Annotated in this window: 97 protein-coding genes and 4 tRNA genes (1 of these 101 running past the window's edge); 32 read left to right on the top strand and 69 right to left on the bottom strand. The window is 70.3% G+C overall.

Annotated features, from left to right (window positions below; translation table 11 throughout):
• Positions 1-64 precede the first annotated feature (64 nt).
• The 4 genes from ettA to JOB34_RS12840 all read right to left on the bottom strand — a co-directional run bounded on the left by ettA (position 65) and on the right by JOB34_RS12840 (position 5,752).
• Positions 65-1,747, bottom strand: coding sequence for an energy-dependent translational throttle protein EttA (ettA, locus tag JOB34_RS12855; RefSeq protein WP_179481837.1), 1,683 nt, complete (start codon positions 1,745-1,747; stop codon positions 65-67).
• Between the two features lie 48 nt (positions 1,748-1,795).
• Positions 1,796-2,263, bottom strand: a complete 468-nt coding sequence (locus JOB34_RS12850) for a single-stranded DNA-binding protein (RefSeq protein ID WP_208053074.1) — start codon at positions 2,261-2,263, stop codon at positions 1,796-1,798.
• Positions 2,264-2,399: 136 nt separating this feature from the next.
• Positions 2,400-4,043 (bottom strand): GTPase, encoded by a 1,644-nt coding sequence (locus JOB34_RS12845; protein ID WP_347813858.1) that lies wholly within the window; start codon positions 4,041-4,043, stop codon positions 2,400-2,402.
• Positions 4,040-5,752, bottom strand: a complete 1,713-nt coding sequence (locus JOB34_RS12840) for a dynamin family protein (RefSeq protein WP_208053073.1) — start codon at positions 5,750-5,752, stop codon at positions 4,040-4,042. Before JOB34_RS12840 ends, JOB34_RS12845 begins: the two co-directional genes overlap by 4 nt.
• A 79-nt stretch (positions 5,753-5,831) precedes the next feature.
• On the opposite strand from JOB34_RS12840, the gene JOB34_RS12835 reads away from it, so the two are divergent.
• A tRNA-Arg gene (locus JOB34_RS12835) sits at positions 5,832-5,908 on the top strand.
• A 446-nt stretch (positions 5,909-6,354) separates the two neighbouring features.
• On the opposite strand, the gene JOB34_RS12830 is transcribed toward JOB34_RS12835, so the two are convergent.
• Positions 6,355-7,533 (bottom strand): PrsW family intramembrane metalloprotease, encoded by a 1,179-nt coding sequence (locus tag JOB34_RS12830; RefSeq protein WP_208053072.1) that lies wholly within the window; start codon positions 7,531-7,533, stop codon positions 6,355-6,357.
• Between the two features lie 64 nt (positions 7,534-7,597).
• Between JOB34_RS12830 and orn the strand changes: the two genes are divergently transcribed.
• Positions 7,598-8,212, top strand: coding sequence for an oligoribonuclease (gene orn / locus JOB34_RS12825; RefSeq protein WP_208053071.1), 615 nt, complete (start codon positions 7,598-7,600; stop codon positions 8,210-8,212).
• A gap of 97 nt (positions 8,213-8,309) precedes the next feature.
• Positions 8,310-8,385: transfer RNA gene (locus JOB34_RS12820), tRNA-His, on the top strand.
• 64 nt (positions 8,386-8,449) lie between these two features.
• Here the strand turns inward: JOB34_RS12820 and JOB34_RS12815 are convergent.
• On the bottom strand, positions 8,450-8,605 hold the full coding sequence (locus tag JOB34_RS12815) for a hypothetical protein (protein WP_208053095.1): 156 nt from the start codon (positions 8,603-8,605) through the stop codon (positions 8,450-8,452).
• 118 nt (positions 8,606-8,723) lie between these two features.
• Complete coding sequence (locus JOB34_RS12810; RefSeq protein WP_208053070.1) at positions 8,724-10,496, bottom strand: YihY/virulence factor BrkB family protein; 1,773 nt, start codon at positions 10,494-10,496, stop codon at positions 8,724-8,726.
• A 134-nt stretch (positions 10,497-10,630) separates the two neighbouring features.
• Between JOB34_RS12810 and JOB34_RS12805 the strand changes: the two genes are divergently transcribed.
• Positions 10,631-10,706 (top strand) — tRNA-Lys (locus JOB34_RS12805).
• 64 nt (positions 10,707-10,770) lie between these two features.
• On the opposite strand, the gene JOB34_RS12800 is transcribed toward JOB34_RS12805, so the two are convergent.
• From JOB34_RS12800 to JOB34_RS12790, 3 genes are all read right to left on the bottom strand, one after another.
• Positions 10,771-12,144, bottom strand: coding sequence for an esterase-like activity of phytase family protein (locus JOB34_RS12800; RefSeq protein ID WP_208053069.1), 1,374 nt, complete (start codon positions 12,142-12,144; stop codon positions 10,771-10,773).
• A 125-nt stretch (positions 12,145-12,269) separates the two neighbouring features.
• Positions 12,270-12,566: a co-chaperone GroES gene (locus JOB34_RS12795; RefSeq protein ID WP_179483734.1), complete on the bottom strand. Its 297-nt coding sequence runs from the start codon at positions 12,564-12,566 to the stop codon at positions 12,270-12,272.
• 53 nt (positions 12,567-12,619) lie between these two features.
• Entirely contained in the window at positions 12,620-12,898 is a 279-nt protein-coding gene (locus JOB34_RS12790; RefSeq protein WP_179481853.1) for a DUF3618 domain-containing protein, read from the bottom strand.
• A gap of 109 nt (positions 12,899-13,007) precedes the next feature.
• Here JOB34_RS12790 and bcp point away from each other — a divergent pair, with 109 nt between their 5' ends.
• Positions 13,008-13,475: a thioredoxin-dependent thiol peroxidase gene (gene bcp / locus JOB34_RS12785; RefSeq protein WP_208053068.1), complete on the top strand. Its 468-nt coding sequence runs from the start codon at positions 13,008-13,010 to the stop codon at positions 13,473-13,475.
• A gap of 28 nt (positions 13,476-13,503) precedes the next feature.
• A tRNA-Leu gene (locus JOB34_RS12780) sits at positions 13,504-13,585 on the top strand.
• Between the two features lie 158 nt (positions 13,586-13,743).
• Here the strand turns inward: JOB34_RS12780 and JOB34_RS12775 are convergent.
• Complete coding sequence (locus JOB34_RS12775) at positions 13,744-14,616, bottom strand: alpha/beta hydrolase (RefSeq protein ID WP_208053067.1); 873 nt, start codon at positions 14,614-14,616, stop codon at positions 13,744-13,746.
• Positions 14,617-14,620: 4 nt separating this feature from the next.
• Complete coding sequence (locus tag JOB34_RS12770; RefSeq protein ID WP_208053066.1) at positions 14,621-15,025, bottom strand: VOC family protein; 405 nt, start codon at positions 15,023-15,025, stop codon at positions 14,621-14,623.
• Between the two features lie 77 nt (positions 15,026-15,102).
• Here JOB34_RS12770 and JOB34_RS18170 point away from each other — a divergent pair, with 77 nt between their 5' ends.
• Positions 15,103-15,981, top strand: a complete 879-nt coding sequence (locus tag JOB34_RS18170; RefSeq protein WP_347813857.1) for a GNAT family N-acetyltransferase — start codon at positions 15,103-15,105, stop codon at positions 15,979-15,981.
• A gap of 24 nt (positions 15,982-16,005) precedes the next feature.
• Here the strand turns inward: JOB34_RS18170 and JOB34_RS12755 are convergent, their stop codons facing one another.
• The 9 genes from JOB34_RS12755 to JOB34_RS12715 form a co-directional block, all read right to left on the bottom strand.
• Positions 16,006-17,592: a molybdopterin-dependent oxidoreductase gene (locus JOB34_RS12755; protein WP_347813856.1), complete on the bottom strand. Its 1,587-nt coding sequence runs from the start codon at positions 17,590-17,592 to the stop codon at positions 16,006-16,008.
• Positions 17,589-18,191, bottom strand: a complete 603-nt coding sequence (gene rdgB, locus JOB34_RS12750) for an RdgB/HAM1 family non-canonical purine NTP pyrophosphatase (RefSeq protein ID WP_208053065.1) — start codon at positions 18,189-18,191, stop codon at positions 17,589-17,591. The genes JOB34_RS12755 and rdgB overlap by 4 nt, the downstream gene beginning before the upstream one ends.
• Positions 18,188-18,991, bottom strand: coding sequence for a ribonuclease PH (rph, locus tag JOB34_RS12745; protein ID WP_208053064.1), 804 nt, complete (start codon positions 18,989-18,991; stop codon positions 18,188-18,190). The genes rdgB and rph overlap by 4 nt, the downstream gene beginning before the upstream one ends.
• Positions 18,992-19,042: 51 nt before the next feature.
• On the bottom strand, positions 19,043-19,831 hold the full coding sequence (locus JOB34_RS12740) for an MBL fold metallo-hydrolase (protein WP_179481867.1): 789 nt from the start codon (positions 19,829-19,831) through the stop codon (positions 19,043-19,045).
• Complete coding sequence (gene murI, locus JOB34_RS12735) at positions 19,828-20,742, bottom strand: glutamate racemase (protein WP_179481869.1); 915 nt, start codon at positions 20,740-20,742, stop codon at positions 19,828-19,830. The genes JOB34_RS12740 and murI overlap by 4 nt, the downstream gene beginning before the upstream one ends.
• Positions 20,743-20,798: 56 nt before the next feature.
• A complete protein-coding gene (locus tag JOB34_RS12730) occupies positions 20,799-21,581 on the bottom strand; it encodes a fumarylacetoacetate hydrolase family protein (RefSeq protein ID WP_179481871.1) in 783 nt (260 codons plus the stop codon).
• Between the two features lie 75 nt (positions 21,582-21,656).
• A complete protein-coding gene (cimA, locus tag JOB34_RS12725) occupies positions 21,657-23,264 on the bottom strand; it encodes a citramalate synthase (RefSeq protein WP_208053063.1) in 1,608 nt (535 codons plus the stop codon).
• A 351-nt stretch (positions 23,265-23,615) separates the two neighbouring features.
• Complete coding sequence (locus JOB34_RS12720; RefSeq protein ID WP_208053062.1) at positions 23,616-24,710, bottom strand: branched-chain amino acid aminotransferase; 1,095 nt, start codon at positions 24,708-24,710, stop codon at positions 23,616-23,618.
• Positions 24,711-24,791: 81 nt separating this feature from the next.
• Positions 24,792-25,856, bottom strand: coding sequence for a 3-isopropylmalate dehydrogenase (locus tag JOB34_RS12715; RefSeq protein ID WP_208053061.1), 1,065 nt, complete (start codon positions 25,854-25,856; stop codon positions 24,792-24,794).
• 470 nt (positions 25,857-26,326) lie between these two features.
• Between JOB34_RS12715 and JOB34_RS12710 the strand changes: the two genes are divergently transcribed.
• Positions 26,327-28,339: an acyltransferase family protein gene (locus JOB34_RS12710; RefSeq protein WP_208053060.1), complete on the top strand. Its 2,013-nt coding sequence runs from the start codon at positions 26,327-26,329 to the stop codon at positions 28,337-28,339.
• A 110-nt stretch (positions 28,340-28,449) separates the two neighbouring features.
• On the opposite strand, the gene ilvC is transcribed toward JOB34_RS12710, so the two are convergent.
• The 9 genes from ilvC to JOB34_RS12665 all read right to left on the bottom strand — a co-directional run bounded on the left by ilvC (position 28,450) and on the right by JOB34_RS12665 (position 39,375).
• Positions 28,450-29,469, bottom strand: coding sequence for a ketol-acid reductoisomerase (gene ilvC / locus JOB34_RS12705; protein WP_208053091.1), 1,020 nt, complete (start codon positions 29,467-29,469; stop codon positions 28,450-28,452).
• A gap of 60 nt (positions 29,470-29,529) precedes the next feature.
• Complete coding sequence (gene ilvN, locus JOB34_RS12700; RefSeq protein WP_208053059.1) at positions 29,530-30,042, bottom strand: acetolactate synthase small subunit; 513 nt, start codon at positions 30,040-30,042, stop codon at positions 29,530-29,532.
• The gene (locus tag JOB34_RS12695) at positions 30,042-31,880 is read right to left on the bottom strand and encodes an acetolactate synthase large subunit (RefSeq protein WP_208053058.1); all 1,839 of its coding nucleotides are present in this window, start codon (positions 31,878-31,880) and stop codon (positions 30,042-30,044) included. Before JOB34_RS12695 ends, ilvN begins: the two co-directional genes overlap by 1 nt.
• 268 nt (positions 31,881-32,148) lie before the next feature.
• Positions 32,149-32,802, bottom strand: coding sequence for an SDR family oxidoreductase (locus tag JOB34_RS12690; RefSeq protein ID WP_208053057.1), 654 nt, complete (start codon positions 32,800-32,802; stop codon positions 32,149-32,151).
• Positions 32,803-32,844: 42 nt separating this feature from the next.
• Positions 32,845-34,404: a hypothetical protein gene (locus tag JOB34_RS12685; protein WP_208053056.1), complete on the bottom strand. Its 1,560-nt coding sequence runs from the start codon at positions 34,402-34,404 to the stop codon at positions 32,845-32,847.
• Positions 34,389-35,147, bottom strand: coding sequence for an ABC transporter ATP-binding protein (locus tag JOB34_RS12680; protein ID WP_208053055.1), 759 nt, complete (start codon positions 35,145-35,147; stop codon positions 34,389-34,391). Before JOB34_RS12680 ends, JOB34_RS12685 begins: the two co-directional genes overlap by 16 nt.
• Positions 35,148-35,219: 72 nt before the next feature.
• Complete coding sequence (gene ilvD / locus JOB34_RS12675) at positions 35,220-36,920, bottom strand: dihydroxy-acid dehydratase (protein WP_208053054.1); 1,701 nt, start codon at positions 36,918-36,920, stop codon at positions 35,220-35,222.
• Positions 36,921-36,930: 10 nt separating this feature from the next.
• A complete protein-coding gene (locus tag JOB34_RS12670) occupies positions 36,931-37,650 on the bottom strand; it encodes a TMEM175 family protein (protein WP_208053053.1) in 720 nt (239 codons plus the stop codon).
• 123 nt (positions 37,651-37,773) lie between these two features.
• Complete coding sequence (locus tag JOB34_RS12665; protein ID WP_208053052.1) at positions 37,774-39,375, bottom strand: MFS transporter; 1,602 nt, start codon at positions 39,373-39,375, stop codon at positions 37,774-37,776.
• 82 nt (positions 39,376-39,457) lie between these two features.
• On the opposite strand from JOB34_RS12665, the gene JOB34_RS12660 reads away from it, so the two are divergent.
• A complete protein-coding gene (locus JOB34_RS12660; protein ID WP_208053051.1) occupies positions 39,458-40,063 on the top strand; it encodes a TetR/AcrR family transcriptional regulator in 606 nt (201 codons plus the stop codon).
• A gap of 297 nt (positions 40,064-40,360) precedes the next feature.
• Here JOB34_RS12660 and JOB34_RS12655 read toward each other — a convergent pair whose 3' ends face one another.
• From JOB34_RS12655 to JOB34_RS12595, 14 genes are all read right to left on the bottom strand, one after another.
• Entirely contained in the window at positions 40,361-40,885 is a 525-nt protein-coding gene (locus tag JOB34_RS12655) for a histidine phosphatase family protein (protein ID WP_208053050.1), read from the bottom strand.
• Between the two features lie 13 nt (positions 40,886-40,898).
• Positions 40,899-41,948 carry a hypothetical protein gene (locus JOB34_RS12650; protein ID WP_208053049.1) on the bottom strand — a complete coding sequence of 350 codons (1,050 nt, stop codon included), beginning with the start codon at positions 41,946-41,948 and terminating at the stop codon, positions 40,899-40,901.
• 4 nt (positions 41,949-41,952) lie between these two features.
• Positions 41,953-42,882 carry a 2-hydroxyacid dehydrogenase gene (locus tag JOB34_RS12645; RefSeq protein ID WP_208053048.1) on the bottom strand — a complete coding sequence of 310 codons (930 nt, stop codon included), beginning with the start codon at positions 42,880-42,882 and terminating at the stop codon, positions 41,953-41,955.
• Positions 42,882-44,156, bottom strand: coding sequence for a cytochrome P450 (locus JOB34_RS12640; RefSeq protein ID WP_208053047.1), 1,275 nt, complete (start codon positions 44,154-44,156; stop codon positions 42,882-42,884). The genes JOB34_RS12645 and JOB34_RS12640 overlap by 1 nt, the downstream gene beginning before the upstream one ends.
• A 55-nt stretch (positions 44,157-44,211) precedes the next feature.
• Positions 44,212-45,729, bottom strand: a complete 1,518-nt coding sequence (gatB, locus tag JOB34_RS12635; RefSeq protein WP_208053046.1) for an Asp-tRNA(Asn)/Glu-tRNA(Gln) amidotransferase subunit GatB — start codon at positions 45,727-45,729, stop codon at positions 44,212-44,214.
• A complete protein-coding gene (gatA, locus tag JOB34_RS12630) occupies positions 45,726-47,267 on the bottom strand; it encodes an Asp-tRNA(Asn)/Glu-tRNA(Gln) amidotransferase subunit GatA (protein WP_208053045.1) in 1,542 nt (513 codons plus the stop codon). The genes gatB and gatA overlap by 4 nt, the downstream gene beginning before the upstream one ends.
• Positions 47,268-47,278: 11 nt before the next feature.
• On the bottom strand, positions 47,279-47,575 hold the full coding sequence (gene gatC / locus JOB34_RS12625) for an Asp-tRNA(Asn)/Glu-tRNA(Gln) amidotransferase subunit GatC (RefSeq protein WP_179481909.1): 297 nt from the start codon (positions 47,573-47,575) through the stop codon (positions 47,279-47,281).
• A gap of 85 nt (positions 47,576-47,660) precedes the next feature.
• Entirely contained in the window at positions 47,661-47,897 is a 237-nt protein-coding gene (locus tag JOB34_RS12620; RefSeq protein WP_208053044.1) for a glutaredoxin domain-containing protein, read from the bottom strand.
• 125 nt (positions 47,898-48,022) lie between these two features.
• On the bottom strand, positions 48,023-48,901 hold the full coding sequence (locus JOB34_RS12615; RefSeq protein WP_208053043.1) for a crotonase/enoyl-CoA hydratase family protein: 879 nt from the start codon (positions 48,899-48,901) through the stop codon (positions 48,023-48,025).
• Entirely contained in the window at positions 48,898-49,761 is an 864-nt protein-coding gene (locus JOB34_RS12610; RefSeq protein ID WP_208053042.1) for an SDR family NAD(P)-dependent oxidoreductase, read from the bottom strand. Before JOB34_RS12610 ends, JOB34_RS12615 begins: the two co-directional genes overlap by 4 nt.
• 41 nt (positions 49,762-49,802) lie before the next feature.
• Positions 49,803-50,294: a DUF664 domain-containing protein gene (locus tag JOB34_RS12605; protein WP_208053041.1), complete on the bottom strand. Its 492-nt coding sequence runs from the start codon at positions 50,292-50,294 to the stop codon at positions 49,803-49,805.
• A complete protein-coding gene (gene ligA / locus JOB34_RS12600; protein WP_347813854.1) occupies positions 50,287-52,437 on the bottom strand; it encodes an NAD-dependent DNA ligase LigA in 2,151 nt (716 codons plus the stop codon). The genes JOB34_RS12605 and ligA overlap by 8 nt, the downstream gene beginning before the upstream one ends.
• Before the next feature lie 46 nt (positions 52,438-52,483).
• On the bottom strand, positions 52,484-53,377 hold the full coding sequence (locus JOB34_RS17635; RefSeq protein WP_233760971.1) for a methionine synthase: 894 nt from the start codon (positions 53,375-53,377) through the stop codon (positions 52,484-52,486).
• A 133-nt stretch (positions 53,378-53,510) separates the two neighbouring features.
• A complete protein-coding gene (locus JOB34_RS12595; RefSeq protein ID WP_208053039.1) occupies positions 53,511-54,203 on the bottom strand; it encodes a septum formation family protein in 693 nt (230 codons plus the stop codon).
• A gap of 10 nt (positions 54,204-54,213) precedes the next feature.
• On the opposite strand from JOB34_RS12595, the gene JOB34_RS12590 reads away from it, so the two are divergent.
• The gene (locus JOB34_RS12590; protein ID WP_208053038.1) at positions 54,214-54,393 is read left to right on the top strand and encodes a hypothetical protein; all 180 of its coding nucleotides are present in this window, start codon (positions 54,214-54,216) and stop codon (positions 54,391-54,393) included.
• 138 nt (positions 54,394-54,531) lie between these two features.
• On the opposite strand, the gene mnmA is transcribed toward JOB34_RS12590, so the two are convergent.
• Both mnmA and JOB34_RS12580 read right to left on the bottom strand, forming a co-directional pair.
• A complete protein-coding gene (gene mnmA / locus JOB34_RS12585) occupies positions 54,532-55,620 on the bottom strand; it encodes a tRNA 2-thiouridine(34) synthase MnmA (RefSeq protein ID WP_208053037.1) in 1,089 nt (362 codons plus the stop codon).
• Positions 55,620-56,831: a cysteine desulfurase family protein gene (locus JOB34_RS12580; RefSeq protein ID WP_208053036.1), complete on the bottom strand. Its 1,212-nt coding sequence runs from the start codon at positions 56,829-56,831 to the stop codon at positions 55,620-55,622. Before JOB34_RS12580 ends, mnmA begins: the two co-directional genes overlap by 1 nt.
• 94 nt (positions 56,832-56,925) lie before the next feature.
• Here JOB34_RS12580 and JOB34_RS12575 point away from each other — a divergent pair, with 94 nt between their 5' ends.
• Positions 56,926-57,957: a hypothetical protein gene (locus tag JOB34_RS12575; protein WP_208053035.1), complete on the top strand. Its 1,032-nt coding sequence runs from the start codon at positions 56,926-56,928 to the stop codon at positions 57,955-57,957.
• Between the two features lie 61 nt (positions 57,958-58,018).
• Here the strand turns inward: JOB34_RS12575 and JOB34_RS12570 are convergent, their stop codons facing one another.
• From JOB34_RS12570 to JOB34_RS12545, 6 genes are all read right to left on the bottom strand, one after another.
• On the bottom strand, positions 58,019-58,483 hold the full coding sequence (locus JOB34_RS12570) for a PPOX class F420-dependent oxidoreductase (protein ID WP_179481930.1): 465 nt from the start codon (positions 58,481-58,483) through the stop codon (positions 58,019-58,021).
• Positions 58,484-58,665: 182 nt separating this feature from the next.
• The gene (locus JOB34_RS12565; RefSeq protein WP_208053034.1) at positions 58,666-59,205 is read right to left on the bottom strand and encodes an MOSC domain-containing protein; all 540 of its coding nucleotides are present in this window, start codon (positions 59,203-59,205) and stop codon (positions 58,666-58,668) included.
• A gap of 90 nt (positions 59,206-59,295) precedes the next feature.
• The gene (locus JOB34_RS12560; protein WP_208053033.1) at positions 59,296-60,255 is read right to left on the bottom strand and encodes an electron transfer flavoprotein subunit alpha/FixB family protein; all 960 of its coding nucleotides are present in this window, start codon (positions 60,253-60,255) and stop codon (positions 59,296-59,298) included.
• Positions 60,256-60,288: 33 nt separating this feature from the next.
• Complete coding sequence (locus JOB34_RS12555) at positions 60,289-61,068, bottom strand: electron transfer flavoprotein subunit beta/FixA family protein (protein ID WP_208053032.1); 780 nt, start codon at positions 61,066-61,068, stop codon at positions 60,289-60,291.
• 157 nt (positions 61,069-61,225) lie between these two features.
• Positions 61,226-62,026, bottom strand: a complete 801-nt coding sequence (locus JOB34_RS12550) for an enoyl-CoA hydratase-related protein (RefSeq protein WP_347813853.1) — start codon at positions 62,024-62,026, stop codon at positions 61,226-61,228.
• Between the two features lie 2 nt (positions 62,027-62,028).
• A complete protein-coding gene (locus tag JOB34_RS12545) occupies positions 62,029-62,544 on the bottom strand; it encodes an LptE family protein (RefSeq protein ID WP_179481940.1) in 516 nt (171 codons plus the stop codon).
• 36 nt (positions 62,545-62,580) lie between these two features.
• Between JOB34_RS12545 and glgX the strand changes: the two genes are divergently transcribed.
• Both glgX and JOB34_RS12535 read left to right on the top strand, forming a co-directional pair.
• Positions 62,581-64,719 (top strand): glycogen debranching protein GlgX, encoded by a 2,139-nt coding sequence (gene glgX, locus JOB34_RS12540; RefSeq protein WP_208053031.1) that lies wholly within the window; start codon positions 62,581-62,583, stop codon positions 64,717-64,719.
• A 1-nt stretch (position 64,720) separates the two neighbouring features.
• Positions 64,721-65,476: an alpha/beta fold hydrolase gene (locus JOB34_RS12535; protein WP_208053030.1), complete on the top strand. Its 756-nt coding sequence runs from the start codon at positions 64,721-64,723 to the stop codon at positions 65,474-65,476.
• 93 nt (positions 65,477-65,569) lie between these two features.
• On the opposite strand, the gene JOB34_RS12530 is transcribed toward JOB34_RS12535, so the two are convergent.
• From JOB34_RS12530 to JOB34_RS12515, 4 genes are all read right to left on the bottom strand, one after another.
• A complete protein-coding gene (locus JOB34_RS12530; RefSeq protein ID WP_347813852.1) occupies positions 65,570-66,007 on the bottom strand; it encodes a hypothetical protein in 438 nt (145 codons plus the stop codon).
• 1 nt (position 66,008) lies between these two features.
• A complete protein-coding gene (locus JOB34_RS12525) occupies positions 66,009-66,824 on the bottom strand; it encodes a hypothetical protein (RefSeq protein WP_208053029.1) in 816 nt (271 codons plus the stop codon).
• A gap of 41 nt (positions 66,825-66,865) precedes the next feature.
• Positions 66,866-67,231 carry a hypothetical protein gene (locus JOB34_RS12520; protein ID WP_208053028.1) on the bottom strand — a complete coding sequence of 122 codons (366 nt, stop codon included), beginning with the start codon at positions 67,229-67,231 and terminating at the stop codon, positions 66,866-66,868.
• Between the two features lie 65 nt (positions 67,232-67,296).
• Positions 67,297-68,043 carry a YoaK family protein gene (locus JOB34_RS12515; protein WP_208053027.1) on the bottom strand — a complete coding sequence of 249 codons (747 nt, stop codon included), beginning with the start codon at positions 68,041-68,043 and terminating at the stop codon, positions 67,297-67,299.
• Between the two features lie 161 nt (positions 68,044-68,204).
• Between JOB34_RS12515 and JOB34_RS12510 the strand changes: the two genes are divergently transcribed.
• Together JOB34_RS12510 and JOB34_RS18165 are read left to right on the top strand one after the other, a co-directional pair.
• Positions 68,205-69,734 (top strand): FMN-binding glutamate synthase family protein, encoded by a 1,530-nt coding sequence (locus JOB34_RS12510; protein ID WP_179481953.1) that lies wholly within the window; start codon positions 68,205-68,207, stop codon positions 69,732-69,734.
• 10 nt (positions 69,735-69,744) lie between these two features.
• The gene (locus JOB34_RS18165; RefSeq protein WP_208053026.1) at positions 69,745-71,463 is read left to right on the top strand and encodes a thiamine pyrophosphate-dependent enzyme; all 1,719 of its coding nucleotides are present in this window, start codon (positions 69,745-69,747) and stop codon (positions 71,461-71,463) included.
• 174 nt (positions 71,464-71,637) lie between these two features.
• Here the strand turns inward: JOB34_RS18165 and glgP are convergent, their stop codons facing one another.
• Positions 71,638-74,214 (bottom strand): alpha-glucan family phosphorylase, encoded by a 2,577-nt coding sequence (gene glgP, locus JOB34_RS12500; protein ID WP_208053025.1) that lies wholly within the window; start codon positions 74,212-74,214, stop codon positions 71,638-71,640.
• Between the two features lie 178 nt (positions 74,215-74,392).
• Here glgP and JOB34_RS12495 point away from each other — a divergent pair, with 178 nt between their 5' ends.
• From JOB34_RS12495 to pgm, 4 genes are all read left to right on the top strand, one after another.
• Entirely contained in the window at positions 74,393-76,345 is a 1,953-nt protein-coding gene (locus JOB34_RS12495) for an alpha-1,4-glucan--maltose-1-phosphate maltosyltransferase (RefSeq protein WP_347813859.1), read from the top strand.
• Positions 76,346-76,348: 3 nt separating this feature from the next.
• Positions 76,349-78,067, top strand: a complete 1,719-nt coding sequence (gene treS, locus JOB34_RS12490; RefSeq protein WP_208053023.1) for a maltose alpha-D-glucosyltransferase — start codon at positions 76,349-76,351, stop codon at positions 78,065-78,067.
• Positions 78,068-78,448: 381 nt separating this feature from the next.
• Entirely contained in the window at positions 78,449-82,138 is a 3,690-nt protein-coding gene (glgB, locus tag JOB34_RS12485) for a 1,4-alpha-glucan branching protein GlgB (RefSeq protein ID WP_208053022.1), read from the top strand.
• Position 82,139: 1 nt separating this feature from the next.
• Positions 82,140-83,780: a phosphoglucomutase (alpha-D-glucose-1,6-bisphosphate-dependent) gene (gene pgm, locus JOB34_RS12480; RefSeq protein ID WP_208053021.1), complete on the top strand. Its 1,641-nt coding sequence runs from the start codon at positions 82,140-82,142 to the stop codon at positions 83,778-83,780.
• 73 nt (positions 83,781-83,853) lie between these two features.
• On the opposite strand, the gene JOB34_RS12475 is transcribed toward pgm, so the two are convergent.
• Positions 83,854-84,702, bottom strand: a complete 849-nt coding sequence (locus tag JOB34_RS12475) for a DNA-3-methyladenine glycosylase 2 family protein (protein WP_208053020.1) — start codon at positions 84,700-84,702, stop codon at positions 83,854-83,856.
• Between the two features lie 81 nt (positions 84,703-84,783).
• On the opposite strand from JOB34_RS12475, the gene JOB34_RS12470 reads away from it, so the two are divergent.
• Positions 84,784-85,371 (top strand): AAA family ATPase, encoded by a 588-nt coding sequence (locus tag JOB34_RS12470; protein WP_208053019.1) that lies wholly within the window; start codon positions 84,784-84,786, stop codon positions 85,369-85,371.
• A 3-nt stretch (positions 85,372-85,374) separates the two neighbouring features.
• Here JOB34_RS12470 and JOB34_RS12465 read toward each other — a convergent pair whose 3' ends face one another.
• The 5 genes from JOB34_RS12465 to JOB34_RS12445 form a co-directional block, all read right to left on the bottom strand.
• Positions 85,375-85,728: a VOC family protein gene (locus tag JOB34_RS12465; RefSeq protein ID WP_208053018.1), complete on the bottom strand. Its 354-nt coding sequence runs from the start codon at positions 85,726-85,728 to the stop codon at positions 85,375-85,377.
• Positions 85,729-85,793: 65 nt separating this feature from the next.
• Complete coding sequence (locus JOB34_RS12460) at positions 85,794-87,029, bottom strand: hypothetical protein (protein ID WP_208053017.1); 1,236 nt, start codon at positions 87,027-87,029, stop codon at positions 85,794-85,796.
• A gap of 68 nt (positions 87,030-87,097) precedes the next feature.
• Complete coding sequence (locus tag JOB34_RS12455) at positions 87,098-87,838, bottom strand: alpha/beta hydrolase-fold protein (RefSeq protein ID WP_208053016.1); 741 nt, start codon at positions 87,836-87,838, stop codon at positions 87,098-87,100.
• A 10-nt stretch (positions 87,839-87,848) separates the two neighbouring features.
• Positions 87,849-88,811 (bottom strand): tetratricopeptide repeat protein, encoded by a 963-nt coding sequence (locus JOB34_RS12450; protein ID WP_208053015.1) that lies wholly within the window; start codon positions 88,809-88,811, stop codon positions 87,849-87,851.
• A gap of 70 nt (positions 88,812-88,881) precedes the next feature.
• Entirely contained in the window at positions 88,882-90,603 is a 1,722-nt protein-coding gene (locus JOB34_RS12445; protein WP_208053014.1) for a methylmalonyl-CoA mutase family protein, read from the bottom strand.
• 136 nt (positions 90,604-90,739) lie between these two features.
• Between JOB34_RS12445 and JOB34_RS12440 the strand changes: the two genes are divergently transcribed.
• The 7 genes from JOB34_RS12440 to JOB34_RS12410 all read left to right on the top strand — a co-directional run bounded on the left by JOB34_RS12440 (position 90,740) and on the right by JOB34_RS12410 (position 97,371).
• Entirely contained in the window at positions 90,740-91,534 is a 795-nt protein-coding gene (locus JOB34_RS12440; RefSeq protein WP_179481981.1) for a DeoR/GlpR family DNA-binding transcription regulator, read from the top strand.
• Positions 91,531-92,478, top strand: coding sequence for a 1-phosphofructokinase (gene pfkB / locus JOB34_RS12435; RefSeq protein ID WP_208053013.1), 948 nt, complete (start codon positions 91,531-91,533; stop codon positions 92,476-92,478). The genes JOB34_RS12440 and pfkB overlap by 4 nt, the downstream gene beginning before the upstream one ends.
• Before the next feature lie 67 nt (positions 92,479-92,545).
• Positions 92,546-92,992, top strand: a complete 447-nt coding sequence (locus tag JOB34_RS12430) for a fructose PTS transporter subunit IIA (RefSeq protein WP_179481985.1) — start codon at positions 92,546-92,548, stop codon at positions 92,990-92,992.
• Complete coding sequence (locus tag JOB34_RS12425; protein ID WP_208053012.1) at positions 92,989-94,548, top strand: PTS fructose transporter subunit IIBC; 1,560 nt, start codon at positions 92,989-92,991, stop codon at positions 94,546-94,548. Before JOB34_RS12430 ends, JOB34_RS12425 begins: the two co-directional genes overlap by 4 nt.
• A 44-nt stretch (positions 94,549-94,592) precedes the next feature.
• A complete protein-coding gene (locus JOB34_RS12420) occupies positions 94,593-94,871 on the top strand; it encodes an HPr family phosphocarrier protein (protein ID WP_208053011.1) in 279 nt (92 codons plus the stop codon).
• 1 nt (position 94,872) lies between these two features.
• Positions 94,873-96,555, top strand: coding sequence for a phosphoenolpyruvate--protein phosphotransferase (gene ptsP / locus JOB34_RS12415; protein WP_208053010.1), 1,683 nt, complete (start codon positions 94,873-94,875; stop codon positions 96,553-96,555).
• 24 nt (positions 96,556-96,579) lie between these two features.
• The gene (locus JOB34_RS12410) at positions 96,580-97,371 is read left to right on the top strand and encodes a DUF2127 domain-containing protein (protein ID WP_208053009.1); all 792 of its coding nucleotides are present in this window, start codon (positions 96,580-96,582) and stop codon (positions 97,369-97,371) included.
• Positions 97,372-97,450: 79 nt separating this feature from the next.
• On the opposite strand, the gene JOB34_RS18160 is transcribed toward JOB34_RS12410, so the two are convergent.
• Positions 97,451-97,834 (bottom strand): DUF4232 domain-containing protein, encoded by a 384-nt coding sequence (locus tag JOB34_RS18160; RefSeq protein WP_208053008.1) that lies wholly within the window; start codon positions 97,832-97,834, stop codon positions 97,451-97,453.
• A gap of 13 nt (positions 97,835-97,847) precedes the next feature.
• Between JOB34_RS18160 and JOB34_RS18155 the strand changes: the two genes are divergently transcribed.
• A complete protein-coding gene (locus tag JOB34_RS18155; RefSeq protein WP_208053007.1) occupies positions 97,848-98,168 on the top strand; it encodes a hypothetical protein in 321 nt (106 codons plus the stop codon).
• Between the two features lie 15 nt (positions 98,169-98,183).
• On the opposite strand, the gene JOB34_RS12395 is transcribed toward JOB34_RS18155, so the two are convergent.
• The 3 genes from JOB34_RS12395 to JOB34_RS12385 are packed head-to-tail and all read right to left on the bottom strand — an operon-like array spanning position 98,184 to position 102,131.
• Positions 98,184-99,887 carry an FAD-dependent oxidoreductase gene (locus tag JOB34_RS12395; protein WP_208053006.1) on the bottom strand — a complete coding sequence of 568 codons (1,704 nt, stop codon included), beginning with the start codon at positions 99,885-99,887 and terminating at the stop codon, positions 98,184-98,186.
• Between the two features lie 46 nt (positions 99,888-99,933).
• On the bottom strand, positions 99,934-100,893 hold the full coding sequence (gene meaB, locus JOB34_RS12390) for a methylmalonyl Co-A mutase-associated GTPase MeaB (protein ID WP_208053005.1): 960 nt from the start codon (positions 100,891-100,893) through the stop codon (positions 99,934-99,936).
• 29 nt (positions 100,894-100,922) lie between these two features.
• The gene (locus tag JOB34_RS12385; RefSeq protein WP_208053004.1) at positions 100,923-102,131 is read right to left on the bottom strand and encodes an acetyl-CoA C-acetyltransferase; all 1,209 of its coding nucleotides are present in this window, start codon (positions 102,129-102,131) and stop codon (positions 100,923-100,925) included.
• A gap of 85 nt (positions 102,132-102,216) precedes the next feature.
• Between JOB34_RS12385 and mce the strand changes: the two genes are divergently transcribed.
• Positions 102,217-102,651, top strand: coding sequence for a methylmalonyl-CoA epimerase (gene mce / locus JOB34_RS12380; RefSeq protein ID WP_208053003.1), 435 nt, complete (start codon positions 102,217-102,219; stop codon positions 102,649-102,651).
• A gap of 45 nt (positions 102,652-102,696) precedes the next feature.
• A complete protein-coding gene (locus tag JOB34_RS12375; protein WP_179482007.1) occupies positions 102,697-103,431 on the top strand; it encodes a TerC family protein in 735 nt (244 codons plus the stop codon).
• Between the two features lie 63 nt (positions 103,432-103,494).
• Here JOB34_RS12375 and JOB34_RS12370 read toward each other — a convergent pair whose 3' ends face one another.
• Positions 103,495-103,800, bottom strand: coding sequence for a hypothetical protein (locus tag JOB34_RS12370; RefSeq protein WP_208053002.1), 306 nt, complete (start codon positions 103,798-103,800; stop codon positions 103,495-103,497).
• A 4-nt stretch (positions 103,801-103,804) separates the two neighbouring features.
• The gene (locus tag JOB34_RS12365) at positions 103,805-105,394 is read right to left on the bottom strand and encodes a 3-hydroxybutyryl-CoA dehydrogenase (RefSeq protein WP_208053001.1); all 1,590 of its coding nucleotides are present in this window, start codon (positions 105,392-105,394) and stop codon (positions 103,805-103,807) included.
• A 44-nt stretch (positions 105,395-105,438) separates the two neighbouring features.
• Here JOB34_RS12365 and nucS point away from each other — a divergent pair, with 44 nt between their 5' ends.
• Both nucS and JOB34_RS18150 read left to right on the top strand, forming a co-directional pair.
• Positions 105,439-106,134, top strand: a complete 696-nt coding sequence (gene nucS / locus JOB34_RS12360) for an endonuclease NucS (RefSeq protein WP_179482013.1) — start codon at positions 105,439-105,441, stop codon at positions 106,132-106,134.
• Between the two features lie 4 nt (positions 106,135-106,138).
• Positions 106,139-106,325: the 5' end (the start) of a gamma-glutamyltransferase gene (locus tag JOB34_RS18150; protein ID WP_347813851.1), read on the top strand. The gene runs 308 nt beyond the window's last position; only the first 187 of its 495 coding nucleotides appear in the window; the start codon lies at positions 106,139-106,141; its stop codon lies beyond the right edge, outside the window.

Genomic DNA, 106,325 nt, shown 5'->3' with positions numbered 1-106,325 from the left:
CTGCAGCCCCACCCCTCGACCACGTTCCTACCCCTCGATGGGGAGGTCCGCGTCCGGTGCCCGCTCAGTCGCGGGTGAGGCGACGGTGGGTGACCCGGTGCGGGCGGGCCGCCTCGACACCGAGCCGCTCGACCTTGTTCTCCTCGTACGCGTCGAAGTTGCCCTCGAACCAGTACCAGTTGGCCGGGTTCTCCTCGGTGCCCTCGTAGGCCAGGATGTGCGTCGCCACCCGGTCCAGGAACCACCGGTCGTGGCTGATGACCACGGCGCAGCCGGGGAATTCCAGCAGTGCGTTCTCCAGCGACCCGAGCGTCTCCACGTCCAGGTCGTTGGTGGGCTCGTCGAGCAGCAGCAGGTTGCCGCCCTCCTTGAGGGTCAGCGCCAGGTTGAGGCGGTTGCGCTCCCCACCGGAGAGGACGCCGGCCTTCTTCTGCTGGTCCGGGCCCTTGAATCCGAACTGCGACACATAGGCGCGTGAGGGGATCTCGACCTTGCCGACCTTCATGTAGTCCAGTCCGTCGGACACGACCTCCCAGAGGGACTTCTCCGCGTCGAGGCCGCCACGGCTCTGGTCGACGTAGGAGATGTCGACGGTCTCGCCGATCTTCACCGACCCGCTGTCCGGCTCCTCCAGACCGACGATGGTCTTGAAGAGGGTGGTCTTGCCGACGCCGTTCGGGCCGATGACGCCCACGATGCCGTTGCGCGGCAGCGTGAAGGAGAGGCCGTCGATGAGCACCCGCTCGCCGAAGCCCTTCTTCAGGTCCTTGACCTCGATGACCTGCGCACCGAGGCGCGGGCCCGGCGGGATCTGGATCTCCTCGAAGTCCAGCTTGCGGGTGCGGTCGGCCTCCGCGGCCATCTCCTCGTAGCGGGCGAGGCGGGCCTTGTTCTTGACCTGGCGGGCCTTGGCGTTCGAGCGCACCCACTCCAGCTCGGACTTCAGGCGACGGGCGAGCTTGGCGTCCTTCTTGCCCTGGACCTGCAGGCGCTCCTGCTTCTTCTCCAGGTACGTCGAGTAGTTGCCCTCGTAGGGGTAGAGCCGGCCGCGGTCGACCTCGGCGATCCACTGGGCCACGTTGTCCAGGAAGTACCGGTCGTGGGTCACGGCCAGGACGGTGCCGGGGTAGGCCGCCAGGTGCTGCTCCAGCCAGTTCACCGACTCGGCGTCGAGGTGGTTGGTGGGCTCGTCGAGCAGCAACAGGTCGGGCTTGCTGAGCAGCAGCTTGCAGAGCGCGACGCGGCGTCGTTCACCACCGGACAGGACGGTGACGTCGGCGTCACCGGGAGGGCACTGCAGCGCGTCCATCGCCTGCTCGAGCTGGGAGTCCAGGTCCCAGGCGTTGGCGGCGTCGATCTTCTCCTGCAGCGTGCCCATCTCGGCCATCAGGGCGTCGAAGTCGGCGTCCGGGGCGGACATCAGCTCGGAGATCTCGTTGAACCGGTCCAGATCGTCCTTGATCTGACCCATACCCTCCTCGACGTTGCCTCGCACGTCCTTCTCCTCGTTCAACGGCGGCTCCTGCAGCAGGATGCCGACGCTGAAGCCGGGCGAGAGGCGGGCCTCACCGTTGGAGGGCTGGTCGAGCCCGGCCATGATCTTCAGGATGGTGGACTTGCCGGCGCCGTTGGGGCCGACGACGCCGATCTTGGCGCCGGGGTAGAACGACATCGAGACGTCGTCGAGGATGACCTTGTCGCCGACCGCCTTGCGCGCCTTGGTCATTGTGTAGATGAACTCAGCCATGCCCGGAAGGCTAGTCGCGGCGCGCACTGCGACCGAATCGGCCGGTGCTCAGGCGGCCGACTGCGCACCGTCCGCGTCGGTGCCGTCGGTCCGGGCCACCGGTCCAACCGCCTCCGTGGACCCACCCGGTGCGACCTGCCCGGGCGGCGCCGAGCGGCTCACCCGCCGGAAGCTGCCCTCGCCGAACGCCAGATCGTGGCCCACGTGGTACGCCGTGACCTCCGGCGTCGAGCGCGCCTGGCCGTTGGTCGCGGTCCACTCGTTGATCCGCAGCACCCCACGCACGATCACCGGGTCGCCCTTGCACAGGCACCCGTCCAGGTGCCTGGCCAGCTGCTTCCACGCGACGACCCGATAGAAGCTCGCCGCGCCGTCGACGTACCCGCCGGACCCCTGGTCGTATCGGCGTTCGTTGACCGCCACCCGGAAGGACAGGAAATGTTCGCCGGTCCTCGTCTGATGACGCTGCGGGTCCAATGAGACGTTCCCGGTCAGCGTGATCTCCACCTCGTTCATGCCCACTCCCCTCGCAGGACACCGGGAGGTGCCCGTTTGCGACGAGAGTGCGCCCACGGAGGGCGGCGGAGAAGGCGGGCAGACGGGCCGTGTGGACGACGAGACACCCTCTGACGGGGATGTGGACGACGCGGGCTCAGCCCTCGGCCGCCTCCAGGTGCACGCGCGTCTGACGGTGATCGTTCAGGACGACCGCGACGGGGTCGGTGATCTGCCGTGCCGCGACAGCACTGATCTCCTGCCGCATCCGCGCTCCGACCACCCTGCTGCGATGGGCCGCACCCCGCCGTGCGATCCATCGGGACAGCGACGCCAGCACCAACCCGGCGAGCAGACCGAGCACGAGCATGAGCAGCGGGATCGGGATGATCCCGACCGTCGGGGGGTCCAGATGGATCTGGCCGAAAGCCAGCACCGAGAGCGACACGAGCCACAACAGCCCGAGCACAGCCACGATCGCGAAGAGCCACTGCAGCACGGCGACGACCGACCACCAGCCCGGATCGCGGCCCCGCAGCGGCACGCCCATCACGGCGCGGTCCAGCTCGTCGTACAGCTTCTCGTCGGGCGCCGCTGCGTCCTGCACGGCGTCCGCCCAGGGTTGCGGCAGTCCCACGGACGCCAGCTGCGCCAACTCGCGACTGGCCACGTCCACCGCCGCCCGCGACGCCGGTGTGGGCGGGGGCAGCGACGAGCGGCCGAGCACGGTGCTGCTCTCGTGCCGGCTGAGGCCGCCCTTCACGACCTCGTCGAGGCCGAGGCGGGACAACGGGGCGGGGCGCAGCTTGGTGATCCACCGGGTGAACGGCCAGCCGCCGCGCTGGGTGGACCGCATGAAGTAGTCGCGCTCGACGGCGTCGAGAACGACGGGTACGCCGGCCGCCTGCGCCAGGGCTCGGTCCAACTCGGGCCCGGCGTCCTGCACCGGCGGCTCGGTGTCGGAGACATGCGGGCGCAGCCCGGTGGCGTGGACCGTGAGATCTCCGAGGAGCCGCTGCTCGGCGGCGTTGCGCTGCTGCACGACCTGGGCGATCGCGGACACGACGTCGTCGACGCCGTGGCCGCGCGCGGCGGAGATGGGGATGATCCGCACGCCCGCCAACCCGTCGGCCACCAGCAGCCGCTTCAGGTCCGCGACGCACTCCCCGACCTCGGCGCGCTGCAGCAGGTCGACCTGGTTGAGGACGGCCAGGGTCACCGCGTCGTGCCCGGCGAGCCGGGAGATGTACTGGTCGTGCATGACGGCGTCGGCGTACTTCTGCGGGTCGGTGACCCACACGAAGACGTCGGCCAGCTCCAGCACGCGGTCGGCCTCGGCGCGGTGCTGCGCGACGTTGGAGTCGAGGTCGGGCAGGTCGAGCAGGATCATGCCGTCGAGATCCGCGGCGTGCGGTGATCCGGCGGCGACCTGGTGCCGGGTCGAGACGCCCAGCCACTGCAGCAGGTCGGCGCTCGGCTCCTCGCCCCAGATGGCCGCAGCCGGTGAGGACGTCGTCGGGCGGCGGGCACCGATCCTCGAGATCGGTTCTCCTACCAGCGCATTGAAGAGCGTCGACTTCCCGGAGCCAGTGGCCCCGGCGAGAGCGACGACCGTACGCGAGCCGGTGAGCGCCGTACGCGCCCGCGCCTTCTCCAGCAACGCCCGGGCCTGCGCCACGTCGGGAGCCGGAAGTCGGGAGCCGCCGTGGTCCAGCGCCGCGGCGAGGTCCTCACTGCGCTGGGCCAGCTGCTCGGCGGGGACGGGTGCGGCGGGCCTGTGGCGCCCCAGGATCGGCGTCACCGGCGTGCCGCCTTGAGCTCACCCATCGCCGTACGCAGTCCGTCGTCCTGCGGTGAGATGCTCGCCCCATCCTCCAACACGCGCACGTACCTCGCCTTCTCCTGGTCGTAGAGCTCACTGCTCAGGTCCAGCAGCCGCTTGCGGGCCCGGGCCGACAGCGTGCGGACGGCCTGGTCGCCGAAGAGCGCCTCGAGCAGCCGCTGGGCCACGACCGCCGAACCGCCGGCGATCCCCACCTCGGCACCGCTCAGGCCGTAGGTCGCGGAGAACGCGATCAGCATCAGCATCACGGCCAGGCCGTTGACACCGAACGCGAGGAACCGTGCCGTCGTGCGCTTGCCCGCGGCCTCGTCGCGCACCATCTGCAGCACCTCGCCCTGCCAGCGCCGCACCAACTCCTCGGCACGCTGGGTGAAATCGGGTGACAGCTGGGCGATCTCGGGGTGCGCTCCCATCAACGGCGCCCCTCCCGGGGTCAGCCGCCAGCCGCGGGCGATGCCGTCGACCGCGGACTGTCCGTGCGAACGCACCAGCACCACGACGCCGGACTGCAGGGCCTCCCCCAGCTCCTCGGCCGGCTGCGCCTTGCCCCGGCCGCGCAGGTACGCGGTCACCCGGTCCCGGGCGCGCCCCACGTGTCGTTCCAGCTGACGCAGCACCTCCCCGGTGCCGACGAACTCATGCCACCGAGCGAGTACCTCGCCGCGCAACAGCGAGCCGTCCTTCATGCCCTCGTCGACCCCGGCCGCCGCGGCGGCGAACCCGTCGTCGACCTCCTTGCGCAATCGCGCGGCCCCCTCCGTCTGCGCCGCGATGCCGTCCTGCAGCGCACGAACCCGCTGCTGCAGGGAGTCCAGCGCACCGTCGAGGGTGCGTCGGATGACGATGTTGCGGGCCTGCGCGTCGGAGGCCAGGGAGTGCAGCCAGCTGCGCAGCCGGGCGACCTCCTCGTCGGGCAGGCGCCCGTCCTCCAGCCCGGTCTCGATGATCGCGAAGACCGGCGACTGGCCGAGGCCCTGCTCGGCCAGCATGCCCGCGAAGTGCGAGCGCACGTCCTCCATCGCGTCGGTCGGCACACGGTTGAGGACGATGGCCACGGACGTCCCGCGGTCCGTCGCCTGGTGCAGCAGCTCCCACGGGACGGCGTCGGCGTACCGGGCCGCCGTGGTGACGAAGATCCACAGGTCGGCCGCCGACATCAGCTGCCGGGCCAGGTCGCGGTTGGCCGAGACCACCGAGTCGATGTCGGGCGCGTCGAGCAGCGCGACGCCCTGCGGCAGGCCTGCGGACGACACCAGGTGCAACGTGCCCGGGTCGGTGAGCTCGGTGTGCTCGCCGGTCAGACGTGCCAGTCCGGGCAGCACCCGGTCTCCGGCGAACCAGCGTTCGTCGGCTGGGTTGTGCACCAGCGTGGAGGCCAGCGTCGTCGGACGCAGCACGCCGGACTTGGAGACATGTTCTCCGACAACGGAGTTCACGAGTGTCGACTTGCCGGCACCCGTCGAGCCGCCGACGACCGCCAGCAGCGGGGCGTCCAGGGACTTCGCGCGCGGGATCAGGTAGTCGTCCAGCTGTGCGAGCAGCTCCGAGCGCGTACGCCGCGTCGCGGAGACCCCCTCGACGTCCAGGGGCAGCGCCGTGCGCTCCACCTGAGTCCGCAGCGACTGCAGCGCGGGGAGCAGCACTATCCCCTCGAGCGCTCGTGTCACCGGGCCAGCATCGCCTGTCGGGTCGGCATACTCAACTTGCCGGGCCGCGCCGATGTCCGCCCTACACTTGTCGGCGCTCGCCCCCGTAGCTCAGCTGGATAGAGCAAGGGCCTTCTAATCCCTAGGTCGCAGGTTCGAGTCCTGCCGGGGGCACCAGTTCGTTCACCGCTCGCATCAGAAGGGCAGCGTCGTGCAGCGACAGGCCACCCCCTCCCGATGGTGGCCTGCCACGTTGCGCGCGAGATTCCTCCTCGTGGGGCTCCTCCTGGTCTGCGTGGTGCTGCTCGTTTCCCTCGCCCGAACAGGCGACTGGCTCGCAGTCGCGGGCATCCCCATCGCTTCATTCGCTGGGGCCTGGATCGGGAGACGGAATCGCAGGGCACACGGCTGAAGGACGCGACTTCTTCGGCTTGGGCGCGTACAGGGGACGCCGGTGAGTGACCGCGGCGCCGACACCCCACCCGGGGCGTGTACGCCGCGCGCAGGAAAGTGACCGAAGCACCGACAACCCACCGGGCAGTGCGAGCCGACCGCAGCGCTCCTCGTCCAGGCCGCCTGAAACCCCGCCCGAAGCACAGACGGCACGGACGCCGACGAACGGTTTACCCGCGCCGGTAGAGCGCCGTGTCGAGGTAGGGCTCGCGGCACCCCGCGATCACGTTCAGCAGGTCGCGCTCATCCGCCCGCAGTCGGGCTCCGCGCTGTCCGTGCGCGATCCGGGCCCGCAGCAGCGCGAGCTCGCTGCCGGCGTCCTGCAACTGCCGCATCTGATGCTCGCCGAGCCGACCGTAGTGCGCGCCCGCCCAGGCCCGGGCGTACCGGCGTTCCGGGATCGAGGCGAGCATCATCACCTCGGGCAGGGTGAGGTCACCGGTCTCGATGTAGTGGCGCAGGTGCCGGTCGATCAGCGCCGCCTCCCGCCGCCGGGCGGTCACCACGATCGCGACGAACGCCGCGAAGAGCGGCAGCTGCAGCAGGAGGTAGGTCCACACCGACCCGTGGATCGCGAGGACGGCGCCGGCGTTCCAGCCCGCGTGCAGCAACACCGCGCAACACCAGCCGATGATCGGCGCCGCGATGCGCACCAGCCATCGGCCCGACGTCGCGGACAGACCGATGCCGATGCCCACACACAGCGAGAAGAGGGGGTGGGCGAACGGGCTCATGACCACGCGCACCAGGAAGGTCGCGAACAGCCCGTGCCGACCGGCGGTGGAGTAACCCTGGGCCAGGTAGAAGACGTCCTCGACCGCGGCGAAGCCGGCTGCCGTCATCCCGGCATAGACCATCCCGTCGACGACCCCGTCGATCTCCCGGCGCCAGAGCAGCAGGATCAGCAGAGGCGCCAGACCCTTCAGACTCTCCTCGACGACCGGCGCGACCGTGACGGCGAGCAGGCTGTCACCGGGCCTGACCCCGACGAGCGTGCCCCCAAACTGATTGAGGGTGAGCGCCCCGAGGGTCGCCACGCAGGCGCCCCAGGCGAAGACCATGACGAGCAGCTGGGGCGGCTCCCGCTCGAACCGGTCCAACCAGAGCAGCACCGGCACGATGATGCCCAGCACGACCAGCGACAGCATGATCCCCAGGACCGTGGCCGTCACGCCGGACTGCGCGCGGACGATCTTCAGGACCGAGTAGCCGCACGCGCCGAAGAACACGGCGAGCAGGGCGACCGCGAGCCAGTACCGCAGGATCGGCCGGTGCAGCAGCAGGGCAGGCCGGTACGACGGACGCTTCCGACCCGGGACCGGCGCACCCCCGGGCGCCTCGGTGCTCACACCACAAAGATAAGACGAGCACGGCGTGGATCGACTGACGGACCCGGCCCCTAGGGTGGCGGTTGTGAGCGATGACAAAGCACGCACGGATCGCATCGTGTGGATCGACTGCGAGATGACCGGACTGTCCCTGGAGCACGACGCCCTTATCGAGGTCGCCGCCCTGGTCACCGATTTCGATCTCAACCAGCTCGGCGACGGTGTCGACGTCGTCGTCAAGCCGCCGGCGGCCGCCCTGGAGCAGATGAACGACTTCGTGCGCGACATGCACACCAGCAGCGGTCTGCTGGAGGAGCTGTCCGGCGGGATGTCCATGCAGGACGCGCAGGAACAGGTGATGGCCTACATCACTGAACACGCCCCGGAGGAGCGCCGCTGGCCGCTCGGCGGAAACACGGTGAGCACCGACCGGGGGTTCCTGGCCCGCGACATGCCCACACTCGAGGCGCACCTGCACTACCGGATCATCGACGTGTCCTCGATCAAGGAGCTGTCACGCCGCTGGTTCCCCAAGGCCTACTACGCGGCCCCGGCCAAGCACGGCGGGCACCGTGCGCTGGCCGACATCCGCGAGTCCATCGATGAGCTGCGCTACTGGCGTCAGGCCGTGTTCGTGCCACCACCCGGCCCCGACACCAAGGCCGCCCGCGCTATCGCGGAGCCGCTGGAAGCTCACTGAGCACACTGCCGGGGCGGTCGGAAGCACGGTCGTCCGGCAGGTATGATCGTCCGCGCTGCCTCCGCCCGGATCCGTCCAGGCACCCGGCGGCGCCATGGTGGGTGTAGCTCAGCTGGTAGAGCACCGCGTTGTGGTCGCGGTGGTCGCGGGTTCAAGTCCCGTCACTCACCCCACGAAGCGCCCTGGCATCACGAACCACGTGATGCCAGGGCGTCTTTCATGTGCCGACGGCGTGGGTCAGGTCCGGGACTTACCGCGCAACCAGCCCCAGACGCCGGTGGCCACGAAAAGGACGACGCCGATGAGGGCCAGCCACAGAAGTCCCTTGATCACGAACCCAAGGACCACGAAAACCAGCCAAATCACCAACAGGACAGCAACGATTCCGATCATGGGTCCATCCTGCTGCACGTCCGTGCGAGCCTGGGTGCGACGCGCGTGAGCGCCTCTCAATCAGGCGGTCGCGGGTGCGGTGGGCCACTTCCTGCGCACCCTCGTGTCACGTACGCCGTCAGCGCTGGTGGGTGGCGTACCACTCCTCGCGCCGGTGGGTGCGTTCGGCGTCGACGATCGCCCGCGACGCGCTCTCGCGCGCGTCGACGTCCTCCGGGCGCTGCGGAAGTTCGTGGTCCTCCGCGACGTGCGACCCGTCGGCCGGCAGCGGGGCGGGCGCCTCGCGAGCTGCAGCGGCCCTGGCGTCTTTCGCGTCCTGCACGCTCGCCTCGAACTCGGCACGTCGGGCACTGCGCTCGGCCTCGACCTCGTCGCGCGCCCGCGAGCTACGCGGGGCGAACTGGGCGCGTACGGCCTCGACCGCCTCCCAGCGCTTGCTCCGCGGCAACGCCTCCTCGGACGCCTTCAGCTGCTCCTGGCGCTTCTTCTCCTGCGCTGCACGCTTCTTCGCGGCCTTGGCCTCGACGGCCGCCAGACGGTCACGGACGACGCGTTCGCGCTGAGCCTTCGCGACGGCGACGGCCGAGCGCTCGCTGCGCGCTCTCTCGATCTGCTCCCGCTGCTGTGCGGGATCACCGGACGTCGGGGTCATCACTGCCTGCCTTCCTGCGCTGGGGGAACTGTCCTGCCGGTCGAGCCGGACATCGCCTACCTGCCGGGGGGTGTCGGTCACACTCTCATCCTTCGTGACCCGCATCGTGCGCACATCGGGCCCGTACGGGTTCTTGCCCTCCCTGGACTCGGCCTGATCCTGCACAAACCGCTCCAGGGCGCGGGAGTCGGGGCTCGCGGTCTCGCGTTCGGCCTCCGCACGCAGTCCATGGGCCTGCTCGACGAGAGCCAGCTGTTTATCGGACTTCTTCTCCAGGCCGCTCTCGTCGCGAGCGGGCAGCAGGATCATCTCCTCGGCGGGCATGCCCGAGCGCAGCTGTCGGGTGCGGATCAGCTCGGCGTCCAGCTCGGCACCGAAGAGCATGGCCAGGTTGGTGATCCAGAGCCACAGCAGGAACATGATCGCGCCGGCGAAGATGCCGTAGGTCTTGGTGTAGCTGGATCCGTTGGTCAACGTGAAGTAGGTCAGCAGGACCACCGAGCCGATGACCCAGACCACGAAGGCCACGAGCGCTCCCCAGCTGAGCAGCATTCGCTTGGTCTTGCGCACGTTCGGGGTGGCCCAGTAGAGCAACGAGATCAGGAATACGACGATCAGGACCACGAAGGGCCACTTCGCGATGTCCCAGATCGTGACCGCCTGGCTCGGGATGCCGACCTCCGCCGCGATCGAGGTGGCCACCTTGCCGGTCGTCGTGAGGGCGAACATCAGGATCATGATCAGGACGATGTCGACGACCGTGACCAGCAGCTGGACCGGGCGCAACCGGATGAACGGGCGGCCCTCGCCGATGTCGTAGATCTGGTTGAGCGTGCGACCGAAGGCCCCGATGTATCCCGAGGCCGACCAGATCGCGCCGGCGATGCCGACGATCAACGCAATGATGCCGCCACCGGCGGTGTTGATGTTGTTGATGAAGTCGGTGATCGCGTGCAGATCCTTGGGCGACTTCCCCGCGATCGACGCCAGGATGTTGACCAGGCTCGTCGTGGTCTTCTTGCCGTTGCCGAACACGTTGATGAGGGACAGCAACGCGATCAGCCCGGGGAAGAGGGACTGCATGGCGTAGTAGGTCAGCGCCGCTGCCTTGTCCGTGCAGTCGTCCTGGGAGAAGCGGGCGCGAGCACGTTTGAGGGCGACCGACCAGGACGGCTTCTCCGGCGCCAGCGGCACCTCGTCCTGCGGCCGTTCGACGGGCAGGTCCGGTATGACAGTCATCGCATCGGTCCTTCGAGTCGGGGCGTGCGCCGTACGTGGAAACCTACCCGCCCCAGGCCGGGATGCGCCCCACCGGAATCGATTTCGCGACGGCAGAACGCCCCTGATACAGTCTGCGAGGCCTTGCGGTCCTCGCGCCATTAGCTCAATTGGCAGAGCAGCTGACTCTTAATCAGCGGGTTTGGGGTTCGAGTCCCTGATGGCGCACCACCTCGCAGTACGACTGATGCCCGGCAGCATGTGCTGCCGGGCATCAGTCGTTCCTGGCGGCGCCTCAGCCGACGTACGCCGCAGGCACCTTGCTAAGGTCGACGCGCAGCAGCTGGCCGGTGTCCTGGGTGCCGTCGGGCAGCAGCTTCGCGTGCAGCTGGAACGGCGGCGTGTCGTTCGACAGTCCGTCGATGCCGAAATCGCTGTCGTTGGAGATGACCACCTGACGACCGTGGTTCAAGACGGCCACGCCCTCGATCTTGTCGTGGCCGAAGAAGCCGCCCTTGGGATCGATCGCCGTCACGAGGCCGGCGACGTCGAGGAAGAGGCTCGCGGTGACCGGGCGGATGTGCGCGGCCTCGAGCAGCGACGCGGAGTCCGCCGTGTCGGCCTTGCCGACCAGGCCCTCGATGGTCTTGCCGCCGACCAGCAGGCCGCCGGCCGAGTCGTCGTACCGCGCCCCCGGCACCGTGGCGAACTTGCCGACGTCCGTGGCGCCGCGCAGGTCGACCTTGTAGAGCTTCTTGTTCGCGCCGGGCTCCATCTTCCCGTCGCGCTCGTCGACCAGGAAGGTGTGGTCGTCGATCGCGCTGATCTCGCTGACGGCGGTGGTCGGCCCTGCCGTGTTGTGCAACAGGTAAAGATATTCAGCGGTCCGCCGGGTCCGCAGATCGATCGTGACGATGCGCACCGGCGTGACGTTCTTGGACTTGGGGCCGTCGGGGGCGTTCAGCCCGGCCTGCATGATGCCCACCAGGGTCCGCCCGTCCGGGGTGACCGTGAGCCCCTCCATCCCCTCGTTGGGCTCACGCTCGCGCAACTCGACCGGCACGGAGCCGTCGAACGGGCTGAGCCGTTCCAGCTGGCGACCGTCCCGGGAGAAGTGCGTGACGAACGGGCCGTACTCGTCCGAGACCCAGAAGCTGCCGTCCCGCATCGCGACGAGCCCCTCGGGGTCGTAGCCGTACGGGCTCGGCGCGAGCACCTTGCCTTTCAGGTCGGTGATCGTCTCGCCGGTGCTCCCGGCGAGGCTGACCCGGCCGTTGTACGGCGTGCCGTCCGCGGCCCGCAGCGGAATCGACTGGAGCAGCTTGGCTTGTCCGCCCACCAGACGGAACTTGCCGATGGCCGGGGTGAAGCCCGGCAGCGGCTCCACCTTGGTGCCGTTCGGGCCGTCGGCGTTAGGGCCGCGGTCGGTCAGACCGTAGAAAACGGTGGAGGACCCGGGCTGCGCGGTGAACGACGACCCGTAACCGGCCCCGTCGATGCGGACACCGCCCACGGTGCCCAGCGACGGGACCTGCTCGGTGAACAGCTGCACCGCCGCGCGCGGATCAGCGGGCTTGTGCGGTGCTGGGTGGGCGAGGGCCGGGGTCGCGGTCACGGCGAGCGCGCCGACCGACACGACGGCCGCGCAGACTGCGGCGGTTCTGCTCATGCGAGGGGTCATCGAGGGTCCTCCTGGGGCGGGCGACCCCGACCGGACGCCGGGGGCTGCACGCACCCCACCCCCCGAAGCTGTCCGGGAGGTGACGAGCGGGAGTGATCCGGATGAACGACGGATCAGAGGTAGAGGCCGGTGCCGCCCTCGTCGGTCTCGTCCTGGGCGATGGCGTGCAGGTCGCGCTCACGCAGCAGGATGTAGTCGCGTCCGGACAGTTCGACCTCAGCGCGCTCCTCGGGGTCGAAGAGCACCCGGTCGCCGACCTGCGCCTGTCGCACGTGCTGGCCCGTGGCCATCACCAGCCCCCACACCAGTCGCCGGCCCACGCTCGCGGTCGCGGGGATGACGATCCCGCCGCCGGAACGTCGTTCTCCCGCCTCCCCCTCGGTGGAGACGAGCAGCCGGTCGTGCAGCATCCGGATCGGCAGGCGACCCGGTTGCGGCGCGGGCTGGCCGCCGTTCGACAACGTCAGGAACGAGCCCGGCGCAGCAGACCGAGCAGGAGAGACACGGCGCCGATGCCACCGACCGCGTACCCGATCTTGTCGGTCTCCAGCTCACCGGTGGGGGTGCGGGTCAGGTCGTTGACCTTCAGCTTCGCGCCCTCGGCACCGCGCCGGGCGATCTCCTTGGGCTGCGCGCGGAAGGCGAGCTCGTCGATGGTGCTGGCCAGACGCTCACGGCTGGCGGCGAGGTCGGCCTCGATGTCCTTGGCGGTCGGCGCTGCGGGCTTGGACTTGTCGGCCATGGAATCTCCTCGAGAGGGGCGTGGTGGGTCGCACTGAGCTGCATCGACCGGCGTTCGGACTCAGCTGAGACGATAACGCACCTGCAACCCGACGATCTGGGAGTACAACGTGACACGACTCGATACCGGCGACACCGCACCGGCGTTCACCCTCACCTCGCACACCGGGGAGCAGGTCTCCCTCTCCGACTACGCCGGCCGGCACCTGGTGATCTTCTTCTACCCGGCGGCCATGACGCCCGGATGCACCACCGAGGCCTGCGACTTCCGCGACTCGCTGGAGCCGCTGCGGGCGGCCGGGTACGACGTGCTGGGCATCTCCCCCGACGGCCCGGACAAGCTGGTGAAGTTCGCCGAGAAGGAGTCGCTGACCTACCCGCTGCTCGCCGACCCCGACAAGGGCGTGCTTGAGGCGTACGGCGCGTGGGGCGAGAAGAAGCTCTACGGCAAGACCGTCGTCGGCGTGATCCGCTCGACCTTCGTGGTCGACCCCGACGGCAGGATCGCCCTGGCGAAGTACAGCGTGCGGGCCACCGGGCACGTCGCATCGCTGCGGAAGGCACTGCAACTCGCCTGAGCCTCGCTGCGCCTTACGATGATCCGGCGCGCGAGTGGCGGAACTGGCAGACGCGCCAGGTTTAGGTCCTGGTGCCTTCGGGTGTGCGGGTTCGAGTCCCGCCTCGCGCACGTCGACGATCGCCCCGGGCGTCGGGTGGGCACGAGTTCGGGGCGGGTCCCGCTGCACGCTGACGGTGTTCGCGTTCGTTGACGGTGTTCGAACGCCGTCAATGGTCGTGAACGCCGTCAGCGTCACGCTGCGGGTCTCTGTCCGGGCTGGGTGGGCATCAGACCCGCGACGCCACGAGCTCGTCGAGCATCTGCGCGATGCTGCCGATCACCACCGACAGATGGCCCTCGCCGTGCAGCAGGTGCGCGCGGACGCCCGGAAGGTGCCCCGCCAGCCACTCACCGTGTGCGAACGGCACCATCAGGTCCTCGCTGCCCTGCCACAGGGAGGTCGGCACCCGCACCTGCGCGAGGTCGAACCCCCACGGCCGCACGAACGCCAGGTCGTCGTCGAGCCAGCCGTCGCCACTGACCCGCAGACCGTCGCGGAAACCGGCGGCCAGGTCGTCGCCGAACTCCTCGCTCAGCACTGCGCGGTCGACCTGCGGGAGCAGCGAGGACATGCTCTCGATGATGTTCTGCGGGGTCGCGTCCGCCAGCTCACGCACCGACGTCTCCATCACCTCGCGCCACCTGGTCTCGCCGGCCCGGGTCGCGTCGAACTCCTCGACGTTGTCCTCGCCCATCCCGGCCAGGAAGTCCAGACCGGCCGCGTCGTACGGCGCGACACCGGCCATCACGAGCACACCGCCGAACCGCTCCGGCGCGAGCGCCCCGCACGCCAGCGCGTGCGGTCCGCCGCCCGACCACCCGGCGGTGACACACCGCGCCACCCCGAGGTGGTCGAGGATCGCGATCATGTCGGGCACGACCGCGGCCACGTCGCGGCCGGGGTTACGAGTCGAATCGCCATACCCCGCGCGGGCGTACGTGACGGTGCGCAGACCCAGATCCGCGGCCGCACGGACCAGGAAGCCGAACGCCGGCACCGAGCCCGGAGTGCCGTGATGGAAGAGCAGCACCGGCGCGTCGTCGGGTCCGTCGACGCGTACGTCGAGGCGTCGGCCGTCCGGCAGGTCGATCAGGGTCATCGCGTCACTCTCTCGAGGAGAGCACGCAGAACTCGTTGCCCTCGGGGTCGGCCAGCACGGCCCAGGTGACCTCAGTGTCGTCCTGGCCGACGTCGACCCTGGTGGCGCCCCGGTCCAACAGCGCCTGGATCTTGGCGTCCCGGTCCTGGGTGGTGTGCGGCGCGAGGTCGATGTGCAGGCGGTTCTTGACCATCTTGCGCTCCGGCACCTGCACGAAGACCAGCCCGGGACCCACCTGCAGCCACTCCTGCACGGACGCCGGGGTGGTCGTCATCGCGTGCGGCGGGACGATCACGGCCTCCTCCGGCGACTCGTAGGCCAACTCCCAGTCCAGCGTCTGCGCCCACCACCGGGCCTGGGCCGCCAGGTCGTGACAGTCGACGACCACGGTCCACCAGCGCATCGCCATGGCGGTAAGACTCCCGTCGCGACGGCGCCGGCGCAAGACCGCGCGCCGTACGCCGGCATCTCGCCTAGTCTCCCCGGATGGCCACGGACACCCCGCTCGCCCGCAAACCCGTCCTCACCAGCGAGCGTGTCGTGCTGCGGCCGTTCGAGGAGCGCGACCTGCCGGTCATGGCGGCGGCGATCGGCGACCCCGACGTACGGCGGTTGACCGGGAGAGTGACCTCCACCGCCCAGGCGGAGGCGGGTCGCACGGAGCCCGATGACGAGCTGCGTGCGTGGTACCTGTCGCGGGCCGAGCAACCCGACCGGCTCGACCTCGCGGTCATCGACGTGGTCACCGACCGATGCGTCGGCGAGGTCGTGCTGAACGATTGGGATCCGGCGGCGCGCAGCTGCAACTTCCGGATCCTGCTCGCACCGCAGGGACAGGGCCGCGGCCTGGGGACGGACGCGACCGCCCTGATCGTGGAGCACGGGTTCGCGGTCGGCCTGGAGCGGATCACCTTGACGGTGTTCACCTTCAATCCCCGGGCCCTGCGTATGTACGAGCGCGTCGGGTTCGCGATCGAGGGCACCCGCCAGCACGCCCTGGAGTACGACGGCGTCTGGCACGCCGAGCACCTGATGGCGATCCACCCCGACGACCCGCGACCGGCGGCACCGGTGCTGGAGCAGGTGGAGCTGCACGTCAGGGAGGGGCAGGAGGCGGCGTACGAGGCGGCGTTCGCCCAGGCGGCGCCGATCATCCGCCGTCAGACCGGGTGCCGCTCCGTGAGACTCGTCCGATCGGTCGAACACCCCTCGCACTACGTGCTTTCGGTGGAATGGGCGCGGGTCGCGGATCACACTGTCGGCTTCCGCGAGTCGGCGGATTACGAGCAGTGGCGGACGCTGCTGCATCCGTTCTACGAGCAGGTCCCACCCGTCGACCACTACGTCGACGTGCACCGCGGCTGATCGCCGCGCGCCTTTCCCCGCCCGTCAGCTGACGGTGAAGGTCACCGAGTGCAGACCGGTCGAGCCGTTCGGCGGGGGCGGCGCCTCGGCCGAGATCTGCACCTGCCCCTTCGCGTCGACAGCACGCACCGTGGCGGTGTGCCGACCCTTCGTCGCGGGCCAGTGCAGCACCCACTGCCGCCACGCGTCGACGGTGGCCTGTTCGCCCAGCTTGGCGCTCTGCCACGGACCGTCGTCGATGCGCACCTGCACGCCACTCACGCCGGTGTGCTGGTCCCAGGCGACACCCGCGATGGGCACGGTGCCGTCCGCGCCTGGTGAGACCGACCGCCCGTCGCGCGGCACGTCGATGCGCGAGGAGATCTTCACCGGTCCCATCGCCGACCAGCCGCGCGGAATCCAGTAGCCCTGGTCCTTCGCGTACGTCGTGACCTTCAGCTGGGTGAGCCACTTGGTCGCGCTCACGTAGCCGTAGAGGCCCGGGACGACCAACCGCACGGGATACCCGTGCTCCACCGGCAGCGCCTTGCCGTTCATCGCGACCGCCAGCAGGGCGTTGCGATCATCGGTCAGCGCGCCGATCGGCGTACCGGCGGTGAACCCGTCGACACTGGTGGACAGCACCATGTCGGCACCCGCCTGCGGTCCCGCCAGCTTGAGCAGCTCGCGCACGGGCCACCCGGTCCAGATCGCGTTGCCGTTGAGGCTGCCGCCCACCTCGTTGGACACGCACATCAGGGTGATCATGGCCTGCTGCATCGGCTTGGACAGCAACGTCTTCCAGTCAATCTCGACCTCGTGGTCGACCATTCCGGTGACCTTCAGTTTCCACCCGGATGCTTCGACCTGCGGCACCTGCAGCGCCGTGTCGATGCGGTAGAACTGCCCGTTCGGCACGATGTACGGCGTGATGCCGGGTACGTCGACCGGAGCACCGGCCGGCACCTGCACCGGATGTTGCACCTCCGGGGCCACGAAGGTCGCGCGCGCGGCCTGGATCGCCCGCGCACTGCCGCTCACGGCACGCCCCGCTGCCAGGGCGAGGCCTCCCCCGACGACACTCAGCATCGTCCAGGTGAGCACCTGCCGGCGCTCGGTGGTGATCTCACGCCGGCCGACGCCCACGCTCAGCAGCCCACGCCACCGGTGCAACACCCACAGACCCATCAGTCCGCCGACGACCGTCGGGATCAGATCGGCGGGACGTGCGCCCGGGCGGGTGAGGACCGCGGCCATGGCGACGGCGATCAGCACGACGAACCCCACGAGCGCGGCCACCGGCAGGCGCCGCAGCAGCAGACCGATCAGGCACGAGAGCAGGAAGAGCACGACGCCGATGCCGGCCAGCAGCACCGCCTTGTCGTTGGTGCCGAAGTTATTGACCGCGAAGTCCTTCAACCACGGGGGTGTCCGATCGATGAAGGCCTCTCCCACGGCGATCACCGGGGAAGGGATCCCACCACTCCACCCGAACCGCTCCATGAGACCGGCCAGCAGCTCGGCCACCCCGATGGTGACCGCGCCGGCCGCGACACCTCCCAGCACCGCGACCCACGCGCGGGCCGCGGATGGTTCGTGGGTCGTCTCTTCGGCCTCGCGCACAGTGCTCACGTGAGGGTGTCCCCCAGGTCCTCGCGAATGGCCCGCATCGCGATTGCTCGATGAGAGATCTGATTCTTCTCCTGCGCGGGCAGCTGCGCCAGGGTGCGCCCGTCGGGGAGCTCGAAGATCGGGTCGTAGCCGAACCCATCGGTGCCGCGTTGGTTGCGGGTGATGATGCCGTGCAGCTCGCCGCGGCGGATCCGTTCGGCGCCGCCGGGCAGCGACAGCACCATGCAGCACACGAAATGGGCGGCCATCGTGGCTGTGACGTCCATCGTCTGGGAGAGCAGAAGGTCGATGTTCGCCTGGTCGGCGCCGTGCGTGCCGGCCCACCGCGCGCTGAAGACGCCGGGGCAACCGCCGAGCACGTCGACCGACAACCCGGAGTCGTCCGCGATGGCAGGAAGCCCGGTCGCCGCGGCGACCGCGCGCGCCTTGAGCGTGGCGTTCTCCTCGAACGTCACTCCCGACTCCACCACATCCTGCACATCAGGAAATTCGGAGACATCGACGATGCGGATGCCCTGCAGCCCCGACCATCCGTCGATCAACGCACGGAATTCGCGCAATTTGCCGACGTTGCGCGTCGCGAGTACGACGGTCGTCATCGGCGGTGCTCACCGAGCGGTACGGCGAGCGCCTCCTGCTGCTTGCGGGTCAGCTCCTCGATGCCGTCGGCCGCCAGTGCCAGCAGGCTGTCCAGCTCGGACCGGTCGAAGGGCGCGCCCTCGGCCGTGCCCTGCACCTCGACGAACCCACCGGCGCCCGTCATCACGACGTTCATGTCGGTCTGCGCGGTCGAGTCCTCCGGGTAGTCCAGGTCGAGCACCGGCTGTCCGTCGACGATGCCGACGCTGATGGCCGCGATCGACCCGGTGAGCGGCTGCGCACCCTTGGCGATCAGCCCGTTGGCGCGGGCGTCCTCGATCGCGTCCGCGAGTGCGACGTACGCGCCCGTGATGGATGCCGTGCGGGTGCCGCCGTCTGCCTGGAGCACGTCGCAGTCGAGCACGATCGTGTTCTCCCCCAGGGCTTTCGTGTCGATGATGGCGCGCAGGCTGCGTCCGATGAGCCGGGAGATCTCGTGGGTGCGGCCGCCCACCTTGCCCTTGCGCGACTCGCGGTCGGAGCGGGTGTTGGTGGCGCGCGGCAGCATCTCGTACTCCGCGGTGATCCAGCCCGTGCCGCGACCCTTCATCCAGCGCGGCACCCCCTCGGTGAACGACGCTGCGACCAGGACGCGGGTCTTGCCGAACTCCACCAGCACGCTCCCCTCCGCGTGGTCCAGCCACCCGCGGGTGATGCGCACCTCGCGCAGCTCGTCGGCCGCGCGGCCGTCGTGGCGGCCGGCGCCCCGGGAACTGGCGGAGGTCGCTGCGGTCGGGGTCGAGGTGGTGGTGTCCGTCATGCCTCCACGATAGGAGGCCCCCCTGACCGTTCCCTCCCCGCCGTCCGCCGATCAGATGTCGTACGCCGCGCCGGGACGGGCCAGCTCGACGTCGCCGGGCCAGATGCCGGCGGCCTCCTTGCGGCAGGTCTCCGGGTCGTTCCACGGCGGGATGTGGGTGAGCATCAGGCGCCCGACGCCGCCGGCGTCGAGCGCCGCCTGCGCCGCCCGCGCACCGGTCAGGTGGATGCCCTCCACGGTGTCGCGGCCCTCGACGAACGCCGAGTCGGTCAGGGCGAGGTGCGCGCCGCCCAGCAGGTCGGTGAGCGCGCCGCACACATCGGTGTCACCGGTATAGGCGAGCGTCCGGCCGTCGGCCTCGATGCGTACGCCGTACGCCTCGACCGGGTGGTTGACCAGACGAGGGGTGAGAGTGAACGGCCCGACCGTGAAGCTCCGGCCGGAGGTGAGGGTGCGGAAGTCGAACTCGGGGTCAAGGCCGTGTACGTCCTGGGTCTCCTCCAGTGTGACGCCGTTCGCGCGGGAGATGCGTGCCCCGGTGTCCTGCGGACCGTAGACCGGTATCGGCGGGTGCGATCCCGCAGTGACCATGGGGTCGTACTTCTGCACGACGAACAGTCCGCACAGATCGAGACAGTGATCGGGGTGCAGGTGACTAAGAACGATCGCGTCGATCTCGTCCAGACGCACGTGCCGCTGCAGCGGACCGAGCGCGCCGTTGCCGAGGTCGAGCACGACGCTCCACAGACGGCCCTCGTGCTCGGCCTGCACCAGATAGCACGAGGCGGGCGAGTCGGGACCGGGGAACGAGCCGGAGCATCCGACGACGGTGAGCTTCATCGGGCCGACCCCGTCATCGCCTCCAACGGGTGCTCGAGAGCACCCGACGAGCCGTGCGTGTCACCACGGTCCGTCGGGTCTGCCTCAGGCGTCGCAGCATCGTGCTGGGCGAAGTCGTTGACGAAGACGTGATCGAACTCCGGGCCCATCCCGAGGAAACGCTTGGATAGCGCGCGGAACCTGTCGGGGTCACCGGTGGTGGTGAAGGAATGCTCGGGCGCTGCGAGGTGATCCGGTCGCAACTCGTGACGGTCGGCGAGCACCCGGTAGACGTCCTTGGCGGTCTCCTCGGCGGAGGACACCAGCGTGACACCGTCGCCCATCACGTAGGAGATCACCGCCGTCAGCAGCGGGTAGTGCGTGCACCCGAGCACCAGCGTGTCGATGTCACGCTCGCGCAGCGGCTCCAGATACTCCCGCGCGTACGACAGCATCTCCGGGCCCCCGGTGACGCCGGACTCGACCAGATCCACGAACCGTGGGCACGGCTCGCTCGTCACCTGCAGTTGCGGTGCCGCGGCGAACGCGTCGAGGTAGGCGCCGGACTGATGCGTGCCCTTTGTGGAGATGATCCCGACCCGCCCGTTGCGGGTGGCGCGCACGGCCCGGCGTACGGCCGGGCGGATCACCTCGACGACCGGCACGTCGTAGCGTTCCCGCGCATCGTGCAGGACCGCGGCGCTGGCGGTGTTGCAGGCGATCACCAGCACCTTGACGCCGTGGTTGACCAGCCGGTCCAGGCACTGCAGAGCGAAGGCTCGGGTCTCGGCGATGGGCCGCGGGCCGTACGGCGCGCGCAGCGTGTCGCCCAGGTAGGCGACCGACTCGTGGGGGAGCTGATCCAGGACTGCACGGGCGACGGTGAGCCCGCCGTAGCCGCTGTCGAAGATCCCGATCGGCGCATCAGACACGATGGAAGCCTACGGTCGGGTCCGGCCGCCGACCGCCAGGTGGCCGGAGATGTTCGTCACGCGTCGGCGCCGTGCCGGACGAACGGGTTGCGCAGCACGCCGATGTCCTCGATCTCGACCTCGACGCTCTGCCCGGACTCGACGGGCCCGACTCCCTCGGGCGTGCCGGTGAGGATCACGTCGCCGGGCAGCAGCGTGAACGCCTGCGACGCGTACGAGATCAGCGTGGGGATGTCGTGGATCATGTCGGCGGTCGTGCCGTCCTGCACCACCTCATCGCCCCGGCGGGTGCGCAGCCGCAGGTCGCTGACGTCCAGGTCGGTCTCGATCCAGGGGCCGAGGGGGCAGAACGTGTCGAACCCCTTCGCCCGCGACCACTGCCCGTCGCTCTTCTGCAGGTCGCGCGCGGTGACGTCGTTGGCGCAGGTGTAGCCGAAGATCACCGACCGCGCCTCCTCCACCGACACGTCGCGGCACATCCGGCCGATGACGACCGCGAGCTCGCCCTCGTAGTCGACCCGCTCGCTCTGCCGCGGCATGACGACCGGGTCGCCGGGGCCGACGACGGCGGTGTTAGGGATGAGGAACATGAGCGGTTCCTTCGGCGCCTCGCCCCCCATCTCGCGGGCGTGCTCGGCGTAGTTCTTGCCGATGCCGATCACCTTCGAGCGCGGGATCACCGGCGCGAGCAGGCGCACCTCGTCGACCGTGGTGGTGACGCCGGTGAGCTCGATCTTGGAGTAGAGGGGGTCGCCGCTGATCTGGGCGATCTTCTCCCCCGCGCCGTCGACCAGCCCGTACGTCGGATCCTCGCCTGTCGTGTACCTCGCAATACGCACGTGTCGACCTTAATCACGCCGGGCGACACCGGCGAACCGAGACCGCCCAGCGATGCGGGCCGGCGGAGCTCGCGATCAGCGCGCGACCGCCGCGCGAGCGACCGGTTCCGCGCGCGACGGACACCGCAGCATCCCGAAGGTGAAGGAGTCGACCAGCGCGATCCAGCTGGCGTGCACGATGTTCGGGCCCACCCCCACCGTGGTCCAGGTGCGCTCGCCGTCGGTGGTGTCGATGAGCACCCTGGTGGTCGCGTCGGTGCCGTGATCGGCGTCGAGGATCCGGACCCGGAAATCGATGAGCTCCAGCTCGACGAGGCGCGGGTACGCCGGGGTGAGCGCCTGCCGCAGCGCGTGGTCCAGCGCGTTGACCGGACCGTTGCCCTCTCCCACCGCGACCTGCCGGCGTCCCTCGACGCGAAGCTCCAGGGTCGCCTCGGACAGCGCGCTCGCGCTCCCCTCGGCATCGGTGCGCACCCGCCACGACTCCAGCTCGAAGAGGGCGGCGGGCCGCCCCTGCACCTCCTCGTGCAGCAGCAGATCGAACGACGCGTCGGCTGCCTCGAAGGTCCACCCCGCGCCCTCGAGTTCCTTGACCCGGCGCAAGACCCGGGCCAGCAGCTCGGGCCGACCGGCGAGGTCGTAGCCGAGCTCGCGGCCCTTCAGCTCGATGCTCGCCCGGCCGGCCATGTCCGAGACCAGCGTGCGCATCTCGTTGCCCACCAGCGCCGGGTCGATGTGTTGATAGAGGTCGGGGTCGACCCGTAGGGCGCTCGCGTGCAGCCCGGCCTTGTGCGCGAACGCGCTCGCCCCGACGTACGGCGCTCGCTCGAAGGGCGGGAGGTTGGTGATCTCGCTGACGGCGTGACTCACGTGCACGGCAGCCGCGAGCTGCCCGTCACTCACCAGTGGCATGCCGAGCTTGAGCTGCAGGTTCGTGGTCACCGCGATGAGGTCGGCGTTGCCGGTGCGCTCGCCGTACCCGTTGACGGTGCCCTGCACGTGGGTCGCACCGGCTCGCACCGCCGCGATGCTGTTGGCGACGGCGCACCCTGTGTCGTTGTGACAGTGGATACCCAGACGCACTCCGGTGCGCTGGGCAGTCGCGGAGACGACACGCTCGATGTCGTGCGGCAGCATGCCGCCGTTGGTGTCGCAGAGGACGACCGCCTCCGCGCCGGCCTCGGCGGCCACCCGCACCACCTCGACGGCGTACGCCGGATCGGCCTCGTACCCGTCGAAGAAGTGCTCCGCGTCCAGGTAGACGGTGCGGCCGTGCGCGACCAGGTGGGCCACCGTGTCGGCGACCATCGCCAGGTTCTCCGCCGGAGAGGTGCGCAGCGCATCGGTCACGTGGCGCACGTGCGACTTGCCGACGAGCGTCACGACGGGGGTCTGCGCCTCCAGCAGCGCGGCGACCTGCGGGTCGTCGCACGCGCGTACGCCGGCGCGCCGGGTGCTCCCGAACGCCGCGAGCCGGGCGCTGCCCAGGACGAGCTCGGTGCGTGCCCGCCGGAAGAACTCGGTGTCCTTGGGGTTCGCGCCGGGCCAGCCGCCTTCGATGAAGCCGACCCCGAGCTGGTCGAGCAGACGCGCGACCGCCAGCTTGTCGTCGACGCTGAGGTGCAGACCCTCCTGCTGGGCGCCGTCGCGCAGGGTGGTGTCGTAGAGGTCGAAGCCGCTCATCGCGGGGCCTTTCGGGTGGGGCGGGGCGGGTCTTGGTGAAAACCCGACCCGGCGCCGTCTCCGGCGCGTGGGTGATGCCCGGGGACGAAAAAACCTCCCGAGGTAACGGGAGGTCGCGCGCCGGGTCGTCCGACGCGCTAGTCGATAATCGTCGCCGCGGAGGTGACCGCGGACCCGAGGGTCATCACGTCCGACATCGTGGCATCGCCCCTCACGTCCCGTCCACCATTCGACACCCCCGTCTCATCAGGTGGTCACACCACCGAGTGGCATACATATGTATCGAGTGGCATACCTGTAACCGGTGCACTCGATACATATGTATGCCACTCGGCGGATTTGTCCGGACCGTCAGGCGAGGCGGGTGAGCCAGCCGCGCGAGTCCTCGACCCGGCCGTACTGGAGATCCAGCAGCGACGAGCGGATCTGCAGCGCGACCTTGTCGTCGTGCCCCTCGCGGCGGTGGTCGCACGACCCGCCGTCCCACTTCAGCTCACCGACCGGGGTGACCACGGCGGCGGTCCCGCAGGCGAACACCTCGGCGATCTCCCCGGATGCGGCCCCGTCCTTCCACTCCTGGATCGGGATGCGCCGCTCCTCCGGCTGCAGGCCGAGGTCCTTGGAAAGCTCCAGGATCGAGTCGCGGGTGACGCCCTCCAGGATCGAGCCGGTCAGCTCGGGGGTGACCAGGCGGCCGTCCTTGTAGACGATGAACAGGTTCATCCCGCCGAGCTCTTCGATGTAGGTGTGCGACGAGGAGTCCAGGAAGACGGCCTGGTCGCAGCCGTGCTCGGCGCCCTCGAGCTGTCCGGCCAGGGACGAGGCGTAGTTGCCGCCGCACTTGGCCGCGCCGGTGCCGCCGTCGCCGGCGCGGGCGAAGTCGGTGGAGATCCACAGCGAGACGGGCTTCACTCCCCCGCTGAAGTACGCGCCGGCCGGAGAGGCGATGACGCAGAAGGTGACCTCGTTGGCCGGGCGGACGCCGAGGAACGGCTCGGAGGCGAACATGAACGGCCGCAGGTAGAGCGAGGTCTCGCCGCCGCCCGCAGGCGGCACCCACGCCTCGTCGATGGTGACCAGGGCGCGCAGCGCGTCGATGAAGTCCGCCTCCTGCATCACCGGCAGCGCCATCCGGGTGGCACTGCGGGCGAAGCGGGCGGCGTTCTGCTGGGGACGGAAGGTCCACACCGAGCCGTCGGCGTGGCGATAGGCCTTCATGCCCTCGAAGATCTCCTGCGCATAGTGCAGGACGGCCGCCGACGGGTCGATCGAGATCGGGCCGTACGGCGTGACCTTGGCGTCGTGCCAGCCGTCGCCCTTGGTCCAGGTCACCGTGACCATGTGGTCGGTGAAGTGGTTGCCGAAGCCGGGGTCGGCGAGCACCGCCGCACGGTCGGCGTCGCTCACGACGTCCTGGCGTCGGGTCACATCGAAGGTCAGTGCCATGGCGGTCTCCTCGGGGCGTGGGCGCGTCGGAGTGTGACGCGCGCTACAGGTGCGGCGGTGGGGCCAGGTTACGCCCGGGCGTCATACCCGACCCGCGATGGCGTCGCCGATCTGAGTGGTCGACCGGGGAGCGTCGCCACGCGACGCCAGGTCGGCCGCCACGGCCTCCTGCACCCGCCGCGCCTCGTCACCGCGCCCCAGGTGCTCCAGCAGCATCGCGACCGACAGGATCGTGGCCGTCGGGTCGGCCTTGGCCTGACCGGCGATGTCCGGGGCCGAGCCGTGCACCGGTTCGAACATCGAGGGCGCCGTGCGCTCGGGGTTGATGTTGCCCGAGGCGGCCAGGCCGATGCCGCCGGTCACCGCGGCCGCCAGGTCGGTGACGATGTCGCCGAAGAGGTTGTCGGTCACGATGACGTCGAAGCGGCCCGGGTCGGTGACCATGTAGATGGTCGCGGCGTCGACGTGCGCGTACGCGGTGCTCACCTCGGGGAACTCCGCGCCGACCTCCTCCACCGTCCGGCGCCACAGGTGCCCGGCATACGACAGCACGTTGTGCTTGTGGATCAGCGTGAGGTGCTTGCGAGGGCGGGCCTGGGCGCGGGCGAAGGCGTCCCGCACCGCGCGCTCGGCACCGAACCGGGTGTTGACGCTGACCTCGGTCGCGAGCTCGGCCGGGGTGCCTACCCGCAGTGCGCCGCCGTTGCCGGTGTACGGGCCCTCCGTGCCTTCGCGCACCACCACGAAGTCGATGCCGTCGGGCGCGACGCGCGCGACGTCCAGCGGCGAGCGCACGCCGGTGAAGAGGGTGGCGGGGCGCAGGTTGACGTAGTGGTCGAAGTCGAAGCGCAGCTTCAGCAGCAGCCCACGCTCCAGCACGCCGCTCGGGACGGACGGGTCGCCGATCGCACCGAGCAGTATCGCGTCGTGCCCGCGCAGCTCGTCCTCGACCGACTCCGGGAGGATCTCGCCACTCGCGTGCCAGCGCCGGGCGCCCAGGTCGTACTCGGTGCGGGAGACCTTGGCAGCGCTGACGGCCTCGAGCACCTTCAGCCCTTCGGCGACCACCTCCGGTCCGATGCCGTCGCCGCCGATCACGGCCAGGTCGATGGAGTCGGACGCGGTGCCTGCAGGAGTGCTCGTCATACCTCCGCAGGCTAGTCATCCGTCTTGCCATTTGAAACGCAGGTCTCGGATGACGAGACATGAGGATCAGCGGCCCGGGGGACGACGAAGGGCCCCGGCGTGCTGCCGGGGCCCTTCCGTCGAACGGAGTTCGTCGACTCAGTCGCGCAGATCCATCGATTCTTGCAACGCCCGCTGGATCTCGATCTGTTCTTCGGACATGGTCCGTCTCCTGCCGTGCTCGGTGTGGGCCACCGGACATCGCAGTGGGATCACCACCGATGTCAGTCCGTCCAAGCCATGACCGCCAGGCGCCGGTTGGGCGCCGTTCCGAGCACGACGTTAGACCCACTCATCCAAGACTCGATACCGCTATCTCGCCATTCGAGACGAGGCGGACGGCCGATCGGCGCCCACGATGCACGTCCTCGCACGACTCGGTTCGCCTACACTGACTGCCGAGTAACTTCCCTCACACCCGAAGAGACCCCTTGACGACGCTTGCTGCGAAGGAAGCCGCGCACAAGCGCGCCGCCAACACGCCGAAGAAGAAGCATCGGCCCGCGTTGGACGGCGTGCGGGCTCTCGCCATCGTGCTGGTGATGATCTTCCACGCCACCGACAACCTGCCGATGGGCGGTTTCTACTCGGTCGACGTCTTCTTCGTGTTGTCCGGCTACCTCATCGCCGGCCTGCTCATCTCGGAGAACCGCAAGTGGGGCTCGATCAACCTGGTGAGCTTCTACGTGCGCCGCGCCCGGCGGCTCCTGCCGGGACTGGTGCTCGCGGTGGTCGGCATCACGGTGATCTGCCCCTACGTGCTCGACCGGTACGCGCGCGCCACCATGCGCTCGGACGGGATCGCCACCGTCTTCTACTACGCCAACTGGCATTTCATCTCCGAGGGCGAGTCGTACTTCCAGCAGTACGGCGACCCCTCGCCGTACCGGCACATGTGGACCCTCGCCATCGAGGAGCAGTTCTACTTCGTGCTGCCGGCGTTGATGATCGCTCTCATCGCGATGACTCGCGGCAACCGGCGGCGCATCACTCAGATCCTGGTGGGGCTGTCGGTCCTGTCCGCCGTGTGGATGGCGTGGCTCTACAAGCCCGACGCCGACCCCTCCCGTATCTACTACGGCACCGACTGCCGCGCTCAGTCGCTGCTGCTGGGCAGCGCGCTGGCGGTCTATCTCAGCTACGCGCCGCGGCGCCGCCTGACGCGCAACTACCGACGCCTGACCGCGATCGGGGCGACGGGGATGGTCGTGATGGCCGCGTTCTTCCTGTTCGTCAGCTACCAGAACGACTTCACCTGGCGCGGCGGCTTCTTCGTCTTCGTGCTCGCCACCCTGGCGGTCATCGCGGTCGTGGAACTGGACCAGGAAGGCCCGATCGCCGCCATCTTCGGCTTCCGCTCGTTCGCCTGGATCGGCAAGATCTCCTACGGGCTCTACCTGTGGCACTGGCCGATCTTCGTGATGCTCACCCCCAAGCGGGTCGGATTCGGCGGTCCGGGCCTGTTCCTCCTGCGTTTCGTGCTCAGCTTCGCCGCCGGCGCCGCGTCGTTCTACCTCGTGGAGAACCCGATCCGCGTCAACGGGCTGCGCAAGTGGATCGGCACGCTCGGCGGCACGTTGAGCGGCGTCCTCGTCCTGCCCCTCACCGCGCTCGCGGTCATCTTCACGACCTCCGCCGCCAGCGGAAACCCCCTGGTGGACGGTCAGACCGGCAAGAGCTACGGCGTCGGCGGGATGGACGTGAACAAGCCGGTCCGGGTGCTGGTGCTGGGTGACTCGGTCGGGATCTCGCTGGAGTTCAGCTTCCCTCAGTCCGCCTTCCCCCAGGTCGGCCTCGACGGCAACGCCGTCTTCGGCTGCGGGCTCATGCCCCAGCAACTCGCCATCTACGGCAAGAAGCAGACCGCGAAAGCCGCCCCGGAATGCGCGAACCTCTACCCAGGCTGGAAGTCGCACCTGCAACGCGACAAGGACCCGGTCGTAGTGCTGAGCGTCGGCGGTTGGGAGGTCTTCGACCATGTCACCCCGACGGGTTCGATCGTGAAGGCGGGGACCCCGGCGTACGCCGCGTACCTGCTCTCCTACCTGAACAAGGCCTTGGCGCAGATCGGCCCGAACTCCAAGGTCGTCATCCCCAACGTGCCCTGTTACGACTGGACCTCCTCGGTGGTCGCCGGTGTCGACATCGCCCCGATCCGCAACGCGGCGTACCGCGGGAAGGCCGTCAACGCCGTCCTCGCGACGTTCGCCCGGCAACATCCCTCGCAGGTGCGCATCGCGGACGTGGCGTCGAAGCTGTGCCCAGGCGGCAAACCCCGCGACGTCATCGACGGGGTGAAGGTGCGCCTCGACGGGGTCCACTACACCGTCGCGGGCGGCAAGCTCGTCTGGGGCTGGCTGATGCCGACCATCTACGCGGCCGTCGGCTACAAGCCGACCGCTCCCACCACGCCGACGACCGCGGCCCCCACCACCTCGCAGTGACCTGAGAAACCAGTTGCAGAGGGTGCAGCGGGCCGCACCCTCCGGAACCGACATCTCGAACGACCAAGGCCGCCACCCTGCGGGGTGGCGGCCTTCGGTGTGTTGCGGTGTCAGCGCGAGGCGGAACCCTCGACGTAGTCGGAGTCGCTGTCCTTGATCCAGCTCATGAGTCCGCGCAGCTGCTTGCCGGTCGCCTCGATCGGATGCTCGGCGCCCTGCTTGCGCAGCCGGTTGAACTCCGGTGCGCCGGCGTCCTGGTCGTCGATGAAGCGCTGAGCGAAGTTGCCGTTCACGATGTCGGCCAGCACCGCCTGCATGTTCTCCTTCACGTGCGGGTCGATCACCCGCGGGCCGGAGACGTAGTCGCCGAACTCGGCGGTGTCCGAGATCGACCAGCGCTGCTTGGCGATGCCGCCCTCGATCATCAGGTCGACGATCAGCTTCAGCTCGTGCAGGCACTCGAAGTAGGCGATCTCGGGCTGGTAGCCCGCTTCGGTGAGCACCTCGAAGCCGTACATCACCAGCTGGGACGCGCCGCCGCAGAGCACGGCCTGCTCGCCGAAAAGGTCGGTCTCGGTCTCCTCGGTGAACGTCGTCCGGATCCCGCCCGCGCGCAGGCCGCCGATGGCCTTGGCGTAGGACTTGGCCAGATCCCAGGCCTTGCCGGAGGCGTCGACCTCGACGGCGACCAGCACGGGGACGCCGCGCCCGTCGGCGTACTCACGGCGCACGAGGTGACCCGGACCCTTGGGCGCGACCATCGCGACGTCGACGCCCTCGGGCGGGACGATGTAGTCGAAGCGGATGTTGAAGCCGTGGCTGAAGAACAGGGCGTTGCCCGGCTTCAGGTGCGGCTGGATCTCCTCGGCGTACAGCCCGCGCTGCACCTGGTCCGGCGCGAGCAGCATGACCACGTCGGAGTGCTGCACGGCCTCCGCGACCGTCATGACCTGCAGGCCCTCGTTCTCGGCCTTCTCCCGGGAGGAGGAGCCCTCCCGCAGACCGACGACGACCTGCACGCCGGAGTCGCGCAGGTTGAGGGCGTGCGCGTGCCCCTGGCTGCCGTAACCGATGACGGCCACCTTGCGGCCCTGGATCACCGACAGGTCGGCGTCGTCGTCGTAGAACATCTCAGCAGGCACGGTGTGGATCTCCTTGGTAGGTCGGATTTAGTTGATTAGGAATGTGATTCAGGCCGAACGCCGACCGCGGTCGGTGATCGACCGGCTGCCGCGACCGATGGCCACGAGCCCGGACTGCACCAGTTCGCGCACGCCGTACGGCTCGAGGACGTCCAGCAGCGCGATCAGCTTCTCCGGGGTGCCGGTGGCCTCGATCACGATGGAGTCGACGGCCACGTCGACGACGTTGCACCGGAACAGCTCGGTGATCTGCACGATCTCCACCCGACTCGCCGCGTCGCAGCGCACCTTGATGAGCACGATCTCGCGCTGCACCGAGTGACCCGGCTCGAGCTCGACGACCTTCAGCACCTCGATGAGCTTGTTGAGCTGCTTGGTCACCTGCTCCAGCGCGACCGGGTCGACATCGACCACGATCGTCATCCGCGACACGGTGTCGTGCTCGGTAGGCCCGACGGCCAGGGAGTCGATGTTGAAGCCGCGGCGCGAGATCAGTCCGGCGATGCGCGCGAGCACACCGGGGCTGTTCTCCACCAGGACCGAGAGCGTGTGCCGCGCCATCAGGCGTCTCCTGCCTCGTCGTCGCGATCCCAGACCGGCGTCATCGCCCGGGCCGTGGTCACCATGTCGTTGCTGACGCCGGCCGGCACCATCGGCCAGACCATCGCGTCACGCTCCACCACGAAGTCGATCACGACCGGAACGTCGTTGATCTCCAGGGCCTTCCGGATAGTGTCGTCGACGTCCTCGGCACGCTCGCAGCGCAGGCCCACGCAGCCGTACGCGTCGGCGAGCTTGACGAAGTCCGGCACCCGCGAACCGACCGAGGTGTTGAGGTCGGTGTTGGAGTAACGCTCGTTGTAGAAGAGCGTCTGCCACTGGCGCACCATGCCGAGGCTGGAGTTGTTGATGATCGCGACCTTGATCGGGATGTCGTTGATGACGCAGGTCGCGAGCTCCTGGTTGGTCATCTGGAAGCACCCGTCGCCGTCGATCGCCCACACGGTGCGGTCGGGTTCGCCGACCTTGGCACCCATTGCAGCCGGCACGGCGTACCCCATCGTGCCGAGCCCGCCGGAGTTGATCCAGGAGTTGGGCCGTTCGTACTTCACGAACTGGGCGGCCCACATCTGGTGCTGGCCGACTCCGGCGGCGTAGACCGCGTCGGGCCCGGTCAGGGCGCCGATCCGCTCGATGACGTACTGCGGCGGGATCGCCGTCGCGTTCTCCTCCGGCGCGTAGCCAAGCGGGAAGGTTTGCGCCCAGCCGGTGCTGCGGGTGCGCCACGCGGCGTAGTCGCCCTGGCGGCCGGCATCCTGGTCCGCGCGCACCACGGCCGTCAGCTCCTCGATGACTTCCTTGCAGTCACCGACGATCGGCACGTCCGCGATCCGGTTCTTGGAGATCTCGGCCGGGTCGATGTCGGCGTGCACGACCTTCGCCTCGGGCGCGAACGAGGAGATCTCGCCGGTCACCCGGTCGTCGAACCGGGTCCCCAGCGCGAGCAGCAGGTCCGACTTCTGCAGCGCGGTCACCGCCGCGACCGAGCCGTGCATTCCCGGCATGCCCAGGTGCAGCGGGTGACTGTCGGGCAACGCGCCGCGGGCCATCAGCGTGGTGACGACCGGGATGCCGGTCAGATCCACGAACTGAGCCAGCTCTGCGCTGGCCTTCGCACGGATCACTCCGCCACCGACGTAGAGCACCGGTCGCTTCGACGCGAGCATCAGGTCAGCGGCGGCCCGGATCTGCTTGCTGTGCGGACGAGTGACGGGCCGGTATCCGGGCAGTTCGAACGCGGGCGGCCAGGAGAAGTCGGTCCGGCCGGTCAGCGCGTCCTTGCTGATGTCGACCAGCACCGGGCCGGGCCGGCCGGTGGAGGCGATGTGGAAGGCCTCGGCGAGCGCGCGGGAGATGTCCGCCGCACGCGTCACGAGGTAGCTGTGCTTGGTGATCGGCATCGTGATGCCGCGGATGTCGGCCTCCTGGAAGGCGTCCGTGCCGATGGCCCGGGAGGACACCTGACCGGTGACCACGACGATCGGCACCGAGTCCATCGAGGCATCGGCGATCGCGGTGACCAGGTTGGTGGCGCCGGGTCCGCTGGTCGCCATGCACACACCGACCTTGCCGGTCGCCGCGGCGTACCCCTGAGCGGCGTGACCGGCGCCCTGCTCGTGGCGCACCAGGATGTGGCGCACCTTGGTGGAGTCCATCAGCGGGTCGTACGCCGGCAGGATCGCGCCACCGGGGATCCCGAAGACCGTGTCCACGTCGAGGGATTCCAGGGAGAGGACGAGGCTCTGTGCGCCGGTCACCTCGCGCGGAGGCGCTGCGGGGCGAGCGCCCGCGGGGGGCGCGGGCACTGGGGCGGACGGCTTGTGCGTCACGTTGGTCATCGTTGTCCTCGCGTTCGGTCTGGCCCAGCTGGAACATGGCATGAAAAAGGCCCCCAGCCTTCGCAGGCATTGAGGGCTGGCACGCTCACCGACGGGATGTCAGCGGGCGTGCCTCACAAGTACGAGAATTCGGGCCACGTCCACAGTCTGCAACCGGCTCGCAGCACCGTCAACAATGTGAGACCGACGTCTCATCATTCGAGAACGCCTCCCGGTTGTCAGCGGATCACCGGCGTCGGCACCAGTGATCCGCTGACAACCGTGGGGGTCACAGACCTTCGAGGGCCTCGCCGATCGGGGTGGCCCCGTTGTTGAACTCGATGATCCGGCCGTACGACGCCGGAAGGTCCAGGACGCCGGCGATGACGGCGGCCACGTCGGCGCGGTCGACCGAGCCGCCCTTCACGGAGCCGTCGTTGATCTCGATGCGGCTGGTCGGCTCGTCGTCGGTCAGCGAGCTGGGCCCGAGGATGGTCCAGTCGAGCCCGGTCCCCCGCAGGTATTCGTCCGCGGCCGCCTTCGCCTCGGCGTACGCGAAGAAGGAGTTGTCGTGCGCCACACCGTGATCGGGACCGGCACCGAAGTAGGACACCATCACGTAGCGCGTAGCCCCGGCCGAGACCGTGGCGTTCATGCTGCGGATCGCGGCGTCGCGGTCGACCGCGTAGGTGCGCGCCTCACTGCCGCCGCCGGCGCCCGCGGTCCAGACGACCGCCTCGACACCGTGCAGCAGCTCGGCCATCGCGGGGACGTCCGAGGTCTCCAGGTCGGCGACCACAGGCGTGGCGCCGGTCGCGAGGACGTCCTGCACATGGTCCTCGTTACGGAAGATCGAGCGGACGTCGTGGCCCGCGGCCACCAGGAGCCGGGACAGCGTGAGTGCGACCTTGCCGTGGCCGCCGAAGATGGCGATGGAAGTCATTCGACCACTGTGCCGCATGCACCGCGTCCCCTTCAGGGTGGTTCAGGCGAACTTGCGCAGCTTGCCCAGCATCTCGGGTGCTCCCCGGTCCAGTCGTCGCCCGCCCCACCAGATCCCGACCCCGAGCCCGCCGGAGCCCCAGATCAGTGCGGCCGCGAGCACCACGCACTCCGCGATGGCCGAGTGCCGGGCGAGGACGGCCCCGACGATCACCGGCGCGACCAGGACCGCGGGCACGACGAACATCACGGCGGCGGTGAGGCACCCTCGGGCGCCGCCCCCCGCGTTGCCGGCGAACGGGTTCGCGCCTCGGCGCGTCGCCTGGCCCGGGTCCAACGCTCCCATTGCTGCACCCAGGCCGAGGGAGATCAGCAGCGCACCGACCAACGGCCCGCTGACCGCCAGCCAGGCGGTGTGTGCCCCGACGGCGATCTGCAGGACCGACACCAGGGCGTCGAAGACGAGGACGCTCGCGCCGATCGCGAGAGCACGGCCGGCACGGTCGACCCAGCCGGGTACGCCGGCAACGACCTGCATCCACCACGCCGTGCCGTCGTAGGCGAGGTCGTTCGCTATCAGCACCCCGGCCATGACGGAGGACAGAGCCAGAGGGAGCACTCCGGACGGATGGCTACCGCCCGAGCTGATCAGGGCCGGCAAGACCGGGAGGACCGACACCGCGATGAGCGAGACGGCCTGCATGGTGAGGCGTGGGTCGCGGCGCCAGCCGAGCAGCCGCCGCCGGGCGATCGCGGTCAGGGGACGGGACCGCCTCGACGGGGCGCGCGAGACGCGCACCGTCCCCGCCTGCCTGGGTGCGGTGGTCGTCAGTTCGACGTCGAGCACCCGTTCCCAGAGCGCGACGAGGGTCAGCAACAACGCGGTGGCGAGTGCGAGGTGGAGCAGCGCATCGGCGTACGCGCCGCGGGCGACCTCCCACGGGACGGCCCAGGCCCATCCGAACGGGGTCCACTCCGCGACGGTCGCCGCGTGGTGCGCGGCGGCGGACCCGTGGCTGGACCTCCGGCGCTCGAGGAACTGGTCGAGCACCAACGGCGCGAGGTAGATCAGCGGCAGCACCATGGTCACGAGAAAGCGCGCGCGCCGTCTCCACAGCGACCGGGCGATCACGGAGGTGACCATCCGCGACAGCACCACGCAGGTGGCGGCGCCGAGGAGAGCCGCGGCGGTCGCGGCGAGCGTCGCGGGCACCGACCGGCTCCACACCAGCACCTGTTCGAGGGCGAACGCCGCGGTGACTGCGCCCGGTATGCCGACCAGCGCGGCCAACGTCAGTCCGGGGATGAGGCGGCGGGCACCAAGCGGCAGCACCGAGAAGGCACCGGCGTCCAGCGTGTCGTCCACTCCCGCCATCAGCAATGGAGCGAGCATCCAGAGCAGAGTCACGGTGCTCATCGCCGCGACGGCACCGGACGCGTCGGTCACCGACCCGGCACGCAGACCCACAGCCACAGGCAAGGATGCGACCACCAGGATCGCCGCGACGATCGCTCCGATCAGATAGCTGACCAACCGTGAGGTGTCCCGGCCGAGGGACCGACGCAGGATCGTCAGTTTGAGCCGGATCAGGACTGCAGCCACTGCAACCCGCTTCCGAGCTCGTCCGCGCCCACCCCCGCCAACTGCAGGAACCGCTCGTGCAGGCTCATGCCGCCCTGTACGTCGGACGTGCGCCCCGCGGCGAGCGCCCGCCCGCCGACGATGACCGCGACGTGATCGCAGACGGCCTCGACCAGCTCCATCACGTGGCTTGACATGACCACCGTGCCGCCGCCTGCGACGTACCGGGCGATGACCGCGCGCATCGTCTGCGCGGACACCGGATCGACGGACTCGAACGGCTCGTCCAGGATCAGCACGCGCGGCGCGTGGAGCATCGCGCAGGCAAGCCCGATCTTCTTGGTCATGCCGGCGGAGAAGTCGGCGACCACCACGTTGGCGGCGTCGGCCAGTCCGAGCACGTGCAACAGCTCGGCAGCGCGCTCGGCGATCACCGGGCCGGGCATCGAGCGCAACTCACCGACGAACCGCAGCAATTCCTGCGCGCTCAGGCCGTCGAAGAGCCGCAGGCCGTCCGGCGCGACACCGAACAACGCCTTCGCCGCCACCGGATCGGCCCAGACGTCGTTGCCGAGCACCTGCACGCGCCCCGCGTCGGGGCGCAGCAGCCCGCTCGCCATGAGCATCGAGGTGGTCTTGCCTGCGCCGTTCGGCCCCAGCACCCCGTAGACGGACCCGACCGGGATCTGCAGGGACAGTCGATCCACCGCCACCCGGCCGCCGAAGGCTTTGGAGAGTCCGTCGAAGACGACCGCGTGCTGCACGAGCGCAGTCAACCAGGATCGACGCCCCGCGGGGGTCAACCGCGCGGGGAGGGCCTCCCCGGATCGGGGCGGTCAGTCGCAGACAGCCCCGTTGCTGGCCGAACCGACCAGACGGCGGTACTTGGCCAGCACGCCGCGGGTGTACTTGGGCTCGGGGTGGGTGACGCCCGCAGTACGCCGGCGCGCCATCTCCTCCTCGTCGACGAGCAGGTCGAGGGTGCCCCCTGCCACGTCGAGCCGGATCGGGTCGCCGTCGTGGACGAAGGCGATGGGTCCCTCGTCCACCGCCTCGGGCGCGACGTGCCCGACGCACAGGCCGGTGGTGCCTCCGGAGAAGCGACCGTCGGTCAGTAAGAGCACGTCCTTGCCCAGCCCGGCGCCCTTGATGGCACCGGTCACGGCGAGCATCTCGCGCATGCCCGGGCCGCCCTTGGGTCCCTCGTACCGGATGACGACGACGTCCTTCGGCTTCAGCGAGCCCTCGGACACGGCATCCATCGCGGCGCGTTCGCCGTCGAAGACCCGTGCCGTGCCCTCGAACACGTCGCTGTCGAAGCCGGCCGACTTCACGACCGCGCCCTCCGGTGCGAGCGAGCCCTTGAGGATCGTCAGTCCGCCGGTGCGATGGATGGGTTCGTTCATCGCGCGGATGACCTTGCCGTCGATGTCCGGCGGCGGCACGTCGGCGAGGTTCTGGGCCATGGTGCGCCCGGTGACGGTCAGGCAGTCGCCGTTCATCAGCCCGGCGTCCAGCAGCGCACGCATGACGACGGGCACCCCGCCGACCTTGTCGATGTCGGTCATCACGTAGCTGCCGAACGGCTTCACGTCGGCCAGGTGCGGCACCCGGGACCCGATCCGCTGGAAGTCCTCGATCGAGAGGTCGACGTCGGCCTCGTGCGCGATCGCCAGCAGGTGCAGCACCGCGTTGGTGGACCCGCCGAACGCCATCACCACGGCGATGGCGTTCTCGAACGCCTCCTTGGTCATGATGTCGCGCGCGGTGATGCCCCGGCGCAGCATCTCCACGACGGCCTCACCGGACTTGCGGGCGAACCCGTCGCGGCGCCGGTCTGTCGCCGGCGGTGCGGCGCTGCCGGGCAGCGACATTCCGATGGCCTCGGCGACGGACGCCATCGTGTTGGCGGTGTACATGCCACCGCAGGCACCCTCGCCCGGGCAGATCGCGCGTTCGATGGTGTCGACGTCCGCGCGGCTCATCAGACCCGCAGCGCAGGCACCGACCGCCTCGAACGCGTCGATGATCGTGACCTGCTTCTCGGTGCCGTCCGACAGCTTCGCGATGCCCGGCAGGATCGAGCCGGCGTAGAGGAAGACACTGGCCAGATCGAGGCGTGCGGCAGCCATCAGCATGCCGGGCAGCGACTTGTCGCATCCCGCGAGAAGCACTGTGCCGTCGAGACGTTCGGCGCTGACCACCGTCTCGACGGAGTCGGCGATGATCTCGCGGCTGACCAGCGAGAAGTGCATCCCCTCGTGGCCCATCGAGATGCCGTCGGAGACGCTGATGGTGCCGAACTCCAGCGGGTAGCCGCCGGCGGCGTGCACGCCGTCCTTGGACGCCTTCGCGAGCCGGTCGAGCGAGAGGTTGCAGGGCGTGATCTCGTTCCAGGAGCTGGCCACGCCGATCTGCGGCTTGGCCCAGTCCTCGTCGCCCATCCCGACCGCGCGCAGCATCCCTCGGGAGGCGGTCTTCTCCAGGCCGTCGGTGACGTCGCGGCTGCGGGGCTTCAGATCAGGGGTCCCAGACATGCCCGGCAGCTTATTCCGCCGGGCCGGCCACCCGCCGCACGGTCTCAGACCCGGCGTCGGCGTCCGGTACGGGGGGCTCGGCGTCGTCCTCGTGCGTCGTACGCCGTCCCGTCCTGCGGGCGGCCACCGCGTCGTAGGCCCGAAGCATCCACGACTCGGTCATCAGGAGCAGCAACGGGTAGTAGGTCGTGGCCGGGATCGCCAGGGTGATGACCAGGGCAAACCCGAGCAGCACCGCACTCACCACCGACGGCTCCATCTGGGGCAGGCCCACCCCGTCGGCCAGAGACGGTCGGCGCCGAATGGTGCGGACGGTCAGACCGATGACGACCATGCTCACCGTGATCGTGCCGATGTAGAGGACCTTGACGACGGCCTGATGACCCGCCTCGGCGACCAGCGCGGTCGGGAAGGGCAGGAACACGATCGTGAGCGTCCAGAGGACGAGCAGCCACGACACCGTCGCGTCCGCATCCTGCAGGTGACGCACGGCGCGGTGCTGGGCGAACCAGAGCCGGGCGATCACCGCGAAGCTGAGCAGGAAGGACCAGATCTGCGCCTGGTGGACCCGCAGGAGATCGGCCACGGACCCTGACCCGGTGACCCCGGAGGCAAGATCCGCCAGCGGCAGCACGAGCAGGGTGATCGCGATGGCGACGATCGCGTCGATGAAGGTGAGCAGTCGCTCCAGGTCTCGCCCACGCTCTGACTGCAGGGGTTCGTTCGGCACACCTCAGAGTAGGCGGGGGCCTCCACGGCGGTGTCGGTGTGAAGCGGGAGGAGGTGCCCACCGTCGACCCGCCCGAGGGGTCTCACCGTGCACACCTCCTCCCGCCGCACATACGGCCGCCGGTCAGGACGAGACGGGAACGGCCTCGCCGATCTGGGGGGCGGCCTCGGTCGCGACGTGCTTCGCCGGACGGCGGTCGGCCCGCCCCGGCAACGCCCACGCCGTGAGCGCCGCACCGGCGACCGCGACGAGAGCGGCGACGAGGAATCCGTGCGTCATGGCGTTGGTGAACGCCTGGTGCGCCGCATCGGTCACGCTCGCGGCGTACGGACCGGCCTGCGCCGCAGTCGCATCCGCCGCCGCAATCGATCCTCGAGCGGGCTGCACGATCGCGCCCGGCAGGTGGGCGTCCGCCGCGGCAGACGTGAAGTTCGTCCGGTACGCCGCCGTCACGAGGCTGCCGATCACGGCCACGCCGAGACTGCCGCCCAGCTCCTGCACGGTGTCGTTCACGGCACTGCCCACCCCGCGCTCGCGCTCGGGCAGCACACTCATGATCGACTCCCCGGCAGGCGCGAGGGCGAGCCCCATACCGGTGCCCATCAGTGCCACCCCGACGGAGACGTGCACGACCCCGGTGGTCGGGGTGAGGTTGTGCAGCGACAGCAGACCCGCTCCCATGAAGAGGAGTCCTGCCGGGATGACGATCCGAGCGCCCAGGCGGGCTGCCAACGGGCTGCTGAGCGGTGCCGCCACCAACACCGCGGCGGCGAACGGCAACGCGCGAAGGCCCGCCGACAGCGGGCTGTAGCCGTGCACCAGCTGCAGGTACTGGGTGAGGCCGAACAACGATCCGAACAGCGCGAAGAAGATCAGGGCCACCGACCCGGCAGCGGCCGAGAAGGCGCGGTTCGCGAAGATGCGCACGTCGATGAGCGGGTCCGCGGCGGTGAGCTCCCGGGCGATGAATGCCGCGAACAATACTGCGGCACCGACCAGTTCGGCGAGCGTGAGACGGGCGGTCCATCCTCGGTCCCCTGCCTCGATCACCGCGTCGATCAGCGCCAGCATGCCGAGTGCGGACAGCACCGCACCGCCGACGTCCAGGCGCGGGCGTCGTCCGGTCGCGCTCACCTGCGGCGACATCGTCGGCACGACGGTGACCACGGCGACCAGGGCCACCGCGACGAGCGGCACGTTGATCCAGAAGACCGAACTCCAGGAGAAGTGCTCCAGCAGGAAGCCTCCGAGGGTGGGTCCGACGACGATGGCGATGCCGGCGACCCCGGACCATGCGGCGATCGCGCCGGCGCGTTCCTTGGCCGGGAAGACGCTGGTGAGGATGGACAGCGTCGCCGGCATGACGAACGCCCCGCCGACACCCATCACGGCCCGGCAGGCGATCAGCGCCTCCGCGCTCCCGGACAGTGCCGCCGCAACTGAGCCCGCGCCGAAGATCGTCAGGCCGAGCAGGAGGGCGCCGCGTCGTCCGAACCGGTCGCCGAGCGCGCCGGCCACGATCAGCAGGGCGGCGAACGCCAGCGTGTACCCGTCGGTGATCCATTGGAGATCCGTGCTGGAGGCGTGCAGGGCCTTGGCCAGCGACGGCAGTGCGGTGTTGAGGACGGTGTTGTCCACGACGACGATCAGCAGCGACAGGCACATGACGCCCAGCACCTGTCGGCGTCGTGGGTGGCCCGCGGCGGGGTTGGCGGTGACGCTCATCGGATGCTCCTTGGAAAGTTAACGTCTGTTGCCTTACGTCTGTAAGTTTTACTCCTTGAACTAACACTTGTAAAGTCACCTCATGACGATGATCGACCGACCACGCAACCCACGCGGGCAGGGCGCGGCCCTGCGACCGGAGATCGTGGCCGCGGCGGGCCGGATCCTCGACCGGGAGGGTCGCGACGAAGCGATCACCCTGCGTGCGGTCGCCCGCGAGGTGGGGATCTCCGCCCCGTCGATCTATGCGCACTTCCCGGACCGGGACGCCATCGTGCTCGCCCTGATCGACGAATCCTTCGATGAACTCCGACTCTTCACGCAGCGCGCCATCGAGGCCGGACAGCAGGACCCGGTCAGCCGCCTACGCCAAGGCTGCTCGGCGTACCTCAGGTACGCCGAGAAGTCACCGCACCGGTACCGGCTGCTGTTCGGGAGCTTCCGTACCATGACCGATGAGTTGAAGGCCGATGACGACCCGGGGATGCGCGCGTTCCATGTGCTGGTCGACGGAATCCAGGCCTGCATCGACTCCGGCGACTCGGTCAGTCCCGACGCCGAGAGCGACGCGAGCGCGCTGTGGGCCGGACTGCACGGATGCGCCATGCTCATCGTCGACCAGCACATCCTGGACTGGGACGTCGCGTTGGAGCACATGGTCACCGCGCTCGCCCGGCTCACCCGCTGAACTCGCGCCCACCCCTGACACCGGCGCAGGTCGGTCCGAGGGACGCAGGCCGACGTGTGTCTCCCGGGCTCACCTGCGCCACGGTCGGCATCGCTGCAGGGGCCTGTCCGCATGGCGCGACGGCCCGTCGTACGCCGTGATCCAGCCTGAACAATGCGCGGATGCGTTTCTTCCTCGCGCACCGCTTCGGCATGCCTGCCATGCCTGTCCGGGGTGACAGAGACACCCGAGCCACCCCGACAGCGCCCGGCCCCCGGCCCGAGCGGTCGCTGGTGGCGCCGATCGAGAGCTGAGGCCTCAGTCGGCGCGAGCGGTGTGTACGGCTCGTAGCTGCGCCCCGCCGTTCGCGAGCTGGTCCCACTCGCCGTCGATATCCAGCACGGCGACCGTGCACGTCGGGTATCCCCGCTCGAGCTCCTCCAGGGCCTCCGCGTCGCCCTGACCGTCGGCCAGGCTCGCGGCGAAGTGGGGTATGCCGGGGGCGTGCCCGACCATCACGACCGTCTCGGCCTTCGGGTCCGCCTCGTGCAGGACCTCCAGCAGCGCGGACGGGTCGGCGTTGTAGATCCGCTGGTCGTGCTCGACGATGGCGCCGATCGCGGCCGCCTCGACGACGGCCGCCCAGGTCTCGCGCGTGCGGGTGGCCGTGGAGCAACGGGTCTCCTGGGGCCGGATGTCGGCGTCCTTGAGCCAGCGCCCGAGGGCGGCCGCGTCCTGGTGCCCGCGATCGGTGAGCGGACGGTCGTGGTCCGGGGTGTCGGCATCGCCGCCGGCGGCCTGGGCGTGTCGGATGAGGACGAGTCGGTGGCGGTCGGTCGTCATGCCACCGAGCATGTCACTGTGCGGGACCCGGCGGCGGATCGCCCACCCGCCGGGCATTGGCGCCCGCCAGGAACATCACCAGCAGCCCGCCGAGCAGCCACCAGCCGAGCGTGCCCGCCGGCCGCAGTACGTGATCGCGGTGGAAGTAGACGACGTCCCGCACCAGGTCCACGCCGGCGCCGCCGGGCAGCTGGTGGACGACGGCTCGGGTAATCGCGGGCAGCGAGGCGTCGGACGCGGCGTACGGTCCGCTGAACGTCGCCAGCATCAGGGCCGGGAGCACCGCGCCGCCCGGCCCGAACACTCCGATGGCAGCGAACGTGAGGACCGCGCTCACCCCGGCCACCAGGGCGCAGGCGAGCGCGAGCGGAAGCCACGGCGCGCTGAGCGAACGGGTCCCCGAGACGACCAGCCAGGCCCCGAACGCCCCCGACCCGAGCGAGAAGACGATGGCGGCGAGCAGGGTCCGACGCAGACGGGAGAAGCCCGTTCGCCGGCCGTGCAGCCACGCCCCGAGGGCGGCGGCGATGACGAAACCGCTGACGGACTGGCACAGCACGAGGTACCCGCTCACCTGCCCGCGCGGGTCGCCCGGCTGGGTGGGCGCGACGTCCCGGACGGCGGCAGCACGTCCCTGGGCGGCTTCGTCCGCTCGCAGGATCGCGGTCGACGCGGCGACGTCGGCTGCATCGGCCGCGGAGTCGGTGAGGATCGCGTCGGAGGCCTGATCCGGGGTGAAGACCAGCACCGCCGACGCGTCGCCGTCCGCGAGGTCGCTCTCGGCGGCGGTGCGGTCGGAGGCGACGAACGCGCGCAGCGGATGTCCGTCGAGCGCGTTCATGCGGTTGGCGATCCCCCCGGCCACATCACGGTCCGCGCTGGCCACGAGCACCTTCGGGCCGCGACCGGCGTGGTCGCCGGAGAGTCCGACGTAGGCGATCGTGAGCAGGGCCTGGATCGCGAGCACGACGACGGCCGCGGCGAGCAGGACGGCGACGTACCAGAGGCCACCGCGACCGGTCCGCTGGGCACTCCCCTCGCCGGCCCCGCCCTCGTTCGCCATCGGATCAGCCGATGGCGACCACGTGGGACAGGTCGTCGCCCTTGCCGAATCGGGTCAGCTCACGGCGCAGGAAGTCCAGGGCGCGAGGCACGAACGCGGTGGTCGCACCCCCGACGTGCGGGGTCACGAGCATCCCGGGCGTCGTCCAGACGGGGTGCCCGTCCGGCAGGGGCTCCGGGTCGGTGACGTCGAGGGCTGCGGTGAGCCGGCCTGCCGCACACTCCCGGACGAGGGCGTCGGTGTCGACGACCCCGCCGCGCGCGACGTTGACGACCAGCGCGCCGTCCGGCAGCGCGTGCAGGAAGTCCGCGTCGACCATCCGGCGGGTCGCCTCCGAGAGCGGTACGACCACGATCACGACGTCGTGGTGCGGCAGCAGATCGGGCAGCTCGTCGGTGCCGTGGATCGTGTTTACCAGTTCGTCGCCAGCGCGCGCCCGCGAGGCGACGGCGGTGATCGAGACCTCGAACGGCTGCAGACGCCGCGCGATCGCGGTGCCGATCGAGCCGTATCCGAGGATCAGGACGTGTCGGTCGGCGAGCGACCGGCGGCCGTTCAAGGACGTCCACCGGCCCTGCTCCCCCGCACGCGTCGCCTCCGGGATCCCGCGCAACGACGCGAGGGCGAGTCCGACGGCGAGTTCGGCGGTCGAGGTGTCGTGGATCCCGGCGCCGTTCGCGAGCTGGACCCCCTCGGGCAGGTGAGGCTGCACGTGCTCGTATCCCGCCGTGACCAGCTGCACGGCCCGCAACTGCGGACACTGCTGCAGGTGCCCGAGCTGGCGTCGTCCGGCCCGCATGTACGGCGGCACGGCGAGCGCGATGTCGTCGCGGGGCGGCGCGTCCTCCATGTCCCAGGTGACGAGCTCCACACCGGGGACGTCGCAGAGCGCGTCGACCCAGTCCTGGTCCGGGAGGGAGGCGACCGGGTCCATCAGGCTCCTGCCGTGACGGGCAGCGAGCGCAGCCCTCGGATGGTGACGCTGTTGCGTCGCTTCGGTTTCGCCGCGAAGTGCAGCGTGGGCATCCGCTCGGCGAGCACCTGCAGGGCGACCTCGGCCTCCAGCCGCGCCAGCGGCGCTCCGACGCAGTAGTGCACACCCCCGGAGAACGCCAGGTGGTCGGAGTTGTCGGTGCGGGTGATGTCGAAGAAGTTCGGCCGGGCGAACCGCGCGGGGTCCCGGTTCGCGCCCGCCAGGATGCACAGCACCCGGTCACCGGCAGGCACGTCGTACCCGCCGATGGTGCTGTCCTGCAGCGCGACCCGGTCGGTGAACTGGATCGGCGGGTCGTAGCGCAGGGTCTCCTCGACCACTCTGGGCGCGTACGTCGCGGGGTCGCCGGCCAGCAGCTCCCACTGGTCCGGGTTGCGCATCAGCGCGAGGACGGCGTTGCCGATCAGATTGACGGTCGTCTCGAAACCCGCGACGAGCAGCAGGGTGCACAGCGGCAGGATCTCCTCGGGCCGCACCGCGCCACCCTCCTCGGCGACGAGCATCGAGAGCATGTCGTCGCGCGGGTCGGCCCGGCGCTCCTGCACCAGTCGCTCGAACATCGCGTCCAGGCCGAGCTTGGCGCTCAGCACCTGCTGCGCGTGCCGCAGCGAGTGCACCCCTTCGAGGGCGCTGCCGAGGGCGGTCCCCCAGCGCAGGAAGAGGCCGTCGTCGGCCTCCGGCACGCCGATCAGCTCGGAGATGATGCGGATCGGCAGCGGACCCGCCAGCTGGCGGATCAGGTCGAAGGACGCGCCGGGAGGCACGGCGTCCAGCCGCTCGTGCACGGTCTTCTCGATCGTCGTGCCGTACGCGGTGAGCCGACGGGGCGTGAACGCGGGAGCGGCGACCCGGCGCAGGCGGGTGTGCTCGGGCGGGTCCATCTCCAGCAGCGACATGCTGAACTCGACCTCGTCCTTGCCGACGATGGTGCGGCCGCCGACGCCGAACTCCCGGCTCTTCAGGATGTGCTTGCACACGTCGTGGGTGGCGCTGAGGTGCACGTTCGGCTCGCGCGGCGACGGCGACAACGGCGCCTGGTCTCGGACCTGGTCGAAGTACGGGTAGGGGTCGAGCCGACCCGGCCAGGTGATGGCCCGCGCGACGGGCGCGCGCAGCACCCGTGCGCCGTACTCGGTCTTCGCCCTCGCGACGTAGACGTCCTTGATGAAGGAGCGGGCCATGCCCAACTGCGTGATCAGACCGGGTCGTTCCATGCCGTCCGCCTCTCGTGGTGGGGCGTGCCACCGCGAGGCGGGCTGCCCGCCGGGGTCAGGTCAACCGAGCCAGGATCAGCTCACGGGCGCGTGCCGCGTCCGCCTGACCCCGCATCTCCTTCATCACGCCGCCGATCAGTGCCCCGGCCGCGTTGAGCTTGCCCTCGCGCACCTTCGCGGCGACGGCCTCGTTGGCGGCGATGACCTTGTCGACCGCTGCTTCCAGGGCGCCGTCGTCCTGCGCCAGCGCGAGACCTCGAGCGTCCGCGACCTGGGTCGGCGTGCCCTCGCCGGCCAGGACGCCGTCGAGCACCTGCCGGGCCATCGCGTCGTTGAGGCGGCCCGAGGCCACCAGGCCGAACAGCTCGGCGATGTGCGCCGGCGTCACGCCGAAGTCGTCGATCGCGCGCCCCTCGGCGTTGGCGCGCCGGGAGATCTCCCCGGTCCACCACTTGCGGGCCGCGGCCGGACTCGCACCGTCGGCCACGGTCTGCTCGATCAGCTCGGTCGCACCCGCGTTGAGTACGTCGCGCATCTCCAGATCCGTGTAGCCCCAGTCCTTCTGCAGTCGCTTGCGGCGCTGGTCGGGAGGCTCCGGGAGCGTCCCGCGCAGCTGCTCGACGTACTCGCTCGACGGTGCGACGGGCACCAGGTCGGGCTCGGGGAAGTAGCGGTAGTCGTCGGCGTCGGACTTGGGCCGTCCGGAGGTCGTCACCCCGGTGTCCTCGTGCCAGTGCCGGGTCTCCTGCTGGATGGCGGCCCCGGAGTCCAGCACCGCCGCGTGACGGCTGATCTCGTAGCGGATGGCCCGCTCGATGGACCGCAGCGAGTTGACGTTCTTGGTCTCGGTGCGGGTGCCGAGCTCGTCCTCGCCTCGGGGCATGAGCGACACGTTGGCGTCGCAGCGCACCGACCCCTGCTCCATCCGCACGTCGCTGACGCCGAGTGCCTTGAGCAGGTCGCGCAGCGCGGCGACGTACGCCTTGGCCACCTCGGGTGCCCGCTCGCCGGCACCGCGCACCGGGCGGGTGACGATCTCGATCAGCGGCACGCCCGCGCGGTTGTAGTCCACGAGGGAGTACTCCGCGCCCTGGATGCGGCCGGTGGAGCCGCCGACGTGCAGCGACTTGCCGCTGTCCTCCTCCATGTGGGCGCGTTCGATCTCGACGCGGAAGATCTCGGTGCCGTCGCCGTTCGCGGTCGGGATCTCGACGTCGAGGTAGCCGTCGAAGGCGATCGGCTCGTCGTACTGGCTGGTCTGGAAGTTCTTGGTCATGTCCGGGTAGAAGTAGTTCTTCCGGGCGAAGCGGCACCAGGGCGCGATCGAGCAGTTGAGTGCGAGACCGATCCGGATGGCCGACTCGACCGCCGCGGCGTTGACCACCGGCAGCGCGCCCGGCAGGCCCAGGCAGACCGGGCAGACCTGCGAGTTGGGCTCGGCGCCGAAACCGGTCGCGCAGCCGCAGAACATCTTGGTCTCGGTGTTGAGCTCGACGTGGACCTCCAGGCCCATCACCGGGTCGTACCGAGCAATCGCGTCGTCGTAGTCGACGACGGCGTCCAGCACACTCATCGGGTCACCTCCCGCACCGGGAGCGCCGGTGCCTGGTCGAGGATCGGCGCGCCCCACTGCTCCAGCAGGGCCGCCTCGAGCGCCGCGCCGACCTCGTAGAGACGGTCGTCGCGGGTGGCCGGGGCGAGGATCTGGAAGCCGCTCGGCAGTCCGTCTTCGGCCAGGCCGTTGGGGATCGACATGCCCGGCACCCCGGCGAGGTTGGCCGGGATGGTCGCCACGTCGTTCAGGTACATCGCCATCGGGTCCTCGAGCTTCTCCCCCAGCTTGAACGCCGTGGTGGGCGCGGTGGGAGTCACGAGCACGTCGGCCTGCTCGAACGCCGCCGCGAAGTCGCGGGCGATGAGCGTGCGCACCTTCTGCGCCTGGCCGTAGTAGGCGTCGTAGTAGCCGGCGGACAGGGCGTAGGTGCCGAGGATGATCCGGCGCTTGACCTCCTCGCCGAATCCGGCGTCCCGGGTGGCGGCCATGACCTGCTCGGCGCTGGGGCTGTCCACGCCCTGCGGGCCTACCCGCAGGCCGTAGCGCATGGCGTCGAACTTGGCGAGGTTGGAGGACGCCTCGCTAGGCAGGATCAGGTAGTACGCCGCGAGACCCTTGACGAAGCTGGGGCACGCGACGTGCACGATCTCGGCCCCGCGGGCCTCGAGCAGCTTCAGCGATTCCTCGAACCGCGCACGCACGCCGGACTGGAAGCCCTCACCGGAGATCTCGTCCACGACGCCGATCCGCAGCCCCGAGACGTCGCCGCGGCGGGCCGCCTCGACGACACCGGGCACCGGCGCGTCGATGGAGGTGGAGTCCATCTCGTCGTAACCGCCGATGATCTCGTGCAGCAGCGCGGCGTCGAGCACCGAGCGGGTGCAGGGTCCGGCCTGGTCCAGCGAGCTGGCGAGCGCGATGAGTCCGTAGCGGGACACACCGCCGTACGTCGGTTTGGTGCCGACCGTGCCGGTGACCGCGGCGGGCTGGCGGATGGAGCCGCCCGTGTCGGTGCCGATCGCGAGCGGCGCCTCGAACGCGGCGACCGCCGCCGAGGACCCGCCGCCGGAACCGCCCGGGATCCGGTCCAGGTCCCACGGGTTGTGGGTGGGGCCGTACGCCGAGTGCTCCGTGGAGCTGCCCATGGCGAACTCGTCCATGTTGGTCTTGCCCAGGATCGGCAGACCCGCGACGCGCAGCCGGGTGGTGATGGTGGCGTCGTACGGCGGGATCCAGCCCTGCAGGATCCGGCTGCCGGCGGTGGTGGGCAGACCCTTGGTGGCCACGATGTCCTTGACCGCGATCGGCACTCCGGCCAGCGGCGACCGGGACTCGCCCGCGGCGCGCGCCTCGTCGGCGGCTCGGGCGGCTGCGAGCGCACCCTCGGCGTCGACGTGCAGGAACGCGTGGACGGCGTCGTCGACCTCGGCGATCCGGTCCAGGTGCGCCCGGGTGACCTCGACGCTGGACAGGCTGCCGTCGGCGATGGCGGCACCGAGCTCGGCGGCACCGCGCCGGATGATGTCGTGGGGTGAGGAGGAGGACGGAGAAGACACGGAGAAGGGACTCACTCTTCGTCGAGGATGCGGGGGACGGCGAAGCGGCCGGCCTGGGCGTCGGGGGCACCGGCCAGGGCGTCGCCCGAGCTCAGGCTGGGGCGTACGACGTCCGGCCGGGTGACGTTGACCAGCGGCAGGGGATGCGACATCGGGGGGATGTCGTCGGCCGCGATCTCACCCACGGTGGCGACGAATCCGACGATCTGGTCCAGCTGCCCGGCGAGCTTGTCCAGCTCGTCGTCGGTCAACTGGATACGGGCGAGCATCGCGACGTGCGCGACCTCCGCGCGGGACAACTCAGGCATGGGAGCCAGTCTATGGGTGCCCCCGTCGGCGACCGGCGCGGCCGTGCCGGAGCCCGTGCGGGGCTCTCGGCCGTTCGCCGGAGGCTCAGCTCGCGAGGGCGGTGAGCACCACGTCCGGGTCGGGGTTGGTGTGCGCGGCACCCGCGATGACGACGGTCGGGACGATCTCGTTGCCGTTGTTGACACCCGCGACGTACCGGCGCGCCTCGTCGTCCTCCCAGATGTTGCGCCAGGTCGCCTTGTCGGCGGCCGAGCCGAGGCTCGAGCGCAGTCGGGAGCAGTAGCCGCAGCCGGGCCGCCAGTAGATCGTCACGTCACTCATGCCCGGTCCAACGCTGCGGTACCCGCCGGTATGCCCGCCCGTCCCCGTCGAGGGGTGGGGCGGTCGGCGAGGGTGGGGAAAGAGGCCCACCTCTCGATGCCTTCCCCACCCCCCGATGGGAAGGCTCAGTCGGTCGGGAAGACGTCGGGCAGGTCGGAGGCGGATCCGGCGAAGCGCGGCGCGCGCTTCTCCAGGAACGAGGCGACCCCCTCCTGGCCGTCGCCCTCGCTGGTCCAGAACATCGCGAGCGACTCCGCTCGGTGCGCCTCGCGCGGATGCGACGTCGCCGCGTTGCGGTACATCATCTGGCGCGTGAGTGCCACGGCGACCGGGCTGCGGTCGTCGGTGAACCGGTGCGCCAGGGCCTTGGCCGCGGCGAGCAGCTCGTCCGGCTCGTGCACCGAGCGCACCAGTCCGCCGTCCTGCGCCTCCTGCGCGGTGAGGATGTCCGCGGAGTAGGCCCACTCCAGGGCCTGCTGGATGCCGACGATGCGCGGCAGGAACCACGTCGAGCACGCCTCGGGGACGATCCCGATCCTGCCGAAGACGAAGCCGATCCGTGCCTTGGTCGAGGCCAGCCGGAAGTCCATGGCGCAGGTCATCGTGGCCCCGACCCCGACCGCGGCACCGTTGATCGCGGCGATGACCGGTTTGGGGCAGTCGTAGATCGCGAGCGCGACCCGGCCGCCGGTGTCGCGTACGCCGTCCACCACGGCCGGATCCTCGAACCGCTCGACCAGGTCGGCCGGGGTCGGGCTCATCGAGCCGTCGAGTCCGAAGACGTTGCCGCCCACCGACAGATCCATGCCCGCACAGAACGCGCGTCCGGCCCCGGTGACGATGACCGCGCGCGCCTCGTCGTCGCGACCGGCGCGCCCGAAGACGTCGATGAGCTCGTTCGCCATCGTGACGGTGAAGGCGTTGAGGGCGTCGGGGCGGTCGAGGGTGACGGTCGCGATGCTGTCGGCCACCTCGTAGCGGATGGTCTCGTACGTCGGGTTCACGCCGTCTTCGCCTTGCGCTTGGCGACCGCTGCCATCGAGGCCTTCATCAGCTTCCAGTAGCCGGCCGGGCGGGTGCGGGCCATCACGTCGAGGGCCTTGGCGTCCTGCCCGATCAGCAGCCGCGGTCGGCGGTTGATCGTCGCCTCGATGATGTCCTCGGCCGCGCGGTCGGCGGGATAGCTGAGCATCGCCGCGAACGACTTCTTCTGCGCAGCACTCTCGGCCTCGTCGACGCCGGCGGCCACCCGCGCGTTCACGGCGATGTTGGTGCGGATGCCGCCAGGGTGCACGACGGTGACGCCGACGGGCAGGTCCTCCTCGGCCAGCTCGTGGCGCAACGACTCGGAGAAGCCGCGCAGCCCGAACTTGCTGGTGCTGTACGCCGTCTGGCCGGGAGGCGCGACGAGCCCGAAGAGCGAGGACGTGTTGACCACGTGGGCGTTCCCGTTCTCGATCAGGATCGGCAGCAGCGCGCGGGTGATCCGGATCGGGGCGAGCAGGTTGATCTCAAGCAGCCACTCGAAGTCCTGCTCGGAGGTCTGCACGAAGCGGCCGCCGAGCGCGACGCCGGCGTTGTTGAAGAGCAGGTTGACGTCGGGGTGGGCGCTCACGACGCGCGCGATCAGCGTGTCGGTGCCGGCTCGGTCGGCCAGGTCGACGACGTACGTCGTGACGCGCACCGACGGGCTCTCGCGCCCGATCTCCTGGGCGACACGCGCCAGCCCGGTCTCGTCGCGGTCCAGGAGCACGACGTGCGCGCCCCGCCGGGCGAGGCCGCGGGCGATGTGCTCGCCCATCCCACCGGCTGCGCCGGTCACCAGCGCGACCGATCCTTCGACAACGACGTCGGGCAGTGCCATCAACGATCCTTCGTTCGGGTGGGGTGGAGTCGAGCCCGACCCTACGAGAGACCGCCGGCGGTGACGATGTCGGCGGTCAGGTCGAGGTGGCCGCGGTGCCGGGCGAGCTCCTCGTAGACGTGCAGCAGGATGCCGGCCTGGGTGCGCAACTCGTCGCGGTCGAGGTCGCGCTCGCGCAGCGGACCGACCGGCTGGGCGGGGCCGTCGAAGTCCGCGAGGTCGGCGCGGAACCGGTCACGGTGCACGCCGACGAGCTCGACCAGCTCGGCGACCGTGCCCGCCGACTCGAACTCAGCGACACGGTCCCGCTCGATCGGCCGGTCCGCGAGCACCCGCCCGCCCCAGAACTCCAGCACCCCACAGCAGTGCCGCACCAGCTGGAACGCGGTGTTGCCCGCCGGCAGCCCGGTCGGGGCGTTGACGCGCTCGTCCCCCAGCCGCCGGACCGTCGTGAGCATTCCGTCGAGCGCACGGTCGACGTGCACGAGGACCGCGGCCAGCAGGTCGCCCTCGGCGAGAGTCGTCTCAGTCATCCGCGTCGGCCGGAGAGGGACGCACCGCGTCGGCGCCCTGCTCCAACAGGGTGCGGAAACCGGTCTCGTCCAGGATCGTCAGTCCGAGGTCCTCGGCCTTGGTCGCCTTGGTGCCGGCGTTGGCGCCCACCACGACGAAGTCGGTCTTCTTGGAGACCGAACCGCTGGCCTTGCCGCCGCGCACGATGATCGCCTCCTTGCTCTCGTCGCGCGAGAAACCCTCCAGCGAGCCCGTGACCACGACGGTCAGGCCCTCGAGGGTCCGGTCGATGGACGCGTCGACCTCGTCGGCCATGCGGACGCCGTCCTGCGCCCACCGCTGCACGATCTGGAGGTGCCAGTCGACCGCAAACCACTCGACGACGGCCTGCGCGATCACCGGCCCGACACCGTCGGTCGCGGCCAGCTGCTCCTGCGTGGCCTCCCTGATGGCGTCCATCGACCCGAACTCCCCCGCCAGCGCCCGCGCCGCGGTGGGTCCGACGTGCCGGATGGACAGGGCGACCAGCACCCGCCAGAGCGGCTGCGCCTTGGCCGTCTCCAGGTTGTCGATGAGCCGAATGCCGTTGGCGGACAGTACCTTCCCATCGACCACGGTCTCGGGCGGATCGTTCTTCTTCGCGGCGCGGGTGTAGAGGTCGACGCGCACCAGCTGCTCGCGCGTCAGGCGGAACAGGGTCGACTCGTCCTGCAGGACCCCGGCGTCCAACAGCGCGGTGGCCCCCTCCCAGCCCAGCGCCTCGATGTCGAAACCACCGCGGGCGGCGAGCCCGAACAGCCGCTCCCGCAACTGCGACGGGCAGGATCGCGCGTTTGGACACCGGATGTCCTTGTCGCCATCGCGCTCGTAGGCCAGCGGTGTGCCGCACGACGGGCAGTCGGTCGGCATCTCGAACTCGCGCTCGCTGCCGTCGCGCAGCTCCGCCACCGGCCCGACGATCTCGGGGATGACGTCGCCGGCCTTGCGCAGCACGACGGTGTCGCCGATGAGCACGCCCTTGCGGCGTACCTCCGAGGCGTTGTGCAAGGTGGCCATCTCGACCGTGGACCCGGCCACCTTCACCGGCCGCATCACCCCGAACGGCGTCACGCGCCCGGTGCGCCCGACGTTGACCTGGATGTCCAGCAGCTTGGTGTTGACCTCCTCGGGCGGGTACTTGAACGCGATCGCCCACCGCGGCGCCCGCGACGTCGCGCCGAGCGCGCGCTGCACCGGCACCTCGTCGACCTTGACCACGACGCCGTCCAGCTCGTGCTCGACGGAGTGCCGGTGACTGCCGGCCCACTCGATGTAGTCCTGCACCTGCTCGGGGGTGTCAACCACGCGGTAGTGCGTGGACACCGGGAGGCCCCAGGCGCCGAGCAGGTCGTAGGCCTCGCTCTGCCGGGCGATGTCGAAGCCGCGCCGCGCGCCGATGCCGTGCACCAGCATCCGCAGCGGTCGGGTCGCGGTGACCTTGGGATCCTTCTGCCGCAGCGACCCGGCGGCGGCGTTGCGGGGGTTGGCGAACGGCGCCTTGCCCTGCTCGACCAGCCGCTCGTTCAGCGCCGTGAACGCCTCGACGGGGAAGAACACCTCGCCGCGCACCTCCACCAGCTCGGGCACCGCGACCTCGCCGCCGGACAGGGTGTGCGGGATCCCCTCGACGGTGCGCACGTTGAGGGTGACGTCCTCCCCGGTGCGGCCGTCGCCGCGGGTGACACCGCGCGTGAGGCGGCCGTCCTCGTAGAGCAGGTTGATCGCCAGGCCGTCGATCTTCAACTCGCACAGGTAGTGCACGTCGGCGCCGCCCGCGTCGCGCTCCACTCGCGTGGCCCACGCGGCCATCTCCTCGGCACTGAACGCGTTGTCCAGGCTCAGCATCCGCTCGACGTGGTCGACGGGCGTGAAGTCGGTGCTGTACGTCGCTCCGACCTGCTGGGTGGGGCTGTCCGGTGTGCGCAGCGGGGGGTAGGCCTCCTCCAGCTCGTTCAGCCGCCGGACCAGCGCGTCGTACTCGCCGTCGCTGACGGTGGGCGCGTCCCGCACGTGATAGGCGAACTGGTGGGCGCGGACCTCCTCGGCCACCTGGGTCCACTCGTGCCGGGCATCGTCGGGGATGCCGCTGGCGACGTCGTCGGCAGGCACCGGTTCCTCACTCACCCGGGCAATCCTGCCGCAGCGCACCGACAGCCGCGACACAACGCCGTCACGAGCCCTGCGCGATCTCCCCCAGCTCGTGGGCGGCTGCCTGCACCAGTCGTGCGACGCCGAGCGCCGCGTCCGGTGAGCGACCGGCGAGTCCGCAGGCGGGCGACAACGTGAGCGTCGACAGATCGGCGTCGGGCAGCCCGAGGCGGCGCCACATCGCGAGCACGCGCTCGACGTACCTGCCCGGGTGCGTGCCGGTGGCATCGGTGGGCACCAGACCCAGCCACGGAGCGCGGGACGCCTCGACGGCCTCCGCGACCAGGTCCCACTCCGCGCCGCCCAGCAGGGCGACATCGAGGGCCACGCTCAGATCCGGCACCTCGGCGAGCATCCGCAGCGGCGGGGACGGAGCGCACGTGTGCACGACGATCGATCGCGTTCGCGCGGCCAGCCCGGCGGTCAATTCCGTGAGAGCCTCCCGGGCGGTCTGCTCGTCGACGCTGCGCAACCGGGAGAAACCCGACGCCGTCGGCACACTGCCGGTCAGGACGGCGGTGAGCGAGGGCTCGTCGAACTGCAGCACGACATCGGCCCCCGGCACCAGCGACCGGACCCGGTCGACATGGTCGGTCGCTGCGGCGAGGAGCGCCTGACGCAGGTCGCGGCAGGCGCCGGGATCGGACAGCGCCTTCTCACCCCTGGGGAGCGCGACGGCGGCAGCGAGGGTCCACGGACCGCACAGCGAGAGCTTCAGCTCACCGACGTAGCCGTCGTAGGCCTCGGCGAGCTCGTCCAGGTCCTGGCGCAGGTACGCCGCACCGCGCGCGGCGTCCCGTCCCCGTCCGCCGGACAGCCGCCACCCGCTCGGCTGCAGATCGACGCTCAGGTCCGGCAGCAGCGCGGCGGTCCGACCCACCAGGTCGGCGCCCGGGCCCCGATCCGGGAGTTCCACAAGGTAGGGCAGTCCGTCCTCGGCGAGCAGATCGCGGATCAGCCCGTTGGCGCGTCGTGGATCGGTGCCCGGCCACGACCCGATGCCGGTGGCCCGCGGTGCGACGCGGGCGACCAGCTGGTCCTCCGCCGACTCAGCGATAGGAGGTCAACGGCTTCGTACCGATCCCCTGCAGCGACTTCTTGACGGTGCCCGACGTGACCTTGACGAAGCAGGCGGCGTACCGGTCGCCCTGTGCCCAGGCCGTCTTGGTGACGTAGAGGCCGTCCTCGACGACATCCTTACGTGACTTCGTGCTGAGAAAGGCCTGCGCCAGCGGCGGGCAGAACTGAGCCCGCTGCGCGATCAGGTGGGCGTCGCCGGGGAACTTGTCGATGTACCGGCCGGACAGGTACCCGCCGGTGGTCTGACCCACGTGCGGCGAGGAGCACTTCACGATCTTGAAGTTCTTCGCCACCTTGTCGACGCAGAAGGTGTACTTGAACGCGTTCGCACCCTTCAACGCGTCCTGCAATGTGTAGTTGATCGGCAGGTTGGCCTCGTCACCGTCCGTGCGCAGGTGCATCAGGCACACGATCCGGGTGGAGTTGAGCGGGTCGTCGACCAGGGCCACGGGGTTTCCGACGGCCAGCAGACCCACCGGCGCCCCACCGCTGAACTTGACCAGCGAGGCGTTGCAGGTCTCCTGCCGCAGCACCTGACGCGCCGTCGGGTCGGTATTGACGCTGGAGTTCCTGACCACCGCGGTGACCTGGTAGACGTGCGTCTGCGTGCAGGGCACGACCTGGTAGGTCAGGGTGTCGATCAGGCACTGCCCGGTCTGCACCGACGCCGAGATGCCCGACGCGCTGCTCGAGCTGCTGGAACTGCTGGGCGTCGGCGAGGACGAGCTCGACGACGAGGAGGGACTGGTCGAGCTGGGCGATGTGGAGGTCGCGCTGTGGACCGTCGGGGCGCTGCCTCCCCCACCGCACGCAGCCAGGACCACAGCGGCCGCAGCCACCCCCACGATCTGACGGACCGACATCCAGCACTCCTTCACCCTGTCGCCGGCGTGCACCGGCGCTCGGCCATTGTGACCCGTCCTCCCCGTCGGATGCGGCCGACCGGCCCGGTCCGGGTAGGAAATATGCGTGGTCGCCGGCGTGCCTGCGTCAGGCGGAGGCTTCGACGCGGCCGGTGCGCGCGATGGTGGCCGATCCGACGACCCTGGTGCCGTCGTAGAGCACGACGGACTGGCCGGGCGCCACGCCGCGGATGCGACGATCCAGGCGCACCTGCACCCGGTCGCCGTCGGCGGTCGCGGTCGCGGGGACCTCCTCGCCGTGGGCTCGCACCTGAGCGCCCACCCGCACCTCACCGGCCGGTGCCGGGCCGCACCACCGGCCGTGATCGGCGTCCAGCAGGTCCACGCCCAGCAGTTCGGCGGTGCCGACGACGACCCGTCGGGTCGCGGGTTGCACCTCGACGACGTACCGCTTGGCGCCGTCCTCGCGCGGCACCTTCAGCCCGAGGCCGCGGCGCTGCCCGACGGTATAGGCGAACGCCCCCTCGTGGGTGCCGACCACCTCGCCGGAGTCGTCGACGATCTCGCCGGGAGCCGTGCCGAGCCGTCCGGTCAGCCAGCCCTTCGTGTCGCCGTCGGCGATGAAACAGATGTCGTGGCTGTCCGGCTTCTTGGCGACCGAGAACCCGCGCGCGGCCGCCTCCTCGCGGATGTGCGGCTTGGTGGTGTCGCCGAGCGGGAAGAACGAGCGCGAGAGCTGCTCGGCGTCCAGCACCCCGAGCACGTAGGACTGGTCCTTGGCCGGGTCGACCGCCCGGTGCAGCTCCCGGCCGTCCGGGCCGTCGACGATCTGCGCGTAGTGCCCCGTCGCGACCGCGTCGAAACCGAGCGCGAGCGCCTTGTCCAGCAACGCCGCGAACTTGATGCGCTCGTTGCAGCGCAGGCACGGGTTGGGGGTGCGGCCGGCGGCGTACTCCGCGACGAAGTCCTCCATCACGTCCTCGCGGAACCGGTCGGCCATGTCCCACACGTAGAAGGGGATGCCGAGCCGGTCGGCGACCCGTCGGGCGTCGCCGGCGTCCTCGATGGTGCAGCACCCGCGCGCGGATTCGCGCAGGGTCGCCGCGGACTGCGACAGCGCCAGGTGCACACCGACCACCTCGTGTCCGGCGTCGAGCATCCGGGCGGCGGCCACCGCCGAGTCGACCCCGCCGCTCATGGCGGCCACGACGCGCATCAGTGGTCCTTCGAGCGGGCGCCGGCGCGGCCCGCGTGGTGGGCGCGCTGGGCGCGCTCGACAGCGGCCGGAAGCGCGTCGAGGAACGCCGCGACGTCGCTGTCGTCGGAGGTGTGACCCAGCGAGAGGCGCAGCGCGCCGCGAGCGCGGGCCTCCGGCACGCCCATCGCGAGGAGCACATGGCTCGGACGCGGCACGCCGGCCTGGCAGGCCGACCCGGTCGAGCACTCGATGCCCGCGGCGTCGAGCAGGTAGAGCAGGGAATCCCCGTCGCAGTCCGGCACGAGCAGGTGCACATTGCCGGGCAACCGCCGTTCGACGTCACCGACCTCGTGCGGCCCGCTCACCGTGATGTCGAAACCCGCGTCGAGCGCACCGCGGATCATCTTGTCCCGCAACGACGCCAGCCGGTCGCTCTCGGCGGCCCGGCCTTCGGTCACCAGGGCCGTCGCGACCGCCATCCCGCGGATCGCGGCGACGTCCAGGGTGCCGCTGCGCAGCCCGCGCTCCTGGCCACCGCCCTGAGTCAGCGGTCGCAGCCGCACGTCACGCCGGGCGAGGAGCACCCCCACGCCGAGCGGTCCGCCGATCTTGTGCCCGCTGGCGGTGAGGAGGTCGGCCCCGACCGCTGCGAAGTCGATCGGCAGGTGACCCATGGCCTGGACCGCGTCCGTGTGCATGGGAATGCCGAATTCGTGGGCCACGGAGGTGATCTCGGCGATCGGCTGCACCGTGCCGACCTCGTTGTTGGCCCACATCACCGACACGAGGGCGACGTCCTCGGGATCCTGCTCGATGGCCGCGCGCACGCGTGCGGGGTCGATCCGGCCGAGCGGGTCGGGCTCGACCCAGGTGATCCGCGCCCCCTCGTACTCCACCAGGAAGTCGACGCAGTCGAGCACCGCATGGTGCTCGATGGCCGAGACGATCAGCCGGGTACGCCGCGGGTCGTCGGCCCGGCGCTGGTAGTACAGGCCCTTGACCGCGAGGTTGTCCGACTCGGTGCCCCCGGAGGTGAAGACGACTTCGGACGGTCCGGCGCCGAGCCCGGCCGCGATGATCTCGCGTGACTCCTCCACGACGCGCCGGGCCGCACGGCCGGCCGTGTGCAGCGACGAGGCGTTGCCCGGGACGGCCATCTGCTCGGCCATGGCGGTGACGACCTGCGGCAGCGCAGGCGTCGTCGCGGCATGGTCGAGGTAGTGGGGCATCGGTCGATTCTACGAGCCGGTCCTGGGACCCGCCCGCGCCCGCTCCCCGTCTTTGGCAGACTGCTCGCTGATCCCACCCGATGAGAGGCCCGCTTTGTTCTCCCGCGCCACGCGCCTCGGCGGTCCCGCCGCACTCGCCGTTCTCGCGACGTCCGTGCTCACGGGCTGCAGCCACGGCGCGCCCGCCAGGGCCGTCCGCACCACCGTCGTCGCACCCAGCGGATGCTCCGGCCCCAAGGACGTGTCCTACTCCGGCGGCGCGACGGCGTACGACGTGCCCGTCCCGACTCCCGACCACCGCGCGGTGGCCACCCAGGTCGGTGCGCCCACCCTGTCGCAGGTCTCCAGCGGGGAGAGCAGTTACCGCATCGCGTCGGTGCACATGTCGGCGCGGGTGGTGCATAATGGGTCGTACGTCGTGTCCCCCGGGTCGCTCGTGATGCTCGACCCGCAGGGCAGGGCGTGCCCGCGGCCCGCGCACAACCCGCTGGCCGGCGCCTTCCCCCTCACGACGATCGACGAGCAGCGCGGCGCCGACGGCAACGTCGCCTTCCTGGTGCCGGCGGACGCCGACCTGGCGAACTACTCGGTCGTCTACGTGGAGAACCCGACCGACCGCCGCGCGCTCGCGAAGTGGTCCAAGCAGGGCACCGCTCCGCAACGCACGGTGACCGATGCGTGCGACGGGCCACGCACCGCGTACGACCGCAAGGGCGTCGCGACCGCGCACTTCGGCCGGACGACCTCGATCATCAACGGCGGTATCGGCGTCATTGTCACGGCGCAGGCGCCGACCCCTCGCACGCTCGGGCCGTCCCCGACCGTCCCCGGCGACGTCGACGGCGTGGCCGTCAGCCTCTCGGTCACCGCGCGGGGTGCTGAGGCGTACGTCGATCGGCGGCAGTTCGTGCTGCTGGACGGCGGCGGCCGGACGTGCCGCTTCGGCAGCGTCCCCTCGCCCGGCGAGAGCCTCACCAGCACGCTGGTGAAGCCGAACGGATCGGGGCGCTACACGATCATCTTCTGGGTGCCCAAAGGCGCACAGCCGCGCAGTTGGACGCTGCTGCAGTTGACCTCACCGACGAGCAAGCGGGCGGCAGCGGCCTGGTCGACGTCGGCCGAGTAGACCCCCCGCGTTTCGGACATGCAGATCGGGGCATATCCGCCCCCATCTGCATGTCCAAAGATCAGTCCGCGAGCCGGGGCGGGAAGCCGCCGGTCGCGATCGGGCCCCAGCGGGTGGGAGTGACCCGGATCAGGCACTTGCCCTGCCGGCGCATGGCCTCGCGATACTCATCCCAGTCCGAATGCTCCCCGGAGATGACCCGGAAGTACTCCACGAGCGGCTCGACGGCGTCCTCACCCGACAGCACCTCCGCCTCGCCGTCGACCTGCACCCACTCGGCGTCGAACTCCTCCGACAGCACCAGCACGCTCACCCGCGGATCGCGTGCGGCGTTGCGGGATTTGGCGCGTTCGGGATAGGAGGAGATGACCAGGCGACCCTGCGCATCGACGCCGCCGGTGACCGGTGATGCCTGGGCCGAACCGTCCTTGCGGGTGGTGATCAGCACGAACCGGTGCCGCGGGCGGACGAAGTCGGCGAGGGCGGCGGCATCGACGTGGGTGGTGGTGGCGACCTTGGGGCTCATGCCCTCAGCGTCTCAGACGGCTACGTACGACGGGGGCGTACGTTCGGGCCCGGGCGGGCCCTGGAAGACGGCTTGACACAGCGGTGGTCGCGCGTTCGGGACCGGGCGGGCCAGAACGAGCATGGGCAGCCCGATCCGGTATGCGTTTCGGGCCGAGCGGGCCTTGACGAGCCGTGCGGACCTCAGACGCGGGTGAGCGGCATCGCCGGCCCGGGCGGCGGCTCGACCTCGATGGGATCCCCGTCCGCGACGGTGCCCCCACGCGAGACCACGCCCATCACCCCGGCGAGACGTTCGACCCGCCCGTCGTCGGTGGTGTGCACCAGACGCTTCAGCAGCCCGGGGCGGAAGTCCTCGATCTGCCGGCACGGGTTGCGCAGGCCCATCACCGTCACGGTGGCGCCCGCGATCGTCAGCCGGGTGCCGACCGCCAGGTCGAGCAGGGCGATGCCGCGGGTGGTGATGTTCTCGCCGAGGTCACCGGGCGCGACGTCGTACCCGGCACGTCCCAGCTCCTCGAGCACCTCGACCGGGATCAGGTGCACCTGGCGCAGGTTGGGCTGACTCGGGTCCTGGGCCACCCGGGAGCGGTGCTGCACGGTGACGCCGTAGTGCGCGTCGCCGCGTACGCCGAGCCCCTCGTCGAGCATGATGCGTTCCACGGCCTGCTTGCTGAACTCGTGCACCCCGCTGACGTGGACGGCGACGACCTGGGCTGGCATGCGCTCATCCTCCCACCGGCCGGAGGGGTCACGACGTACGACGCCCCCCGCACCGGCGCGGGTGCAGGGGGCGTCGTGAGCGTCAGTGCGTCAGCTCTTGGCCTTCTTCACGGCCTCGGTGGCCTGCGGAAGGACGTTGAACAGGTCGCCGACGACGCCGAAGTCGACCAGCTCGAAGATCGGCGCCTCCTCGTCCTTGTTGACCGCGACGATGGTCTTGGACGTCTGCATGCCCGCCCGGTGCTGGATCGCGCCGGAGATGCCGCAGGCGACGTACAGCTGCGGCGAGACCTGCTTACCGGTCTGCCCGACCTGGTTGCTGTGCGGGTACCACCCGGCGTCGACAGCGGCACGGGACGCGCCGACCGCGGCGCCGAGCACGTCGGCGAAGCTCTCGACCGGGGAGAAGTCACCGCCGGTGCCGCGGCCACCGGAGACCACGATGGCGGCCTCGGTGAGCTCCGGGCGACCGGACTTCTTCTTCTCCTGGACCTCGGTGATCTTGGCGCCCTTGGCGGTGTCGGACACCGTCAGCTCGACCGGCACGACCTGCGCACCGGCCTGGGAGGCCTGCGGCGGGGTGGTGTTCGGCTTGACCGTGATGATCGGGGTGCCCTGGGTGACCACGCCCTGCAGCGTGTAACCGCCGGCGAACGCGGTCTGGGTCACCACGATGCCGTCGTCCCCCGGCTGCACGTCCTGCGCGTCCGTGATCAGGCCGGACTCCAGCTTGACCGCGAGACGGGCGGCGGCCTCCTTGTTGGTGCCGCTGGTGGGCACCAGGACCGCCGCGACGTCGCCGGCCTGCTTGACCACGGCCTCCAGGGCCTCGGCCAGCGGCGCGACGAGATAGTCGGTGACGTCGGCGTTGTCGACGACGTAGACCTTCTCGGCGCCGAACTGCGCGAGGCGGGGCCGTGCGGCCTCCACCTGCGAGCCGATGAAGACGGCGGACGGCGTGCCGATCCGACGGGCGATGGTGAGCAGCTCCGCAGAGGTCTTCTTGACCGCACCGTCGGTGTGGTCGACCAGGACGAGGACTTCAGCCATGGGTGTTACGTCTCCTTCTGGGGTAGCGCAGCGTCAGACGAGCTTGGACTTGCTCAGGAACTCCACGAGCTTGGTGCCGCCGTCGCCTTCGTCGGGCTGCACCTCGCCCTTCTCGCGGGCCGGACGCTGGGTGACGTCGACGACCTTGGTCCAGGACCCCTCGAAGCCCACCTGGGCGGCATCCAGACCGAGGTCGGACAGGGACCACGTCTCGACCGGCTTCTTCTTGGCGGCCATGATCCCCTTCAGCGAGGGGTAGCGCGGCTCGTTGATCTGGTCGGTCACGCCCACGAGTGCGGGCATCGACGCCTCGACGGTCTCCGACGCGATGTCGGTGTCGCGGCGACCCTTGACCGACCCGTCGGCGACGGAGAGCTCCGACACCTGCGTGACCTGCGGCAGGCCGAGACGCTCGGCGAGCATGGCCGGGACGACGCTCATGGTGCCGTCGGTGGAGGCGAGACCGGTGAGCACGAGGTCGGGCTTGCCGATCTTCTCGATGGCCTTGGCGAGCACCAGGGAGGTGGCGCCGGCGTCCGAGCCGTGGATCGCGTCGTCGCAGACGTGCACACCCTTGTGGGCGCCCATCTTCAGCGACTTCTTGACCGCCTCGACCGCGACGTCGGGGCCGACCGTGAGCACTGTGACCTCACCCTCGCTCGCCTCGACGAGCTTCAGCGCCTCTTCGACCGCGTACTCGTCGAGCTCCGACAGGAGACCGTCGACGTTGGTGCGGTCGGTGGTGTGGTCGTCACTGAACGTGCGGTCGCTCTGAGCGTCCGGCACGTACTTGACGCAGACGACGATGTTCATGTCCTAGCCCTTCGTTGACGTGGTGCTCGATGAATGGTGACGGGCGATGACGCGGTCGTACGACGCGTCGTTCGGCGATCCCGACATGGTCCCGCAGGCTCGGTATCCAGGGTACGCCACCACGTTACTGGCGAGTAACAGCCTGCCGCCGCGGATTTCAGCGACCGGCGAACCGCGCCTTGCCCGGACCCTCCTGCACGAACGACGCCATGCCCGTCGCGCGGTCCTGCGTGGCGAACAGTCCCGCGAACAGGGCAGATTCAATGGCCAGGCCGGTGTCGAGGTCGACGTCCTGACCGCGGTCGATGGCCTCCTTGGCGGCGCGCAGCGCGACCTTGGGACCGCCGACGTAACGGCTCATCCGGGCCTTCGCGGCCTCGAGCACGGAGCCGGGTTCGCACAGTTCGTCGACCAGGCCGATCTCCAGCGCCTCGGTCGCCGCCACCATCCGACCGGAGAAGACGATGTCCTTGGCGCGGGCGGGTCCGACCAGGCGGGTGAGGCGCTGGGTGCCGCCGGCGCCCGGGATGATCCCGAGCAGGATCTCCGGCTGGCCGAGCTTCGCGTCGTTCGCGGCGATGCGGAAGTCGCACGTCATCGACAGCTCGCAGCCGCCGCCGAGCGCGTAGCCGGCGATGGCCGCGACCGTGGGCTGCGGGATGGCCGCGATGGCGGCGAAGCAGGCCTGCAACCGCGGCGCGCGGGTGACCATGTCGACGTACTCCAGGCGCTGCATCTCCTTGATGTCAGCGCCCGCGGCGAAGACCTTCTCCCCGCCGAAGAGGATGACTGCGGAGACGTCGTCGCGGTCGGAGGCCTCGATCGCGGCGGACCGCAGGCCCTCCTGGACCTCGCCGTTGAGCGGGTTCATCTTGGGACGGTCCATACGGATGACGCCGATGCCCTCGGCCACCTCGAGGGAGACGAACTCCCCGTACCTCGATGGTGCGTCGGTCACCCTCAGACCTCGCCGTCGTTGCCGGCGCCGGGGGCATCGTCAGGGCCGGGCAGGTCGGCCGGGTCGGTGTTGGCGACGTGCGGACCCTCGCCGAGCACGGTCTGGTGCCACAGCTGGACGGCCTGCAGCACCATCTGCGTGGTGGAGGCGACCATCATCTCCAGGTTGTCGCCGTCCTGGACCAGGTGCTCGCCGGACACCACGAGGGTGCCGTTGGCGATGCCGGTCTTGATGATGTTCAGGCTGAGCGTGACGTCGTTGCAGGCCAGCAGCTGCTTGACCAGGTCGTCGGGCATGTCGTCGGTGATCTGCCACTGGCCGAAGATGCGCAGCAGGCTCACTTCGCCCTCCGTGCAGCGCGCGAAGAGCTGCTGCTCCTGCACGGTGAAGCTCACGTCGCCGTCGGCGTCGATGTCGGGCTGTGCCTGCATGTCCTGCAGAACGTCCAACACCCGCCCACGCAGGGGGTGTTCGCCGGCGGGCGGGGGGAAGTTGGGCATCGAGGTCGGATCAGTCATCCCGTCAAGATACCCGGGGTCTTTACGCTGACGCCCATGCCCGCCCCACGCCGCCCCGACCACGTCCCGCCGCCGTACGGCGCCACCCTCACCGGCGACGGCGCGGAGTTCGCGGTCTACGCGGGCCACGCCACCGGCGTGCAGCTGTGCCTCTTCGACGACGCCGGCGCCGAGCGCCGGATCCCGATGGTGCGCCACGTGCACGGCACCTGGTCCACGTATGTGACGGGTGTGACGCAGGGGCAGCGGTACGGCTATCGGGTCGACGGGGACTGGGACCCGGCGAACGGTCAGCGGCACAACCCCGCCAAGCTGCTGCTCGACCCGTACGCGCGCGCCATCGAGGGCTCCGTCGACTGGCGCCCGGAGGTCTACGGCACGGTCGTCGACCAGTCGCTCGCGGTCGGCGAACCCGCCGACGTGCGCGACGACCGGGACAGCGCAGCGTTCGTCCCGCGCAGCGTGGTCGTCGGCGACGGTTTCGACTGGGGCGACGAGCGCGCGCCCATGACCGCGTGGTGCGACACCGTCATCTACGAGACCCACGTCATCGGCATGACCCACGACCTGCCCGGCGTGCCGGACGAGCTGCGCGGCACGTACGCCGGACTGGCCCACCCCACGACGATCGCGCACCTGCGACGCCTCGGGATCACCACCGTGGAGCTGCTGCCCGTGCACGCGTCCGTCTCCGAGCCGCACGTCGTGCAGCGCGGGATGAGCAACTACTGGGGCTACAACACGCTCGGCTTCTTCGCCCCGCACCTCCCCTACGCCGCCGCAAAAGACCCGGTCGAGGCGGTTGCCGAGTTCAAGGGGATGGTCAAGCTGCTGCACGCCGCCGGCATCGAGGTGCTGCTCGACGTCGTCTACAACCACACCTGCGAGCAGGGCGCGGCCGGCGGTTCGACGCTGGCGTGGCGTGGCCTGGACAGCCGCGCGTACTACCGCCTCGACGAGCGCGGCGACGACATCGACGTCACCGGGTGCGGCAACACCCTCGACCTGAGGCACCCGATCACCGTGCGGATGGTGCTGGACTCACTGCGCTACTGGGTGCAGGAGATGCACGTCGACGGCTTCCGCTTCGATCTGGCGGTGGCGCTGGCGCGGGGCCGTGACGACGGCTACCACCCGGACCACCCGTTCCTGATGGCCCTGCGCACCGATCCGGTGCTCTCGGACGTCAAGCTCATCGCCGAGCCATGGGACCTCGGCATCCACGGCTGGCGCACCGGGCAGTTCCCGCCGCCGTTCGGGGAGTGGAACGACCGCTTCCGCGACACCGTGCGCACCTTCTGGCTCCCCGACCTGGCGCGCGATGCGGCCGGGGAGGACGGTCACGGGGTGCGCGAGCTCGGCACCCGGATCGCCGGATCGGCCGACCTCTTCCGCGATGCACGGCGGGGGCCGCTCGCGTCGATCAACTTCGTGACGGCGCACGACGGATTCACCGTGGCCGACCTCACGGCGTACAACTCCAAGCACAACGGCGCCAACGGCGAGGGCAACCGCGACGGCAGCGACAACAACTGCTCCTGGAACCACGGGATCGAGGGTCACGTCGACGCCACAGAGGGTGTCGAGGCGCTGCGGCGGCGGTCGATGCGCAACCTGCTCGGCACCCTGCTGCTGTCCGCCGGCGTGCCCATGCTGACCGGCGGCGACGAGTTCGGTCGCACTCAGCACGGAAACAACAACCCGTACTGCCAGGACAGCGAGATCTCCTGGTACGACTGGGATCTGGCGGACTGGCAACGCGACCTCAACGACTCGGTGCGTCATCTGCTCGACCTGCGACGCCGGCACCCCGTGCTGCGTCAACGGCACTTCTTCCCCGGCACCCCCGTCGACGGAGACGCGCTGCCGGCACTGCACTGGCACGCACTGGACGGGCGGGTCCTCACGGCCGAGCAGTGGAACGACGGCCGCACCCGCACCATGTCCGTGGTGTTCGACGGCGCCGACATCGGCGACGACCGCCTGCTGCTGCTCTTCCACGGCAGCGCGCACGATGCGTCGGTGACCCTGCCGGGGCAGGCCGGAGTGACTGCGTGGAAACTGCTGTGGGACAGCCGGTTCGAGAGGATGGATGACGTGCCGCAGGTGGAGACGACCGTCGGGGCGCCGTACGACGTGCCGCCGGCGACGCTCGCGATCTTCCAGGGGGCGTGAGGTGGTCTCCTACTTCGAGGCGTACGACGGCGAGCGGCTCGCCTTCCATGAGGTCGGCCAGGGCAGGACACTCGTGCTCATCCACGGGTTCTTCTCCACCGCGCGGGTCAACTGGATCGCGTACGGGCACGCGCGGACCATCGCCGACCGCGGCTACCGGGTCGTGATGCCCGACCTGCGCGGGCACGGCGACAGCGCGAAACCCCATGATCCGCAGCGGTACCGGGGCGACGTGCTGGCCGATGACGGCTTCGCACTGGTCGAGCACCTCGGACTCGACGACTACGACCTCGGCGGCTACTCGCTCGGCGCCCGTACGACGGCTCGCATGCTCGTGCGCGGCGCCACTCCCGGTCGCGCCGTCCTCGGCGGGATGGGCCTCACCGGCATCACCCGCACCGGCGGGCGTGGTGAGCACTTCCGCGAGGTGCTCACCAGCACAGAGGAATTCCCGCGTTACTCACCGCAGTGGAAGAGCCAGTCGTTCCTGCGCAAGGTCGGCGGCGACCCGGTCGCACTGCTGCGGGTGCTGGAGTCCTTCCAGGACACCCCTGCCGACGACCTGTCGGCCATCGTGCAGCCGACCCTCGTCGTGTGCGGCGAACAGGACCAGGACAACGGCTCACCGCAGGAGCTCGCCGAGGCGCTCCCCAACGGTCGACTCACGATCGTCCCCGGCGACCACATGAGTGCCGTCGCCGACAAGGCGCTGGGCCGGGCGATCGCGGACTTCCTGGGTGACATCGGTTCCATGTGACGGCCGCTTGCAGGCACCGACTGTGACGCAGTTACGCACGAGGGACACAGGTCTACCTGTGTCCCTCGTGCGTAACTGCGTCAGGGTCGCAGGTCAGCGCTCATCCGTGCGGCCGGCGCCCGCGGGCACGTCGCGTCGGGTGTGGCGCAACCACCACAGGCCGAGGATCGGCAGGAGCAGCGGCACGTAGCCGTAACCCTGCCCGAACTTCGCCCAGACCGTCGTGTCGCCGGCTTGACCCTGAGCGACGAACGCCGAGCCGTCGGCGTAGCTCCAGATGCCGACCGCGATCACGCCGAGCAGCTCGAAGCTGATGGTGTACAAAGCGATCCGCGCGTTGCGATCGCCCCCACGACCCAGCGCGACGGTGGCCACGATGTAGACCACCGCTGCCAGCGCGGACAGCAGGTAGGGCAGGGCCGGGTGCGGCCAGGTCTGCGAGATCTGCAGGACCGACCGCCCGGTCGCGGCCAGGGCGAACAGCGCGTAGAGGGCGACGAGGATGCGCCCGAATCCGGAGTTGACCCGCACGTCAGATCGACCCAGCCGGGTGGCCGAGGTCGGACCAGGCGGCACGCAGCAGGGAAGCCTCCTGGGCTGCACTGAGCTGCCCCGCGACGAGCCCCAGCACGTTGTGGCCGGAGGCGATGGCGAGGCAGTCCGCCCGTACGACGGTGCCGTGGACGGTGACCCGCTCCTGGAAGGCGAGCGCGCCCGTGCCGTAGCCCGTCGGAGCCGTGCCGGGGGTCACGAGGACCGTCGTACCGTCGGACGACTTCAGCGCGGAGTGGCAGCCGGCGATGTTGGTGCGCAACCCCCCGAGCTCGCGTGCGGTGTCCAGCGCCGGATAGCTCTCGAGAGTCTCCTCGACGTCGCGCAGGTCCGACACCGATGAGATCGCACCGGAGTTGTCGTACGCCGTCTGCTCCTTGTGCGCGGGCGCCGTGGAGAAGACGTCGTCGGAGTTGATGAGCTTCGCCAGTGCCGGACAGGTGCCACCGGTGCCGACCACGTCACCGCTCTGCGAGTCGGCCGCGCCGGCGTCGTACGCGACCATGTCCGACGCATACGCAGCGACCTGCGCGGCGGTGATCAGCGAGGGCCGGAACGAGGACGTCGGCAACGTGCCGAGCGGGTCGGCTGCCGAGGACGACGGGGAGGATGGGGACGCTGGTGACGACGGCGTCGTCGTACCGGACGAGGACCCGCCCGACGGCGCGGACGAGGCGGACGTCGAGCCGTTCGCCCCGACATGCGGCGGTGTCGCCGTCGGTGCGCTGCCTCCGCACCCCACGAGGGCGAGCACGCCCAGCGCCACGGCCGTGTTACGGACTCCGGACCACTGCATTCGGCTCTTCCCTTCGTCGACCGGACCGATGCGCGAGCGCCTCATCCGTGTCCGTTCCAGATCTGCACCAACCGCACCAGCATGACGAGCAGTCCGAGCCCCGCGACGAGAATGACGCCGGAGCTGGACCGGGACTCCCGCTCGGCGACGGCCCAGACACCCGCGAGCGGCAGGGCCACCACCAGGCCGGCGAGGTAGGCGATGAAGAGCGCCGCGGACATGCCGTGCCCGCCGTGACCCGAGAGGGCGATACCGACCACCAACTGGACCACGATCAGTCCCTCGGCGACCAGACCGGTCCAGAACATCGGGTCGTCGATCGGCTTGCCGCGCAGCAGCGCGTACCCGGCCTGCAGAGCCAGCACCACCAGCACCGCTCCGGTCAGGTACGTGAGGGGGGCGAACACCCGGTCATCGTACGGAGCGAGAGGACTCCGCGCCCGCCAGCATCCCTGCCGCACCGCGGCCCGCGCTATCCGCGCTGCCAGTCCTGCGGTCGTCGACTCACCACTGCGGCGGCGACGGCCACCGCCACGGCGATCACGGCGCTGAGGAGGAGACCGGTGCTCGGATCGGTGTGCGACACGAGCAGCGCGCCGATCAGGGCGCCCACCAGCATGGCGGCGATGGCGATGATGCGGCGTACGACGACCGCGATATTGCGCTGCCGCAGGTCCGCAGCGATGCCGGTGAGCGTCATGGTGAGCACGGTGGTGGTGAAGTCGGGGACTGCGAGGCGGCGCACTGCGGCGTTGCGCAGCCCGAGCGCGACCGCGGCAAGGGCGACGGCCACGTCGACGCCGGCGGCGGTGTAGGGCCGGCCGTCGATCAGCAGCACCAGCGCGGCTGCGAGCAGGAGAGCGGCCTCCGCGGCAACGGCGTTGCGCAACAGGACTCCTCGGTGCCCGCCGTACCGCGTGACCACAGTGCCACCCAGACCCGCGCCGACGAGGAACCCGACGAGTGCCACCAAGGAGGCGACCAGGGAGAACCCCGGTGCGCCGGCGAGGGCGAAGCCGATGAAGACGACATTGCCGGTCATGTTGGCGACGAATACCCGGCCGAGGCTCAGGATGCTGACCGCGTCGACCACCCCGGTGCTCGCGGTGAGGAGCAGCAGCAGGACCGGCAGCGGCCCGTGGTCGGGGTGCGCCACGTACTGGCGGTACCAGGGATCCGCGGGCGTCGGCGGACTGGGCTCGGGGGGCTCCGAAGGCACATCGCATCGTTCCACGGCTGCGCAGGTGGCGGAACGGGCAGACCACAGCGGCGTGTCAGCAAGCTGGGCTACGTTCCAGCCACAGCCGGTACGTCGTTAGAGAGTGCGGGCCGTGGGTACTCCGTCATGAACCTCCCTCTGACAGTGCAGGAGTAGGACGTATGGGCAAACTCACCGGGCTCGGCATCGGCGCCGGGGCCGTCGCGGCACTTGCGGCGCGCGACCTCATCCAGAAGAAGCACTCGGTGCTGCGCAATTACCCGGTGGTGGGTCACATGCGCTATCTCCTGGAGGAGATCCGCCCGGAGATCCAGCAGTACTTCATCGAGAAGAACTGGGACGGCAGGCCGTTCGACCGCGACACCCGCACGATGGTCTACGAGCGCGCGAAGGGCACGGCCGCCGAGCTCTCCTTCGGCACCGAGCGCGACGTCTACCAACCCGGGTACGAGTACCTGGTGCACAGCACCACTCCGCTGGAGGCACCCGACAACCCGCCGCGGGTGATGGTGGGCGGTCCGGACTGTCGCAAGCCGTACAGCATGGCGCTGGTCAACGTGTCGTCGATGAGCTTCGGTGCGATCTCGGCCAATGCGATCCGGGCGCTGAACAAGGGCGCCGAGATGGGCGGTTTCGCCCATGACACCGGCGAGGGCGGCCTGTCCAAGTACCACGAGGAGCACAACGGCGACCTGGTCTGGGAGATCGGGTCAGGCTACTTCGGCACCCGCACCAAGGACGGGCACTTCGACGAGAGCCAGTTCGCCGACAAGGCGAACCGCGATCAGGTCAAGTGCGTCTCGATCAAGCTGAGCCAGGGCGCCAAGCCCGGCATCGGCGGGGTGCTTCCCGCAGCGAAGGTGACCAAGGAGATCGCCGAGGTACGCGGCGTACCCCAGGGCCAGAAGTGTGTGAGTCCCGCCGCCCACACAGCGTTCCACTCCCCCGTGGAGCTCATCGAGTTCGTGGCGCGACTGCGCGAGGTCACGGGCGGCAAGCCGACCGGCTTCAAGCTGTGCGTCGGTTCGCGCCGCGACGTGCTCGCGATCTGCAAGGCGATCCTGCAGGTCGGCACCGCGCCGGACTTCATCATCGTGGACGGCAGCGAGGGCGGCACGGCAGCGGCGCCCCTGGAGTACGAGGACCACGTGGGCATGCCGCTCACCGACGGGCTGATGATCATGCACAACGCCCTGGTCGGCATCGGTATGCGCGACAAGATCCGGATCGGCGCCAGCGGCAAGGTCGTCGGTGGCAGCGACGTCGTCAAGCGGCTCATCCAGGGCGCTGACTACACGAATTCCGCGCGCGCCATGATGATGGCAGTCGGCTGCATCCAGTCCCAGAAGTGCCACACGGACAAATGCCCGGTCGGCGTCGCCACCCAGAGCGAGGCGCGGGCGCGGGCGCTCGACGTCGGCGACAAGAGCATGCGCGTCAAGCGCTACCAGGAGGCCACGGTGAAGCAGGCGGCGTCCATGATGGCCACGCTCGGCGCCACCCGTCCCGAGGAGCTCAGCCCGCACATGCTGCGCCGCAACATCGACGCGACCCAGACGCAGTCGTACTACGAGATGTACGAATGGCTTTCGCCCGGCCAGCTGCTCGCGGGAGCGCCGCAGACCTGGATCGACGACTGGGACACCGCGAGCCCAGACCGGTTCGTCCCCCAACGCTCCCACCAACGCTAGGAGACCGACAGTGAACGTCGCCGAGAACCTCGTCACCGCCCTGGCAGACCACGGCGTCACGACCGTCTGGGGGGTCGTCGGAGACGCGCTCAACCCCGTCACCGACGCGATCCGCCGCGAGGACCGCATCGAGTGGATCGGGGTGCGCCACGAGGAGGCCGCGGCGTTCGCGGCCGGCGCTCAGGCCCAGCTGACCGGCACCATCGGGGTCTGCATGGGCACCGTCGGGCCGGGCTCGATCCACCTTCTGAACGGGCTCTACGACGCCAAGAAGTCGCACGTGCCCGTCCTCGCGGTCTGCGGACAGGTGCCCACCGAGGAGATGGGCAGTGAGTTCTTCCAGGAGGTCAACAACGACGTCCTCTTCAGCGACGTGTCGGTCTTCACGCACACCGTCACCTCCGCCGCGCAGATGCCGCAGATCCTGGAGCAGGCGGTCAACACCGCGTACGCGCAACAGGGCGTCGCCGTGCTGACGCTCCCCGGTGACATCGGCGATCTGAAGCTGCCGGACGACGCGGCGCCACGCTTCGCGCCGCGGCCCGCCGAGGCAGCCGCACCGGTGAGCCAGATCCAGGAGGCGGCGGCGGTGCTGGCCGACGCCGACGCGGTCACGCTGCTGGTCGGACGCGGCGCCCGCGAGTCGCGCCGCCGAGTGCTCGACCTCGCCGAACGCCTGCAGGCGCCGATGGTGTTGACGCTCAAGGCCAAAGAGGGTCTGGAGCACGACAACCCCCATGCCGTCGGACAGTCCGGCCTCATCGGCAACCCGGCGGCCGCGAAGGCGCTGGACGACTGCGACGTGCTCTTCCTGGTCGGCACCGACTTCCCCTACCGGGAGTGGTTGCCGAAGGGCAAGACGGTCATCCAGCTCGACGCGCGGGCCGAGCACATCGGGCGACGGATCAACGTCGAGCACGCACTGGTCGGCCACGTCGGGCCCACGCTCGACGCGTTGCTCCCCCAGCTGCCGGAGAAGCGACCGTCCGGTCGCCACCTCGACAAGGCGACGAAGGCTTACGCCACCTGGCACGAGGCCCAGCAGCGCCTCACCGACCCCGATCACGACAAGAAGCTGCTCGGCCGGCTGCGCAGCCTGGGCGACAATCCCGACAAGCTGATCCGCCCGGAGATCGTGGCGAAGGCGCTGAACGATCATGCCGACCCCGACGCGATCTTCACCAGCGACACCGGCATGTCGACCGTCTGGCTCTCCCGCTTCATCGAGTTCTCCGGCACCCGCCGGCTGCTCGGCTCCTACAACCTGGGCTCGATGGCCAACGCGATGCCGCAGGCACTCGGTGCCCAGGCCCTCGACCGGTCGCGCCAGGTCATCGCCTGCTGCGGTGACGGCGGCCTGATGATGCTGCTCGGCGACCTGCGTACGGCGGTCACCTACGACCTGCCGGCGACGTTCGTCGTCTTCGACAACGGGCGCCTCGGCATGGTGAAGCTCGAGCAGGAGCAGGGCGGCCTGCCCGAGTTCGGCACCGAGCTGGACAACCCGGACATCGCAGCCGTCGCAGCGGCGATGGGACTGGACGCCGTACGCGTCACCGACCCCGACGAGGTCGCCCCGGCGATCCAGCGGGCGCTGGCGAGCGGCCGGCCCGCGCTGCTGGACATCGTGACCAACCCCGACGAGGTGTCGATCCCGCCGAAGCCGAAGGTCGCGCAGGCCTGGGGGTTCGCGATCGCCAAGTCGAAGGAGACCATCGAGAGCGCCTGACCTCGTTGCGCGCGGCCGGGTTCCTGCGACGGGGGCCCGGCCGCGTCGTTGCGACTACTCGGCCAGCCAACCGCTGCATGATCCTGACGGCGTTCACGTTCGTTGACGGCGTTCAAACACCGTCAACCGACGCGAACGCCGTCATGGTGGGCGGAGAAGGGACAGTACGGCGAATCAGGCGTTGAGGGCCAGGCCGAGTTCGCTGGGGCTCGCGAGCCCCTCATGGCGCGGCAGCACCCGCACGGTGTAGCCGAAGGACCCGGTGCGCTGGATCGTCACGTCACCGGCGAACACCTGCCGGCCCGAGCCGTCGGGCCCGTCCTCGGTCTCCACGAACGACAGCGGCACCGTCGTGACGTCGCTCAGCTCATCGGACTCCGACACCCGCCCGTGCACGACCTGCACGTCGACCTCCTCCGGCCGCAACCCGCCGAGGGCCACGTAGGCGCGCACGTGCACCTGGTCGCCCACCTGTGGGCTGTCGGACACCCCGTCGGCGTCGACGTGGTCCACCCGGGCGTGCGGGAAGGCGGCCGCCGCTTCCTGCTTGTACGCCGCGAGCTCGCGTGCCTGCGCGAAGCCGTCCTGAGCGCGGCGCCGGGCGGCCTGCGCAGCGGGCGCGTAGAGCTGCTGGGTGTAGTCCTTGACCATCCGGGTCGCCTGCACCTTCGGCCCGAGCGTGGTGAAGGTGTGCGACACCATCGAGAGCCACCGCTGCGGCAGACCGTCGTCGTCGCGGTCGTAGAACGTCGCAGCGACGTTGTTCTCGATGAGGTCGTAGAGCGCGTTGGCCTCGAGGTCGTCGCGGCGGTCGGCGTCCTGCACCCCGTCGGCGGTGGGGATGGCCCAGCCGTTGTGCCCGTCGTACCACTCGTCCCACCACCCGTCGAGGATCGAGAGGTTGAGCCCGCCGTTGAGCGCGGCCTTCATGCCCGAGGTACCGCACGCCTCGAAGGGGCGCAGCGGGTTGTTCAGCCACACGTCGCAGCCGGGGTAGAGCTTCTGGGCCATCTCGATGTCGTAGCCCGGCAGGAAGATGATGCGGTGGCGGATCTCCGGGTCGTCGGCGAACTGCACCATCTGCTGGATCAGCTTCTTGCCGGTCTCGTCCGCCGGGTGGCTCTTGCCCGCGATGACCAGCTGGATGGGGCGCTGCGGGTCCAGCAGCATCCTGCGCAGCCGCGCGGGGTGGCGCAGCATGAGGGTGAGGCGCTTGTAGGTCGGCACCCGTCGCGCGAAGCCGATGGTGAGTACGTCGGGGCTGAGGATCTCATCGGTCCAGCCCAGCTCCGCCGACGAGGCGCCGCGTAGCAGCCACGACTCGCGCACCCTGCGGCGCGCGTCCTGCACCAGCTGCTCGCGCAGCTCGCGCTTGACGCGCCAGAACTCCTCGACCGGCACCTGCCCGAGCGCCTCCCAGGCCTGCTCGCCGCGGATCAGCTCGGGCCCGACGAAGCGCTGCCCCAGCTCCACGACCTTCGGGTCGACCCATGTCGGCGCGTGGACACCGTTGGTGATGCTGGCGATCGGCACCTCGGAGTCGTCGAAGCCGGGCCACAACCCGTCGAACATCCCGCGGCTGACGGCGCCGTGCAGCTGGGAGACGCCGTTGGCGCGCTGCGCGAGCCGCAGACCCATCACGGCCATGTTGAAGACGGCGGGGTCGCCGCCTTCGTACGTCTCGGATCCGAGCGGGAGCACCTTGGCGACGGGTACGCCGGGCAGGGTGCTGAGGTGCCGCTCGATCTGGTCTCTGCCGAAGCGGTCGATGCCGGCCGGGACGGGAGTGTGCGTGGTGAAGACCGTGCCGGCCCGTACCGCCTCGACGGCGTCGTCGAACGCCAGGCCCTCGCCGGTCACCAGCTCGCTGATGCGCTCCAGGCCGAGGAAGCCCGCGTGTCCCTCGTTGCAGTGGTAGACCTCCGGCAGCGGGGTGCCGGTGAGCCGCGACCAGATGCGGGTGGCGCGCACGCCGCCGATGCCGAGCAGCATCTCCTGCTGCAACCGCTGCTCGCCGCCGCCGCCGTAGAGGCGGCTGGTGAGCTCACGTCCGGCGTCGTCGTTGCCGTCGACGTCGGAGTCGAGCAGCAGCAGGGGCACGCGTCCGACCTGCGCCCGCCAGATCCGGGCGTGCAGGGTGCGGTCGTCCGGAAGATCGAGGGTGACCCGGGCGGGGGTGCCGTCGTCCTCGCGCACCAGGGACAGCGGTAGATCGTCCGCATCGTGGACGGGGTAGGTCTCTTGCTGCCAGCCGTCGGCGGACAGCGACTGGGAGAAGTAACCGGTCTTGTAGAACAGGCCGAGCCCGACGATCGGCACGCCCAGGTCGGAGGCGGACTTCAGGTGGTCGCCGGCCAGGATGCCGAGACCGCCGGAGTACTGCGGCAGCACGTGGGTGATGCCGAACTCGGCGCTGAAGTAGGCGATGGCCCGCGGCGCCTCCTGGTCGGCGGCGAAGTCGTCGTACCAGGAGGGAGCGGTCAGATAGCGCTCCAGGCTGCGCGCGGCCGCGTGGACCCGCTCGACCAGCACAGTGTCGGCGGCGAGCTGGGAGAGCTCGTCGGCGGAGAACGAGGCCAGCAGCGCGACGGGGTCGTGCCGCACGCTCTCCCACCGCTGCGGATCGATGTCCCGGAAGAGGTTCCTGGTGCGGCTGTGCCACGACCATCGCAGGTTGCTGGCGATGTCGCCCAGCGGAGCCAGCGGCTCGGGCAGCACGGTGCGGACGTGGAAACGTCGGATGGCCTTCACGAGGAAGATGGTAGAGCCGCGCGGATCACCCGCCGTGGGGCGTCCGACTGGCAAACCTTGTAGCGTCCTTCGCGTGACTGATTCGCCTGCCATCAGCCGTCGGCTTCCGACCGCGACCAGCGCACACTCCCCTACTCCGCCGTCTCCCGGTGCCGAGCGCGTCATCGGCCGGATCCCCGTGCAGGACGTCTCCCCGATCGTCGACGGGGGCACCCTGCCGACGAAGTCGGTGGTGGACGAGGAGTTCGTCGTCTCCGCCACCGTCTTCCGCGAGGGTCACGACGCGGTGAACGCGACGGTGGTGACGACCGACCCGCAGGGGCGGGTCACCCACCTGCCGATGACCTGCATCAACCCTGGTCTCGATCTGTGGACGGCCACGGTCAGCGCGGACCGGGAGGGCCGCTGGAGCTACCGGGTCGAGGGCTGGTCGGACCCCTACGCCACCTGGGCGCACGACGCGATCATCAAGGTCGCGGCCGGCGTCGATGTCGACCTGATGCTGGACGAGGGCGTGCTGATGCTGCAGCGCGCGCTCGAGAAGGGTTCCTACGACACAGAATCCGCCGCCGTGCTCACTGCGGCTGTGGACGGCTTGCAGGACACCACGGCGGACGCCGGCGTGCGGCTGTCGGCGGGCACCGGCGCCGACGTACGCCGGGTGCTCGCCGCTCAGCCGCTGCGCGAGAGCGTGAGCCCCGGCACGACCTACCCCTGGCTGGTCGAGCGCGAACTGGCGCTGACCGGCGCGTGGTACGAGATCTTCCCCCGCTCCGAGGGGTGCCACCAGGACGAGGACGGCGACTGGGTCAGCGGCACCTTCGCCACCGCCGCCGAACGGCTGCCCGCGATCGCGGCCATGGGCTTCGACGTCGTCTACCTGACGCCGGTGCACCCCATCGGCAGCACGAACCGCAAGGGCCCCAACAACAGCCTGCACGCCGGTCCGAAGGACCCCGGGTCGCCGTACGCGATCGGTGCCGCCGACGGCGGCCACGACGCGCTGCACGCCGACCTCGGCGACTGGGACGACTTCGACGGATTCGTCACCGCCGCGAAGCGATCCGGCCTGGAGGTGGCGCTCGACCTGGCCCTGCAGTGCTCGCCGGACCACCCGTGGGTCACCGAGCACCCGGACTTCTTCACCACGCGCGCCGACGGCAGCATCGCCTACGCGGAGAACCCGCCGAAGAAGTACCAGGACATCTACCCGCTCAACTTCGACAACGACCCCGACGCCATCTACGCCGAGGTGCGCCGCGTGGTGCAGGTGTGGATCGACCACGGCGTCAAGATCTTCCGGGTCGACAACCCGCACACCAAGCCGGTGGAGTTCTGGCAGTGGATCATCGCCGACGTCGCGCGTGAGCACCCCGAGGTGATCTGGCTGGCCGAGGCGTTCACCCGGCCGGCGATGATGCACACACTGGGAAAGATCGGCTTCCAGCAGAGCTACACCTACTACGCGTGGCGCAACGACCCGGCCGAGCTGCGGGAGTACGTCGAGTCCCTGGCGACCGAGTCCGCGGCGTACATGCGTCCCTCGTTCTGGCCCACGACGCACGACATCCTCACGCCGTACATGCAGTACGGCGGGCCGAACGCGTGGAAGCTGCGCGCCGCGCTGGCCGCGACGCTGTCGCCGACGTACGGCATCTACGCCGGCTACGAGCTGGTGGAGAACGTCGCACGCCCCGGCGCCGAGGAGCAGCTGGACAACGAGAAGTACCAGTACAAGGACCGGCACTGGGCCGATTTCGAGCCCGGGGGTCCACGCGAGGGCCAGTCGCTCGCGCCGTACCTGACGCGGCTCAACGAGATCCGCCGCGAGCATCCGGCGTTCGGGTGGCTGCGCAACATCACCTTCCACGCCGTGGACGACCCGCAGCTGCTGGTCTTCTCCAAGCGTCGCGGCGACGACGTCATGATCGTCGTGGCCGACTGTGACCCGCACGCCACCCGCGAGTCGACCGTTCACCTGGATATGGAGGCGCTCGGCCTCCCGGCAGGCAGCTGGTTCGCGGCGCACGAATGCTTCACCGGTGCGACCTGGCACTGGGGCGAGCACAACTACGTCCGACTCGGCCCCGAGGGCGAGCCGGTGCACATCATCCACGTGAGGAGCGCCTGACCAGTGAGTCCGCAGCAGTTCAACCTCCATCAGCCGGGGTTGCGCCACGATCCGCACTGGTACCGCAAGGCCGTCTTCTACGAGGTGCTCGTGCGCGCCTTCGGCGACTCCACCGGCAGCGGTTCGGGCGACTTCAGCGGTCTGATCAACCGGCTCGACTACCTGCAGTGGCTGGGGGTCGACTGCCTGTGGCTGCCGCCGTTCTACGCGTCCCCGCTGCGCGACGGCGGTTACGACATCGCCGACTACAAGCAGGTGCTGCCGGAGTTCGGGACGCTGCCGGAGTTCATCGAGTTGGTCTCCCAGGCGCACGCCCGAGGCATCCGGATCGTGACCGACCTGGTGATGAACCACACCAGCGACCAGCACCCGTGGTTCCAGGCCTCCCGCAGCGACCCCGAGGGCCCGTTCGGCGACTACTACACGTGGTCGGACACGGATGAGAAGTACGCCGACGCGCGGATCATCTTCGTCGACACCGAGGTCTCCAACTGGACCTTCGACCCGGTCCGCCGGCAGTTCTTCTGGCACCGCTTCTTCTCCCACCAGCCGGACCTCAACTTCGAGAACCCGGCCGTGAAGGAGGAGATGTTCGACATCGTCCGCTTCTGGATGGATCTCGGCATCGACGGTTTCCGGCTGGACGCCGTGCCCTACCTGTTCATCGAGGAGGGGCACAACGGCGAGAACCACCCCCGGACGCACGAGTACCTGGCCGACCTGCGCGAGATGGTCGACACCGAGTACCCCGGGCGGGTGCTGCTGGCCGAGGCCAACCAGATGCCGCACGAGGTGGTCGACTACTTCGGCACCGAGGAACGCCCCGAGTGCCACATGTGCTTCCACTTCCCCGTCATGCCGCGGCTGTACTACGCGCTGCGTGAGGAGAAGGCCACCTCGATCGTGAAGGTGCTGGAGGAGACGCCCGCGATCCCGCCGGGCACCCAGTGGGGCACCTTCCTGCGCAACCACGACGAGCTGACGCTGGAGATGGTGACGCCGGAGGAGCGCTCGGCGATGTACGGCTGGTACGCCCCGGACACCCGGATGCGCGCCAACATCGGCATCCGCCGCCGGCTCTCCACGCTGTTGGACAACAGTCGCGCCGAGATCGAGCTGATCCACGCGCTGCTGCTGTCGCTGCCCGGATCGCCGTGCCTCTACTACGGCGACGAGATCGGAATGGGCGACAACATCTGGCTCGAGGACCGCGACGCCGTCCGCACGCCGATGCAGTGGTCGCCGGACCGCAACGCCGGCTTCGGCACGTCCGACCCCGGCAAGCTCTACCTGCCGGTCATCTCCAGCCTCGTCTACCACTACAACAACGTGAACGTGGAGACCGCGATGGGCAGCTCGTCCTCGCTGCTGCACTGGGTTCGCGAGATGCTGGCGATCCGGTCGCGCTACCCGGTCTTCGGGCTCGGCGACTTCACCATCTGCGAGTCGGACAACGACGCGGTGCTCACCTTCACCCGCTGCGTGAGCGACGAGGACGCGCAGGAGAACGAGCTGGAGGTGCGCAACGTGCTCTGCGTCAGCAACCTGTCCAGTCGTCCGCAGGCAGTCACCGTCAAGGCCGGCGAGCGGTTCGCGGGCGCGCGGATGCGCGACCTGTTCGGCGGCAGCTGGTTCCCGCCGCTCGACGAGACCGGCACCACCACGCTGACGCTCGGCTCGCGGGACTTCTTCTGGCTGCGCATCCAGGGCGCCGACGACTGACCCGTTTCGGAGTGAAACGCGCCGCACCCGCTCGTGGTGGCGCACGCCAGTGAGCGGGCGCGGGCGGGTGTACTCGGACGGCCTCGACGCGGTTGCCGGGTCGGCCGGCCCTCCGTTGCAGGAAAGTGGCCGTTCGGCCTGTTTCCCACCTACCGGCGTACGCGCGGCACAGGTAAGTGACCGCACCGCCGACAACCCGCGAGGGCGCACCGAGCAGCGACCACCGTCTGCAGCGTCCCCGTCCAAGCCGCCTGAGAACCCACATCGAGCAGCGGCACCCGGGGCTGCGGACCGCGCGACCCGAGCAAGCGGGGTCGTCCGCAGTCCCAGCATTCCGTCACCGACTCGCGTGCGCCGGGCACCGGTGAAATAGTCGCGAGTATGGCCATCGTGTACGAAACGACACTGCAGCCCTCCAAACTCGACCTGATCGCCGGATGGATCGGCGGGCAGCGCTGGTACACCGGCAAGGCACACACCCCGAAGCTCGAGCGCCTCGGCTTCTACCGCTTCGACGACCCCGAGGGCGAGGTCGGCATCGAGGTGATGGTGCTCGCCGACACGGGCGGCGCGGGCGAGCCTGTCGTCTACCAGGTCCCGGTGACCTGGCACGCCGAGCCGGTCGCCGAGCTGGAGCACGCGCTCATCGGCGTCACCGAGCACGGCACCCTCGGCACGCGCTACGGGTACGACGGGTGTCACGACCCGGTGTGCGCGGCCGCGCTGCTGGAGTGCATCGTCACCGGTGGCGCCCAGGCGTCGCTGGAGATCCACGCGAGCGACGGCGCCGTGCGGCACGAGCAGGGGTCGATCCGCGTGCAGGGCAGCGGCAGCCGCGAAGTCGCCATGCCGCAAATCGTCCGCAGCCGGGTGCTGACCGGTGAACAGTCGAACACCTCCGTGATCTACGAGGTGACCGACGCCGACGGTGCGTCGAAGTCGTTCATCCTCAAGGTGTTCCGGGTGTTGCACGACGGCGAGAACCCCGATGTCGTCCTGCAGTCGGCGCTGTCGCGGGCGGACAGCTCGCAGGTGCCCACGATGCTGGGCGCGATCCAGGCCACCTGGCCCGGCGTCGACGGCCGGCAGGAGCAGGGTCACGTCGCGTTCGCCCAGGAGTTCCTACCGGGCGTGCAGGACGCCTGGCGCGAGGCGACCGCCGCGGCCGTGGCCGACGCCGACTTCACCCGTCAAGCGCGGGAGCTCGGCGCCGCGACGGCCTCCGTGCACACCGCGCTCGCCACGGCGTTCGGCGTCACCGACCCGAGCGTCGCCGATGTCGCCCGCGTCACCGACGGCATGCGGGACAGGTTCTCCCAGGCCTGCGATCGGGCGTCGGAGCTCGGCGCCCACATCGACCGCTTCCGCGACCTGATCGCCGCGGCCAGGGAGGCGAGATGGCCCGCGCTGCAACGCATCCACGGCGACTACCACCTCGGTCAGGTGTTGGACGTCCACGATCGCGGCTGGGTGCTGCTGGACTTCGAGGGCGAGCCGCTGCGCCCGCTGGCCGAGCGCAACGAGCCGGACTCTCCGCTGCGGGACGTCGCCGGGATGCTGCGGTCCTTCGACTACGCCGCCGGGTCCGCCGAGCGTGAGACCAGCGAGGACCGCCGCGCCTGGGCGCAGGCCACGCGGGACGCGTTCGTGCAGGGGTACGTCGCCGCAGGCGGACTGGACCTCGCGGCGTACGGCCCGATCCTCGACGCGTTCGAGATCGACAAGGCCAGCTACGAGGTCGAGTACGAGGCACGCAACCGGCCGTCCTGGCTGGCCATCCCGACCACCGCGATCCTTCGGCTCCTCGCCGACGAAAGGCAGGCCGCCGTGCCCAGCACCGCCGCGATCCTCCCGCCCCCGTCCGTGGACGTCCACGAGGCCGACGCCCTGCTGATGGGCGTGCACGGCGACCCGCACAGCGTCCTCGGCGGTCAGACCGACGCCCGCGGCCCGTTCGTCCGGGCGCTGCGTCCCTTCGCGGAGACGGTGCAGGTGCTGCTCGAGGATGGCACCCGCGTGCCGTTGACCCATGAGTACGAAGGCATCTGGACCGGTCGCCTGCCCGTCGCGCAGCTGCCGGACTACCGGCTAATCACGACGTACGAGGACGGCTACGAGCACGTCCAGGACGATCCCTACCGCTTCCTGCCAACGCTCGGGGACATCGACCTCTTCCTCATCGGCGAGGGCCGCCACGAGCAGTTGTGGACCGTGCTCGGCGCCCACATCCGCTCCTACGACGGCCCGCTCGGCCAGGTGACCGGCACGTCGTTCGCCGTCTGGGCACCGAACGCCAAGGGCGTGCGCGTCATCGGCGACTTCAACTTCTGGAACGGCGAGGCGCACGGCATGCGCCAGCTCGGCAACTCCGGGGTGTGGGAGCTGTTCGTGCCGGGTGTCGGCGCGGGCACGAGTTACAAGTTCAAGGTCTGCTGCGCCGACCGGGTGTGGCGTGACCGCGCCGACCCGATGGCGCGCGCCGCGGAGACGGCCCCGGCGACCGCGTCCGTGGTGACGCAGACGGCGTACGAATGGGGCGACGAGCAGTGGCTGGCCGGCCGCGGCTCGGTCGACCCGCACACCCGGCCGATGAGCGTCTACGAGGTGCACCTGGGCTCCTGGCGGCAGGGGCTCAGCTACGCCGAGATGGCCGAGGACCTGGTCAACTACGTGCGCGACCTGGGCTTCACGCACGTGGAGTTCATGCCGGTCATGGAGCACCCCTACCCGCCGAGCTGGGGCTATCACGTGACGGGCTACTACGCCCCGAACTCACGGATGGGCACCCCCGACGACTTCCGCCACCTGGTCGACAAGCTGCACCAGGCCGGCATCGGCGTCATCCTCGACTGGGTGCCCGGGCACTTCGCGACCGACGAGTGGGCGCTGGCGAAGTTCGACGGCACGGCGCTCTATGAGCACCCCGACCCGCGCAAGGGCTGGCACAAGGAATGGGGCTCCTACGTCTTCGATTTCGGCCGCCCGCACGTGCGCAACTTCCTCTTCGCCAACGCGCTCTACTGGCTCGAGGAGTTCCACGCCGACGGCCTGCGGGTAGACGGCGTCGCCTCGATGCTCTACTTGGACTACTCGCGCGACGAGGGCGAGTGGATCCCGAACATCTACGGCGGCCGGGAGAACCTCGACGCGGTCAAGCTGCTGCAGGAGACCAACGCCACGGCGTACCGACGCAACCCCGGCACCGTGATGATCGCCGAGGAGTCGACGTCCTGGCCGGGTGTCACCCAGCCCACCAGCGCCGACGGGCTCGGCTTCGGCTTCAAATGGAACATGGGCTGGATGCACGACTCGCTGGACTACATGTCCAACCCGCCCATCTACCGCAAGTACCACCACGGCGAGATGACCTTCGCGCTCGTCTACGCGTGGAGCGAGCAGTTCGTACTGCCCATCAGCCACGATGAGGTCGTGCACGGCAAGGGCTCGCTGCTGCGGAAGATGCCCGGCGACCGCTGGGAGCAGCTGGCCAACCTGCGCGCGTACGTCGCGAACATGTGGTCCCACCCGGGCAAGCAGCTGCTCTTCATGGGCCAGGAGTTCGCGCAGGAGGCCGAGTGGGCCGACGGCCGCAGCCTGGACTGGTGGCTGCTCGACCAGCCCGCGCACTGGGGTGTGCACGCCATGGTCAAGGACCTCAACCGGTTGTACGCCGCGCACCCCGCGCTGTGGGAGCTGGACAACGAGCCACGCGGCTTCGGCTGGATCGACGCCGATGACGGTGACCGGAACACGTTCTCCTACCTGCGGTTCGGCAAGTCCATCGACGACGTCGTGGCGGTCGTGGCGAACTTCAGCGGCGCCGAGCACACCGGCGTACGCATCGGCCTGCCGCACGAGGGCACCTGGGCCGAGGTGCTCAACACCGACGCCGCGGGGTACGGCGGCGGCGGCCGCGGCAATCTCGGCAGCGTGACCGCCGAGCCGGTCCCGATGCACGGCCAGCCCTTCTCGGCCGTCATGACGCTGCCACCCCTGGCGGCTTTGTGGTTCGTGCCGGAGCATGACCTCACGTCCGATTCCGCACCTGCACCGACGCAGCAAGGAGCATGAGATGGCACCGTCCCGCGCAGGGCAGCCGGCACAGCCCTCGGACCTGGTGGACGTCGCCCACCTGGTCACCGCCTACTACGCGGATGTGCCCGACCCGGACAACCTCGACCAGCAGGTCGTCTTCGGCACGTCGGGTCACCGCGGCTCCTCACTGAACTCCGCGTTCAACGAAGCGCACATCCTCGCCACGACGCAGGCCATCGTGGACTACCGCCGCGACCAGGGGTACGACGGGCCGCTCTTCATCGGCCGGGACACCCACGGGCTGTCCGAGCCGGCGTGGGTCACCGCGCTCGAGGTGCTCGCCGCGAACGACGTGACGGTCCTGGTCGACAGCAAGGACTCGGTGACACCCACCCCTGCGGTGTCACACGCCATCCTGCGCGCCAACGGCGGGCGCACGACCGGCAGCGGACTGGCCGACGGCATCGTCGTCACGCCGTCGCACAACCCGCCGAGCGACGGAGGTTTCAAATACAACCCGCCGCACGGTGGACCCGCCGACAGCGACGCCACCAAGGTGATCGCGGCGGCCGCGAACGCCTACCTCAAGGCGGAGCTGGACGAAGTACGGCGGGTGCCGTTCGCCAAGGCGCGGGCCGCGGCGTCGGCGTACGACTTCCTCGGCACCTATGTCGACGACCTGCCGAACGTGGTGGACCTGAAGGCGATCAAGGACGCCGGCGTGCGGATCGGAGCGGACCCGCTCGGCGGGGCGTCGGTCTACTACTGGGGCGAGATCGGCGAGCGGCACGGCCTGGATCTCACCGTCGTCAACCCGCTGGTGGACCCGACGTGGCGCTTCATGACGCTGGACTGGGACGAGAAGATCCGGATGGACTGCTCCTCCCCCTCGGCGATGGCCTCGCTGATCGCCCAGAAGGACAAGTACGACATCGCGACCGGCAACGACGCCGACTCCGACCGGCACGGCATCGTCACGCCCGACGCGGGCCTGATGAACCCCAACCACTACCTCGCGGTCGCGATCCAGTATCTCTACGGCGGCGCCCGTCCGAAGTGGTCCAGCGACCGCGTCGGTAAGACGCTGGTGTCGTCCTCGATGATCGACCGGGTCGTGGAGTCCATCGGCGCCACCCTGTGGGAGGTACCGGTCGGGTTCAAGTGGTTCGTGCCCGGACTGCTCGACGGGAGTGTCGGTTTCGGCGGCGAGGAGTCTGCGGGCGCGTCGTTCCTGCGCTTCGACGGCACCGCGTGGACCACCGACAAGGACGGGCTCCTGCTGGCGCTCCTGGCCTCGGAGATCCAGGCCACGACCGGGAAATCGCCGAGCATGCACTACGCCGAGCTGTCCGAGAAGTTCGGTGCACCGGCGTACGCCCGGGTCGACGCACCGGCGAACCGCGAGCAGAAGGCCAAGCTGGGCGCCCTCAGCGGCTCGGACGTCAGCGCGGACTCGCTCGCGGGAGAGCCCATCACGGCCAAACTGACGGAGGCGCCCGGCAACGACGCGGCGATCGGCGGGCTGAAGGTGACGACGCAGGGCGCCTGGTTCGCCGCGCGACCGTCCGGCACCGAGGACGTCTACAAGATCTACGCCGAGTCCTTCAAGGGTGCCGATCACCTCAAGCAGGTGCAGGACGAGGCGCGGGAGATCGTCGGGGCAGCCCTCGGCGCCTGAGTGGCATACCTATCCATCGAGTGCACCCCGTAGAGGTATGCCAATCGACGCATAGGCATGCCACTCGACGGGGTCAGCCGATCTCGTGTGTGCGGTACTCCCGCATCGCCCGCAGCAGGACGCAGGCCCAGGTGCGGAACGGGCGCCAGGCGAGCGACACCTCGTCGAGCACGGCGTCGTCGCCGTAGCGTTCGGCGATCTCAGCATGCAGGCGGCTCTCGTTGGCGGGCACCGCATCGGGCACGTTGGCCCCGCGCAGCACGACGAGCTCCGCCGCGAACGGGCCGATCCCCTTGATCTGCTGCACCCGTTGCTCTGCCTCCTGCGGGTCCACCGACCTCAGCGTCGCGGTGTCGAGCCGTCCCTCGATCGCGGCGTCCGCCACGGCCCGCAGGAACTCGTTCTTCCTCCCCGGGAGGTCGAGATCGGCGCGCCGCAGCCTCTCCGGGCTGGGAAAGGCGCCCTCGTCGCCGTAGTCCTCGATGATCCCCGCTCGCAACCGGGCGGCCTGGACGATCCGGATCCGCTGGGAGAGCACCGCCCACGCCGCCGCTTCGTACGGCGAATGGAATCCGCAGGGCCGCAACCCGGGAAGCTCGCGTTGGGCGTCGGCGATCACCGCGTCGCGCTTCCCGACCTCGGGCCAACCCTCGGCGTCGACGTCCAGCGACAGGAACCGCGTCACCTGCGCGGCGGCGGCCTCGAGGTCGCCGTCGCCGCGGACCTGCACGACCGCGGACGAGTCACGCTGAGTCACCTCGGCGCTCGCCCAGGACCAGTCGGCCTCGACCCGGAACACCGTCGACAGCGCATCCGAAGCCTGTGCGGCCAACGCCGCCGGGGCGAACCCCTCCCAGAAGCGCCGACTGGTCGCGAGCGACCACGGGCCGCGCACCTCGTACTCCGTGCTCAGAGTCCTCATGGGCTCACCACCTCCTGCCACGTTCCTAGCACCGGCGTGTGACAGCCGCGCCGCCGTCCGAGGCCCTGACAGAATCGCGCCATGCCCGCGTTGCCCGACTCACCCGACATCCCTGCGGCGCCGGACGGCCCCGGCCGCCTCTTCGTGATCACCGGCGCCCCGGCCTCCGGGAAGTCCACCGTCGGGCGGGCGTTGGCGGAGGCCCTCACGAAATCGATCTTCGTGGACGGCGAGGTGATGGCCGACATGGTCGCCGCCGGCCGGACGCCGATGACCGCAGAGCCGACCATCGGAGCGCTCGAGCAGCTGTTCACCCGCTACGCCGGCGCGCTGACCCTGGCGGACGTCTACTGCGCCAACGGTTTCGACACCGTGATCGCGGACAACATGGTCGGTGATTACCTCGAGGACTTCCTCGATCTGGCCGACACCGGACCGTTGCACCTCATCGTGCTGCACCCGTCGGTGGACGCCGTCCACGAGCGCGAGCTGGCACGCGGCGTCAACGCGTACGGGGACGGGTCGGCGACCGAGAACGTCTGGAACGAGGTCGAGTTCAACACCAAGCGCGTCGGGCTGTTGATCGACAACTCGACTCTCACGCCCGCCCAGGTGGTCGTCCGCATCCTGCGCAACCTCGACGAGGCGACGGTCGCCCCTCCGGACTGACCGTCAACCGCTGTGCTGGGCGATGTTCAGCACGTTGCCGTCCGGCGCCCGCACGAAGAACCGTCGGATGCCCCACGCCTCCTGACTCAGGTCGTGGACGATCTCATACCCCCGCCGTCTCGCCTCGGCGTACGCCTCATCGACGTCGTCCACCTTCACGGAGACGACCGGCGGCACGGGCGCGGTCGCGTCCCGCGTGAGCAGCTGCAGGCCGGCGCCCGTCTGAGGATCGGTGTGCCTCGTCACCCACGACAGGCCGAGCGACTCCTCGCTCAGCCCCAGGTATCCGGCGTAGAAGTCCCGTGCTGCCTCCAGATCGGGCACGCGCAGGTCGGCGATGATCGATTCCACCCGCATGTGACGACACCTCACGGTTGCGATGAGAGCTGGTGCTCGCACGCTACGCCGACGACTCGCCCCCGTCAGCCCGCCAGCGCCGTCTCGTCACGCGCCCACAGCCCGGTCAGGCCGCGGAAGTGGGCCAGGAACCGTTCGTGCTCGTGCGGCGGATAGGTCGAGCGGACGGTGTCGACCAGGATCGCGTCGAACGACGGCGAGGTCACCCACTCCAGCACCATCTCGTCCACGTGCGGCAGCGCCGTCCCTGCGAACTCCCGATACTTCTCCACCTCGAAGTAGTCGTCCGAGAGCCGTTGGTAGTCAGCCAGTTTCGCGTCGTACGACGCGTCGGTGTCGGCGATGTAGAACCACGGACCGGTGTCCACCTGGGTCCGGGCGCGGCGGCCGCTGACCGCGCAGTAGACCGACCACTTCAGCAGCGACTTCATCGCCCAGGGGAAGTAGTAGTGCAGCGAGGTGACCGCGACGTCGGGGCAGGCGTTCGCGTAGTCGATCGGATAGACGACGCCGTCCTTGACGAGCATCTCGCAGCTGTTGAACTCCCACCGGAAGAACGCGTTGACCGTCTGCGCGATCGTGCGCGTCTCGGCACCGACCGACGGACTGAGGAAGTCGTGCGACACGGCGTACCGCTCGTGCATAGGCTGGTCCGGGCGGAAGTTCATCACCATCGTCTCCGGTCCGATGGTGAGCGCCCTTGCGAACACCTCGAATCCGTCGACCGCGGCCTGCAGGTGCATCAGCATCTCGCCGGACTCGTCGTACGAGCGGTGTAGCTCGGCCTCGTCGCGGACCATCGACACGCCTCGCCACGCGCCGCCGTCGAACGGCTTCATGAACATCGGGTAGCCCACGTCCCGCGCGACCGCGGCCAGGTCGAACGGCGCGTTGTACCGGCCCGAGGTGTAGGCCCACCGCACGTTGTCCAGGGGATTCTTGTACGGCACGAGCACCGTCTCGGGGACGTGCATCCCGAGGCGCATCAACGCGCAGTACGCCGAGTGCTTCTCCATCGACTGGAAGGTGAACGGGCTGTTGAGCAGATAGACGTCGTCCATCAGCGCGACCTTCTTCAGCCACTCCCGCGGGTGGTAGTACCAGTGCGCCAGCCGGTCGATGACCAGGTCGGTCCGCGGCGTGGAGCGCAGGTTGAACGGCTCAATGGTCAGGCGCTCGGCGCGTACGTCGTGTGTCTCCCCGCCGTAGCGCACCGGCCCCATCCGGTGCACCAGCTCCTCGAACGCCCGCGGCCAGTCCTCCTCGGCGCCCAACAGCAACCCGATCAGATGCTCGCTCATCGACCCACCCGCATGCCCATGCAGCTCACCGTATGCCGCGCCCGGTCCTCACGGCGCGCGAACGGCGTTCAGCCCCAGACGCTCTCCAGCAGGCGCGGCAGCGCCGGATCCAGCGCCGCGCGCCACGCCGGGTAGTCGTGGCCGCCCTCGACCTCCGTCAGCCGCGTCGAGACGCCCGCCTGCCGAAGCGCTGTCGCGGTCAGCCGGTTGTTGGGCAGGTTCTCCTCCTCGCGCCCGCAGGTCAGCGTGACCTCGAACCGACGCCCGGGCGCGGGCCTCCAGGCGGACAGGCCCGCGACGGCGTCGGCCACCCGATCGAAGCGCACAAGGTCGATCTCCCGGCCCTGCGTCTGCTCGGCGAACAGCTGCCGGTCCGTCTCCGGCGTGAAGAAGGAACCGGACTGGGCGAACACGGCACCGACCCGCTCGTCGGCCATGCCCACGAGCAGCGAGGTGAGTCCCCCGAGGCTGGCGCCCATCACCGCGACCGAAGACGCCACGGCGTGCTGCTCCTGCAGCGCGGTCAGACCCGTCGAGAAGCTGCGGAGATAGCGCGGTGAGGCGGTGTACCACTGGGTGCGGCGTCGGACATCGGCCAGCACCAACCGCATCGGCGGCAGATCGCCCCGCCCGACGCGACGCGCGGCCCAGTCGACCAGCCCGCCCTCCACGTCGTACGCCGGACCGTCGTGCACCCACAGCAGCGGCGCCTCGGCGTCGTCCGCGAGGTCGGCGGGGCGGCACACCTCGACGGGTAGAGGTCCCTCGAACGCGCTGGGCAGCTCGTGGCGCGTACGCCGCCAGTCCATCCGCCGCTGCTCAGTACAGGGCGGACATCAGCGCAGTACGAGCCTTCTTCACCCGCGGGTCGGACGGCCCGACGACGTCGAAGAGCCCGATCAGGTGCTGGCGGGCGGCGTTGCGCTCGTCGCCGGAGGTGACCCGCACCAGGTCGACCAGCCGCACGAACGCGTCCTCGACGTGGCCGCCCAGGACGTCCAGGTCGGCGACGACGGTCTGCTTCTCGACGTCGGTGGGTGCCGCTGCTGCGGCCGCCCGGGCCTCCTGCAGGTCCACGCCGTCGGTGCGCTGCAGCAGCCGCACCTGGCCCAGTCCGAGCACGGCCTCCTCGTCCTGCGGGTCCGCTGCGATGGCCTGTTCGTACGCCCTGACCGCTGCCGCGTAGTCACCGGATTCGATGGCTGCGTAGGCCTGTTCGTGCAACGGGGAGATCTCGGGCTCGGCCGGCCGCTCGCCGTCCGCCGCCGGTGCGTCGCCGACTGGCACGCGCCCGGTGACACCGTTCGCAGCTGCGGCCTCGAGCACCTTGTCGAAGACGCCGCGCACGGCGTCGACCGGCTGGTCGCCGGCGTAGAGCGGCAGCGGCTGGCCCTTGACGAGCGCGAGCACCATCGGGACCTGCTGCACCTGCAACGCCTGCCGGATCTGCATCGCGACGTCGATGTCCGCCGACGCGAGCACCAGCCGCCCGGCGTACTCCCGCACGACGCCGACCAGCGTGTCGATGTGCTCGCGGCTGGCGGGGCGGGCACCGGAGTAGAGCGCGAAGATGACCGGCACGTCCATCGACTGCTGCACGGCGTCGCCGAAGGTGACGTCGTCGACCTCACGGACCAACGAGTCCTCGCCGGGGCCCGCTGGTGCGCCACCGGCGGCACCGGAGGCCCGAGAGCCGGCAGCAGGTCTGGCCGGCTTCTTGGCCAGTCCGGACAGGTCGATGGCGCCGCGCAACGACGCAGGGGTGATCGGCTGGTCGCTCATGGGCCCATTCTGTCGTGTCCCCGTCGGGACCGGTCGGCGTGGTCAGTAGAACACCGTCGAGCGGAGGGGGTCAGAAGCGCGCGGGCTCCCGGTAGACGCCCCACACGTCGCGCAGGGCGTCGCAGATCTCGCCCATCGTCGCCTCGACCCGCACTGCGGCCAGCATCGGCTCGATGAGGTTGTCGCTGCCCTTCGCGGCGGCGACCATCCGCGCCAGCGCCGCGTCGACGGCGACCCCGTCGCGGGCTGCCTTGCGGGCGCCGAGCGCCCGGACCTGCTCGACCTCCACCTCGTGCGAGACCCGCATGATCTCCAGGTCACCCGCGAGCGACTCGGTGTGGCAGTTGACTCCGACCACCCGCTTCTCGCCCTTCTCCAGCGCCACTTGGTACTGGAAGGCCGCCTCGGCGATCTCGGACATGAACCAGCCGTCCTCGATACCGCGCAGCAGGCCGGAGGTGATCGGGCCGATCTCGTGCTGCACCGCGCCGGAGGCGTCCCGCTCCCGGCCGAGCTCCCCCATCTCCCGGATCTTGTCGAAGATCGCCTCCGCCTCGGCCTCGAGCCGATCGGTGAGCGCCTCCACGTAGTAGGAGCCGCCGAGCGGGTCGGCCACGTTGACCACGCCCGTCTCCTCCATGAGCACCTGCTGGGTACGCAGCGCCACCTCGGCCGACTGGTCGCTGGGCAGCGCCAGCGTCTCGTCGAGCGCGTTGGTGTGCAGCGAGTTCGTGCCGCCCAGCACGGCCGCCAGCGCCTCGACCGCGGTGCGCACGACGTTGTTGGTCGGCTGCTGCGCGGTCAGGGAGACCCCGGCGGTCTGGGTGTGGAAACGCAGCCACTGCGCCTTGTCGGTCTTCGCGCCGTACTCGTCGCGCAGCCAGCGCGCCCAGATCCGGCGGGCGGCTCGGAACTTCGCGATCTCCTCGAAGAAGTCGATGTGGCTGTCGAAGAAGAAAGACAGCCCGGGCGCGAAGACGTCGACGTCCATGCCCCGCGACAGGCCCAGCTCGACGTAGCCGAAGCCGTCGGCCAACGTGTACGCCAGCTCCTGCGCGGCCGTCGAACCGGCCTCCCGGATGTGGTAGCCGGAGACCGAGAGCGGTTTGTACGCGGGGATGTTCGCGCTCGTGTACTCCATCAGGTCGCCGATCAGGCGCAGATGCGGCTCGGGCGCGAACAGCCACTCCTTCTGGGCGATGTACTCCTTGAAGATGTCGGTCTGCAGAGTGCCGTTGAGCTTCGTGATGTCCACACCCTGACGCTCGGCCGCGACCAGGTACATGCAGAACGCCGGCACCGCGGGGCCGCTGATCGTCATCGACGTCGTGACGTCACCGAGTGGGATGTCCGCGAAGAGGGTCTCCATGTCGGCGGCCGAGTCGATCGCGACGCCGCAGTGGCCGACCTCGCCGAGCGCGAGTCCGTCGTCGGAGTCGCGGCCCATGAGGGTCGGCATGTCGAACGCGACGGAGAGCCCGCCGCCTCCGCGCTCGAGGATCATCTTGTAGCGCTCGTTGGTCTGCACCGCGTTGCCGAAGCCCGCGAACTGCCGGATCGTCCAGGGACGGCCCCGGTATCCGGTCGCGTACAAGCCCCGGGTGAAAGGGAATTCACCCGGCCAGCCGATGCCGTCCGGCGCCTCCCCTTCGGGCGGCCCGTAGACGGGGTCGACCTGCACTCCGGACAAGGTGGTGAAGTCCGCGTCACGCACCAGGCCCTTGGTCTCGGCGGCGGCGAAGCGGTCCTGCCAGCGGCGGTGGCCCTGGCTCGACTCGCGGTGGTTTTCCATGTGAGCCAGATTACGTCGAGCCGGGTGCTACTCCCTCGTACCGGTCCCACGCCACGCGCCCCGGTGTTGTCCGTTTGGATTTGTATTTCTCCGTTTATGTTGACATCAACCTGCGTGAGCCACTACACATACCTCTGTGACCGAACACACACGGGAGAGCACCCCCACCCTCTACGCCGCCGAACGGCAGGCCCTGATCCTGCGATCGGCGCAGGCGCACGGCCGCGTCGAGGTCGCCGCCGTCGCGGCCGAGCTCGACGTCACGCCTGAGACGGTGCGGCGTGACCTGACCGTCCTGGAGCGCCGCGGCAGGGTGCGCCGGGTGCACGGCGGCGCCATCCCGGTCGAGCGCCTCGACATCGAGCCGACGGTAGCCGCACGCATCGAGGCCAACGCGCAGGAGAAGGAGCGCATCGCCCGCGCGGCGGTCGAGTTCCTGCCCGCCGAGGGCACCGTGATCATCGACGGCGGTACGACGACCGCGCGGCTCGCGGAGTTCTTCCCCCGCGACCGGGAGCTGACCGTCGTGACGACGTCCCTGCCCGTCGCCAGCACCCTGGCCGCCTTCCCCGGGGTCTCGCTGCACCTGGTCGGCGGCTACCTACGCGGTCGCACGCTGACCGCCGTCGGCGACTGGACCACCGCGGCCCTGGCCGGCATCTACGCCGACGTCGCCTTCCTCGGCACGAACGGGCTGAGCCTCGAACACGGTTTGAGCACCCCCGACCAGCGCGAGGCCGCCGCGAAGCGCGCGATGATCGCCTCCGCCAAGGAACGCGTCGTCCTCATGGACGCCGACAAGTACGGCCAGGCGCACTTCTCCCGGTTCGCCGACCTCGACGAGATCGACACGGTCATCACCGACGATTCGCTGAGAGCCGAGGACGCCCGCTCCATCCAGCAGCTCGGTCCGCAGGTGGTGCGCGCATGATCGTCACCCTCACCCCCAACCCGTCGCTGGACCGCACGCTGGTGCTCGACCGGCTGGTCCGTGGCGAGGTCAACCGGGCACTGGAGAGTCGCCTGGAGCCGGGCGGCAAGGGCGTCAACGTCACCCGCGCGCTGGTCGCGAACGGATCCACGAGCATCGCCGTCTTCCCCTGTGGCGGGAACAACGGCCGCCTCATGGAGCTGCTCATCGCCGAGGAGCGGGTCACGGCCCGGGTGGTGCCCGTCGGCGGACCGATCCGGGTCAACACCGCGATCGTGGAGCCCGACGGCACCACCACCAAGGTCAACGAACCCGGCAGCCGCTTCAGCGAGGCCGAGACCGCCGCCGTCCTGGACCAGACCGCTTCCCTGCTCTCCCACGCGACGTGGCTCGCGGTGTGCGGATCGCTCGCTCCCGGCATGCCCGCGCACTTCCCGGCGCACGCCGTGCGACTGGCCCGCGATGCCGGCGTGCGGTGCGCGGTCGACGCCTCGGGCGCAGCCCTGGAATCCGGCGTCAGCGCCGGCCCGGACCTGATCAAACCGAACCGCACCGAGCTCGCCGAGCTGGTCGGCCGCCCACTGGACCGGCTCGCCGACGTACGCGCCGCGGCCGCCGAACTGGTGCGCGGCGGAGTGGGAGCCGTGGTGGTCAGCCTCGGACGTGACGGTGCGCTGGCCGTCGACGCCGACACCGTGGCCCTCGCGACGGCCACCACAAGCCGCCCCAAATCAACTGTGGGAGCGGGAGATTCGCTCTTGGCCGGAATGCTCTTCACCCTCGAGCGCTCCGGCACGCTCGCCGACGCACTGGCCACCGGCGTCACCTGGGGCACCGCGGCGGTGCAGCTTCCCGGCACCCAGGTGCCGCGCCCGAACGACCTCGCGGGCATCACCCCGCAGATGACGTACGCGCCCGACGAGGACCTCGCCCTCGCGGACTGATCGACCGAACACCCATCCGGCGGCCGGTCCGGCCCGTCGCACAGCAGCCCCACGAAAGGAACAACCGATGTCCATCATCACCACCGACCAGGTCGTCCTCGACCTGAGCGCGACGGACCGCCACGAGGCGACCCGCACCCTCGCGCAGACCCTCGTCGCCAGCGGGCGGGTGACCGACCTGGAACAGTTCCTGGCCGACGTGCGCAAGCGCGAGGAGCAGATGGCGACCGGCCTGCCCGGCGGCATCGGCATCCCCCACGCCCGCAGCGCCGCGGTGACCGAGCCTTCGCTCGTCTTCGGACGCACCACCGGCATCGACTGGGGCGCCGAGGACGGGCCCGCCACCCTCATCTTCCTCATCGCCGCACCCGAGGGCGGAGGCGATGACCACCTGAAGATCCTCGCCGCCCTCGCCCGGAAGCTCATGCGCCGGGAGTTCCGTGAATCGCTCGCCCAGGCCGCCGACCCGGCTGCCGTCGTGGACCTCGTCAACAAGGAAGTAGTCGGATCATGAAGTTCGTTGGTGTCACCTCGTGTCCCACCGGCATCGCGCATACCTACATGGCTGCCGAGGCCCTCGAGCAGGCCGCCCGGGACGCCGGCCACGAGATGGAGGTGGAGACCCAGGGCTCCGCCGGGTCCTCGCCGCTCAAGACCGAGACGATCGCGTCCGCGGACGCGGTGATCTTCGCCCACGACCTCGAGGTCAAGGACAAGTCCCGCTTCGCCGGAAAGCCCACGGTCGACGTCGGGGTGAAGAAGGCCATCTCCGATGCCCCGGGACTCATCGCGCAGGCGGTGCAGCTCGCCGAGGAGCGTGCGGCGAACCCACAGGCGGCGGCCGCTGCAGGTGCGGCGGGCGCCGGCGCGGGTGCTCTCGTCACCAAGGTCGACCAGAACGCCTCGGTCGGCACCCGGATCAGGCAGTGGCTGATGACCGGGGTGAGCTACATGATCCCGTTCGTCGCTGCGGGCGGCATCCTCATCGCGCTGTCCTTCATGCTCGCGCAGGTCGCGGGCGGTAAGAAGGGCGCGATCGGCGTCACCAACTACAGCCTCACCGACGCCGCGGGGCTCGCGAAGTCCTACAACCTGATGACCCACTTCGACCCCACCAGCGGGATGAACTGGGCCGGGCTGCTCTTCGTCGTCGGCGCCGCGTCGTTCGGCTTCCTCGTGCCGATCCTGTCCGGCTTCATCGCGTTCGGCATCGCCGACCGCCCGGGCATCGCGCCCGGCATCGTGGGCGGCTCCATCGCCGCGACCATGGGCACCGGGTTCCTCGGCGGCATCGCGACCGGATTCATCGGCGGGTTCATCGCGCTCTTCGTGAGCCGGTGGAAGGTGCCGAAGGGCGTCCGCGGCGTCATGCCCGTCGTCGTCATCCCGCTGATCTCCACGCTGCTGACCGGCGCGATCATGATCATCATCCTGGGACGGCCGTTGAAGTGGCTGACCGATCACCTGACCGACGGGCTCAACAACCTCGGCACCAACGGCGCCGGTCTGGTGCTACTCGGTGTGGTGCTCGGCCTGATGATGGGCTTCGACCTGGGCGGCCCGGTCAACAAGGTGGCCTACACCTTCGCGACCACCGGCCTGGCGACCGTCGCGGCCAGCAACGGCGATGCCCCGCAGCTGCGGATCATGGCCGCCGTGATGGCAGCCGGTATGACGCCCCCGCTCGGCATGGCTCTCGCCACCACGGTGCGCAAGCGGCTCTTCACCCCGGCCGAGCAGGAGAACGGGCGGGCGGCCTGGCTGCTCGGCGCGTCGTTCATCAGCGAGGGTGCGATCCCGTTCGCCGCGGCCGACCCGTGGCGGGTCATCGTGTCCTCGATGGTCGGCTCCGGCGCGACCGGCGGCCTGGTGATCCTGTTCAACAACACCCTGCGCGCTCCGCACGGCGGCATCTGGGTGGCGCCGCTGATCGGCAACCCGTTCACCTACGTGCTCGCGGTCGTCATCGGCACCCTCATCACCGCGGCGGTCGTCGTCGGGCTGAAGTCGATGCGCTCCACCGCCAGCACGCAGGCCACGGCTGCCGCCGACCAGCTCGTCGCAGCCTGAGCGTCGTCCGACCACCCATCACCAGCAACCAGAAGGAACCCGACATGGCAACCCGATCCCGTACGGCGACCATCGCCTCCAGCGTGGGACTGCACGCGCGACCCGCGGCGCTCTTCGTGCAGGCGGCCGGCGCCACCGGTGCCGACGTGACGATCGCCCGCCCCGGTGAGGAGCCGGTCGATGCGACCAGCATCCTCGGGGTGATGGCGCTCGGCGCCAAGCATGGTGAGGACGTGGAGCTCACGGTCACGGGCGACGACCCGGACGCAGCGCTCGACTCCCTGGTGGACCTGCTGTCGCAGGACCTGGACGCGGCCCACTGAGATGCGCATCTTGAGCGGTGTGCCGGTCAGCCCGGGCTCGGCGGTCGGACCGGTGGTGCAGGTCAGTCCTGCGCTCACCGCGCCCGCCAACGAGCCGGCGCCCCAGGGACCCGAGGAGGCGGCGGCCTCGATCACCGCGGTCGAGCGGGCCTTCGAGGACGTCGCGGTGGGTCTCGAGCGTCGCGCCGAGGACGCCCCCGGCGCGGCCAAGGAGATCCTCGGCGCGGCCGCGCTCATGGCCCGCGACCGGGCACTGCTCAAGGCGGTCAGCAAGAGGATCACCGACGGCTGCGGCCCGACCCGCGCGGTCGAGGCCAGCGTCGCGGAGTACTGCGCGATGTTCCAGGCAGCGGGCGGTTACCTCGCCGAGCGGGTCACCGACCTGTGCGACGTGCGCGACCGCGTCGTGGCGCGGCTGCTCGGCGAGCCGGAGCCGGGCATCCCGGCGCTGCACGGCCCGTGCGTGCTGGTGGCCCGCGATCTGGCACCCGCCGAGACGGCCACGCTCGACGCGACTCTGGTGCGGGGCATCGTCACCGAGGCGGGCGGTCGCAACAGCCACACCGCGATCCTGGCCGCCGGCCTCGGCATCCCCGCGGCCGTGCAGGTCGCGGGCGCCACCGCCCTGGAGGTCGGGACGATCGTCGCGGTCGACGGCGACAGCGGGGTGGTCACGGTCGAACCGGACCAGGCCACCCAGGACACCATGCAGCGCAAGGCGTTCGCCCGTCGTACGGCGCTGCAGGCGGCTTCCGGACCCGGCCGCACCAAGGACGGTCACCCCGTCGCGCTACTGGTCAACATCGGCACCGCGCAGGACGCGATCAGCGCCGGGCCGATGGACGTCGAGGGGGTGGGCCTCTTCCGCACCGAGGTGCTCTTCCTCGGCAAGCAGAGCGCCCCGACCGTGGAGGAGCAGACGCAGATCTACCGCTCGGTCTTCGCGGCGTTCGGCACCCGGCGGGTCGTCGTACGCACCCTGGACGCGGGCGCCGACAAACCGCTGGCCTTCGCCGATCTGGGCGAGGAGGAGAACCCGGCGCTCGGTCGCCGCGGGCTGCGGATGGGCCAGGCGATCCCCGACCTGCTGGACCACCAGCTCGAGGCGCTCGGCGCTGCCGCTCAGGGCACGTCCGCCGAGGTCAAGGTGATGGCACCCATGGTCGCCACCGTCGACGAGGCGCAGTGGTTCGCCGAGCGGGTCCGCGCCCACGGCCTGCCCTCGGCAGGCGTGATGATCGAGATCCCCGCGGCGGCGCTGCGGTCACGCGACGTGCTCGACGTGGTCGACTTCGGCTCCCTCGGCACCAACGACCTGGCGCAGTACACGATGGCCGCCGACCGGATGCAGGGCGCGCTGTCGGATCTGCTGGACCCCTGGCAGCCCGCGGTGCTCGACGTCATCGATGCGGCCTGCGTCGGTGCCCGCGCCGTCGGAAAGCCGATGGGAGTGTGCGGGGAGTCCGGCGGCGACCCGTTGATGGCGCTCGTGCTCGCCGGCCTCGGTGTCACCAGCCTGTCGATGGCCCCCGGCAAGGTCGACCTGGTGCGCTACGCGCTGTCGCTGCACGACCTGGCGACCTGCGAGCGCCTCGCTGCCGTCGCCCGCGCGGCACGGACCGCCGGCGACGGCCGCGCCGCGGTCCTACGGGAGGTCGACCCCGCGCTGCGCGACGTGCTGTGATCCGCCCCGCCTAGGCTGCCGTTCGTGAAGGACAAGCAGGCCCGCCGGGCGGCGATGGAACGACGTTGGGAGCTGCGCTCCTGCGGTCGACACGGCCACCTCACCTACGCGCCGGACGAGAGCGGGCTCGCGAGTCGCCTACGGGCCGACAGCGCCCAAGGCGAGGCGTGGCGCTGCCTGCGGTGCGGCGACTACGCGCTCGGGCCGGCCACCGCGTCCGGACCGGCCGATGACGCGCCGGTCCCGTTGCGCGGCAAGGCGCTGCGCGACGCGTTCATCATCCGGTTGCTCGCGATCGAACGTCTGCTCCGCGGGGTGTTCCTGATCGCGGCGGCGTACGTCGTCTGGCGGTTCGTCGGGGCCAAGGACTCGGTGCAGCGCGTCTTCGACAAGGACCTGCCGGCCGTGCGCGACCTGTCCCGGCGTACCGGCATCGACTTCGCCGACGCGGCGCCCACCCGCCTGCTGCAGCGGGCGCTGGATGCCGGGCACGGCACGTTGGTGCTGCTGGCCGCGGGGGTGCTCGCCTACGGACTGCTGGAGATGCTCGAGGCCTACGGCCTGTGGATCATGAAGCGCTGGGGCGAGTACGTCGCCGTCGTCGGCACGGCGGTCTTCCTGCCGCTGGAGATCTACGAACTCACCGAGAAGGTGAGCGCGCTCAAGATCGCGGCATTCCTGATCAACCTCGCGGCCGTCGCGTGGCTGATCTGGAGCAAGCACCTCTTCGGGGTGCGCGGCGGACGCGCGGCCTTCGAGAAGGAGCGCGAGAGCACGTCACTGCTCGAGGTCGAACGCACGGCCGCCCAGGTCTGAGAGTGGCTGTCAGTCCATGTCCGGCGAATCCACCGACGCCGCGCGCATCCGGGAACGAGTGCGCGCGGCGTCGGAGGAGTCAGCTCGGGTTGTAGCCGACCGTTCCGACGGTCAGCTGGTGCACCGTCGCGCCGGCGCATCCGGTGATGCCGGAGCGGGACAGGAAGATGGCCTGGGTGCTGCCCGGGGGGTAGATGCGGAAGCCGCGCGCGGCCGTCGGCCGGCACTGACCCGAGGAGTAGTTGCCGGCGTCGGCGACCTGCACGATGAACGTCGTGGCGGCGCCTTCGGCCAGGGTCACCGTCCTCGACGTGCCGGCCGGGTTGCGGTCCGCGGAGTGGCCGAGCTGCACGCCGTTCGCGCCCACCAGGCTCACACCGGGATATCCGTCCAGCGTGCAGGTCGCGTGCCCGTCGTTGCGCAGCCTGACCGTGTAGTACGCCGACCCCGCAGCGCCGTCCACCCCGCTGACGCTCGTGCCGAGCGAGGTCGCGAGGCACCGACTCCCCGCTGCACTGCCGCCGGATCCGCTGGCGCTGGTCTCCGCGGCGGTCGATGAGCCGGACGAGGAACCGGCCGACGACGTGCTCGAAGACGAGGAACCGGCCGACGAACTGCCGGATCCAGGGGTGGACGCGCTGGTGGACGGCGCGGACGAGGTAGTGCTGCTGACGGACGCCGGAGCGGTCGTCGACGACGAACCGGCGGAGTTCGAACTGCCACAGGCGGCCAGCAGTGCCAACGGGCTGATGAGAGCGGCGGCGGAGAGCGCTCGGCGAGTTGTGTTCATACGGTGAAGACGACGATGGGGCTCATGAGGTTGGCACCGGCTCCAGGACCGGCCGTTCGCCGTTGACGGTGTCGAGATAGGCGTGCACGAGAGGTACGGCGGCGGCGCCCTCTCCGCTGGCCGACGCGACCCGTTTCATCGACCCGGCGCGGATGTCGCCGGCGGCGAAGACGCCGGGCACCGTGGTCTCCAGCGACGCCGGGGGCAGCCCGTCGACCCAGGTGTGCTGCGGGGTGTCACGGCCGGTCACGACGAAGCCGGCACGGTCGCGGACGACGTCGTCCGGCAGCCAGTCGCAACACGGCTTGGCACCCAGCAGCAGGAACAGCCCGTGAGAGGAGACCTTCTCCTCACCCCCGGTGTTCTTGTCGCGCAGCGTGATCCAGTCCAATCGGCCGGCGCCGCCGGCATCGATCACCTCGCTGCAGGCGCGCACCGCGATGCGCGGGTTTCCCGCGATCTCACGCGTCAGGTAGTCCGACATCGTCTCGGACAGGTCCGGGCGGCGGATCACGATGGTCACCGAGCGGGCCCACCGTGCCAGGTGCACGGCCGCCTGCCCCGCCGAGTTGCCGCCGCCCACGATGTGCACGTCCTTGCCTTCGCACCCGCGAGCCGCGGAGGTCGCAGCTCCGTAGTGCACCCCGAGCCCGACGAAGTCCTCGACCGCCTGGACGCCGTGTCGGCGGTAGGAGACCCCGGTCGCCACCAGCAGGGCTCGCGCCTGCACGGTCGTGTCGTCGAGGGTGAGGGTGTGCACACCACTGGGGCCGTCGGCCAGCTCGGCGGCGTGCACCGGTCGGGCGGAGTAGATGTGCGCTCCGAACCGATTGGCCTGACTGCGGGCCCGCTGCGCGAGGCGCATCCCGGAGATCCCGCGGGGGAAGCCGAGATAGTTGCGGATCATCGAGCTGCTTCCGGCCTGCCCTCCGACGGCATCCGCGTCGAGCATGATCGTGCTGAGGCCCTCGGACGCGCCGTACACCGCCGCGGCCAGCCCCGCGGGACCGGCACCGACGATCGCGAGGTCGTAGACGCGCCCGGCCTCCGGTTCGCGGCCCATGCTGAAGAGCGCGCCGATCTCGCCGATGCTCGGCGCGTTCATCACCCCGCCGAGCGGGGAGACGACCAGCGGGTACGTCGGCTCGGCGCCGTTCAGCCCGGCCAGCGCATCCCGCCCGACGTCGCTGTCGGGCTTGTAGACACGGAACGGGACGCCGAGGCGCTCCAGGAAGTCGCAGATCTGCGACTTCAGCGGTGAGATGCCGTCGCTGACGATCTGCACCGACTCCACGACGGGCACATCGGAGGTCCAGCCCCAGTCCGAGAGCAGCTCGGTGACCGCGGTGTGGAACTCCTCGTCGCGCACGCCACGCGGCACGGTCAGAGAGGTGTCGATCCGCCCGGCGAGCTGCGCCTCGCGCACGACCTCCATCGCCGACCTGAACTCCTCCCACGCCAGCACGATGACCCGCTTGGCGGCGGAGCTGATGGCGTGCACGCAGTCCAGGGCGACCAGGCCGGCGGCGTCCGGCAGTTCCATCTGCGCTGCGACCAGGGCGATCGGGACGTCCTGTGAGTGGAGCATCTGGGTCGTCGCGATCGCGGCGGCCAGCCCGTCGGCGTACTCGATGCGGTAGTCGACCTCGTAGCGACGGAACTCCCGGGTGAGGGCGTCACGCTGCGCGGTGCCGATCAACAGGATCGCGGGTGTGCGGATCGTCATACCGAAAGTCTAGGAGCGCCGCCAAGCCCCACCCTCGGGTCCGGCGTCAGAGTGCGTCGACCAGCTCGTCCGCCGCGGCGTACGGGTCGATCTTCCCGGCCACGACCCGCGCGGCCAGCTCGTTCAGGTTGTCGTCCCGACGCGGATCGGTCATCCGCAGTCGCAGCGTCTGCAGCGCGATCGCGGCGATCTCACCCTCGGCGCGCGCGTTCCTGCGCTCGCGCAGCACGTCGTGTTCGACGAGCCAGGCGTGATGCTTGTCGAGCGCGGCGACCACGTCGTCGCGGCCCTCTCCGCGCTCGGCGACCAGCTTCTCCACCGGCGGGCGCCAGGCGCCGGCCTCCGCCCGCTCCCCCAGGCTGATCATCGCCCGCAGGTCGCGCACCGTCGTGTTGACGCCGTCGCGATCCGCCTTGTTGACCACGAAGACGTCGCCGATCTCCAGGATGCCGGCCTTGGCGGCCTGGATGCCGTCGCCCATGCCGGGCGCGAGCAGGACGATGGTCGTATCGGCGAGGGCGGCGATCTCGACCTCGCTCTGCCCGACGCCGACCGTCTCCACGAGGATCACGTCGCACCCGGCGGCATCCAGCACCCGCAGCGCCTGCGGGGCGGCGAACGACAGGCCTCCGAGGTGTCCCCGGCTGGCCATCGAGCGGGTGTAGACGTGCGGGTCGAGCGCATGGTCCAGCAGGCGGATCCGGTCACCGAGCAGCGCACCGCCGGAGAACGGCGAGCTGGGGTCGACCGCGAGGACGCCGACCCGCAGACCCCGCTCCCGGAACGCCGCGACCAGCGTGTTGGTGGTCGTCGACTTGCCCACCCCGGGGCTGCCGGTGAGGCCGATGACCCACGCGGAGCCGGTGTGCGGAGCGAGCGCCGCCATGACCTCGCGCAGAGCGGGGTCGGCGTTCTCGACGAGGGTGATCAGCCGGGCAACCGCCCGCGCCGAACCGTCGCGGGCCGCAGTCACCAGGGCCGGTACGTCGACCGGTCGCGAGCGCATCCGTGAGATTCCTTGCGCCGAGGTGGTGTTCAGGACTTCGGGACGCGCACGATCAGTGCGTCGCCCTGGCCACCGCCACCGCACAGAGCGGCCGCACCGACACCGCCGCCACGCCGCTTCAACTCCAGCGCGAGGTGCAGCGCGATGCGCGCACCCGACATACCGATCGGGTGGCCCATCGCGATGGCGCCGCCGTTGACGTTGACCTTCTCCGGGTCCAGACCGAGCTGCTTGGTCGAGGCCAGCCCGACGGCTGCGAAGGCCTCGTTGATCTCGACCAGGTCGAGGTCGGTCGGCGCGATGCCGGCCTTGGCGCAGGCCGCGGCGATCGCGTTGGCCGGCTGGGACTGCAGGCTCGAATCGGGGCCGGCGACGACAGCGTGCTCGCCGACCTCGGCGAGTGGGGTGACACCGAGCTCGGCGGCCTTGGCCGCGCTCATCACGACGACCGCGCACGCCCCGTCGGAGATCGGGGACGCGGAGCCGGCGGTGATGGTGCCGTCCTTGCGGAACGCCGGGCGCAGCTTCGCGAGGGATTCCACCGTGGTGTCGGGGCGGATGCCCTCGTCGTCGCGGAACTCGATCGGGTCGCCCTTGCGCTGCGGGATGAGCACGCTGACGACCTCGTCGTCGAAGAGGCCGTTCTTCCAGGCCTGAGCCGCGCGCTGGTGGCTACGAGCCCCGAACGTGTCCTGCTCCTCGCGGCTGAACGCCTGGTCGGCCTTGTTGGCGTCCTCGGTGAGACCGCCCATGGCCTGGTCGGTGAAGGCGTCCCACAGGCCGTCGTGCGCCATGTGGTCGCGCATGGTGACGTCGCCGTACTTGAACCCGCCGCGGCTCTTCTCCAGCAGGTGGGGCGCCTGCGACATCGACTCCTGGCCACCGGCCACCACCACGTCGAACTCGCCGGCGCGGATCAGCTGGGCGGCGAGCGCGATGGCGTCGACGCCGGACAGGCAGACCTTGTTGATGGTGAGGGCGGGCACCGTCATCGGGATGCCGCCCTTGACCGCGGCCTGGCGAGCGGGGATCTGTCCCGCGCCGGCGGTCAGCACCTGGCCCATGATCACGTAGTCGACCTGGTCGCCGCTGACGCCGGCCTTGTCGAGGGCGCCCTTGATGGCGAATCCGCCGAGATCGGCTGCGGACAGGTCCTTCAGACCCCCCATCAGCTTGCCCATCGGCGTACGGGATCCGGCGACGAGGACGGGGGTGCGATCGGTCGCGCTGTCGGTCATCAGGGGTCTGCTCCAACGAGTTGCGGGCGGGGGCGAACGGTCCCGGGATCTTCCGGGTGACGGGTTTCACTTTAGCCTTGCCGGTATGCCGAGCCTGCCGACCCATCTCTTCACCGCCATCGACCACGTGGGCGTCGCCGTGCCCGACCTGGACGCCGCGATCGACTTCTACCAGGCGACCTTCGGCATGCGGCTCACCCACCGCGAGACCAACGACGAGCAGGGGGTCCACGAGGCGATGCTGCGCGCGGGCAGCGAGGACGGCACGCAGATCCAGCTGCTCGCCCCGGCGTCCCCGGAGTCGGCGATCGCGAAGTTCCTGGACCGCTCCGGCCCCGGTGTGCAGCAGGTCGCCTACCGGGTCGTCGACGTCGAGGCCGTCAGCGCCACCCTGCGCGACCGCGGGATGCGGCTGCTGTACGACGAGCCGCGGCGCGGCACCGCGGGCAGCAGCGTCAACTTCGTGCACCCCAAGGACGCCGGCGGCGTGCTGGTCGAGCTGGTGCAGCCCGCCGGCTGACGGACCCGGAACCGCCGCCGGCGATCGATCGTTGGCCGGTCAATCATGGACTTCCTCACCAGCCCGGACCTCTGGGTCGCCTTCCTGACCCTCTTCGCGCTCGAGCTCGTGCTCGGCATCGACAACGTCGTCTTCATCTCGATCCTCACAGGTCGCCTGCCGAGGTCCCAGCAGCAGCGGGCGCGGATCATCGGACTCGCCCTGGCGCTGGTGCTGCGCATCGGGTTGCTGGCCGTCGCATCCTGGATCGTGGGATTGACGGCACCGATCTTCTCGATCGGCGACGCCCAGGCACTGGAGTTCTCCGGCCGTGACCTGATCCTGCTGGCCGGTGGCCTCTTCCTGGTCTACAAGGCCGTCACCGAGATCCACGACAAGATCGAGGGCGCCGGCGAGGCCCACCTGGCGACCGGGGTGACGTCCACGATGGGCAAGGTGATCGTGCAGATCCTGCTCATCGACGCGGTCTTCTCCCTGGACTCGGTGATCACCGCCGTCGGGATGGTCGACCAGCTGTCGATCATGATCGCCGCCGTGGTGCTGTCGATCGGCCTGATGATGGTGCTGGCGGGGCGCATCAGCGACTTCGTGAACGCGCACCCGACCGTCAAGATGCTGGCGCTCAGCTTCCTGGTGCTGATCGGGTCGACGCTGATCGCGGAGGGCTTCGACGTGCATCTGTCCAAGTCCGCGATCTACGGCCCCATCGCGTTCGCCATCGCCGTCGAGGCGCTCAACCTCGCCTACCGCAAGAAGCACGAGGCCGGCCGCACGATGTAGGCCACTGCCCGTGGGGTCGTTGCGCGCCCTATAGAGCGCGCGGCGACTCCACTCCCGTAACGGTCAGCGCCAGGAGCCGCGGGGTGGGCGGCGGTCCCGGGCCTTCCAGCAGCCCGTGTGCCAGTGCCGCCGGTCGCTCACGTCGCCGAGGCCGTCGTCCGGCCACACCACGACGTGCGCGAGGGAGGCCGGCAGCTGCTGACTGCAGCCGGGGCAGGTGTAGACCCGGCCGTTGGCGTTGGCCCGAACCGGGCGCACCATCCATGCGCCGCCGGCGTACTGCTCGCGGCGCACGCCCGACTCCAGCACCCGCGAGATGTCGGGTGCCGGGCCGGGAGTACGACGGGGTGGCCGCCTGCGCCGCGGCATCGGCTCAGCCGTGCAGCGGCTGGCCGGCGGCGGTAGCCTCGCGCAGCAGCGGCGAAGGGGTCAATCCCACCTCGCCCGTCTCGTCCCGCATCGTGGTGAGGACTGCGGCGACCTGCGCCGGACCGATCCGGTCGATCATCGCCAGCGGGCCCTCGGGGTAACCGCATCCGGCGGTCATCGCGGTGTCGATGTCGGCGGCGGTGGCGTAGCCGGAGTCCAGCATCCGCACCGCGTCGTTGAGGTGCGGGTAGAGCAGGGCGTCGACGACTCCCCCTGCACGCAACCGGCCGCCGACCACGACGAAGCCGGCAGCGGACAACGTCGCGCGCAACGTCGCGACCTGCGGGGCACCCGTCGAGCGCAGGACCTCGGCGAGGCGCCCACCCTTGGTCGCCGGGTGCACGCGAAGGGCCACCACGGTGACGCCGCCGGAGGCGGCCGGCGTCGCCGCAGCACCGCCCGGCGACGCGACGGCCAGCGTCGCGCCGGAGTCCATCGTGGCCAGCAGTTCGGCGACCCAGTCGGGGCTGGTGTCGCTGGCGAGGATCACGACGTCGACCCCGGCGAGCGAGTCGCGGGCGCCGGCGGTGCTCACCCACTCCACCGAGGAGGCGCCTCCGCCGCCGATCTGCCCGGCGAGGTCGGACGCCGCTGCGGACTCGCCGACCACGACCACTTGTGCCGCGGGCTTCACGTCGTCCGGCGCTGCGGCGGGTGTCACGGTGCCGGAGCCGGCCTTCTCATAGTCGTAGAAGCCGGAGCCGGTCTTGCGTCCGAGCCGCCCGGCGGCGACCAGTTGCTGCAGCAGGGCGGGCGGTGCCGCCGACGGGTCGTGCGTGGCGGCGTAGAGCACGTCGCAGACCTCCTTGACCACGTCGAGTCCGATCAGGTCGGACAGCGTCAGCGGCCCCATCGGGAAGCCGACACCGACACGCCCGGCGTCGTCCAGGTCCTCACGGCTGATATGCCCGGTCTCGTACGTGCGGATCGCGCGTGCCAGGTAGGTGATCAGGAGCGCGTTGGCGACGAAGCCCGCGCGGTCGCGTACGACGACGGGTTTCTTGCCCAGCCGCTCGGCCAGATCGCGGACGCGCTCGACCACGGCGTCGTCGCTCAGCACGGTGGTGATGACCTCGACGAGCTTCAGCACGGGCGCGGGGTTGAAGAAGTGCATGCCAACGACTCGCTCGGGACGCGCTGTGGCGGCCGCGATCTCGGTGAGCGACAGGCTGGAGGTATTGGACGCGAGGACGGTGTCCGGGCGCACCACGCCGTCCAGCTTGGTGAGGATCGCGGTCTTGATGTCGAGCCGCTCGGGGACGGCTTCGATGACCAGGTCGCAGTCGGCGAGCGCGTCGTACTCGGCGGTCCACGTGACCCTGTCGAGGATCTCCTGCTGCGCGCTCTCCGCCAGCCGGCCGCGCGAGACGGCCCGGCCGGTCGAGGACTCCAGGAAGCCGCGTCCGCGGTCGGCGAGCTCCTGGCTGCCGTCGACGCCGACGACACGCAATCCCGCGCGAGCGAAGACCTCAACGATGCCGGCTCCCATGGTGCCCAGTCCGATAACCCCTACCTGCGCGATCTCGCCCGTCATGCGCGCAGTCTCCCAGACCGCCCACTGCGGTTAGGCTGCCGGTCGTGCGCGTCGTCATCGCCCGCTGCAGCGTGGATTACACCGGAAGACTGACCGCCCATCTGCCTCTGGCAACCCGGCTGCTCATGGTCAAGGCCGACGGTTCGGTGCTGGTGCACAGCGACGGTGGTTCCTACAAACCGCTCAACTGGATGTCCCCGCCCTGCGCGATGGCGCAGGTGGAGCCCACCGAGGACGAGCGCGAGACCGGCGTGGTGATGACCTGGTCGGTGCAGCACGCCAAGTCCGAGGACCGCCTGCGCGTGCTGATCCACGAGGTGCTGCACGACTCCTCTCACGACCTGGGGATCGACCCGGGCCTGGTCAAGGACGGCGTCGAGGCGCAGCTGCAGGCACTGCTCGCCGAGCACATCCACACCCTCGGCGACGGCTACTCCCTGGTGCGCCGCGAATACCCCACGGCCATCGGCCCGGTGGACATCGTGTGTCGCGACGCGGGCGGCGCCACGGTCGCCGTCGAGATCAAACGCCGCGGCGACATCGACGGGGTCGAGCAGCTCACCCGTTACCTGGAGCTGCTGAACCGCGACCCGCACCTGCACCCGGTGAGCGGGGTGTTCGCCGCCCAGCAGATCAAGCCTCAGGCGCGCGTACTCGCGCAGGATCGCGGAATTCGTTGCGTCACTTTGGATTACGACGCGCTGCGTGGCATCGACGACGCGACCACCCGGCTCTTCTGACCGTATGACGAGCATCGCGGTCGCCGCTCCCAGCAGGCTGGCGACCGATGCGGCGCTCGCCGTCGCACACGCCGGAGGAAGCGCCGTGGACGCCGCGATCGCCGCGGTGATGGTGGCCTACGTGACCGAGCCGGGCATCGTCAGCGCGCTCGGCGGTGCGTTCGTCAACGTCTGGGCCGCCGACGGCTCCC

The sequence above is a fragment of the Allobranchiibius sp. GilTou38 genome (genome assembly GCF_017565325.1).
Taxonomy (GTDB): Bacteria; Actinomycetota; Actinomycetes; order Actinomycetales; family Dermatophilaceae; genus Allobranchiibius; species Allobranchiibius huperziae.
This window is presented reverse-complemented; position numbering and strand designations above follow the sequence as displayed.

What these genes read in the sequence shown, in the direction of transcription:
- pfkB (WP_208053013.1), top strand. Translation starts at nt 91,531, where the DNA reads ATGATCGTCACCCTCACCCCCAACCCGTCGCTGGACCGCACGCTGGTG.
- JOB34_RS12445 (WP_208053014.1), bottom strand. Translation starts at nt 90,603, where the DNA reads ATGGAAAACCACCGCGAGTCGAGCCAGGGCCACCGCCGCTGGCAGGAC.
- JOB34_RS12800 (WP_208053069.1), bottom strand. Translation starts at nt 12,144, where the DNA reads ATGAGCAGAACCGCCGCAGTCTGCGCGGCCGTCGTGTCGGTCGGCGCG.
- JOB34_RS12650 (WP_208053049.1), bottom strand. Translation starts at nt 41,948, where the DNA reads ATGGCGAACGAGGGCGGGGCCGGCGAGGGGAGTGCCCAGCGGACCGGT.
- JOB34_RS12740 (WP_179481867.1), bottom strand. Translation starts at nt 19,831, where the DNA reads ATGAAGCTCACCGTCGTCGGATGCTCCGGCTCGTTCCCCGGTCCCGAC.
- meaB (WP_208053005.1), bottom strand. Translation starts at nt 100,893, where the DNA reads ATGCGCTCGCGACCGGTCGACGTACCGGCCCTGGTGACTGCGGCCCGC.
- JOB34_RS12420 (WP_208053011.1), top strand. Translation starts at nt 94,593, where the DNA reads ATGGCAACCCGATCCCGTACGGCGACCATCGCCTCCAGCGTGGGACTG.
- JOB34_RS12450 (WP_208053015.1), bottom strand. Translation starts at nt 88,811, where the DNA reads ATGAGCGACCAGCCGATCACCCCTGCGTCGTTGCGCGGCGCCATCGAC.
- JOB34_RS12545 (WP_179481940.1), bottom strand. Translation starts at nt 62,544, where the DNA reads ATGACTGATCCGACCTCGATGCCCAACTTCCCCCCGCCCGCCGGCGAA.
- rph (WP_208053064.1), bottom strand. Translation starts at nt 18,991, where the DNA reads ATGACGGACACCACCACCTCGACCCCGACCGCAGCGACCTCCGCCAGT.
- JOB34_RS12385 (WP_208053004.1), bottom strand. Translation starts at nt 102,131, where the DNA reads ATGACCGACAGCGCGACCGATCGCACCCCCGTCCTCGTCGCCGGATCC.
- JOB34_RS12510 (WP_179481953.1), top strand. Translation starts at nt 68,205, where the DNA reads ATGGGCAAACTCACCGGGCTCGGCATCGGCGCCGGGGCCGTCGCGGCA.
- ilvN (WP_208053059.1), bottom strand. Translation starts at nt 30,042, where the DNA reads ATGGCGCGGCACACGCTCTCGGTCCTGGTGGAGAACAGCCCCGGTGTG.
- JOB34_RS12370 (WP_208053002.1), bottom strand. Translation starts at nt 103,800, where the DNA reads ATGCCGCGGCGCAGGCGGCCACCCCGTCGTACTCCCGGCCCGGCACCC.
- JOB34_RS12560 (WP_208053033.1), bottom strand. Translation starts at nt 60,255, where the DNA reads ATGGCTGAAGTCCTCGTCCTGGTCGACCACACCGACGGTGCGGTCAAG.
- JOB34_RS12815 (WP_208053095.1), bottom strand. Translation starts at nt 8,605, where the DNA reads ATGATCGGAATCGTTGCTGTCCTGTTGGTGATTTGGCTGGTTTTCGTG.
- JOB34_RS12565 (WP_208053034.1), bottom strand. Translation starts at nt 59,205, where the DNA reads ATGCCAGCCCAGGTCGTCGCCGTCCACGTCAGCGGGGTGCACGAGTTC.
- JOB34_RS12655 (WP_208053050.1), bottom strand. Translation starts at nt 40,885, where the DNA reads ATGACGACCGACCGCCACCGACTCGTCCTCATCCGACACGCCCAGGCC.
- cimA (WP_208053063.1), bottom strand. Translation starts at nt 23,264, where the DNA reads ATGAGCGGCTTCGACCTCTACGACACCACCCTGCGCGACGGCGCCCAG.
- rdgB (WP_208053065.1), bottom strand. Translation starts at nt 18,191, where the DNA reads ATGACGACCGTCGTACTCGCGACGCGCAACGTCGGCAAATTGCGCGAA.
- JOB34_RS12605 (WP_208053041.1), bottom strand. Translation starts at nt 50,294, where the DNA reads ATGACTGAGACGACTCTCGCCGAGGGCGACCTGCTGGCCGCGGTCCTC.
- JOB34_RS12715 (WP_208053061.1), bottom strand. Translation starts at nt 25,856, where the DNA reads ATGACGAGCACTCCTGCAGGCACCGCGTCCGACTCCATCGACCTGGCC.
- glgB (WP_208053022.1), top strand. Translation starts at nt 78,449, where the DNA reads ATGGCCATCGTGTACGAAACGACACTGCAGCCCTCCAAACTCGACCTG.
- JOB34_RS12365 (WP_208053001.1), bottom strand. Translation starts at nt 105,394, where the DNA reads ATGACGGGCGAGATCGCGCAGGTAGGGGTTATCGGACTGGGCACCATG.
- gatB (WP_208053046.1), bottom strand. Translation starts at nt 45,729, where the DNA reads ATGAGTGTGCTGGACGCCGTCGTCGACTACGACGACGCGATTGCTCGG.
- JOB34_RS12610 (WP_208053042.1), bottom strand. Translation starts at nt 49,761, where the DNA reads ATGGCACTGCCCGACGTCGTTGTCGAAGGATCGGTCGCGCTGGTGACC.
- JOB34_RS18170 (WP_347813857.1), top strand. Translation starts at nt 15,103, where the DNA reads ATGGCCACGGACACCCCGCTCGCCCGCAAACCCGTCCTCACCAGCGAG.
- JOB34_RS12665 (WP_208053052.1), bottom strand. Translation starts at nt 39,375, where the DNA reads ATGAGCGTCACCGCCAACCCCGCCGCGGGCCACCCACGACGCCGACAG.
- JOB34_RS12590 (WP_208053038.1), top strand. Translation starts at nt 54,214, where the DNA reads ATGCCCGACGCGCTGCTCGAGCTGCTGGAACTGCTGGGCGTCGGCGAG.
- JOB34_RS12850 (WP_208053074.1), bottom strand. Translation starts at nt 2,263, where the DNA reads ATGAACGAGGTGGAGATCACGCTGACCGGGAACGTCTCATTGGACCCG.
- JOB34_RS12640 (WP_208053047.1), bottom strand. Translation starts at nt 44,156, where the DNA reads ATGGAACGACCCGGTCTGATCACGCAGTTGGGCATGGCCCGCTCCTTC.
- JOB34_RS12720 (WP_208053062.1), bottom strand. Translation starts at nt 24,710, where the DNA reads ATGGCACTGACCTTCGATGTGACCCGACGCCAGGACGTCGTGAGCGAC.
- JOB34_RS12430 (WP_179481985.1), top strand. Translation starts at nt 92,546, where the DNA reads ATGTCCATCATCACCACCGACCAGGTCGTCCTCGACCTGAGCGCGACG.
- JOB34_RS12470 (WP_208053019.1), top strand. Translation starts at nt 84,784, where the DNA reads ATGCCCGCGTTGCCCGACTCACCCGACATCCCTGCGGCGCCGGACGGC.
- JOB34_RS12660 (WP_208053051.1), top strand. Translation starts at nt 39,458, where the DNA reads ATGACGATGATCGACCGACCACGCAACCCACGCGGGCAGGGCGCGGCC.
- JOB34_RS12645 (WP_208053048.1), bottom strand. Translation starts at nt 42,882, where the DNA reads ATGGACCCGGTCGCCTCCCTCCCGGACCAGGACTGGGTCGACGCGCTC.
- JOB34_RS12425 (WP_208053012.1), top strand. Translation starts at nt 92,989, where the DNA reads ATGAAGTTCGTTGGTGTCACCTCGTGTCCCACCGGCATCGCGCATACC.
- ilvD (WP_208053054.1), bottom strand. Translation starts at nt 36,920, where the DNA reads ATGTCTGGGACCCCTGATCTGAAGCCCCGCAGCCGCGACGTCACCGAC.
- JOB34_RS12395 (WP_208053006.1), bottom strand. Translation starts at nt 99,887, where the DNA reads ATGACGATCCGCACACCCGCGATCCTGTTGATCGGCACCGCGCAGCGT.
- JOB34_RS12570 (WP_179481930.1), bottom strand. Translation starts at nt 58,483, where the DNA reads ATGAGCCCCAAGGTCGCCACCACCACCCACGTCGATGCCGCCGCCCTC.
- JOB34_RS12525 (WP_208053029.1), bottom strand. Translation starts at nt 66,824, where the DNA reads ATGCAGTGGTCCGGAGTCCGTAACACGGCCGTGGCGCTGGGCGTGCTC.
- ettA (WP_179481837.1), bottom strand. Translation starts at nt 1,747, where the DNA reads ATGGCTGAGTTCATCTACACAATGACCAAGGCGCGCAAGGCGGTCGGC.
- JOB34_RS12465 (WP_208053018.1), bottom strand. Translation starts at nt 85,728, where the DNA reads ATGCGGGTGGAATCGATCATCGCCGACCTGCGCGTGCCCGATCTGGAG.
- JOB34_RS12475 (WP_208053020.1), bottom strand. Translation starts at nt 84,702, where the DNA reads ATGAGGACTCTGAGCACGGAGTACGAGGTGCGCGGCCCGTGGTCGCTC.
- glgX (WP_208053031.1), top strand. Translation starts at nt 62,581, where the DNA reads ATGCCCGCCCCACGCCGCCCCGACCACGTCCCGCCGCCGTACGGCGCC.
- JOB34_RS12580 (WP_208053036.1), bottom strand. Translation starts at nt 56,831, where the DNA reads ATGCCCCACTACCTCGACCATGCCGCGACGACGCCTGCGCTGCCGCAG.
- ilvC (WP_208053091.1), bottom strand. Translation starts at nt 29,469, where the DNA reads ATGTTCTACGACGACGACGCCGACCTGTCGGTGATCCAGGGCCGCAAG.
- JOB34_RS12375 (WP_179482007.1), top strand. Translation starts at nt 102,697, where the DNA reads ATGGACTTCCTCACCAGCCCGGACCTCTGGGTCGCCTTCCTGACCCTC.
- pgm (WP_208053021.1), top strand. Translation starts at nt 82,140, where the DNA reads ATGGCACCGTCCCGCGCAGGGCAGCCGGCACAGCCCTCGGACCTGGTG.
- gatC (WP_179481909.1), bottom strand. Translation starts at nt 47,575, where the DNA reads ATGCCTGAGTTGTCCCGCGCGGAGGTCGCGCACGTCGCGATGCTCGCC.
- JOB34_RS12555 (WP_208053032.1), bottom strand. Translation starts at nt 61,068, where the DNA reads ATGAACATCGTCGTCTGCGTCAAGTACGTGCCGGACGCTCAGAGCGAC.
- JOB34_RS12810 (WP_208053070.1), bottom strand. Translation starts at nt 10,496, where the DNA reads ATGACTGTCATACCGGACCTGCCCGTCGAACGGCCGCAGGACGAGGTG.
- JOB34_RS12460 (WP_208053017.1), bottom strand. Translation starts at nt 87,029, where the DNA reads ATGAGCGAGCATCTGATCGGGTTGCTGTTGGGCGCCGAGGAGGACTGG.
- JOB34_RS12795 (WP_179483734.1), bottom strand. Translation starts at nt 12,566, where the DNA reads ATGCTGCACGACCGGCTGCTCGTCTCCACCGAGGGGGAGGCGGGAGAA.
- JOB34_RS12455 (WP_208053016.1), bottom strand. Translation starts at nt 87,838, where the DNA reads ATGGACTGGCGGCGTACGCGCCACGAGCTGCCCAGCGCGTTCGAGGGA.
- JOB34_RS12690 (WP_208053057.1), bottom strand. Translation starts at nt 32,802, where the DNA reads ATGACTTCCATCGCCATCTTCGGCGGCCACGGCAAGGTCGCACTCACG.
- JOB34_RS12770 (WP_208053066.1), bottom strand. Translation starts at nt 15,025, where the DNA reads ATGGCGATGCGCTGGTGGACCGTGGTCGTCGACTGTCACGACCTGGCG.
- JOB34_RS12775 (WP_208053067.1), bottom strand. Translation starts at nt 14,616, where the DNA reads ATGACCCTGATCGACCTGCCGGACGGCCGACGCCTCGACGTACGCGTC.
- JOB34_RS12695 (WP_208053058.1), bottom strand. Translation starts at nt 31,880, where the DNA reads ATGACCAACGTGACGCACAAGCCGTCCGCCCCAGTGCCCGCGCCCCCC.
- mce (WP_208053003.1), top strand. Translation starts at nt 102,217, where the DNA reads ATGCCGAGCCTGCCGACCCATCTCTTCACCGCCATCGACCACGTGGGC.
- JOB34_RS12620 (WP_208053044.1), bottom strand. Translation starts at nt 47,897, where the DNA reads ATGAGTGACGTGACGATCTACTGGCGGCCCGGCTGCGGCTACTGCTCC.
- ptsP (WP_208053010.1), top strand. Translation starts at nt 94,873, where the DNA reads ATGCGCATCTTGAGCGGTGTGCCGGTCAGCCCGGGCTCGGCGGTCGGA.
- JOB34_RS12790 (WP_179481853.1), bottom strand. Translation starts at nt 12,898, where the DNA reads ATGGCCGACAAGTCCAAGCCCGCAGCGCCGACCGCCAAGGACATCGAG.
- mnmA (WP_208053037.1), bottom strand. Translation starts at nt 55,620, where the DNA reads ATGCGCGTCGTGGCCGCCATGAGCGGCGGGGTCGACTCGGCGGTGGCC.